Source organism: Mycolicibacterium pulveris, assembly GCF_010725725.1.
In the GTDB taxonomy this organism is placed as follows: Bacteria; Actinomycetota; Actinomycetes; order Mycobacteriales; family Mycobacteriaceae; genus Mycobacterium; species Mycobacterium pulveris.
Genome location: NZ_AP022599.1, coordinates 441,987 through 557,329 on the forward strand (window position 1 = coordinate 441,987; position 115,343 = coordinate 557,329).

At 67.2% G+C, this 115,343-nt stretch carries 103 protein-coding genes (1 of these 103 only partly in view); 43 read left to right on the plus strand and 60 right to left on the minus strand.

What is annotated here, in order from left to right; translation table 11 throughout:
• From G6N28_RS02435 to G6N28_RS02470, 8 genes are all read right to left on the minus strand, one after another.
• On the minus strand, window positions 1-209 hold the 5' portion of the coding sequence (locus tag G6N28_RS02435) for an esterase (protein WP_163896875.1). It extends 487 nt beyond the left edge of the window; 209 of the gene's 696 nt are visible here — the first part of the coding sequence; it begins with the start codon at window positions 207-209; its stop codon lies beyond the left edge, outside the window.
• A gap of 68 nt (window positions 210-277) precedes the next feature.
• Window positions 278-1,480 carry a class I SAM-dependent methyltransferase gene (locus G6N28_RS02440; protein WP_407665005.1) on the minus strand — a complete coding sequence of 401 codons (1,203 nt, stop codon included), beginning with the start codon at window positions 1,478-1,480 and terminating at the stop codon, window positions 278-280.
• On the minus strand, window positions 1,438-2,436 hold the full coding sequence (locus tag G6N28_RS02445) for a class I SAM-dependent methyltransferase (protein WP_163896876.1): 999 nt from the start codon (window positions 2,434-2,436) through the stop codon (window positions 1,438-1,440). The genes G6N28_RS02440 and G6N28_RS02445 overlap by 43 nt, the downstream gene beginning before the upstream one ends.
• 10 nt (window positions 2,437-2,446) lie before the next feature.
• Window positions 2,447-3,094: an enoyl-CoA hydratase gene (locus G6N28_RS02450; RefSeq protein ID WP_163896877.1), complete on the minus strand. Its 648-nt coding sequence runs from the start codon at window positions 3,092-3,094 to the stop codon at window positions 2,447-2,449.
• Window positions 3,091-3,930 (minus strand): NUDIX hydrolase, encoded by an 840-nt coding sequence (locus tag G6N28_RS02455; RefSeq protein WP_163896878.1) that lies wholly within the window; start codon window positions 3,928-3,930, stop codon window positions 3,091-3,093. The genes G6N28_RS02450 and G6N28_RS02455 overlap by 4 nt, the downstream gene beginning before the upstream one ends.
• The gene (locus G6N28_RS02460; protein WP_163896879.1) at window positions 3,927-4,766 is read right to left on the minus strand and encodes an ABC transporter ATP-binding protein; all 840 of its coding nucleotides are present in this window, start codon (window positions 4,764-4,766) and stop codon (window positions 3,927-3,929) included. Before G6N28_RS02460 ends, G6N28_RS02455 begins: the two co-directional genes overlap by 4 nt.
• Window positions 4,767-4,855: 89 nt before the next feature.
• The gene (locus G6N28_RS02465) at window positions 4,856-5,392 is read right to left on the minus strand and encodes a carbonic anhydrase (protein WP_163896880.1); all 537 of its coding nucleotides are present in this window, start codon (window positions 5,390-5,392) and stop codon (window positions 4,856-4,858) included.
• 77 nt (window positions 5,393-5,469) lie between these two features.
• Window positions 5,470-6,492, minus strand: coding sequence for a GlxA family transcriptional regulator (locus G6N28_RS02470; protein WP_163896881.1), 1,023 nt, complete (start codon window positions 6,490-6,492; stop codon window positions 5,470-5,472).
• Between the two features lie 127 nt (window positions 6,493-6,619).
• On the opposite strand from G6N28_RS02470, the gene G6N28_RS02475 reads away from it, so the two are divergent.
• Entirely contained in the window at window positions 6,620-7,327 is a 708-nt protein-coding gene (locus G6N28_RS02475; RefSeq protein WP_163896882.1) for a DJ-1/PfpI family protein, read from the plus strand.
• A gap of 44 nt (window positions 7,328-7,371) precedes the next feature.
• On the opposite strand, the gene G6N28_RS26695 is transcribed toward G6N28_RS02475, so the two are convergent.
• Entirely contained in the window at window positions 7,372-7,527 is a 156-nt protein-coding gene (locus tag G6N28_RS26695) for a hypothetical protein (protein ID WP_170307880.1), read from the minus strand.
• 65 nt (window positions 7,528-7,592) lie between these two features.
• Between G6N28_RS26695 and yczR the strand changes: the two genes are divergently transcribed.
• Window positions 7,593-9,035 (plus strand): MocR-like transcription factor YczR, encoded by a 1,443-nt coding sequence (gene yczR, locus G6N28_RS02480; RefSeq protein WP_163896883.1) that lies wholly within the window; start codon window positions 7,593-7,595, stop codon window positions 9,033-9,035.
• 79 nt (window positions 9,036-9,114) lie between these two features.
• Here yczR and serB read toward each other — a convergent pair whose 3' ends face one another.
• Together serB and ctaD are read right to left on the minus strand one after the other, a co-directional pair.
• Window positions 9,115-10,362, minus strand: coding sequence for a phosphoserine phosphatase SerB (serB, locus tag G6N28_RS02485; protein ID WP_163896884.1), 1,248 nt, complete (start codon window positions 10,360-10,362; stop codon window positions 9,115-9,117).
• 69 nt (window positions 10,363-10,431) lie between these two features.
• Window positions 10,432-12,159 (minus strand): aa3-type cytochrome oxidase subunit I, encoded by a 1,728-nt coding sequence (gene ctaD, locus G6N28_RS02490; RefSeq protein ID WP_163905758.1) that lies wholly within the window; start codon window positions 12,157-12,159, stop codon window positions 10,432-10,434.
• 160 nt (window positions 12,160-12,319) lie between these two features.
• Between ctaD and G6N28_RS02495 the strand changes: the two genes are divergently transcribed.
• Entirely contained in the window at window positions 12,320-13,429 is a 1,110-nt protein-coding gene (locus G6N28_RS02495) for an iron-siderophore ABC transporter substrate-binding protein (RefSeq protein WP_163896885.1), read from the plus strand.
• Window positions 13,430-13,439: 10 nt separating this feature from the next.
• Entirely contained in the window at window positions 13,440-13,715 is a 276-nt protein-coding gene (locus G6N28_RS02500; RefSeq protein ID WP_163896886.1) for a YciI family protein, read from the plus strand.
• Here G6N28_RS02500 and G6N28_RS02505 read toward each other — a convergent pair.
• The 3 genes from G6N28_RS02505 to G6N28_RS02515 form a co-directional block, all read right to left on the minus strand.
• Window positions 13,712-14,146: a type-F conjugative transfer system secretin TraK gene (locus G6N28_RS02505; protein ID WP_163896887.1), complete on the minus strand. Its 435-nt coding sequence runs from the start codon at window positions 14,144-14,146 to the stop codon at window positions 13,712-13,714. The genes G6N28_RS02500 and G6N28_RS02505 overlap by 4 nt on opposite strands.
• 101 nt (window positions 14,147-14,247) lie before the next feature.
• A complete protein-coding gene (nrdF, locus tag G6N28_RS02510; protein ID WP_163905760.1) occupies window positions 14,248-15,210 on the minus strand; it encodes a class 1b ribonucleoside-diphosphate reductase subunit beta in 963 nt (320 codons plus the stop codon).
• Window positions 15,211-15,273: 63 nt separating this feature from the next.
• Window positions 15,274-16,833, minus strand: coding sequence for a flavin-containing monooxygenase (locus tag G6N28_RS02515; RefSeq protein ID WP_163896888.1), 1,560 nt, complete (start codon window positions 16,831-16,833; stop codon window positions 15,274-15,276).
• Between the two features lie 153 nt (window positions 16,834-16,986).
• Here G6N28_RS02515 and G6N28_RS02520 point away from each other — a divergent pair, with 153 nt between their 5' ends.
• The 3 genes from G6N28_RS02520 to G6N28_RS02530 all read left to right on the plus strand — a co-directional run bounded on the left by G6N28_RS02520 (window position 16,987) and on the right by G6N28_RS02530 (window position 21,852).
• The gene (locus G6N28_RS02520) at window positions 16,987-19,638 is read left to right on the plus strand and encodes a helix-turn-helix transcriptional regulator (protein ID WP_163896889.1); all 2,652 of its coding nucleotides are present in this window, start codon (window positions 16,987-16,989) and stop codon (window positions 19,636-19,638) included.
• A 108-nt stretch (window positions 19,639-19,746) separates the two neighbouring features.
• Window positions 19,747-21,285, plus strand: coding sequence for a hypothetical protein (locus G6N28_RS02525; protein ID WP_163896890.1), 1,539 nt, complete (start codon window positions 19,747-19,749; stop codon window positions 21,283-21,285).
• 243 nt (window positions 21,286-21,528) lie between these two features.
• Entirely contained in the window at window positions 21,529-21,852 is a 324-nt protein-coding gene (locus G6N28_RS02530) for a hypothetical protein (protein WP_128109286.1), read from the plus strand.
• 29 nt (window positions 21,853-21,881) lie between these two features.
• Here the strand turns inward: G6N28_RS02530 and G6N28_RS02535 are convergent, their stop codons facing one another.
• Window positions 21,882-22,622 carry a TetR/AcrR family transcriptional regulator gene (locus G6N28_RS02535; RefSeq protein WP_179962006.1) on the minus strand — a complete coding sequence of 247 codons (741 nt, stop codon included), beginning with the start codon at window positions 22,620-22,622 and terminating at the stop codon, window positions 21,882-21,884.
• 206 nt (window positions 22,623-22,828) lie between these two features.
• Here G6N28_RS02535 and G6N28_RS02540 point away from each other — a divergent pair, with 206 nt between their 5' ends.
• The 3 genes from G6N28_RS02540 (at window position 22,829) to G6N28_RS02550 (ending at window position 26,485) form a co-directional block, all read left to right on the plus strand.
• Window positions 22,829-24,133, plus strand: a complete 1,305-nt coding sequence (locus tag G6N28_RS02540) for a hypothetical protein (protein ID WP_163896892.1) — start codon at window positions 22,829-22,831, stop codon at window positions 24,131-24,133.
• A 77-nt stretch (window positions 24,134-24,210) separates the two neighbouring features.
• The gene (locus tag G6N28_RS02545) at window positions 24,211-25,122 is read left to right on the plus strand and encodes a hypothetical protein (RefSeq protein WP_163896893.1); all 912 of its coding nucleotides are present in this window, start codon (window positions 24,211-24,213) and stop codon (window positions 25,120-25,122) included.
• Window positions 25,123-25,297: 175 nt separating this feature from the next.
• On the plus strand, window positions 25,298-26,485 hold the full coding sequence (locus G6N28_RS02550) for an NAD(P)/FAD-dependent oxidoreductase (RefSeq protein ID WP_163896894.1): 1,188 nt from the start codon (window positions 25,298-25,300) through the stop codon (window positions 26,483-26,485).
• Here the strand turns inward: G6N28_RS02550 and G6N28_RS02555 are convergent.
• Window positions 26,482-27,144 (minus strand): helix-turn-helix transcriptional regulator, encoded by a 663-nt coding sequence (locus G6N28_RS02555; protein WP_235674711.1) that lies wholly within the window; start codon window positions 27,142-27,144, stop codon window positions 26,482-26,484. The two genes, G6N28_RS02550 and G6N28_RS02555, sit on opposite strands and share 4 nt — an antisense overlap.
• A gap of 18 nt (window positions 27,145-27,162) precedes the next feature.
• A complete protein-coding gene (locus G6N28_RS02560; RefSeq protein ID WP_163896895.1) occupies window positions 27,163-27,966 on the minus strand; it encodes a class I SAM-dependent methyltransferase in 804 nt (267 codons plus the stop codon).
• Between the two features lie 21 nt (window positions 27,967-27,987).
• Here G6N28_RS02560 and G6N28_RS02565 point away from each other — a divergent pair, with 21 nt between their 5' ends.
• The 3 genes from G6N28_RS02565 (at window position 27,988) to G6N28_RS02575 (ending at window position 31,118) form a co-directional block, all read left to right on the plus strand.
• Window positions 27,988-28,158 (plus strand): hypothetical protein, encoded by a 171-nt coding sequence (locus tag G6N28_RS02565; RefSeq protein ID WP_163896896.1) that lies wholly within the window; start codon window positions 27,988-27,990, stop codon window positions 28,156-28,158.
• A gap of 96 nt (window positions 28,159-28,254) precedes the next feature.
• A complete protein-coding gene (locus tag G6N28_RS02570; protein ID WP_235674442.1) occupies window positions 28,255-30,672 on the plus strand; it encodes a hypothetical protein in 2,418 nt (805 codons plus the stop codon).
• Window positions 30,673-30,683: 11 nt separating this feature from the next.
• On the plus strand, window positions 30,684-31,118 hold the full coding sequence (locus G6N28_RS02575) for a DUF6636 domain-containing protein (protein WP_235674443.1): 435 nt from the start codon (window positions 30,684-30,686) through the stop codon (window positions 31,116-31,118).
• Window position 31,119: 1 nt separating this feature from the next.
• Here the strand turns inward: G6N28_RS02575 and G6N28_RS02580 are convergent, their stop codons facing one another.
• From G6N28_RS02580 to G6N28_RS02600, 5 genes are all read right to left on the minus strand, one after another.
• Window positions 31,120-33,930, minus strand: a complete 2,811-nt coding sequence (locus G6N28_RS02580) for a toll/interleukin-1 receptor and WD40 repeat domain-containing protein (RefSeq protein ID WP_163896897.1) — start codon at window positions 33,928-33,930, stop codon at window positions 31,120-31,122.
• 144 nt (window positions 33,931-34,074) lie between these two features.
• Window positions 34,075-36,258: a class 1b ribonucleoside-diphosphate reductase subunit alpha gene (gene nrdE, locus G6N28_RS02585; protein ID WP_163896898.1), complete on the minus strand. Its 2,184-nt coding sequence runs from the start codon at window positions 36,256-36,258 to the stop codon at window positions 34,075-34,077.
• Window positions 36,225-36,668 (minus strand): class Ib ribonucleoside-diphosphate reductase assembly flavoprotein NrdI, encoded by a 444-nt coding sequence (gene nrdI, locus G6N28_RS02590; RefSeq protein ID WP_046750617.1) that lies wholly within the window; start codon window positions 36,666-36,668, stop codon window positions 36,225-36,227. The genes nrdE and nrdI overlap by 34 nt, the downstream gene beginning before the upstream one ends.
• Window positions 36,669-36,734: 66 nt before the next feature.
• Window positions 36,735-36,986 (minus strand): redoxin NrdH, encoded by a 252-nt coding sequence (locus G6N28_RS02595; protein WP_163896899.1) that lies wholly within the window; start codon window positions 36,984-36,986, stop codon window positions 36,735-36,737.
• A gap of 482 nt (window positions 36,987-37,468) precedes the next feature.
• The gene (locus tag G6N28_RS02600) at window positions 37,469-38,011 is read right to left on the minus strand and encodes an NADPH-dependent FMN reductase (RefSeq protein ID WP_163896900.1); all 543 of its coding nucleotides are present in this window, start codon (window positions 38,009-38,011) and stop codon (window positions 37,469-37,471) included.
• Window positions 38,012-38,101: 90 nt separating this feature from the next.
• Between G6N28_RS02600 and G6N28_RS02605 the strand changes: the two genes are divergently transcribed.
• The 3 genes from G6N28_RS02605 to G6N28_RS02615 are packed head-to-tail and all read left to right on the plus strand — an operon-like array spanning window position 38,102 to window position 41,015.
• The gene (locus tag G6N28_RS02605; protein WP_163896901.1) at window positions 38,102-38,710 is read left to right on the plus strand and encodes a TetR/AcrR family transcriptional regulator; all 609 of its coding nucleotides are present in this window, start codon (window positions 38,102-38,104) and stop codon (window positions 38,708-38,710) included.
• A gap of 58 nt (window positions 38,711-38,768) precedes the next feature.
• Window positions 38,769-39,818: a DNA polymerase IV gene (locus G6N28_RS02610; RefSeq protein WP_163896902.1), complete on the plus strand. Its 1,050-nt coding sequence runs from the start codon at window positions 38,769-38,771 to the stop codon at window positions 39,816-39,818.
• Window positions 39,819-39,821: 3 nt separating this feature from the next.
• Entirely contained in the window at window positions 39,822-41,015 is a 1,194-nt protein-coding gene (locus G6N28_RS02615; protein ID WP_163896903.1) for an AAA family ATPase, read from the plus strand.
• Here the strand turns inward: G6N28_RS02615 and G6N28_RS02620 are convergent.
• Complete coding sequence (locus G6N28_RS02620; RefSeq protein WP_163896904.1) at window positions 41,012-41,872, minus strand: SDR family oxidoreductase; 861 nt, start codon at window positions 41,870-41,872, stop codon at window positions 41,012-41,014. The two genes, G6N28_RS02615 and G6N28_RS02620, sit on opposite strands and share 4 nt — an antisense overlap.
• A gap of 14 nt (window positions 41,873-41,886) precedes the next feature.
• Window positions 41,887-42,528 carry a TetR/AcrR family transcriptional regulator gene (locus tag G6N28_RS02625; RefSeq protein ID WP_163896905.1) on the minus strand — a complete coding sequence of 214 codons (642 nt, stop codon included), beginning with the start codon at window positions 42,526-42,528 and terminating at the stop codon, window positions 41,887-41,889.
• 119 nt (window positions 42,529-42,647) lie between these two features.
• Here G6N28_RS02625 and G6N28_RS02630 point away from each other — a divergent pair, with 119 nt between their 5' ends.
• On the plus strand, window positions 42,648-44,126 hold the full coding sequence (locus tag G6N28_RS02630; RefSeq protein ID WP_163896906.1) for a cytochrome P450: 1,479 nt from the start codon (window positions 42,648-42,650) through the stop codon (window positions 44,124-44,126).
• A 12-nt stretch (window positions 44,127-44,138) separates the two neighbouring features.
• On the opposite strand, the gene G6N28_RS02635 is transcribed toward G6N28_RS02630, so the two are convergent.
• On the minus strand, window positions 44,139-44,624 hold the full coding sequence (locus tag G6N28_RS02635; RefSeq protein WP_163896907.1) for a 2-isopropylmalate synthase: 486 nt from the start codon (window positions 44,622-44,624) through the stop codon (window positions 44,139-44,141).
• A 221-nt stretch (window positions 44,625-44,845) separates the two neighbouring features.
• Here G6N28_RS02635 and G6N28_RS02640 point away from each other — a divergent pair, with 221 nt between their 5' ends.
• On the plus strand, window positions 44,846-45,598 hold the full coding sequence (locus G6N28_RS02640; RefSeq protein WP_163896908.1) for a sulfite exporter TauE/SafE family protein: 753 nt from the start codon (window positions 44,846-44,848) through the stop codon (window positions 45,596-45,598).
• Window positions 45,599-45,698: 100 nt separating this feature from the next.
• Here the strand turns inward: G6N28_RS02640 and G6N28_RS02645 are convergent, their stop codons facing one another.
• Window positions 45,699-46,763, minus strand: coding sequence for a phosphotransferase family protein (locus tag G6N28_RS02645; protein ID WP_163896909.1), 1,065 nt, complete (start codon window positions 46,761-46,763; stop codon window positions 45,699-45,701).
• A gap of 12 nt (window positions 46,764-46,775) precedes the next feature.
• Window positions 46,776-47,594: a class I SAM-dependent methyltransferase gene (locus G6N28_RS02650; protein WP_163896910.1), complete on the minus strand. Its 819-nt coding sequence runs from the start codon at window positions 47,592-47,594 to the stop codon at window positions 46,776-46,778.
• Window positions 47,595-47,718: 124 nt separating this feature from the next.
• Here G6N28_RS02650 and G6N28_RS02655 point away from each other — a divergent pair, with 124 nt between their 5' ends.
• Both G6N28_RS02655 and G6N28_RS02660 read left to right on the plus strand, forming a co-directional pair.
• Entirely contained in the window at window positions 47,719-48,393 is a 675-nt protein-coding gene (locus tag G6N28_RS02655) for a winged helix-turn-helix transcriptional regulator (protein WP_163896911.1), read from the plus strand.
• Between the two features lie 85 nt (window positions 48,394-48,478).
• Window positions 48,479-50,002: an MFS transporter gene (locus G6N28_RS02660; RefSeq protein WP_163896912.1), complete on the plus strand. Its 1,524-nt coding sequence runs from the start codon at window positions 48,479-48,481 to the stop codon at window positions 50,000-50,002.
• Here G6N28_RS02660 and G6N28_RS02665 read toward each other — a convergent pair.
• From G6N28_RS02665 to G6N28_RS02680, 4 genes are all read right to left on the minus strand, one after another.
• A complete protein-coding gene (locus tag G6N28_RS02665) occupies window positions 49,992-50,894 on the minus strand; it encodes a phytanoyl-CoA dioxygenase family protein (RefSeq protein WP_163896913.1) in 903 nt (300 codons plus the stop codon). The two genes, G6N28_RS02660 and G6N28_RS02665, sit on opposite strands and share 11 nt — an antisense overlap.
• 207 nt (window positions 50,895-51,101) lie before the next feature.
• A complete protein-coding gene (locus G6N28_RS02670; RefSeq protein ID WP_163896914.1) occupies window positions 51,102-52,457 on the minus strand; it encodes a neutral zinc metallopeptidase in 1,356 nt (451 codons plus the stop codon).
• Window positions 52,458-52,517: 60 nt separating this feature from the next.
• On the minus strand, window positions 52,518-54,254 hold the full coding sequence (gene poxB, locus G6N28_RS02675) for a ubiquinone-dependent pyruvate dehydrogenase (protein ID WP_163896915.1): 1,737 nt from the start codon (window positions 54,252-54,254) through the stop codon (window positions 52,518-52,520).
• A gap of 72 nt (window positions 54,255-54,326) precedes the next feature.
• Window positions 54,327-55,094, minus strand: a complete 768-nt coding sequence (locus tag G6N28_RS02680) for an SDR family NAD(P)-dependent oxidoreductase (protein WP_163896916.1) — start codon at window positions 55,092-55,094, stop codon at window positions 54,327-54,329.
• A 99-nt stretch (window positions 55,095-55,193) separates the two neighbouring features.
• Between G6N28_RS02680 and G6N28_RS02685 the strand changes: the two genes are divergently transcribed.
• The 5 genes from G6N28_RS02685 to G6N28_RS02705 all read left to right on the plus strand — a co-directional run bounded on the left by G6N28_RS02685 (window position 55,194) and on the right by G6N28_RS02705 (window position 62,324).
• The gene (locus G6N28_RS02685) at window positions 55,194-56,738 is read left to right on the plus strand and encodes a molybdopterin-dependent oxidoreductase (protein WP_163896917.1); all 1,545 of its coding nucleotides are present in this window, start codon (window positions 55,194-55,196) and stop codon (window positions 56,736-56,738) included.
• A gap of 99 nt (window positions 56,739-56,837) precedes the next feature.
• A complete protein-coding gene (locus G6N28_RS02690) occupies window positions 56,838-58,409 on the plus strand; it encodes an ATP-dependent DNA ligase (RefSeq protein ID WP_163896918.1) in 1,572 nt (523 codons plus the stop codon).
• A 50-nt stretch (window positions 58,410-58,459) separates the two neighbouring features.
• Window positions 58,460-60,754, plus strand: a complete 2,295-nt coding sequence (locus G6N28_RS02695) for a carbon starvation CstA family protein (RefSeq protein WP_163896919.1) — start codon at window positions 58,460-58,462, stop codon at window positions 60,752-60,754.
• Window positions 60,697-60,900 (plus strand): YbdD/YjiX family protein, encoded by a 204-nt coding sequence (locus G6N28_RS02700; RefSeq protein WP_163896920.1) that lies wholly within the window; start codon window positions 60,697-60,699, stop codon window positions 60,898-60,900. The genes G6N28_RS02695 and G6N28_RS02700 overlap by 58 nt, the downstream gene beginning before the upstream one ends.
• A gap of 134 nt (window positions 60,901-61,034) precedes the next feature.
• The gene (locus G6N28_RS02705) at window positions 61,035-62,324 is read left to right on the plus strand and encodes an amidohydrolase family protein (RefSeq protein WP_163896921.1); all 1,290 of its coding nucleotides are present in this window, start codon (window positions 61,035-61,037) and stop codon (window positions 62,322-62,324) included.
• Here G6N28_RS02705 and G6N28_RS02710 read toward each other — a convergent pair.
• Entirely contained in the window at window positions 62,321-63,556 is a 1,236-nt protein-coding gene (locus G6N28_RS02710) for a cytochrome P450 (protein WP_163896922.1), read from the minus strand. The two genes, G6N28_RS02705 and G6N28_RS02710, sit on opposite strands and share 4 nt — an antisense overlap.
• A gap of 14 nt (window positions 63,557-63,570) precedes the next feature.
• A complete protein-coding gene (locus G6N28_RS02715) occupies window positions 63,571-64,608 on the minus strand; it encodes an LLM class F420-dependent oxidoreductase (RefSeq protein WP_163896923.1) in 1,038 nt (345 codons plus the stop codon).
• Window positions 64,609-64,693: 85 nt separating this feature from the next.
• Here G6N28_RS02715 and G6N28_RS02720 point away from each other — a divergent pair, with 85 nt between their 5' ends.
• Window positions 64,694-66,190 carry an acyl-CoA carboxylase subunit beta gene (locus G6N28_RS02720; RefSeq protein WP_163896924.1) on the plus strand — a complete coding sequence of 499 codons (1,497 nt, stop codon included), beginning with the start codon at window positions 64,694-64,696 and terminating at the stop codon, window positions 66,188-66,190.
• 56 nt (window positions 66,191-66,246) lie between these two features.
• On the opposite strand, the gene G6N28_RS02725 is transcribed toward G6N28_RS02720, so the two are convergent.
• Genes G6N28_RS02725 through G6N28_RS02745 form a run of 5 tightly spaced genes read right to left on the minus strand, consistent with a single transcriptional unit; the run spans window position 66,247 to window position 71,462 of the window.
• Window positions 66,247-67,290: a TIGR03857 family LLM class F420-dependent oxidoreductase gene (locus G6N28_RS02725; protein ID WP_163896925.1), complete on the minus strand. Its 1,044-nt coding sequence runs from the start codon at window positions 67,288-67,290 to the stop codon at window positions 66,247-66,249.
• On the minus strand, window positions 67,287-67,664 hold the full coding sequence (locus G6N28_RS02730) for a nuclear transport factor 2 family protein (protein ID WP_163896926.1): 378 nt from the start codon (window positions 67,662-67,664) through the stop codon (window positions 67,287-67,289). The genes G6N28_RS02725 and G6N28_RS02730 overlap by 4 nt, the downstream gene beginning before the upstream one ends.
• Window positions 67,661-68,728, minus strand: a complete 1,068-nt coding sequence (locus tag G6N28_RS02735) for a phosphotransferase (RefSeq protein ID WP_163896927.1) — start codon at window positions 68,726-68,728, stop codon at window positions 67,661-67,663. The genes G6N28_RS02730 and G6N28_RS02735 overlap by 4 nt, the downstream gene beginning before the upstream one ends.
• Window positions 68,725-69,840 (minus strand): alpha/beta hydrolase, encoded by a 1,116-nt coding sequence (locus tag G6N28_RS02740; RefSeq protein WP_163896928.1) that lies wholly within the window; start codon window positions 69,838-69,840, stop codon window positions 68,725-68,727. The genes G6N28_RS02735 and G6N28_RS02740 overlap by 4 nt, the downstream gene beginning before the upstream one ends.
• The gene (locus G6N28_RS02745) at window positions 69,837-71,462 is read right to left on the minus strand and encodes a flavin-containing monooxygenase (protein ID WP_163896929.1); all 1,626 of its coding nucleotides are present in this window, start codon (window positions 71,460-71,462) and stop codon (window positions 69,837-69,839) included. The genes G6N28_RS02740 and G6N28_RS02745 overlap by 4 nt, the downstream gene beginning before the upstream one ends.
• 182 nt (window positions 71,463-71,644) lie before the next feature.
• Between G6N28_RS02745 and G6N28_RS02750 the strand changes: the two genes are divergently transcribed.
• The 5 genes from G6N28_RS02750 (at window position 71,645) to G6N28_RS02770 (ending at window position 77,100) form a co-directional block, all read left to right on the plus strand.
• Window positions 71,645-72,661 (plus strand): aromatic ring-hydroxylating oxygenase subunit alpha, encoded by a 1,017-nt coding sequence (locus tag G6N28_RS02750; RefSeq protein ID WP_163896930.1) that lies wholly within the window; start codon window positions 71,645-71,647, stop codon window positions 72,659-72,661.
• 22 nt (window positions 72,662-72,683) lie between these two features.
• A complete protein-coding gene (locus tag G6N28_RS02755; RefSeq protein WP_235674444.1) occupies window positions 72,684-73,298 on the plus strand; it encodes a PaaI family thioesterase in 615 nt (204 codons plus the stop codon).
• A gap of 8 nt (window positions 73,299-73,306) precedes the next feature.
• A complete protein-coding gene (locus G6N28_RS02760) occupies window positions 73,307-74,989 on the plus strand; it encodes a medium-chain acyl-CoA ligase Mig (protein WP_163896931.1) in 1,683 nt (560 codons plus the stop codon).
• A 257-nt stretch (window positions 74,990-75,246) separates the two neighbouring features.
• Entirely contained in the window at window positions 75,247-76,455 is a 1,209-nt protein-coding gene (locus tag G6N28_RS02765; protein ID WP_163896932.1) for a cytochrome P450, read from the plus strand.
• A gap of 3 nt (window positions 76,456-76,458) precedes the next feature.
• A complete protein-coding gene (locus G6N28_RS02770; protein WP_163896933.1) occupies window positions 76,459-77,100 on the plus strand; it encodes a TetR/AcrR family transcriptional regulator in 642 nt (213 codons plus the stop codon).
• On the opposite strand, the gene G6N28_RS02775 is transcribed toward G6N28_RS02770, so the two are convergent.
• Window positions 77,084-78,562 (minus strand): aldehyde dehydrogenase family protein, encoded by a 1,479-nt coding sequence (locus G6N28_RS02775; protein ID WP_235674712.1) that lies wholly within the window; start codon window positions 78,560-78,562, stop codon window positions 77,084-77,086. The two genes, G6N28_RS02770 and G6N28_RS02775, sit on opposite strands and share 17 nt — an antisense overlap.
• 183 nt (window positions 78,563-78,745) lie before the next feature.
• On the opposite strand from G6N28_RS02775, the gene G6N28_RS02780 reads away from it, so the two are divergent.
• The gene (locus tag G6N28_RS02780; RefSeq protein ID WP_163905768.1) at window positions 78,746-79,960 is read left to right on the plus strand and encodes a CaiB/BaiF CoA transferase family protein; all 1,215 of its coding nucleotides are present in this window, start codon (window positions 78,746-78,748) and stop codon (window positions 79,958-79,960) included.
• Window positions 79,961-80,267: 307 nt separating this feature from the next.
• Here the strand turns inward: G6N28_RS02780 and G6N28_RS02785 are convergent, their stop codons facing one another.
• A complete protein-coding gene (locus tag G6N28_RS02785) occupies window positions 80,268-82,451 on the minus strand; it encodes a molybdopterin-containing oxidoreductase family protein (protein ID WP_163896935.1) in 2,184 nt (727 codons plus the stop codon).
• Between the two features lie 66 nt (window positions 82,452-82,517).
• Between G6N28_RS02785 and G6N28_RS02790 the strand changes: the two genes are divergently transcribed.
• Entirely contained in the window at window positions 82,518-83,663 is a 1,146-nt protein-coding gene (locus G6N28_RS02790) for a thiolase family protein (RefSeq protein WP_163896936.1), read from the plus strand.
• Window positions 83,664-83,665: 2 nt separating this feature from the next.
• Window positions 83,666-84,895: an amidohydrolase family protein gene (locus G6N28_RS02795; protein ID WP_163896937.1), complete on the plus strand. Its 1,230-nt coding sequence runs from the start codon at window positions 83,666-83,668 to the stop codon at window positions 84,893-84,895.
• Here the strand turns inward: G6N28_RS02795 and G6N28_RS02800 are convergent, their stop codons facing one another.
• Window positions 84,896-85,672 (minus strand): SDR family NAD(P)-dependent oxidoreductase, encoded by a 777-nt coding sequence (locus tag G6N28_RS02800; RefSeq protein WP_163896938.1) that lies wholly within the window; start codon window positions 85,670-85,672, stop codon window positions 84,896-84,898. It abuts the gene before it with no gap.
• 316 nt (window positions 85,673-85,988) lie between these two features.
• Between G6N28_RS02800 and G6N28_RS02805 the strand changes: the two genes are divergently transcribed.
• Window positions 85,989-86,813 carry an alpha/beta fold hydrolase gene (locus G6N28_RS02805; RefSeq protein WP_163896939.1) on the plus strand — a complete coding sequence of 275 codons (825 nt, stop codon included), beginning with the start codon at window positions 85,989-85,991 and terminating at the stop codon, window positions 86,811-86,813.
• A gap of 6 nt (window positions 86,814-86,819) precedes the next feature.
• Here G6N28_RS02805 and G6N28_RS02810 read toward each other — a convergent pair whose 3' ends face one another.
• The 8 genes from G6N28_RS02810 to G6N28_RS02845 form a co-directional block, all read right to left on the minus strand.
• Window positions 86,820-87,308 (minus strand): nuclear transport factor 2 family protein, encoded by a 489-nt coding sequence (locus tag G6N28_RS02810; RefSeq protein WP_163896940.1) that lies wholly within the window; start codon window positions 87,306-87,308, stop codon window positions 86,820-86,822.
• Window positions 87,305-88,333 (minus strand): NAD-dependent epimerase/dehydratase family protein, encoded by a 1,029-nt coding sequence (locus G6N28_RS02815; protein ID WP_163896941.1) that lies wholly within the window; start codon window positions 88,331-88,333, stop codon window positions 87,305-87,307. The genes G6N28_RS02810 and G6N28_RS02815 overlap by 4 nt, the downstream gene beginning before the upstream one ends.
• A gap of 88 nt (window positions 88,334-88,421) precedes the next feature.
• The gene (locus G6N28_RS02820) at window positions 88,422-89,615 is read right to left on the minus strand and encodes an acyl-CoA dehydrogenase family protein (protein WP_163896942.1); all 1,194 of its coding nucleotides are present in this window, start codon (window positions 89,613-89,615) and stop codon (window positions 88,422-88,424) included.
• Window positions 89,615-90,661 carry an acyl-CoA dehydrogenase family protein gene (locus G6N28_RS02825; RefSeq protein WP_163896943.1) on the minus strand — a complete coding sequence of 349 codons (1,047 nt, stop codon included), beginning with the start codon at window positions 90,659-90,661 and terminating at the stop codon, window positions 89,615-89,617. Before G6N28_RS02825 ends, G6N28_RS02820 begins: the two co-directional genes overlap by 1 nt.
• Window positions 90,661-91,497, minus strand: a complete 837-nt coding sequence (locus tag G6N28_RS02830; RefSeq protein WP_163896944.1) for an amidohydrolase family protein — start codon at window positions 91,495-91,497, stop codon at window positions 90,661-90,663. Before G6N28_RS02830 ends, G6N28_RS02825 begins: the two co-directional genes overlap by 1 nt.
• Window positions 91,494-93,098, minus strand: coding sequence for an acyl-CoA synthetase (locus G6N28_RS02835; protein ID WP_163896945.1), 1,605 nt, complete (start codon window positions 93,096-93,098; stop codon window positions 91,494-91,496). Before G6N28_RS02835 ends, G6N28_RS02830 begins: the two co-directional genes overlap by 4 nt.
• Window positions 93,099-93,101: 3 nt before the next feature.
• Complete coding sequence (locus G6N28_RS02840; RefSeq protein WP_163896946.1) at window positions 93,102-94,310, minus strand: amidohydrolase family protein; 1,209 nt, start codon at window positions 94,308-94,310, stop codon at window positions 93,102-93,104.
• Window positions 94,307-95,155, minus strand: coding sequence for an enoyl-CoA hydratase (locus tag G6N28_RS02845; RefSeq protein ID WP_163896947.1), 849 nt, complete (start codon window positions 95,153-95,155; stop codon window positions 94,307-94,309). The genes G6N28_RS02840 and G6N28_RS02845 overlap by 4 nt, the downstream gene beginning before the upstream one ends.
• A gap of 465 nt (window positions 95,156-95,620) precedes the next feature.
• Here G6N28_RS02845 and G6N28_RS02850 point away from each other — a divergent pair, with 465 nt between their 5' ends.
• Window positions 95,621-96,952, plus strand: coding sequence for a hypothetical protein (locus tag G6N28_RS02850; RefSeq protein ID WP_163896948.1), 1,332 nt, complete (start codon window positions 95,621-95,623; stop codon window positions 96,950-96,952).
• Between the two features lie 141 nt (window positions 96,953-97,093).
• Here G6N28_RS02850 and G6N28_RS02855 read toward each other — a convergent pair whose 3' ends face one another.
• Genes G6N28_RS02855 through G6N28_RS02865 form a run of 3 tightly spaced genes read right to left on the minus strand, consistent with a single transcriptional unit; the run spans window position 97,094 to window position 99,678 of the window.
• Window positions 97,094-98,101, minus strand: a complete 1,008-nt coding sequence (locus G6N28_RS02855) for a dihydrodipicolinate synthase family protein (protein WP_163896949.1) — start codon at window positions 98,099-98,101, stop codon at window positions 97,094-97,096.
• Between the two features lie 10 nt (window positions 98,102-98,111).
• The gene (locus G6N28_RS02860; RefSeq protein WP_163896950.1) at window positions 98,112-98,909 is read right to left on the minus strand and encodes an SDR family NAD(P)-dependent oxidoreductase; all 798 of its coding nucleotides are present in this window, start codon (window positions 98,907-98,909) and stop codon (window positions 98,112-98,114) included.
• A 7-nt stretch (window positions 98,910-98,916) separates the two neighbouring features.
• Complete coding sequence (locus G6N28_RS02865) at window positions 98,917-99,678, minus strand: crotonase/enoyl-CoA hydratase family protein (protein WP_163896951.1); 762 nt, start codon at window positions 99,676-99,678, stop codon at window positions 98,917-98,919.
• A gap of 234 nt (window positions 99,679-99,912) precedes the next feature.
• Between G6N28_RS02865 and G6N28_RS02870 the strand changes: the two genes are divergently transcribed.
• Window positions 99,913-100,650 (plus strand): TetR family transcriptional regulator, encoded by a 738-nt coding sequence (locus tag G6N28_RS02870; protein WP_163896952.1) that lies wholly within the window; start codon window positions 99,913-99,915, stop codon window positions 100,648-100,650.
• Window positions 100,651-100,713: 63 nt separating this feature from the next.
• On the opposite strand, the gene G6N28_RS02875 is transcribed toward G6N28_RS02870, so the two are convergent.
• The 4 genes from G6N28_RS02875 to G6N28_RS02890 all read right to left on the minus strand — a co-directional run bounded on the left by G6N28_RS02875 (window position 100,714) and on the right by G6N28_RS02890 (window position 104,302).
• Window positions 100,714-101,889 carry a thiolase family protein gene (locus G6N28_RS02875; RefSeq protein WP_163896953.1) on the minus strand — a complete coding sequence of 392 codons (1,176 nt, stop codon included), beginning with the start codon at window positions 101,887-101,889 and terminating at the stop codon, window positions 100,714-100,716.
• Window positions 101,890-101,968: 79 nt separating this feature from the next.
• On the minus strand, window positions 101,969-102,850 hold the full coding sequence (locus G6N28_RS02880; protein WP_163896954.1) for an enoyl-CoA hydratase/isomerase family protein: 882 nt from the start codon (window positions 102,848-102,850) through the stop codon (window positions 101,969-101,971).
• Window positions 102,851-102,860: 10 nt separating this feature from the next.
• Entirely contained in the window at window positions 102,861-103,640 is a 780-nt protein-coding gene (locus G6N28_RS02885) for a FadR/GntR family transcriptional regulator (RefSeq protein ID WP_163896955.1), read from the minus strand.
• Entirely contained in the window at window positions 103,637-104,302 is a 666-nt protein-coding gene (locus G6N28_RS02890) for a hotdog family protein (protein WP_163896956.1), read from the minus strand. Before G6N28_RS02890 ends, G6N28_RS02885 begins: the two co-directional genes overlap by 4 nt.
• A 96-nt stretch (window positions 104,303-104,398) precedes the next feature.
• Between G6N28_RS02890 and G6N28_RS02895 the strand changes: the two genes are divergently transcribed.
• From G6N28_RS02895 to G6N28_RS02920, 6 genes are read left to right on the plus strand one after another with little or no spacing between them, the layout of a single operon-like run.
• A complete protein-coding gene (locus G6N28_RS02895) occupies window positions 104,399-105,202 on the plus strand; it encodes an enoyl-CoA hydratase/isomerase family protein (RefSeq protein ID WP_163896957.1) in 804 nt (267 codons plus the stop codon).
• Between the two features lie 18 nt (window positions 105,203-105,220).
• Window positions 105,221-106,030 (plus strand): enoyl-CoA hydratase/isomerase family protein, encoded by an 810-nt coding sequence (locus tag G6N28_RS02900; protein WP_163896958.1) that lies wholly within the window; start codon window positions 105,221-105,223, stop codon window positions 106,028-106,030.
• Entirely contained in the window at window positions 106,021-106,815 is a 795-nt protein-coding gene (locus G6N28_RS02905) for an enoyl-CoA hydratase/isomerase family protein (protein ID WP_179962007.1), read from the plus strand. The genes G6N28_RS02900 and G6N28_RS02905 overlap by 10 nt, the downstream gene beginning before the upstream one ends.
• Complete coding sequence (locus tag G6N28_RS02910; RefSeq protein WP_163896960.1) at window positions 106,812-108,278, plus strand: AMP-binding protein; 1,467 nt, start codon at window positions 106,812-106,814, stop codon at window positions 108,276-108,278. Before G6N28_RS02905 ends, G6N28_RS02910 begins: the two co-directional genes overlap by 4 nt.
• Complete coding sequence (locus tag G6N28_RS02915) at window positions 108,271-109,785, plus strand: class I adenylate-forming enzyme family protein (RefSeq protein WP_163896961.1); 1,515 nt, start codon at window positions 108,271-108,273, stop codon at window positions 109,783-109,785. The genes G6N28_RS02910 and G6N28_RS02915 overlap by 8 nt, the downstream gene beginning before the upstream one ends.
• A complete protein-coding gene (locus G6N28_RS02920) occupies window positions 109,778-111,265 on the plus strand; it encodes a class I adenylate-forming enzyme family protein (protein WP_163896962.1) in 1,488 nt (495 codons plus the stop codon). The genes G6N28_RS02915 and G6N28_RS02920 overlap by 8 nt, the downstream gene beginning before the upstream one ends.
• Before the next feature lie 104 nt (window positions 111,266-111,369).
• Here the strand turns inward: G6N28_RS02920 and G6N28_RS02925 are convergent, their stop codons facing one another.
• The 4 genes from G6N28_RS02925 to fabG form a co-directional block, all read right to left on the minus strand.
• On the minus strand, window positions 111,370-112,038 hold the full coding sequence (locus G6N28_RS02925) for a GntR family transcriptional regulator (protein WP_163905770.1): 669 nt from the start codon (window positions 112,036-112,038) through the stop codon (window positions 111,370-111,372).
• A 2-nt stretch (window positions 112,039-112,040) separates the two neighbouring features.
• Complete coding sequence (locus G6N28_RS02930) at window positions 112,041-113,234, minus strand: acyl-CoA dehydrogenase family protein (protein WP_163896963.1); 1,194 nt, start codon at window positions 113,232-113,234, stop codon at window positions 112,041-112,043.
• Window positions 113,231-114,445 carry an acetyl-CoA C-acetyltransferase gene (locus G6N28_RS02935; protein WP_163896964.1) on the minus strand — a complete coding sequence of 405 codons (1,215 nt, stop codon included), beginning with the start codon at window positions 114,443-114,445 and terminating at the stop codon, window positions 113,231-113,233. The genes G6N28_RS02930 and G6N28_RS02935 overlap by 4 nt, the downstream gene beginning before the upstream one ends.
• 80 nt (window positions 114,446-114,525) lie before the next feature.
• Window positions 114,526-115,266, minus strand: a complete 741-nt coding sequence (gene fabG, locus G6N28_RS02940; protein WP_163896965.1) for a 3-oxoacyl-ACP reductase FabG — start codon at window positions 115,264-115,266, stop codon at window positions 114,526-114,528.
• Window positions 115,267-115,343: the final 77 nt, after the last annotated feature.

Consider the following 115,343-nt stretch of genomic DNA (forward strand, 5'->3'; position numbering starts at 1 on the left):
GCGACCACCGGCGCGGGATCCGGATAGTCGTTGGGGAACGTGAAGTCGAGCTGGTAGGTCGGCCCCTCGGCGTGCACCCGGCACACCTGGTCGGCGTCCACCACACCACCGAGGTCTTGGCAGGCGGTCTGCGCCGATGCCACCGGTGAACCGATGGCGCCGACGACGACACCCGCTGCCAGCAGAGCAGTCATTGAGAGTGTGCGCATCGTCGGACATCCTTGCAGCCGGCCCCGGCACCCACGCCGGCGCGTCAAGAACCAGGGTACGTAACCGCTCACCGCGACGGACGGCAAATGAATACCGTTGCCCGGCTTGCGGGGCCGCTTCCGAGCCGGGTGATGATTGCCGAGGCGGTGGTCGACCCGCGCAGCCGCAACCGCGACCGCAACCGGTCCGGGTCCACGTCGACGCCGCGTACCAGGATTTCCAATGCGCCGACGTCACGCGCTGAAAGTGCCTGGCGCAGTCGCCGTTCGCTGTAGTCGATTTGCTCGAGCACTTCGAAACCGCGCACGCCGTCGGGCAGTCGGTCCCCCGACAGGTAGGCGATGGCACGGTCGAGTTGCCACAGCCCGTGCCGGGCAGCGTAGTGCCGCACCAGGCCCGCGCGCACGACGGCACCGTCGGGATCGACGATCCACCGGCCCGCCGGCGCTACCGCACAGTCGTCGGGCTCGGCGTCGGTGATCTGCTCGCCGGTGTCGAGAATCGTGGCACGCCGACTGACCCCGGCCTGTGCCAGGTTCATCGACCACAGACAGGCCTCCCGCACACTGCCCGCCAGGGAGGTCACCTCGATTTCGCCGGCGAAGCCGAGCTGCCGAACTGCGGTGAAATCTATTCCAGGGGCGCATTTTACGACAACGGCATGATCGCGGTACACCTCGAGCAACGCATCCAGTGCGGGGGTGTGGTCGCGCGGGTCGAATCGGCGTCGCCCGCCGCGCCGCCGCGCCGGATCGAGCAGCACGACGGCACCGCGGGTGATCGGCCGCAGCGCATCGGCGCGGCACAGACTGACATCGGGCACGTTATGGTGTGCCATCGCCAACCGGACCGGATCGATGTCGCTGCCGACCAGGAGGGCGGCTGAATCCGCTAGCGCAGCAAGCTCTGTGCCGATCGAACAGGTGGCGTCGTGCACCCGTTGCCCGACCAGCCGTCGGGCACGATGGCGCGCCACCGGTTCGGCGGTGGCCTGCTGCAACGCCTCGTCGGTGAACAGCCAATCCTCCGCATGGGACAGTTTGGCCGCGGCCTTGCGGCGCAACACCGTCGTCTCCACCAGCGCCGCGGCGTGCTCACCGAAACGTTCACGCGCCCAGGCGATGTCGGACACCAGGGTGGAATCGGTCAGCGCCAGCCGCCCGACCTCGCGCAACGCCTGCGCGCCGGCGTCACTGCGCAGGTAGCCGACCTGCGGGAGGTCGAACTTCAGGACGGTTTGACCCCGGTCACCATCACGTTGTAGAACCAGCTCTTCGGCACGACCCGCCGCCAGATGTTGTCGTCGACCCAGCTCAACGTGATCCAACTGTTGAACGCGAACTTGGCGTAGCCCCATCCCAACCGGCCCGGGGGAACCGCGGCCTCGAACGTGCGCAGCGGCCAGCCCAGCATGGCGGCAGTGAATTCGGTTGTGGTGCTGGATACCTCGACAGCCCCGGCGTTGTGCGCCATCCGTTCCAGATCACTGGGATCGAAGGTGTGCAGGTCGACGACCGCCTCCAGCGCCGCGGCGCGCGAGGACTCGTCGAGTTCGGCCTGGGGCCGGCGCCAGCCGCCGAGGCCGGGCAGCCTGGTCAGGTTCGTCACCGCGCGCCACGTCAGCGTCGACAACGGCCTGGCGTAGCTCTCCCCCGCGTTGGTCGGCTCACCGGCGAACACGAACCGGCCGCCGGGCTTGAGCACCCGGATCACCTCGCGCAGCGACAGCTCCACGTCGGGGATGTGATGCAGCACCGCGTGGCCGACGACCAGGTCGAACGTGTCGTCGTCGTACGGGATGCCCTCGGCGTCGGCGACCCGGCCGTCGATCTCGAGGCCGAGGTTCTCGCCGTTGCGGGTGGCGACCTTGACCATGCCGGGGGACAGATCGGTCACCGAGCCGCGCCGCGCGACGCCGGCCTGGATCAGGTTGAGCAGGAAGAATCCGCTGCCGCAGCCGAGTTCGAGCGCGCGGTCGTACGGCAGGTTGCGCAGCTCCTGCTCGGGCACCGTCGCGTCGAACAGGTCGCGCGCGTAGTCCACGCACCGCTTGTCATAGGAGATCGACCACTTGTCGTCGTAGCTTTCGGCTTCCCAGTCGTGGTAGAGCACCTGCGCCAGCTTGGAGTCGTGGCGAGCGGCCTCCACCTGCTCCGCGGTGGCGTGCGGATTAGGCGCCGGTTCGGCGGCGACGTCGGATCGCGCGCCGGGTTCGTCGAAGCTCATGGCAGGCAGCCTAGACGGCGAAGCTGGCCTTGGCCGCAGCCAGTACCTGCGGCGGATACTCGGCGAACCGGGCGGCCCAGGCCACCGCGGCGTCGTAGACGTCGTCGGGCGCCACCATCTGGTCGATCAGGCCGAGCGCCAACGCCTCCTTGGCGTCGACGAACCGGCCGCTGAACACCAGGTCTTTGGCCTTGCTCGCGCCGACCGCGCGGGTCAGCCGCGACGTGCCGCCGGCGGGCACCAACCCGGCGAGGATCTCCGGCACGCCGAACTTGACGTTGTCGCCCGCGACCCGCCAGTCCGCGCCAAGCGCGAGGGTGAGCCCGCCGCCGAGCGCGTATCCGGTGATCGCCGCGACGGTGGGTTTGGGCACGGCGGCCAGCGCGTCGACGGCCGCCCGGCAGTGCTCGGCGGCGACGGCGGCCTCGGCGGGGCTCAGGGTCCGGCGCTCTCGTACGTCGTCGCCCGCCGAGAAGATCTCGTGCCCGCCGAAGACGACGACGGCGTGCACGTCGTCGCGGCGGCCGAGCGCTGCCGCCGCGGCGGCGATCTCGCGGTACATCTGGCGCGTCAGCGCGTTGGTCGGCGGCCGCGACAGCAGCAGCGTGGCGACGGCGGGCTGCTGATCGCCGGTGTGGATGCTGACGAACTCGTTCATGCCAACGGTGCGCCGGGCGTGTAGTTGTCGGGGGAGCGGTGGTTGCGGGCCGCGTTGTAGCGGTCGCTGTCGAAGAACTCGATCTCCCAGTTGCCGTTCTCGGCGGCCAGATGTGGCTCGATCGCCACGATTTGGCGTTCCACGGCAAGCACTTCGGCGACCGTCCGGCCCGCCAACGAGTCCAGTTGCGTCCACGTCGGCGGCAGCAGGAATGTCTTGGAATCCGCGAAGTCCTGAAGCGCTTCCTCGGGCGTGATCCAGCCGGCCGATTCGGCTTCGGTGTTCTCGCCGTCGGCGCGCTGCCCCTGCGGCAGTGCCGCGACGAAGAAGTAGGTGTCGTAGCGGCGGGTGCGCTCCTCTTTCGGCGTCACCCAGTTGGCCCATGGCCGAAGCAGATCCGCGCGTAGCACCAGCTTTTCGGTGCGCAGGAAGTCGGCGAACGACAGCGAACGGTCCACCAGCGCCTGGCGTTCGGCGCGGTACACCGACGCATCGTCGACGAGCACATCGGAGTCGTCGGCGGCGCCGGCGAACAGCACACCGGACTCTTCGAACGTCTCGCGCGCGGCCGCGCACACCAGCGCCCTGGCCAGCTCGACGTCCACGCCGAGCCGCTCGGCCCACCATGACGGCTCGGGACCCATCCATGCGATGTCGGCGCTGCGGTCGCGGTCGTCGACCCCGCCGCCGGGAAACACCATCACCCCGCCGACGAACTCCATCGCCGAGTGCCGCCGCATCAGAAACACCTCGACTCCGCGGCCCCCGCCGGGATCCTTGTCGCGGATCAGCATCACGGTGGCGGCGGGCCGCGGCGTCAGCGGTTGCTCGGTCATGCACGCCTCCTATGTGCCGCGCGGGAACGGGTGCGGCGGGCGAAGTAACGCCCGTCGATGACGTCGACGGCGATGGACTGCCCGAACGCCTTCGACAGGTTCTCCGCCGTCAACACGTCGGGCAGCAGGCCCGAGGCGACCTCCTGGCCCTCGGCCAGGATCAGGCAGTGCGTGAAGCCGGGCGGGATCTCCTCGACGTGGTGGGTCACCAGCACCAGCGCCGGCGCATCCGGATCGGCGGCCAAATCGGCCAGCCGGGCGACCAGTTCCTCGCGGCCGCCCAGATCCAGGCCGGCCGCGGGTTCGTCGAGCAGCAGCAGCTCGGGGTCGGTCATCATCGACCGCGCGATGAGCACCCGTTTGCGCTCGCCCTCCGACAATGTGCCGTAGGTGCGTTCGGCCAGATGCTCGGCCCCCACGCTCTCCAGGATGTCGACGGCCTGGTGGTAGTCCACCTCGTCGTAGCGTTCGCGCCACCGGCCCATCACCGAGTAGCCGGCCGAGACCACCAGATCCCGCACCAGCTCGCCCTCAGGCACCCGCTGCGCCAGAGCGGAGCTGCTCAGGCCGATGCGCGACCGCAGTTCGACCGTGTCGACGCGGCCGAGCCGCTCACCGAGCACATAGGCCGTGCCCGACGACGGATGTTCCATCGCGGCGGCGATGCGCAGCAACGACGTCTTGCCCGCACCGTTGGGGCCGACTATCACCCAGCGTTCGTCGAGCTCGACCGACCACGTGATCGGTCCGACGAGGACCTGGCCGCCGCGCCGCAGGGTGACATTGGCGAAGTCGATCAGCAGGTCGGGGTCGGCTGCATCCTCGGCGACTGGCACCCGACCATCGTATTGAAGTGGTGGCTGCGTCAGCTCATGCGGTCACCGCTGGCCATACCCCGGCACAGGCACGACAGCAGTCACCTCGGTCACCGGGTGCACTCCCCGCGAGCAGTGACGATCACCTCGGCCCGCCCGGAACCGACGTCGTACACCAGCCCGGAGATCGGCGTGCCCGCAGGCACCAACGGATCTCGGCTCAGGCGTCGCACGTCGACACGCACCGCCTCGCGTGGATCGTCGAGGCCGTGCTCACCGACCTCGCTTTCCTCCACCCCCAACAACTCTGCCGCGAAGGGCGCCAGTTCGGGCGTCGTGAATCGGGACGTTCCGCAATCGGTGTGGTGCATGACGATGACCTCCACCTCGAGCTCGAGCGCTTCGATATGCGCAACGGTCGCCAGCGCGGCCAAGGTGCGTATGACGTCGGCGTTGACCCGTCCGCCGGCGTTCCTGATCACGACCGCTTCGTCGAGCTGAAGGCCCAGTACGTGGGCGGGGTCAACTCGGTGGTCACAACACGTGATCAAAATCGCCTGTCGCGTCGGCGCAAGTCTGCCGACGGCGCCCCGGTGGGTGGCGGCGTGTTGTTCGTTTCGTCCGGACAGCTCGGTCACAAAGCTCATTCGTCTCCCTCATCGGTCGGTGCTGGACGTGCCGATCATGACCGTGGGAGCCACCCCATCAATAGCAGCGAAAATGCCTACTTCCAGGGGCGATCTCGCCATCGCCCGGCCTGCGCGTCGCGGCGGAATGCGAGCGGCGTGACCCCGGTGAACGTGAGAAAGTGCTTTCGGAAGGTCGCTGCGTCGAGATATCCGACACGAGCGGCGATTTCGCCGACAGACAATTGCGAGGTCTGTAGGAGCCGACGTGCGGACCGCACCCGCGCCTGCTGGAGATAGGTCTGCGGGGATGTTCCGGTTGCCTCGGAGAAGTGGCGCAACAACGTTCTTGTGCTCACATGAAAAATGGCGGCGAGGGCATTGAGGTCGTAGGGCTCGGCCAGATGGTGACGCAGATATCGGCGGACGTCGTCGGCGAGTGATGCGTGCTGAACCACCTTCAGGTCGTCATCGACATAGGGCGCCTGAGATGCGCGATTCTCACTGACGAGGGTGACGCTGGCGGTTTCGTGTGCGGTTTGCTCATCGGCGAAGTTCCGCACCAGGTGCAGAGCCAAGTCCTGGCCTGCGCTGAACGCCCCGGCCGTCAGGACCGGCGGGTCTTCCACGATCATCGACGTGGCGCGCACGTCGATATCGGGATAGCGGCGGGCGAGTTCGGCGGCGAACAACCAGGAGGTGGTCGCTCGGCGGCCATCGAGGGCACCAGCCTCCGCCAGCAGGAAGGTCCCGACGCAGATACTGGCCAGCGGGACCCCTGCGTCGTTCCGCCTTCGTAAAAAGGCGGTCTCGTCGTCGAGTCGGGTCATCCAGTCGGCGACGTCACCGGCATCGAGGAGTCCGAAACCCGGCACGACAACCACGTCAGGGCTCGAGCGCGGAGCGGCGGCGTCGATGACGGTCCCGTTGGCGAGCCGGACCTGACGGCGGCGGACGGAGACGATCCGTGTATCGAACACCCGGTGATCGACTATCCCCTGCACTCGTAGCACAGAATCTGCGACGCCCAGAATGTCGACCAGACCGTACACCTCGGCCGCGTACGCGCCCTCATACGCAAGGACGTCGATCCTGCGTCGGGCGAACACCTTTCGCACCATAACCCCACCTCGACGCACACGGACGGCTGTGGCGAGATCACCCATGAAATGGGGCTGGCTCGCCACTGTTTTCCCGACCGGCGTTCCCCGAGGCTTGCAGGCACACCGCAGAAGGCGAGGTACTCACATGCAGCTGTCCGTGATCTTGTTTGATGGCTTCACCGCACTCGACGTGGTAGGCGGCTACGAGGTGCTGTCCCGGGTCCCCGACATCCAAGTGGAGTTCGTCGCAGAGGAACCGGATCTCATCAGCGCTGACACGCGTCGACTCGGCCTGGCCGCCTATCGCTCGCTGAACGATCTCGAAACGACCGACATTCTCTACGTGCCCGGCGGGCCGGGCGTCGAGCGGCTTCTCGCCGACGACCGGTTTCTGGACCGTCTCGCCGCCCTGCACGCGACGACCACCTGGACGGTCGGGATCTGCAACGGGGTCGGTCTCCTTGGCGCTGCCGGCCTGGTCGAGGGACGCCGAGTCGCGACGAACTGGGGATGGTACGACCGCATCGGCGCCTACGGTGCGATACCGACCGGTGCCCGCTATGAGATCGACGACAAGCTGGTCACCGGCGCGGGCGTGTCGGCGAGCATCGACACCGCGCTGGTGTTGACGAAGGCATTGGCCGGCGAAGAAGTGATGCGGTTGGTGCAACTGGGGATCGAGTATTACCCGGACCCGCCCTCACCCGATACGACAATTCGGGAGGTCGGATCCGACGCACGCGAACTGGTGCTCGCATACGAGGATGCGGTCGCGATTCCACTGCTGACCGAACCGCCCGCCTGGCACACCTACCTTGAGGTTCGCGCCCTCGGGGTTGGCCGCACGGGTTGACTCGGCCATCAATACACCTCTGGCACGACGCGCACCGAAATCGCTCAGGAGTGGTGCGGGAAGCGCAACCGGATCAACTCCAGTTCGCGCGCCATCCGTTCGGCGTCGCGGTCGGTGACGTCGACGCAGCCCCTGGGCCCCTGCCAGCTGAACAGCATGCTCAGCCGCCGGCCCAACCGTGATGTCCAATCCGATCTCATGCCCCCGATGGTTCCTATCAACTGGCTTGCTATTCAATAGCCAGTCAGCGCATACTGGCCTGCAAATGACCGCCGAACTCTCGGGACATGCGCTCAGTGCCGGGCTTTTGGCCCGCAAATTGGGCAACTGGCGCACATCCAGTCACAGTGGACCCGCATATCGCGGACTGGCCGATGCCATCCGGTTGCTGATCGTCGACGGGCGCCTCCCGGTCGGCGCGCGGCTGCCCAGTGAACGCGCGCTGGCCGAGGCGCTGCGGGTGTCGCGCACCACGGTCACCGCCGCCTACGCCCAGTTGCGCGACGACGGCTATCTCAACGCCCGCCGCGGCGCGCGCAGCACGACCGCGCTCCCGCTCACCCCGTCCATGCGCGCCGACGCCGCGCCGCACTCGGTGAGCCTGGCCGCCGCCGCGTTGTCCGCGCCCGCCGCCGCCGTCGTCGAGGCGTTCGCCGAGGCCACCCACGACGTGACGCCGTATCTGCACGAACCGGGGCACGAACTGATCGGCGTCAGCGCGCTGCGCCAAGCCATCGCCGAAAGATATTGCGACCGTGGACTTCCCACCGAACCCGACGAGATCATGGTCACCACGGGCGCGCTGCACGCGATCAACCTGATCCTCACCACCTACGTGCAATCCGGCGACCGGGTGCTGGTCGAACAGCCCACGTATCACGGTGCGCTGACGTCGATCACGACCGTCGGTGCGCGCCCCGTCCCGGTCGCGATGACCGAGGACGGTTGGGATCTGGACGCACTGCAGGCGTCGCTGCACCAACTGTCACCGAGCCTGGCCTACCTGATTCCGGACAACCACAACCCCACCGGGTTGACGATGCCGGTGCCGGACCGCAAGCGGTTGGCCGGCATCATCGCCGAGACCCGCACCCGCACCATCGTCGACGAATCCATCATGGACATGTGGCTGCACGAGCCGGTTCCTCCCCCGCTGGGCGCGGAGGTGACGTCGCGCCGCGACCTGGTGTTGACGGTCGGCTCGATGTCCAAGTCGTTCTGGGGCGGGCTGCGGGTGGGCTGGATCCGCGCCGAGCGGTCCACCATCGCGACGATCGCGGCGCTGCGGCCGTCCATCGACATGGGCACCGCGGTTCTCGAACAGTGCGCTGCCGCAAGGCTTCTCCGGCGTCACGACGAGCTGCTGCCCGGGCGCCGGGAGATTCTGCGCGCCCGTCGCGCACACCTGCAGCAGCTGCTGCGCCGTCACCTGCCGGACTGGGAGCCGGGCCGCGGCGCCGGCGGAATGTCGCTGTGGGTGCGGCTGCCCGCGCCGATGAGCACCGCGCTGTCGGCGGCGGCCTCCCGCCTCGGGCTCGACCTGCCCGCCGGGCCGCGGTTCGGTGTCAACGGCACGCTGGAGCGGTTCGTCCGGGTGCCCTACACGCTGCCCGAGGACCAGCTCAGCGCGGCCGTCGAACTGCTGGCCCGCGCCTGGTACAGCGTCACCGGCTCGGCCACCCCGGAACCGACGACCGTGGTGGTCTAGTTTCCCCGCGAGCAGACGCGAGCACCCCCTAATTCACCCTCAATTGGGGGTGTTCGCGTCTGCTCGCCGAAAAGGACCGCTACTCGTCGTCGGGGATCTCGACGCGGCGCATCACGCCGTCGCGGGCATCGGCAGCCTCGATCTCGCTGCGGGTGATGCCGAGGATGAACAGCAGCGTGTCCAGGTAGGGATAGCTCAGCGACGCGTCGGCGACCTCCCGCAGTATTGGCTTGGCGTTGAACGCCACGCCCAGCCCCGCGGCCGCCAGCATGTCGATGTCGTTGGCGCCGTCACCCACGGCCACCGTCTGTTCCATCGGCACCCCGGCCTGCTGCGCGAAATCACGCAGCGCCTTGGCTTTTCCGGCGCGGTCGATGATGGGTCCGACCACCCGGCCGGTCAGCTTGCCGTCGACGATCTCGAGTTCGTTGGCCGCGACGAAATCCATCATCAACTCGTGGGCGAGCGGCGCGATGACCTGGCGGAAGCCGCCGGACACTATGCCGCAGTGGTAGCCGAGGCGGCGCAGGGTGCGCAACGTGGTTCGCGCGCCGGGGGTCAGCTCGATCTGCTCGCCGACGTCCTCGAGCACCGAGGCGGGCAGACCGGCCAGCGTCGCGACGCGCCGATGCAGCGACTCGGCGAAGTCGAGTTCACCGCGCATGGCGGCCTCGGTGACCTCGGCGACCGCTGCCTCCGCACCGACACGGGCGGCCAGCATCTCGATCACCTCACCCTGGATCAGCGTCGAGTCGACGTCGAAGACGATGAGCCGCTTGGCCCGTCGCGACAGGCTGTAGTCCTCGAGCGCGATGTCGATCTTCTCGGCGACCGCGACGCGGGCCAACGCGGTCTGCAGCTGCCGATAGATGTCGTCCGTGGGCACCGACACCCGCAGCTCCAAACCCGTTACCGGATAGTCGGATACGCCACGGATGGTGTCGATGTTGACCCCGAGCGCCGCCAGTTCGCGGGCCACCACGCCGAACGCCTCGGCCGTGATGGGGCGGCCAAGCACGACGATCGTGTGGGTGGACGGTGCGCGCAGCACCGGCAGGGTGTCGCTGGGTTCGATGGTGACGTCCAGGCCGACGCGGTGGATCGCCGCGGTCACCTCGTCGCGCAGTTGGGTCCCTGCGGCGACGTCGGTCGGCGCGGCGACCAGCACACCCAGCGTCAACCGGCCCCTGATGACGACCTGTTCGACGTTGAGCAGCTCCACGTTGTGCCGCGACAGCACCTCGAACAACGCCGAGGTGACGCCCGGTTGATCGCGTCCGGTGACGGTGATCAACAGCGACGAGCGGTTGCGTCCCTGGCCGGTCACGGGCCCTCGTCAGGAGACTCGGCCGGCGGCAACAGGTTCGGCCCGCTCATCGCCGAATGCCGCTGCCGGTTAACTCGATTGGTCCGCGAGCCGGGCGTCCGGTTCATGGGTACGTCCGATATGCGCTTCGGCGCGCATCCGCTCGACCATGTGCGGGTAGTGCAGTTCGAAGGCTGGACGTTCCGAACGGATCCGGGGCAGCTCGGTGAAGTTGTGCCGCGGCGGCGGGCAGGAGGTGGCCCACTCCAGCGAGTTGCCGTAGCCCCACGGATCGTCCACGGTGACCGGTTCGCCGTAGCGCCAGCTCTTGAACACGTTCCAGGCGAACGGCAGCACCGACACACCCAGGATGAACGCACCGATCGTGGACACCACGTTCAGTTCGGTGAACCCGTCGGTGGGCAGGTAGTCGGCGTAGCGCCGCGGCATGCCCTCGTCACCGAGCCAGTGCTGCACCAGGAACGTGGTGTGAAAGCCGATGAACGTCAGCCAGAAGTGCAGCTTGCCCAACCGCTCGTCGAGCAGACGCCCGGTCATCTTGGGGAACCAGAAGTAGATCCCGGCGTAGGTGGCGAACACGATCGTGCCGAACAGCACGTAGTGGAAGTGCGCCACCACGAAATAGGTGTCGGTGACGTGGAAGTCCAGCGGCGGGCTGGCCAACAGCACCCCGGACAGGCCGCCGAGCAGGAACGTCAGCAGAAAGCCGATGGAGAACAGCATCGGCGTCTCAAATGTCAACTGACCCTTCCACATCGTGCCGATCCAGTTGAAGAACTTGATGCCGGTCGGCACCGCGATCAGGAAAGTCATGAACGAGAAGAACGGCAGCAGCACCGCGCCCGTCGCGTACATGTGGTGCGCCCACACCGCGATCGACAGGGCGGCGATGCCGATGGTGGCGTAGACCAGCGTGGTGTAGCCGAAGATCGGCTTGCGGCTGAACACCGGGAAGATCTCGCTGACGATGCCGAAGAACGGCAACGCGATGATGTACACCTCGGGGTGCCCGAAGAACCAGAACAGGTGCTGATACAACAACACACCGCCGTTGGCCGGGTCGTAGACGTGGGCGCCGAGCTGGCGGTCGTAGGCCAGCGCGAACAGCGCCGAGGTCAGCAGCGGGAACGCGATCAACACCAGGATCGACGTCACCATGATGTTCCAGGTGAACACCGGCATCCGGAACATCGTCATGCCCGGTGCGCGCATGCACACCACCGTCGTGATCATGTTGACCGCGCCCAGGATGGTGCCCAGGCCGGCCACGCCCAGGCCGAGGATCCACAGGTCACCGCCCGCGCCCGGCGAGTGCAGCGCGTTGGACAGCGGCGCATACGCCGTCCACCCGAAATCGGCTGCGCCGCCGGGGGTGATGAACCCGGCGATGGTGATCAGACCGCCGAACAAGAACAGCCAGTAGGAGAACGCGTTGAGCCGCGGGAACGCCACGTCGGGCGCGCCGATCTGCAGGGGCAGCACCAGGTTGGCGAACCCGAACACGATCGGTGTGGCGTAGAACAGCAGCATCACCGTGCCGTGCATGGTGAACAGCTGGTTGAACTGCTCGTTGGACAGGAACTGCAGCCCCGGCATCGTCAGCTCGGTGCGCATGAACAGCGCCATCAGCCCGCCGATGAAGAAGAAAATGAAGCAGGTGACGCAGTACATGATGCCGATCAGCTTGTGATCGGTGGTCGTGATCAGCTTGTAGAGCAGGTTGCCCTTGGGTCCAAGCCGCGCCGGAAAGGGACGACGAACCTCGAGTTGTCCGATTGGGGGCGCTTCGGCTACCAACAGGTCCTCCATACGTCTGGTCGGGGCATCCCCGCGATCATCAACGATGAATCCTAGCTTCTCTAAAAGCCGGGACTCGCGGTGGTCCTACAAACCGTCGTATATGCCGCGCGACGGTCGTTGACCAGCGCGGAACTCACCGGATGTTAACGTCGGCGACGTGCTGATCAGCGGAGCGCGCGCGGGCGTGCGGGCTGCCCGGTCCGCGGTGCCCGCCGCCCTGGCCGCCGTGTCGCTGACACTGATCAGCGGGTGTGGTCAGCTCGGCGGCGACCCCCATGAGCCCGACAGCCAGTCGGTCATCACCAGCACGACGCGGGTTGCCGGCGCGGGCGTGCTGGGCAACCAGCGCCGCCCGGACGAGTCCTGCGCCCCCGAGCCGGCCGCCGTCGACCCCGGGCCCCCGGACCGCCTCGTGCGCCACGCCGCGGGCGAGACGGAGGTGCGCGCGGACCCGCAGCGCATCGTGGTGCTCTCCGGTGATCAGCTCGACGCGCTGTGCGCACTGGGGCTGCAGTCGCGCATCGTGGCCGCGGCGTTGCCGGACGGCTCCCCCGATCAGCCGTCGTACCTCGGCACCGTCATCCATGACGTGCCGGGCGTGGGCACCCGCAGCGAACCCGATCTGGAGGGCATCCAGGCCGCCTCGCCCGACCTGATCCTGGGGTCGCAGGCCCTGACGCCGGAGGCGTTCGGGGCGCTGTCGGAGATCGCACCGACGGTGTTCACTGAGGCGCCCGGCCCCGGGTGGCAGGGCAACCTGCGCACGGTCGGCGCGGCGACCGGACGCCTGGACGCCGCAAACGGGCTGATCGACGGTTTCGCACGAACCGCCGAGAAGACCGGCGCCGAGAATGACGCCACGCATTTCCAGGCCTCGGTGGTCCAGTTCACCGACACCACCATGCGGGTCTTCGGCGCCGACAACTTCCCCGCCAGCGTGCTCGCCGCTGCCGGTGTGGATCGTCCTGCGGCCCAACGTTTTACCGACAAGCCCTACATCGAGGTCGGGATCACCGACACCGACCTGGCCAACTCCCCCGACCTGTCTGCCGCCGACGGTGACATCGTCTACATCTCGTTCGCCACTGGCGAGGCCAAGGAGCACGCCACCACGGTGCTGAAGAGCGACGCCTGGAAGAAGTTGTCGGCCAACCGCGACGACCGCGTCTTCGCCGTCAACAACGAGGTGTGGCAGAACGGTGAGGGCATCGTCGCCGCGCGCGGCATCCTCGACGACCTGCGCTGGATCAACGCGCCGATCAACTAGTCTCGCGGACGTGTTCCACGTCCTCACATCGACGTACCTGCAGCCGCCGGACGTCATCAACCAGACCCGTCCCGCGCACCTGGAATGGCTGAAGGGCGAGGTCGAGGCGGGCCGAATCCTGTTGGCCGGTCGCCGAGAAGACGAATCCGGCGCGGTGCTGATCACCGGCGACATCAGCGCGCAGGAGGCGCAAGACATCGTCGACCGCGATCCGTACACCAGCGCCGGGGCGGCACGCTACGAGCGGGTGGCGTTCAACAGCGCGTTCCGCGCGCCCGGACTCTAGAACTGGTTGATGTCTTCCTTGGCGATGTAGATGCCGTGTCCGCTGCCGTCGTAGGCGATGCGGGTGCGTAGCCGATCGGCCTCGATCGTCCAGCCAAAGAGATGAATGGTCTGGCCGGTGTTGAGCACGGTGGCATCGGGGGTGTCGGGCACGCTGCCCTTGGCCCAGTAGAACTCGCCGGTGCCGTGCTTCACCGCGACGGGCAGGCGCTGGCTGTGCTTCTCCGCTGAAAAGCTCGACTGGGCGAACGGCAGCCCGTCGATGCGTTGACACACCACCATGGGGCCGCCGCCGCGGGCGAGGTCGTCGGCGCTGACCTGGCAGCGGACCTGTCCCTCGTCGAGCAGGAGCACTCGGCTGTCGTCGGCCGCGGACGCTGGAGCCAGGGGAACCGCGAGCAGGGCCGCCACGGCGCCCGTCGCTGCGATCACGTGTCGGACCATGGCCGGGATGCTCTCACGACAGCGGCGCCGAGACCGACGAAATGGCGCAATCCACCCGCGCTTTCGCGCCCGTTTGTCCCTTTGGGCGTCTAGAAGTCCCAGTCCTCGTCTTCGGTGTTGACGGCCTTTCCGATCACGTAGCTGGAGCCCGAGCCGGAGAAGAAGTCGTGGTTCTCGTCGGCGTTGGGCGCCAGCGCGGACAGGATCGCCGGGTTGACGTCGGTCTCGTCGCGCGGGAACAACGCCTCATACCCCAGGTTCATCAGCGCCTTGTTGGCGTTGTAGCGCAGGAATTTCTTGACGTCCTCGGTCAGGCCCACCCCGTCGTAAAGGTCCTGGGTGTACTCGACCTCGTTGTCGTAGAGCTCGAACAACAGCTCATAGGTGTAGTCCTTGAGCTCCTGCTGCTTGGCCGAATCCTCGAGCGCCAGCCCGCGCTGGTACTTGTAGCCGATGTAGTAGCCGTGCACGGCCTCGTCGCGGATGATCAGCCGGATCATGTCGGCGGTGTTGGTCAGCTTGGCCCGGCTGGCCCAGTACATCGGCAGGTAGAAGCCGGAGTAGAACAGGAAGCTCTCCAGCAGCGTGGAGGCCACCTTGCGCTTGAGCGGCTCGTCACCGCGGTAGTACTGCATGACGATCGACGCCTTGCGCTGCAGGTTCGGGTTCTCCTCCGACCAGCGGAACGCCTCGTCGATCTCGGCGGTCGAGCACAGCGTGGAGAAGATGTTGCTGTAGCTCTTGGCGTGTACCGACTCCATGAACGCGATGTTGGTGAGCACCGCCTCCTCGTGCGGGGTCACCGCGTCGGGGATCAGGCTCACCGCGCCGACGGTGCCCTGGATGGTGTCCAGCAGCGTCAGCCCGGTGAACACCCGCATCGTCAGCTGCTTCTCGGCGTCGGTCAGCGTGTTCCAAGACTGGATGTCGTTGGACACCGGGACCTTCTCCGGCAACCAGAAGTTACCGGTCAGCCGGTGCCAGACCTCGAGGTCTTTTTCGTCCTGAAGCCGGTTCCAGTTGATGGCCGAGACGCGGTCGATCAGCTTCATACCTTCGGACACCAGCACTCCATTCCGCCGCAGAAACAGGTTGCCGAATCGGCGTCTCCGACACTACCCCTGGGGGGCGACAACGTCTGGGACCGCGACATCTTGTGTTGGCGTGTCGCGCCGTGTTCCCCAGATCCGGTACTCCGACGGGTCGAATGTGCGGGTCGCCAGCCAGTACTGCCAAGTCATCCCGCTCCACAGCGTCCGGTTGACGCCGTGCTCGTCCAGATACCAGCTTCGGCAACCACCGGTGCTCCACACCGTGCCCGCCAACTCGGCCTGCAGCTCGGCGTTGTAGCGGTCCTGGGCCTCGCGCGTCGGGGTCAGCGCCCGTGCGCCTGCGCGGTCGACCGCCGCGATGGCCTGGGCGGCGTAGCGGATCTGCGACTCGATCATGAACACCACCGAGTTGTGCCCCAGCGCGGTGTTCGGGCCGAGCAAAAAGAACAGGTTGGGCATGTCAGCGACGGTGATGCCGCGCAGCGCCGCGATTCCCTCCCGGTTCCACCGGTCGACCAGGTCTTCCCCGTCGAGGCCCTTGATGTGCACGTAGGTGTAGGAGTCGGTCACGTGGAACCCGGTGGCGAACACGACGACGTCGACGTCGTGCTGGGTGCCGTCGGCGGTGACGATGCCGGTCGGGGTGAACCGCGTGATGCCGTCGGTGATCACCTCGGTCTTCGGGTTGGCGATCCCGTGGTAGTAGGTGTCGGAGTTGAGGATCCGCTTGCAGCCCGCCCGGTAGTCCGGGGTGAGCTTGCGCCGCAGTTCGGGGTCTTTGATCGACCGGTTGATGTTCCACTTGCCCAGCAGCTCACCGATTTTCAGCAACCGGGGCTGGCGGGTCATGGCGAACCCGACGGCTTCGTGGGCCCAGTAGATGCCCGCGCGCGTCAGTTGGCGCGTGACGGGGACCGTGGCGAACATGCGCTGCATCCACTCGGGGATCGGGTTGTTCGGCCGGGGCATCACCCACGCCGGGGTGCGTTGGTAAAGCTGCAGCGCGGCAACGTCTTTGACGATCTCGGGCACGATCTGAATCGCGCTGGCCCCGGTGCCGATCACCGCGACGCGTTTGCCGGTCAGATCCACGCTGTGGTCCCACTCCGCGGAATGGAAAGCGGCACCCTGGTATTCGTCGAGGCCCTCGAAGTCGGGGATCAGCGGAATGTGCAGTCCGCCGGCGCCGGAGATCACGAACTGCGCGACGAATTCCCGGCCGTCCTTGGTGAACACATGCCAGCGCATCTCCTCGTCGTCCCAGTGCGCTCGGTCCACGTGCGAGCCGAACCGGATGTATCGCCGCAGCCCGTATTTGTCGGCCACCCCCTTGAGGTAGTCGAAGATCTCCGGCTGAAACGACCACATGTGCTTCCAGTCCGGCTTGGGCTCAAAGGAGAACGAGTACATGTGCGACGGGATGTCGCAGGCGCAGCCCGGGTAGGTGTTGTCACGCCAGGTGCCGCCGATCTCGTCGGCCTTCTCCAAGATCAGGAACTCGACGCCGCGCTTCTGCAGCTCGATGCCCATCCCCAGGCCGGAGAATCCGGTGCCGATGATCAGCGCGCGGGTATGCACCGGCTTGGCGGCTACGGTCTCCGCCTCGTGCTCGGCAACCGTCATGATCGGTCTCCCCTCTTTCGCCTCCGGCATGGGCCCATCCTGGGACCGGCGGTACCGGATACTAGGTTCAGGGTACGTGGTGTGCCTGCTCGAGCGCACCTGGCCGCCGCCCGATCGCCCACGGCGAACAGCCGCCGGCAATAGACTGAGCTGGTGCGCGGCGGCTGGCCGCTGATCGGACGAGACGAAGAACTGGCGGTCGTCTCTGGTGCTATCGCTGAGCCGGCAGCGGCCGGGATCCTCATCGCGGGCAGCGCCGGCGTCGGCAAGACGCGCCTGGCCCGCGAAGCGCTCGCGAAGGCCCAGCGTCGAGGCCGCCGATGCCACTGGCTTCTGGCGACGGAGTCCGCGCGATCTGTGCCGTTGGGAGTGTTCGCCGAATTCGCGAGCGGTTTCGGCCCCGACCCGCTGCGACGGGTCCAGGAAATCATCGACGCGCTGGTCGGCTCCCCATCGTCGACGACATCCCCGACGCGGCCGGTGGTCGGAATCGACGACGCCCACCTGCTCGATGAGCAGTCCGCGCTCGTCGTGCACCAATTGGTTCACCGACGCATTGCGACGGTGGTTCTCACCCAGCGCTCGGGTGAGCAGACACCCGACGCCATCACATCGTTGTGGAAGGACGAGCGGCTGCCGCGGATGGATCTGCAGCCACTGGCCGCTCACGAGGTGAGCACGCTGCTGACGGCGGTGCTCGACGGCGAAATCGAGACGACGAGCGCCGAGCGACTCTGGCGCTATACCCACGGCAACGCCCTGTATCTACGCCAACTCATCACCGACGAGATCGCCTCCCGCCGGCTCAACAAACGCGCAGGGGTATGGGTGTGGGATGGTCAACCGGACTTCTCGCCGCGGTTGCTCGAGTTGATCAAGGCCAATATCGGCAGGCACAGCGAGCAGGTCGTCGAGGTGCTCGACATCGTGGCGCTGGCCGAGCCCGTCGAGTTGGCTGTCCTGCTGCACATGGCCTCGCCCGGTGCGGTCGACGAGGCCCAACAGCATGGGCTGATCCGATTCGATCCGGCGGCTCAGGTCGCTCACCTGGCACATCCGATGTTCGGGGAGGCCAGGCGGGCCATGGCCGGACCCATAGGCCTTCGCACCCTGTGCGGACGACTCGCGCACACCATCGGCGAGGTCTGCAGCCCTTCCCTGCACCAGACGGTCCGGCGCGCCGTGCTGGCCCTGGAATCCGATGCCGGCCGTGACGCGGCACTGCTGCACGAAGCAGCCAACGCAGCCTTGGCGCTGCTGGACATACCGTTGGCGATGCGGCTCGGGCGCGCTGCCACCGAGTCCGGCGCCGGACGTCCCGCGCAGTTCAACTACGCGGTCGCGTTGGCCACCGCCGCCCGGGGCGCGCAGGCCGAGAAGATCCTGGGCCAGCTGGCGGCCAGCGCCACCGAGGACGCCGAACGCGTGCACATTGCGCTGGCCCGTGCGGCCAACTTGACGTGGGTTCTCGGCGAACCGGTCACCGCCGAACGAGAACTTGACGCGGCCCAACAGGCGGCCGCCGGTTGCGGACTTGCCCACGCCGTCAACGCGGTCCGCGCATCCTGTCACGCGGCCCGAGGCCAGCCATCGACCGCGGTCGAGTTGGCCACCGAAGCGCTCGCGTCGCGAGAGGTGGCGGGCCTGCCGCGCATGATGGGCCTATGGGGCCTGGTGTACGGCCTCGCCGATCTCGGCTGTACCGAACGGCTTTCCAGCGCAGCGCACGGACACGCGTTCGCGCGCGGTGATGCGCGCGCATCGCATCTGCGGTTCCGCATGGGCGTGGCCTACGTCGACGGGCTGTGTTTGGCCGGTCATGTGCAGAAGGCCCGCCAAGTCGCGGCCGAACTGAGGCACGACGCGCACGATGTCGCGGGTTCGCGATACATCAGCACACTTATCGTCGCGCTCGCCGAACTGGCGGCCGGGGATCTGACGGCAGCATGCAAGTGGCTTCGCGAGTCGGCGGCGCTGCTGTCACCTGAGCTGGAGGACGAGCCCGAGGGCACCTTCCGACTCAGCGAGGTTTGGTTGTCGACGGCGCTGGCGATGGCGGGAGATGCGGAGGCCGCCGAACAGGCACTGGCCGGCCGGCCGGTCGCCGAAGCCGGAGGCTTTCGCTACTGGGAGACCGATCAAGCGCTCGCCGCGGCATGGATCGACGCCGCCCGCGGTCTTCCGAGCCTGGCGGTGCGGGCCGCGCTCGAGGCCGCCGACCAGGCCCGCGCGCTGCATCGTCCGACCCGTGAGGTGATGTGCCTGCAAACGGCGACGCAGTTCGGTGACAGCTCCTGCGCGGACCGCCTCGCAGAGTTGTCGGTGATCGTCGGCGGGCCGAGACTGATTGCCGTGGCAGCGCATTCGGCCGCGTTGCACGCCCACGACGGCACCGGCCTGCTCGAGGCGTCACGGTGCTACGAGGCCTTCGGCGATCGTGTCGCAGCGGCCGATGCCGCCGCCCAGGCCGCGATCGTGCTTCGCGAGCAGGGGCGCCGCGGTGCGGGTCTCACGGCGACCGCGGTAGCACAGCGCCTGTCCGGCGAGACCGGCGCACACACATATGCGCTGCGGGCCAACAGGATCGACTTGCCACTGACTGCGCGGCAACGCGAAATCGTCACCCTTGCCGCCCGAGGGCTGTCCAACCGCGCCATCGCCGACCGGTTGGTGTTGTCCGTGCGCACGGTCGAGGGGCACCTGTTTCAGGCCTCGCAGAAGACCGGCGTCAGTACCCGCGAAGAACTCATCGCCATGGTCCAGGGACGGTCCGCCGAAAACCGCCCGACCGATCGGCTCGCGTGATTCGCACTTGCGTTCGACGCACCGAGTAACTCGGGTAGTGAACTACGCGGGCTCCTGCGGGGCGGCGGCCATACGTTGCGGCTGAAACACGCAACGAGGGAGACCGTCATGGCAGACGACAACAGCGGCCGCGTCGGCGTGGACCGACCTGGCACGGTTAGGCGGTCCGACGATCCTGGTCACGACGCCCGCACCGGTGCGTCGTCAAGTTCCGTCCGCGAGGCACCCACCCGTGAGGCCGGCGAGGCCAAACTCGACCGCGACACCGGCATCGTCACCTACCCCGACGGCTCCACTCACGACATGCGCACCGGCGCATCAACGGACCCCGTCCACAAACCATCCACCGAGATCGGCGGCGCCAAACTCGACCGCGACACCGGCATCGTCACCAACCCCGACGGCTCCAGCCACGACATGCGCACCGGCGCATCAGCACGACCGGTGCATGAGCATGGCACCACCGAAACCGGCGGCCCCAAACTCGACCGCGACACCGGCATCGTCACCAACCCCGACGGCTCCAGCCACGACATGCGCACCGGCGCATCAGCACGACCGGTGCATGAGCATGGCACCACCGAAACCGGCGGCCCCAAACTCGACCGCGACACCGGCATCGTCACCAACCCCGACGGCTCCAGCCACGACATGCGCACCGGCGCATCAGCACGACCGGTGCATGAGCATGGCACCACCGAAACCGGCGGCCCCAAACTCGACCGCGACACCGGCATCGTCACCAACCCCGACGGCTCCAGCCACGACATGCGCACCGGCGCATCAGCACGACCGGTGCATGAGCATGGCACCACCGAAACCGGCGGCCCCAAACTCGACCGCGACACCGGCATCGTCACCAACCCCGACGGCTCCACCTACGACATGCGCACCGGCGTCGAAACCTACCCCGACGGCTCCGCCTACGACACGCGCACCGGCGCATCAGCACGACCGGTGCATGAGCATGGCACCACCGAAACCGGCGGGGCGAAGTACAACCCCGACAGCGGGCAGTGGGACAACCCCGACGGGTCCTCCTCGGAGTCCGACCCCGAGTCAGACGGCTCCGAATCCAGCGGCTCGGGATCGGGCAGTTCCGGATCGACCAGCGGCGACGACGACGACTCAGCTGACTCAGGATCGGACACCAACGACGACTCCGACGACGACGACAGCGACTCCGAGGACTCCTCGACAGACGACACCGATAGCGGCGATGACACCGGAGAAGGCGACGGCGACTCGCTGCTCATGGACGGGTTCACCAGCGGCAGCGCTGGTTCCGCGGGCGCCAGCCCGGCCGCGGCGATACGCGACTGGGCGACCAACCCCGACCGAGGCGACACGTCGGTCTTCGGGGAGGCCGGCGAGGACGCCCCGCCGGCGCGCGGCGTACCCAGCGGGGTCGTCCAACCCGGCGCCAGCCCGGACGGCGACGGGTCATCGTCGCCCGACAGGCCCGCCATCGACACCGGCGATGACCAACCGGTCGTGTCGACCTACCAATGGAATTCCGGCGACGAGGACGGCAGCGACCTGGGCCCCGTAATCCAACCCGGCCCCGACGACACGGGCGTCATCGATGGCGGCATCGATTACTGGCTCGTCGACGACCTCACCACCGACCCACCGCCACTTGCCTAGCCGTGGCGGCCGACATGCGGCAGCGCAACGCCGCGCTCAATCGTCTGCCCGTGCAGTACGCCCGCGCGCTACGGCTGCGCGACGCGGGCATCCCCGACGAGGTGACCGCCGAGTGCATCGGCGTGGAGATCGAGGGCCTCCCGTTGGTGATGCGGGTGGCCGAAGCCAAGCTCGCCACGGCAATGGCAACCCGCGCGCAGGTCAACTCCCGGTCCGGGCCCAATCCCCCTGAAGGAGAAGATGATGAGCACCAACATCCACAGGCCGCTCACCGCGACGCTGGGTGCGACCGTGCTGACCGTCGTGCTTGCCGGTCAAATGCTCACGGCGCCAACGGCACACGGTGATCGGACGGTCAGTGCACAGGAGATCTGCAGCCAGGAGGGCCGGGTCGCCAAGGTGAGATGGTTCCCGCCGCCGGTCGTGGGGTACTGCGCCCACCCGTGGAGCATCTTGCCCGGCAATTCGCTCGACGCCGGCGAAGGTCCCATCTCCATCCGGGTGCCCGAAGGGTCGTACATGGTCAATCCCCTCGACCCGTTGAGCCCCTGGGTGATACCGGGCTAGGCGCGCCCCGCGTCGCAGCGCCGCACCGGTCAGGCGACCGGTTGCTGTCGGCGTACGGCGGTGCGAATAGGCTGGTCGGGCTCGATCGTGACGCCGACCAACTCCGCGGTGCCGTTGATGGCACCCATCATGATCGTCGTCATATGGGTGATGAACTTGTCGGCGGACATGCGACGCTCGTCCTCGTCGCCGGCGCCCAGCCACCAGTCCGTCGCCGACGCCGCGGTGCCGAAGATCGCGTACGCCGCGAGTTCGAAGGCCGCGGGGTCCAGCGCCATGTCCTGCAGTTCGTTGCTGATCATGTCGGCAACAGCCAGGGTGATCTCGCTGCCCTTGTTGACCGCCGTCATCGCCGCCGCCGACTTGTCGGCGAACCGGCCCTGCAGCAGAAAGCGGACCACGTTGGGGTGGCGCTCGACCAACTCGACGTAGTGCTCGACTCCCCGCCCGACGATGTCGCGTGTGGAGTCGGTCTCCACGTTGATCGACGGGATGATCGCGGCCCACAACATGTCGCGCATCCGCTGACCGATCTCGGTGAACATGTCCGACTTGTCGGCGAAGTGCCGGTAGATCTTGGGCTTGGCGGTACCGGCCTCCTCAGCGATCTCGCGCACGCTCACGTTGGGACCGAGCCGGTCGATCGCGCGGAAGGCGGCGTCGACGATCTCCGCGCGCACCTTCTTGCGGTGCTCGCGCCAGCGCTCGCTGCGGGCGTCGACCTTGACACCCGGCTGGCCGCTCGACCGCGTCCTGGACCCTCGTCGCACCCGATCACTGTACCGCCCGGACACCGTTGACCTGCCCAGACCGAGGGTGTCTGGCCCGCAAAGGCGCTGACCGCCGCACAGCGCCTCGCGCATTCGTTCGATTACCGGCGCCGGACAGGTACCCGACTACTCGGGCCGCGGGCCCGCCCCCGCCTTACGTTGCCGGTGTCAGGCAGCGGGCACCGGCTTCGAACCGAGGGGTGGACATGGCTACCACGTCGTCCTACATCGCACGCCTCGGCGCACTGGCCGTGGCGCTCGGGGTGGGCGCCGCAGTCGTGACCGGGAACGGGACCGCGTCAGCAGACCCCGACGAGCCGGGTACGAATTCGGGTTCGGAGTCCTCCGCGGAGTCCGCCCCGGCCGCGTCCGCCGCCGAGTCGGAATCCGGTCCGAGTCTCGGTGCGCCACCGTCGGCCGCCTCCGATGCGGCGGGCGAATCTACCGCGACGGATACCCGAACCGCGCCACGTGGTCAGGTGCTGAACACGGGCGGGGCCCGCACAAGCCGGCAAGCCACCGCCACGGAACCCGCACAACCGGCGATCGAACCGGCCACATCGCAGCTGACGGAGCCCGAACCGGCCGAGCCCGAGCCTGGCGAACCGGAAGGGAAGAGCGACATCCCAGCCGTCTCGTCGGATCTTCGAGCACACAAACGCTCCGACACGGTCTCCCAAAAAGCCCGGGTGAGTGCGCCGTCCACAACCGGTGACCGGACCGGGGCTGCCGGATCGACGGCGCCGCGGCCGCGCGTCGAGGCGCACCAGGATCGGCCCGGCGTCGTCGAGGACGCGCGGACCGAGAACCAGGGCGGCCCGCCGCGCCCTGCCACGGCCGACTTGCCGGCCACTCGCGCGATCACGTCCGCGCCGGAAAGAATCTCGACCGCCGCGGCGCTGCCCGCCCCGCCGCCGGTCCACCGCCGGGTGACCGAACTGTTGTCCGTCCTCGCCTTCGGCGCGATGGCGGGCGATGTCCCGAGCATGCCGACCCGGTCGCCGATCGCACTCGCGCTGATGGCGACGGCCGTCCGCCGCGAGGCCGAGCACGCGCTCTCCGACCTGGCGATCCCGGCCATGAGCCCGGCTCCGGTGGCCGCCATGGTCCTGCAGCCCCAATCGCGTGAACTGCTGGTGCTCGCCGTCCCGGTCGGGCCCGATCTGAGCATGTCGGTCGGCGGCCTGATCCGGATCACCCTGGGCGACGGCGGGGCGATCGCCATCTCCAGCGGCAGGGGCTCGGTGGCGATCGCCGTGGGCGAAGGCGCGACCGCGTTCGCCACGGACGGCAATTTCAACCGCGCGACCGCCTACGGCGCCCACAGTTCGGCCACCGCGACCGGCGGCAACAACAACACCGCCACCGCGTCCGGCGACGGGACCAGCGCCCGCGCCGTCGGCGACAACAACACCGCCCGCGCCGAGGGGGTGGACAGCCACGCCACCGCCGCGAGGGCACCGACAACACCGCCAACGCGATCGGAACCAAGAACCTCGCCAGCGCGATAGGCGAATCGAGTTCCGCCAGCGCGCTGTCCGGTACGGGCAACAGGGCCGCCGCCAACGGTGACAACAGCACCGCGGTCGTGTTGGACAGCAACAACAGCACCGCGCAGGTCGTCGGAGACCGCAGCGGCGCGGTGGTGACGTCCGGCGACCGCAATCACGCATCCATCATGGGCAACGACAGTCGAGCCGAGGCCCGCTTCGGAACCGCCAACGAAGCCTCCGTGATCGGCGACAACAGCCACGCCGGCGCGATCATCGGCAACGGCAATATCGCTCGCACCACCGGCGACGGAAGCAATGCCGGTGCCGGCAACGGCGACAACAACACCGCCACCGTCACCGGAAACAACAGCATCGCCAGCGCACAACGCGGCGACGACAACACCGCGACCGTCGACGGCGACAACAGTGCGGCGACCGCCGTCGACGGGCACGGCAACACGGCGTTGGTGATCGGCAACGACAGCGGCGCGATCGCCGGCAACGGCGAAGCCAATCTCGCGGTGGTGCGGGGCGATTCGAGCATCGCCGATTCCGGGTCTGGGTTCGCCAACACCGCCACGGTCGAAGGGTTCGACAGCAGCGCGCACGCATTGATCGGTGACTTCAACGCCGCACACGTGACGGGCGACGAGAGCCACGCCTTCGCGGGGTTCTTCGGGGGCGGACGGACCACCAACAGCACCGCCCTCGTCAACGGCAATCTCAGCGTGGCCGTCGCGAACTTCGGCGACTCCAACGCCGCCACCGTCATCGGCGACCGCAGCACCGCCAGGGCAGGGGACGGCGACAACAACACCGCAACCGTCGAGGGCGTAGACAGCACCGCCTCCGCCGGGCTGCCCGGCAACGACAACACGGCCACCGTCGACGGCCGCAACAGCGCCGCGACCGCCGGTCCGGGCAACAACAACACCGCCGGCGCCACCGGCGACGGCATCATCGCGAACACCGGCCCCGGCGACGGCCTGACCGTGATCCTGCCCTGACGATCGCCGCGGCTTTCCTCACCGTTCACCGGTCGGCCCTGGACACCCTTGACCTGCCAGGACCATGTGTCCAATCGCACATGAAGGCACCGGCTAGAGCCGTTCCGCGGACGGCGAAGGTGGCATGTGCGCAGGTAGTATCGCGACGACAATCCCAATCGACGAGACGAGTTTCATGACGCAGCGATACGACCTGGTCATCGCCGGTGGCGGACCATCGGGCTCGGCCGCCGCGTGGCAGGCCTCGCAAACCGGCGCGAAGGTAGTGGTCCTGGACAAGGCCGAGTTCCCCCGCGACAAACCCTGCGGGGACGGCCTGACCGCGCGCGCGGTCAGCTACCTGCAGAAGATGGGCCTGGCCGACGAGGTCGCCAAGTTCCATCGGGTCAACCGCGTCACGGTGTTCAGCCCCAGCCAGTGGGAGCTGTCCTTCCCCCGCCGCCCCGGCATGCCCGACCACGGCCACACCGTGAGCCGTACCGAACTGGACACGCTGCTGCTCAAGCACGCCGAGTCCGCGGGCGCCGAGGTGCGCCAGTCCGCGGAGGTGACGGCGCCGATCCTGGAGAACGGCCGGGTGGTGGGCGTGACGCTGCGCAGCGGCGAGAAGGTGTACGGCGACGCCGTGATCGCCGCCGACGGCGCCTACTCCCCGATCAAGCGCGCGCTGAAGATCGACTCTGAGTACAACGGCTACTCGGCGATCGCGATCCGCTCCGAGATGTATGCCAACCGGCCCGACTCCGACAGCCTCGACATCTATCTCAAGCTGGTGTTCCAGGGCGACCAGCTGCCCGGATACGGCTGGGTGTTCCCGATGGGCAGCGGCCGGTTCAACATCGGGCTGGGCTATGTCAACAGCTACAAGAACTGGCAGTCGATCAACGCCACCCAGTTCCTCGGCGAGTTCCTGCGCACGCTGCCCCCGGAATGGGAGCTGCCGCCGATCGAGGAGCTGAAGAAGAACAAGAGCGTCCGCGCGTGGCGGCTGCCGATGGGATTCACGGCGTGGCCACCATGGCGGCCCGGGGTGCTGTTCACCGGCGATTCACTGGGCGCGGGCAAGCCGGCCTCGGGTGCGGGTATCTCCAAGGCGCTCGAATCCGGCTTGGCCGCAGGCGAATGCGCGATCGCCGCGCTGACCAACGGCGGACCCGACGACTTCACCAACTACGCGCAGCGGATGGAAGCGGCGTGGGGCAGGGAGTACCGGCGCGGCCGCTACTTCCACAAGCTGCTCGGCTATCCGAGGGTCGCCAACGCCGGTATCAAGCTCATCGACAACGCCGCGTTCCGCGATCGGATGCTCAAGGCGCTGTACAAGAAGGCCCAGGGGCCCCAGCACACGGTCAAAAACGGCTAGGCCGGCTGCAGCGCCAAGCTGACCTCGCAGGAGCCCGCAGTGGCGTCGGGGGTGACGGCCGCGTGGTAGCGGGCGCCGATCACGTCGACGTTGCGGTCGATGACCTCCTGGATCAGGCCCTGCTGCATCCCGCGCACCACCTCCGGTGCCGTCGCGGCCACCTCGGCCAGCGGGCATGTGCAGATCTGCACGATCACCTCGCCGAACGAGTTGAACACCGAACGCACCTGAAACCCCAACTCGCCCAACGTCGCAACCACCAGGTCCACGACCGTCGTCTCCTCGCGCCTGCGCGCCGCCCGCACCCGGTGCGCCAGATCCGCGCCGATCCGCAGCGCGCGTTGTTCGCGTTCCTCGACCGTGCCGCCGAGGTGCGCGGCGAACAGCGAGACGATCTCGGCGTAGTCGAGGCTGGGCGCCAGTTCGTAGGTGAGCCGTGGCCGTCCGGCGCGTCCGGCCTTGACCTCGCCGCGACGGACGACGCCCTGGGACTCCAATGCGGTCAGATGAAACCGGGCCGTGGTGACGTGAATGCGTAGTTCGTCAGCGATGTGGCGCGCATCCACGGGCTCGGGCGAGGCCCGCAACAGGCCCAGAACCCGTTGCCGCTGTTGGCCTGCCGAGCGCTGAGGCGGTGCATCGGCCACGTGGTGCTGCACTGGCGTCACGTCAGCGTGTCAGGGTGCGGGCACGACGCCGACCACCGACACCGCGGTCAACGAGTCCCGGTACTTCTGGAAGGTGCGGCGCATGTCGACGACGCGACGGCGAGCGGCCGGCCGGCGGATCAGGTTGCCGACGATTCGCAACGCTCCGAGCGGGCCTTCGTCCGCGAGTACCCGTGTCGGGTTGAGCAGCGCCATCGGGGCGTAGTCGATGGTGACGTCGGTGAAGCCGGCGTCGGTGAGCAGGCGCACCCACTCCCCCGCGGTGAGCGGACGGGCGTTGACCTTGATCGCGCGCGACATGCCGCGACGGATCTCGTCCTTAGTCTCCTGCGCGATGGAGTCCGGCTTGAGGCCGAGTTCGTGGATTGCGTACCGGCCGCCGGGGCGCAGTACCCGGAACGCCTCTTCGACGATCGCCCGCTTGGCCTTGTCGCCCTGCATGGTCAGCATGGCCTCACCGATCACCACGTCGGCGCTGCCCCCCGGCAGCCCGGTCTCGGCGGCGTCGGCGACCACCACCTTGCCGTCGACCGGCGCGACCACCTCGCGCACGGATTCGGTGGCCGCCGCGGTGTCATCCACGCCGACGTAGGACCGCGGCTTTCGGGCGACGATGTCGCGCGCGGTGCGCCCCAGCCCGGGACCGAGTTCGACGACGTCGGCGCCGCCGATTCGCGCGGCGCCCAGCATCCGCGTCGTCAGTTCCAGACCGCCGGGGCGCAACACCCGCTTGCCAAGGCGCGCCAGCAGCCAGTGGCCCGGCAGATCGGCGTCGGACCGCTGGGCGAGCGGAAGCGTTTGCCGCACAGTCATTTTCGGATCGTCCTTTCGACGGTGGCGATCGACGAGATCGCCGAGCGGATGAGCGCACCGACGCCTACCCCGTCGCCCGCGGCCAAGCGCGCGAGCAGACCTCTCAACTTCGACCACTCCAATTTAGAGGAAACTCTTGCGGCTAATGTAAAACGCCGGATCCGATTAGGCAAGCCTTACCTGTTCGAGTGAGGTGCGCCGCCGCTCGCGCAATCCGCAGCGTCCGCGTCCGGCGGGGGCGACACTTACCCAAAGGACCCGATGGGTCGAAAAGGGGGGGAGGTCGCATTGCGCAGCACTGTCGGTGTCGCTGCGGTTCGCGCCGTGTCGGTGATCGCGCTGCTGCTGCTCGGCTATCTCGTCGCGCTGGCGCTGGGCCCGCAGCTGAGAGACCCGGCGCCGGCGTGGTTGCAGTGGTTCGGGCGGCCAGGATCGTGGCAGACCATCGCGCTCGTGGTCGCCGTCCTGGTGCTGCTCGGGATCCTCGTCGTGCGGGCGCAGGGCGTGCGACGCCCGGGTGCCCCGGTGGCGATAGTCGCCGGCCTCGCGCTGATCAGCGCCGTGCTGGGGCTGGCGTCCTACTGGGATTGCCACGACGACGAACACCCGCGCTTCTTTCGCCCGTTGATGTTCACCGCGTCGGTGGTCAAGGGCGGCACCGGCGACCAGTCGCTGAGCGGCCAGACCTGTCCGTCGCCGACCCCGGTAGCGCTGGAGATTGCGCGACTGTCGGCGCTGGCGGCCATCTTCCTGAGCGTGGTCGGCGTGGCGGCGGCGTTGTTCCGCTCGCGGATGGATCGCCTGCGCGTGTACTTCGCCCGATCGATCACCGCGGTGGTGGACGTCGACGACGACACCCTGTCCATGGTCAGCGCGGTCGCCAGGACGATGGACCCCCGCGCCACGCTGGTGCTGATCACCACCAGCCTCGACCATCCCTGCGTGCCCGAGGCCCGCAATCACGGCGCACGAGTCGTCGCGGTGGACTTCGACCGGCCCGACACGCTGAGATCCTTGTCGCTGTGGCGCAAGCTGGACCGGCTGTATCTGCTCTCGGCCGATCCGTCAAGTAATCTGTTGCGGCTGAAGGTCATTGCGGACCGACTGGCTGAAGTGAGCCGTAAACAGCGCTTGCCGTTAATCGTTCGCATCGACGACCCATGGCAGGCCGAGGCGTGGCGGGCCACGCACTTCGGCGGCTCGGACACCAGGTGGGCCGCGGACGCGGTCGGCAAGTACGAGGTGACCGCCCGTCGGTTGCTCGACAGGATCATCTCCACCGACGGGGTGGGCCGCGTCCTGATCTGCGGGACGTCTCGGCTCACGCTGGCGTTGTGTTCGAACATGGCGCAGCGCCAGCTCGAGCGCGACTACTACGCCGCGCCGGACGAGGACCCGTTGCCCCGGCTGGTGCTCGTCGCCGAGAACGCCGAGGCATACGAACAGGATTACGCGATGTCGCGGCGGCGGCTGGGCGTGTCGGCGAGCAGCATGCAGATCCAGACGGTCGCCGAGAAGCCGTCGGTGCCGGTACTTGCGTCGCTGCTCGCCGACAAGGATGCGGGCGGTACCGCGGTGATCCTCGTCGACCGGGACGGGTCGACGACGTCGTCCATCGACACGACCACCGGCACCCGACTGGCCGCCCGGTTTCCCACCACGCCGATCTACGCGTGGGATGCGTCGGCCCAGGTCACCGAAGACCGGCTGTCACTGATCGGCAAGCTGCGCACCTACCGGCTGAGCATGGACCTGCCGGAGGGGCAGGCCCAGGACGCCTGGGAGCGAGCCGCGCGGCTGATCCACGATCGCTACGCCGCCGAGTCCGGCCATCGCAGCGCCGGCACCCGTCCGTGGGCTGAGCTCGACGAGTTCTATCGGGAGTCCAATCGGCGTCAGGTCCGCAACGCCCTGTGGATGGTCGAGCAGATCGGTGGTCACACGTGGAACGCGTGGAATGACACATCCGACAAGGCCGAAACGCCCAACCTTCGCGGGTTGCCGCCGCTGGATCAGCTGCGGCTGTTGGGATTCGAGCGCGATGAGGCGATCGCGATGGCTCGTGCCGAACACGAGGACTGGTGCCGCTACTACCGTGCGTCCGGCTGGCGGTACGGCCCGACGCGCGACGATGCCCGCAAGATCCACGACAAACTGGTCGATTGGGCCAGCATCGAAGCGGATCCGGACCTGCTCAACGCCGCGCTGGGCAGCCTGGCGGCCACCCTGTCGAAGCTTCGCGAGCTGGGATACCGGTCCCGTCCCGCGCGAGACCGACACGAATGGCAGCGGTTTCGCCGCATCGGTCACGTCGTCGCCGAGCAGCGCGACGTCGCGTGGACGTGGAAGACCACGTCGGGCGAGACCATGCGCGCCGAGGCAGGCGATTGGGCCGTGCGCGACGTCGACGGCGGCGAGTACTGGTCGGTGCGCGACGACATCTTCCGCGCCACCTACCAACATGTCGAGGGCGACCGTTGGCAGCGACGCGGCACCGTACGCGCCCGACGCGCCGAGGACGGCGAAACCGTCGCCACACTCGAGGGTTCCGTCCGCCCCGCGTCCGGCGACTGGGTGGTGCGGGGCGACCAAGGCGAACAGTGGGTGGTGCCGGGCGAGCAGTTCACCCGCCGCTATGACGGACCCCTCACCGAATCGCGCGTGGCGGTGGGATCCGCTGAATCACGGCCGCTGACAATCGAATGAAGGTGAGACACATGGGATTACCCCGTAGCAAGTGCGTTACCACGATATTCGCCGCCGCGGCAGCGGCCACGGCGCTGGTGGCCGGCCCGCCGCCCGACGCGCACGCCGAGCTGATCGGTTTCACGTCGCCGTCGGGCAACATCGGTTGCATGATGGACGCGTCGCAGGTGCGCTGTGATATTCGCGAACGCGATTGGGCGCCGCCGCCTCCGCCGCCGGACTGCCCCTACGACTACGGGCAGGGGCTGAGTCTGCATGCCGGTGGCACAGCCACGTTCGTCTGCGCCGGGGACACCGCGCTGGCCGGCGGCGGCCCGTTGGCATACGGCCAGTCACACACCGACGGCGTACTGCGTTGCGACAGTGCGATGTCGGGCATCACCTGCCGCGATGTCGAGACCGGGCGCGGTTTTTCGATCAGCCGCGAGGGCTACCGGTTCTTCTGACCTACTTCGCGCAGATCGGCTCGGCGTCCTCGAGGCCGTAGCGGTCCTTTTCGGCGTCGGTGAGATCGCGCTGATGGACCGCACATCCCTCGGCGATCCAATCGGTCGGATCCAGGGAGAACCGGATCAGGCGGCGGTCGGCGACCGAAGCGGTGAACGCCACATCCCGACCGAGGGCCAGGCTGGGCTCCAACGTAAAGCCGGAGCCGGCGCCGCGGTCCACCGCGGTGAGCGGTCGATCCGACAACCTGGTTCGACTCGCCAGATCCCAGAAGATGATGCTGCCATCCTGGGACACGGCGGCCAGTTCGCCGTTGCCGCGAAACGCGACATCGGTCACCCGATCGGCCACCCGCAGATCGTCTCCGGTCGGCTCGCCGGACTCGACGTCGAACAACCGCACCGGACCGCTCCACAGGCTCACCGCGATCGTGCCACCGTCGGGCGCGATCGCCAACGACCGCACCTGCTCGCGCTTCATCTCCACGCTGGTGTTGGTGCCGTCGGCAAGCCGATAGATGACCAGTTCGTTAGAGCCGCCGATGATCAGACGCGATCCGTCCGGAGTGAACGCCAAGCCCCAGGCCAATGGCGGGCCGGCGATTTCGCCCTCTTCGACGAGCTTGGTGTCGTCCAACCGCCATAACCGCACGGGCGCGGCGTCGAACGACTGGGCATCGGCGTTCATCCATCGCGTCGCCACCGTGACGCCGTCGGGTGAGACCGCAAGCTGACTTGCCGGCTCGCCTGGCGCGACCCGGGTCGCGGTGGGTGCCTCCGCGATGCCGTCCCACACCACCACCTCCCCCTCGCTGGTGCTGGCCAACACGCGGCCGCCGTCGGGAGTGAAGACAACCTGGTCGATCACGCCGTCGACGGTCACCGACGGGCCGTTCGGATCCGGCTCGGCCACGTCGGTGAGGGTCAGCGCGGTGACCAGCTGGCCGGGTGTGCTTTCGCCGGATGACGAAGCCTCGGCAACGGCGCGGACGACGGCAAGGCGGTCGCCTGCGGGTGAAATCGCGACGGCCACCGCGTCGGTCCAGCCCTCGACCGGCTGGGCCAGGGGGCGGCGTTGGCCGTCGCCGTAGTCGAGAAGTAAGGCCCCGCCTGCGGTTCCACCGGTGATGCCGCGCCAAGAGTTGGCCGGGTCCCATGCCACCGCGGTGGCGGCCTGTTCGTCGACCCGCACCGGGGGCAGCGGCGGCGAACCGGTGAGGTGGTTCCAGTAGATGATGAAGCCGTCCTCGGACACCGAGGCCACCGAGCCGGCCTCCGGGTTCTCGCCCGTCGCGGCGAGCCCGGTGATCTCGTCGGGGTGAAGTTCGTTGAGGCCGGCAGCGGTCGGCGTTCCGTCGGCGCCATTCCAGAAGCCCACGGTGCCGTCGCTGCTGCCCGTGACGACAGTTCCGTCGTCGACGACGGTGAGAGCCGATACTCGACTGCCGATTTCACCGACTTCGACCTTCTCCCACACCGGTCGCTGAGGCATTGCGGGATCGAACCGTCGCAGCGCCCCGTCGCCGCCGGCGGTGACGAGCCCGCCGTCGGGCGTCCACGCCAGCGCACTGACCGCTGTCATGGTGTTAGCGGCGCGTTCGACGACGGGGAACGTCGCCGAGGGCTCGGACCCGCCCGCGTCCCATACGATGACCGCGCCCCCAGCGGTGCCGGCGGCGATCCGGCCGGTCGATGGCGCCACAGCCAACGCGGTGACCGCATCCTCGGTAGTTCGCATCTCCGAGACCCGCAGATCGCCGTCGAGTGTGGCGACGACGCCGCTGCCGGCAACAACCACGGCATCGGAGCCGGCCCTGGCGGGGGCGATCGCGACCACCTCATCGACGAGTTGGCCGTCGATCCTGCCGAGTTCGGTTCCGCTGGTGAAACTTTGGGAGATGATCTCGCCGTCCGTCGTGCCAATCCAGATCCGATCGGCGGCGTCCGAGATGGCGACCCCGGTCACCGGTGCATCGACGAGGATGCGGCGCGTGAACTCCGGGAGGTTGGCCACCGAGGTGAGCAGAGCACCCTCGGTCTGCACGTTGGGGTACAGCCGGTACCCGTGCGCGGCGAGGAGGAAAGCCAGGTCGGGACGCTCGAGTTCGGTGCTGCTCTGTGCCGCCAGCCGCTGCGCTTCGGCCTGAATCCGGCGTTGCTCGGCCTGGTTCGCGTTGTAGACGGCGACTCCGGCGGCCGTGACGGCCGCGACGGTCAACACGGCCAGCGACGCCACCGCGGACCAGGCGATGCGCTTGGTACGGCGGTGCTGGCGGACGTCCTCACCCTCGATCTCGTCTTTGGTGCGGCCGTGCAGCGGTGCGGCCACCTCGGCCACCCCGTTGCGGAACTGGCTGTTGCGCAGGTCGAGCTGGTCGACGTCATGCGCCCAGCGCAGGTCCAGATGGCGGGGCTCGTCGCTGAACACCCCCCGCAGGGCGGGCGGCACCGCGTCGGAGTCGTCGGTGAAATCGCCCTTCGCGGGATCCCATTCCCAATGGCCGTCGGTGACGACAGGCAGGATCCGGTCGACTGACCGATGCGCCTTCCAGTGCTCGATCTCCCGATTGACCCACACCGATGCCGCGGCCTGCGGCGACGTGAGCAGCAGAAACCACTCCGCGTCGTCGAGCGCGCGGACGATCGCATTCCACAAGTGCGGGTCAACCGACAGGCCCGTTTCGTCCCGGAACACCTCCAGCGACCGGCGCCGGTACCAGGGTTTGGCCAGACGCTGCAGCGCCCGCTGCAACGCCGGGGCCAGCCGGCCGTCGGCCGCATGCGAGTAGGAGATGAAGGCGTCGTAGCGCATATCGCTCGCATTTCGTGGCCGGGCAAAACACAGTGCCGACGGTGTCGGCAGATGCAGTATGCCCCGCGCCGGTGCCCAGTGTCGGCTTATTGCACGCTCAACCGGCGAACCGCGTGCGATAAGCCAACACTGGGCGTTCGAGCACTACAACATGCAGGAGACGCAGCCCTCGACTTCGGTGCCCTCCAGCGCCATCTGGCGCAGCCGGATGTAGTACAGCGTCTTGATTCCCTTGCGCCAGGCGTAGATCTGGGCCTTGTTGACGTCGCGGGTGGTGGCGGTGTCCTTGAAGAACAGCGTCAACGACAACCCCTGGTCCACGTGTTGCGTTGCGGCGGCATAGGTGTCGATGACCTTCTCGTAGCCGATCTCGTAGGCGTCCTGGAAGTACTCCAGGTTGTCGTTGGTCATGTACGGCGCCGGATAGTAGACCCGCCCGATCTTGCCTTCCTTGCGGATCTCGATCTTGGATGCGATCGGGTGGATCGACGACGTCGAGTGGTTGATGTAACTGATCGATCCCGTCGGCGGCACCGCCTGCAGGTTCTGGTTGTAGATACCGTGCTCCTGCACCGACGCCTTGAGCCGCTTCCAATCCTCTTGGGTCGGAATGCGAATGCCTGCGTCGGCGAACAGCTTGCGGACCTTGTCGGTCTTCGGCTCCCACACCTGGTCGGTGTACTTGTCGAAGAACTCACCGGTGGCGTACTTGGAGCGCTCGAATCCCTTGAAGTGGCTGCCGCGTTCGATCGCGATCTTGTTCGACGCCCGCAATGCGTGATAGCACACGGTGTAGAAGTACATGTTGGTGAAGTCGATGCCCTCTTCGGAGCCGTAGAAGATCCGCTCCCGGGCCAGGTACCCGTGCAGGTTCATCTGCCCGAGCCCGATCGCGTGGGAGTCGTTGTTGCCCTGCTCGATCGACGGCACCGAGGCGATGTGGGTCTGGTCGGAGACGGCCGTCAGCGCCCGGATCGCCACCTCGACGGTCTGCGCGAAGTCCGGCGAGTCCATCGCCTTGGCGATGTTCAGCGAACCGAGGTTGCACGAAATGTCCTTGCCCACATGGGCGTAGGTCAAGTCCTCGTTGAACACCGACGGCGTGGAGACCTGCAGGATCTCCGAGCAGAGGTTGGAATGGGTGATCTTGCCATCAATCGGATTAGCTCGGTTGACGGTGTCCTCGAACATGATGTAGGGGTAGCCCGACTCGAACTGCAGCTCGGCCAGCGTCTGGAAGAACTCGCGCGCCTTGATCTTCGTCTTGCGAATCCGCGCATCGTCGACCATCTCGTAGTACTTCTCGGTCACCGAGATGTCGGCGAACGGCAGCCCGTAGACCCGCTCGACGTCGTACGGCGAGAACAGGTACATGTCTTCGTTCTTCTTGGCCAGCTCGAACGTGATGTCCGGAATCACCACACCCAACGACAGCGTCTTGATCCGGATCTTCTCGTCGGCGTTCTCCCGCTTGGTGTCCAGGAAGCGGTAGATGTCGGGATGGTGGGCGTGCAGATACACCGCACCTGCGCCCTGGCGGGCGCCCAGCTGGTTGGCATAGGAGAACGAATCCTCCAGCAGCTTCATGATCGGGATGACGCCCGAGGACTGGTTCTCGATGTTCTTGATCGGTGCGCCGTGCTCGCGAATGTTGGTCAGCAGCAACGCGACCCCGCCACCGCGCTTGGACAGCTGCAGCGCGGAGTTGATCGAGCGCCCGATGGACTCCATGTTGTCCTCGATGCGCAAGAGGAAGCAGCTCACCGGCTCACCGCGCTGCTTCTTGCCCGAGTTGAGGAACGTCGGGGTGGCCGGCTGGAACCGGCCGTCCATGATCTCGTCGACGAGCTGCTCGGCCAGCTTGGTGTCACCGGCGGCAAGGGTCAACGACACCATCACGACGCGGTCCTCGAAGCGCTCCAGGTACCGCTTGCCGTCGAAGGTCTTCAGCGTGTAGCTGGTGTAGTACTTGAACGCGCCGAGGAACGTCGGAAACCGGAACTTCTTGGCGTACGCCCGGTCGATAAGCGTCTTGACGAAGTTGCGCGAGTACTGGTCGAGCACCTCACGCTCGTAGTAGTTCTGCTGGATCAGGTAGTCGAGCTTCTCGTCGATGTCGTGGAAGAACACCGTGTTCTGGTTGACGTGCTCGCGGAAGAACTGGTGCGCGGCTTCCCGGTCCTTGTCGAACTGAATCTTGCCGTCGGCGTCGTACAGATTCAGCATCGCGTTGAGCGCGTGGTAATCCGTCTCCCCGGGCAGCGTATGGGCGCCGCCTGCGGAGGGGGCGGTGGTTACAGGCTCTGCATCTGTGACGGTTGGTGGCACGTCTGGTCCTTCCAAAAGTCTTCCAAGCCCGCACGGACGGCTTCCACGTCGTCGGGTGTTCCCATGAGTTCAAAGCGGTACAGATACGGCACCCCGCACTTGCGGGACACCACGTCGCCGGCGTAGGCGAATTCCGCGCCGAAGTTGTTGTTACCCGCGGCGATGACGCCGCGGAGCAACGACCGGTTGTGTTCGTTGTTCAAGAACGCGATGACCTGTTTGGGGACATAGCCACCGTCGTTGATGTTGGGTGTGGCGCGCCCACCGCCGTAGGTGGGAAGCACCAGCACGTAAGGTTCGTCGACCTCGATGCGTCCGTGCAGCGGGATCCGGATCGCCGGCAGCCCCAGCTTCTCGACGAAGCGGTGGGTGTTTTCCGACACGCTGGAGAAGTAGACGAGATTGCTCATCATCGACTCCTTCCTGATGTCTTCGGCTACCCGAATTCCCCTATGGTTGCGCCGCGGATGCAGCCGCTATGCCGTTACCGCGACCGCGCCCGCCAGCGCCTTGATGCGGTCGGGCCGAAACCCCGACCAGTGGTCGTTGCCAGCGACGACGACGGGCGCCTGCAGGTAACCCAGCGCCATGACGTAGTCACGGGCCTCGCTGTCGAGGCTGATGTCGACCGTCTCGTAAGCGATGCCCTGCTTGTCGAGCGCCTTGTACGTGGCGTTGCACTGCACGCATGCGGGCTTGGTGTAGACGGTGATCGATGGCTGACTCATCTTCGGTACGGCTCCTCTACAACTGTCACTGCACTGAGACTGGCAACTCGTCGGGTACTACATGTCGCTGTGGTTTCAGCGGCCCGCAGACCTCCGCAATTCCTGGCTGACCGGTTCTCCCTCGCCGGGCTGTCGGGATACCGATCGCGCCGGATTCGGGGGCTCCGGCTGACCCTGAGCGGTACGTGTACCGCGGTGGTCTGTCGGTGCCCGAAACACTACACCTAGTGTCCGACATTGCGAAGAGATACCAGATGTTCTGAATGACATTTTTGAAATTCCCAGGTCGTAAGCCATCGCCCGCCACCCGCTCGGCGTGTCGCATATCACACTGTTGGCGGCGCCGCATCGGATGTCCGTCGTAGCTCTCGGTGTACCACCCGGCACCGACATCCCCGGCGCGCCGGTCCATCGCGCATCCCTCTCAGCAAACCACCGGTTCGCCCCGACGGGCCTGGCCGGCGGTCTTCGCGTGACGTCGGCTAGCCGACCTCGGCGGCCAGCTTTCCGACGATGTCGCGCAGGTTGGCGACCACTTCGGCGTTCTCGCGCGGGTGCTTGTCCGCGAAGGCGGTCGTCTGCACGGACAGCTGCAGATCCTCGAGGACGCGCGCGCCAGCGATCCCGAAGGACTTGCGTGTCTCGGCGTGCGCCCACACCCCGCCGTAGCGACCCAGCGCCGCCCCGGTCACCACGAGGGGCTTGTCCTTCAGCGCGCCCTCGCCGAACGGCCGCGACAACCAGTCGATCGCGTTCTTGAGCACACCCGGGATCGAGCCGTTGTACTCCGGGGTGATGACGAGCGCGGCGTCGGACTCGGCGCCCCTCCGGCGCAGCGCGGCGACCGGCTCGGGAACGGCGTCGTTGTCGATGTCCTCGTTGTAGAAGGGCAGCTCCCCGAGCCGGTCGAAGGTCCCGAGGGTCACCCCGTCCGGCGCGATTTCGGCCGCCAGCTCCGCCAGCTGGCGGTTGATCGAGGCCGCCCGCAGGCTGCCCACCAGCACCAGCACCCTGATGTCCGACATGATCGCGTCCCTTTCGACCGGATCGAAGAATTCTCACACGGCAGAACCGGACCAGGGTCCGATTAATTCCGGCTGACCTAAACTGGTGCGATGGCCGCGCCTCGTCCCCTCAGTGAGCTGCCGGTCACCGACCAAGCGCCGCAGGAGCGGGGCGACGCCGCGCGCAACCGCAGGCTGATCCTCGACGCCGCGCGCCGCCTGATCGCAGAGCGCGGCGCCGACGCGGTCAGCACCGACGACATCGCCGCGGCCGCCGGCGTCGGCAAAGGCACGCTGTTTCGCCGGTTCGGCAGCCGGGCGGGCCTGATGATCGTGCTGCTCGACGAGGACGAGAAGGCCGCGCAGCAGGCGTTCCTGTTCGGGCCGCCCCCGCTGGGCCCCGGCGCGCCGCCGCTGGAGCGGCTGCTGGCCTACGGGCGCAGCCGCCTCGAGTTCGTCCACACCCATCACGCCTTGCTGTCGGATGCCAATCGCGATCCGCAGATGCGGTTCAGTCCGCCGGCCACGCTGCACCACCGCCATGTCCGGGTGTTGTTGGAGGACGCGGGCACCACCGGGGACCTCGACGCGCAGGCCGCGGCGCTGCTCGCGCTGCTCGACGTGGACTACGTACATCACCAACTCACCGAGCGCGGTGCGACGCTGGAGAGCCTCGGTGACGCGTGGGAATCGGTAGCGCGCAAACTGTGTGGGCGATGAACGCTTGCGCGAAGTGGGGGCACCCCCGGCCCGTGGGCCACGGGGACAGACAACACCGATGAAGCGCTGGGTTCTGCACGTCGATCTGGACCAGTTCCAGGCCGCCGTGGAGGTACGCCGTCGCCCCGAGCTCGACGGCCTGCCGATCATCGTCGGCGGCAACGGCATTCCCGACGAGCCACGCAAGGTGGTCACGTGCGCGTCGTATCCGGCGCGCAAGTTCGGAGTGCACGCAGGCATGCCGCTGCGCACCGCCGCGCGCAAGTGCCCGGACGCGACGTTCCTGCCGTTGGATACCGATGCCTACGATGCCGCCTCCGAGGAGGTCATGGAACTGATGCGCGGCTTCGGCCACCCGGTGGAGGTATGGGGTTGGGACGAGGCCTACGTCGGGGCCGAGCTCGACGGCATCGTCGCCGCCGTCGATCTGGCCGAACGGATCCGCGACGTCGTGGCGAGCGAGACCGGCTTGTCGTGTTCGGTGGGCATCAGTGACAACAAGCAACGGGCCAAGGTCGCGACCGGGTTCGGCAAGCCGTCAGGCGTCTATGTGCTCACCGACGAGAACTGGATGGCGGTGATGGGCGACCGCAACGTCGACGCCTTGTGGGGGGTCGGACCCAAAACCGCGAAAAAGCTTGCCACAATGGGGATCACCACGGTCGCCGATCTGGCCGCCACCGATGCGACGACGCTGACGTCGACGTTCGGGCCCACGACCGGTCTGTGGATCCTATTGCTGGCCAAGGGCGGAGGAGACACCGAGGTCAGCGCCACGCCCTGGGTGCCGCGCTCACGCAGCCACGTCATCACCTTCCCGACGGATCTCACGGAGCGTTCCGAAATGGACTCCGCTGTCGCCGATCTCGCGCACCGGACGCTGACCGAGGTGGTCGAACAGCACCGCGTCGTCACTCGGGTGGCCGTGACGGTGCGGACCAAGACCTTCTACACCAGGACGAAGATTCGCAAACTGCCCGCGCCGTCGGTCGACACCGAGACGATCACCGCGACAGCGCTCGACCTGCTGGCCGACTTCGAACTGGATCGGCCGGTACGACTGCTCGGTGTGCGGCTGGAACTGGCGCCTCCGGAAGGCGGGTACTGACCCATGCTGCACACGGTTGCCGTCCGCGGCTATCGGTCGCTTCGCGACATCGTGTTGCCGCTGGCCCGCCTGACCGTGGTCACCGGCGCCAACGGCACCGGCAAGTCGTCGCTGTACCGGGCGCTTCGGCTGCTGGCCGATTGCGGGCGCGGTGAGGTGATCGGTTCACTGGCGCGCGAGGGCGGGCTGGAATCGGTGCTGTGGGCCGGTCCCGAGCAGCTCGGTGTTGCGCGACGCACGGGCCGGGTCGAGGGCACCACCCGGTCCGGGCCGGTCTCGCTGGAACTCGGCTTCGCCTCCGACGATTTCGGCTATCTGGTCGATCTCGGGCTGCCCCAGATGGCCGGGCACAGGTCGTTGTTCGCGCTCGACCCGGAGATCAAACGCGAGGCGGTGTTCGCCGGCCCGGTGATGCGGACCGGCACGACGCTGGTGCGACGCGCCCGCGACTACGCCGAGGCTCGTGTGGAATCGGGCCGGGGGTTCGACAAGCTGTCACAGGCGCTGCCGCCGTTCCGCAGCGTGCTCGCCGAGTACGCCCACCCCGGTGCGCACCCCGAGCTTGCCGCGGTGCGTGATCGCCTGCGCGACTGGCGGTTCTACGACGGTTTCCGGGTCGATGCTTCCGCGCCCTCACGTCAACGCCACGTCGGCACCCGCACGCCCGTGCTGTCCGACGACGGCAGCGACCTGGCCGCGGCCATCCAGACGATCATCGAGGCCGGGCACGACGATCTGCAGCGTGCCGTGGCAGAGGCGTTCGAAGGAGCGACGGTGTCGGTGGCCGTCCACGACGGCCTGTTCGATCTGCAGCTGCACCAGCCCGGCATGTTGCGGCCGTTACGCGCAGCCGAATTGTCCGACGGGACACTGCGATTCCTGCTGTGGGCCGCGGCGTTGTCGAGTCCACGACCGCCGTCCCTGATGGTGCTCAACGAACCGGAGACCTCGTTGCACCCCGACCTGGTGGGTCCGCTGGCGTCGTTGATCCGCGCCGCCTCGAGCACCACGCAGGTCGTCGTCGTCACCCACTCCAAGACGCTGCTGCAGTTCCTGGACACCGTGCCGGTCGCCGACGCTGCCGAGAGCGAAGGGGCCGAAGCCGTGGAGATCGGTCTGTACAAGGACCTCGGCGAAACCCGCGTCGAAGGCCTGGGTCTGCTGACGACGCCGCCGTGGGACTGGGGCAAACGCTAACGCCGCGCCGCGGGGCGCAACGCCTTGGTGAACAACACGTTGGCCTGGCGCATCGCCACGCTGTAGGGCCACCAGGCGAGCCGCTTGAACAGATACAGCGCCCGGATGTCGAACGAGGTGTAGATCAGGAACCGGTTGCGCCGCACCCCTTTCAGGATGCACTCGGCGGCGTGCTCCGGCGAGACCGCGTGCCCGCTGAACCGGTCCGTCCACTTCTTCACCCGCGGGTCCTCACGGTCCACGCCGGCGATCTGAACCGTCTGCACCAGAGGGGTTTTGACCGCCCCGGGAACGACCACCGACACCCCGATGCGGTGTCTGGCCAGATCGAAGCGCAGCACCTCGGACAGGCCGCGCAGGCCGTACTTGCTTGCGCTGTAGGCCGCGTGCCACGGCAGCGCCACCAACCCGGCCGCTGATGACACGTTGACCAGGTGTCCGCCCTGGCCCGCCGCGACCATCGGCGGAAGGAACGCCTCGATGACGTGGATCGGCCCCATCAGGTTGATGTCGATCATCGACTTCCAATGCTGGTGCGTCAGCGTCGACACGGTCCCCCACGCCGACACACCGGCGATGTTCATCACCACGTCCATCGCGGGATGGTCGGCGTGAATGTCTGCGGCGAAGGCCACCACCGCGTCGTGGTCGGAGATGTCGAACGCGCGGTGTTCGGCCACGTGGCCGCCCAACGCCTTCGCGTCTGCCACCGTCTTTTCCAGACCTTCGGCATCACGGTCGGTGAGGAACAGTTCGGCGCCTTCGGCCGCCAGTTTCAGGGCGGTGGCACGACCGATGCCGCTGGCGGCCCCGGTCAGAAGACAACGCTTGCCGGTGAAACCGCTTCGCTGCGCCATGGCGGTGAGGATACCTATGTGCCCGGCTGGTCCTCAGGCAAGTGCTGGCCGCCCCACAGCCCGTACAGCCACAACCGCTCGACGACCGCCACGGCCCGGGCCGGGTCGGCTCCCCGGCCGATGAACGCGCTGTCGTGGGTCAGGGTCATCATCGTCGTCGCCGCCAGCGTCCGCACCAGCGCGGGCAGATCATCGGAGATCGGTTTGGCGTCGGGGTCCTGCTCCACCAGGCTGAGGATCTTGTCGATGATGCCGTCGGCGAAGTCGTCCATCATCTCCCGGATCTGTGCGTCGGTGTTTCGGGCCACCGCACAGGCATGCATGATCGGATCGTTGGTCGCGTAGACCGCCGCGGCGCTGCCGACCATCCGCTTGGCGTAATCGGACAGGGACTCGCCCGGCTCCCTCGGCGCGAAGTTGTGCGTGAGCTTGGCGAGTTCCTCGCTGGCCTCGGCAAGGATCACCGCGAGCACCGCGTACTTGGAATCGAAGTAGAAGTAGAAGCCGGACCTGGCGACGCCGGCGTGTTCGCTGATCGTGCTCACCGACAGGTCGGCGAAGGACCTTTCCTGCAGCAGTTCGCGCACCGCGCGCACAATCGCGTCGCGCTGGCGATCGCCGCGGCTCCGACGTGTCTCCCGTGCTTCGGCCGTCATGGCTTAAGACCTTTTCATTGCGACGCAGCCGCGCCAAACTTGACAGGCGTCAAGTGAGGATACCAGGATGGGTGCCAGGTGACATCCACCACAGCGTGTCCTTTTTCAGGAGTGTCTAGATGGCGACCATCAACACCAAGGATTATCTGCTCGACCAGGCGAAACGACGTCTCACCCCGACGTTGAACAACCTGCCGCTCGGCCCGATCGAGCGGCGCCTCAGCGAGCGGGAGTGGCCGCAGTTCGTGCTGGCCGAGCCGCCGGCGGGATCCGGGCTCAAGCCCGTCATGGGTGACTCGGGTCTGCCGATCCTCGGGCACATGATCGAGGCGTTCCGCGGCGGCCCGGATTACGTGCTGAAGGTTTACCGCAAGTACGGGCCCGTGCACTACGCCCACTCCCCGGCGCTGTCGTCGGTGTCGGCGCTGGGACCCGACGCCACCCAGGAAGTCTTCTCCAACAAGAACAAGGACTACTCGCAGAAGGGCTGGCATCCGGTCATCGGCCCGTTCTTCAACCGCGGCCTGATGATGCTCGATTTCGAAGAGCACATGTACCACCGGCGGATCATGCAGGAGGCGTTCACCCGCACCCGGTTGACGGGCTACGTCGAGCACATCGACAAGGTGGCCTCGAAGGTGGTGGCCAACGACTGGGTGGCCAACGATGCGCGGTTCCTGCTGCACCCCGCGCTCAAGGAACTCACCCTTGACATCGCCTCGGTGGTGTTCATGGGCCACGAACCCGGCACCGACCACGAACTGGTCACCAAGGTGAACGAGGCGTTCGCGATCACCACCCGCGCCGGCGGCGCGATCATCCGCGCCAGCGTTCCGCCGTTCAAGTGGTGGCGTGGGCTGCGCGCGCGCAAGGTGCTCGAAGACTACTTCGAGGAGCGGGTCAAGGAACGCCGCGACTCGGGGGGCACCGACATGCTCTCGGTGCTCTGCCATTCCGAGGACGAGGACGGCAACCGCTTCACCGACGAGGACATCGTCAACCACATGATCTTCTTGATGATGGCCGCCCACGACACCTCGACGTCGACGCTGACCACGATGGGTTACCACCTCGCCGCCAACCCGGAATGGCAGGAACGGTGCCGCGACGAGTCGTCGCGGTTGGGTGACGGCCCGCTGGACATCGAGGCGCTGGAGAAGCTGGAGGCCCTCGACCTGGCGATCAACGAGTCGCTGCGGTTGGTCACCCCGCTGCCGTTCAACGTTCGCCAGGCGATCCGCGACACCGACCTGCTGGGCTACTACATCCCGGCGGGCACCAACATCGTGACGTGGCCCGGCATGAACCACCGGCTGCCGGAGCTGTGGACGAACCCCGAGAAGTTCGATCCCGACCGCTTCGCCGAACCGCGCGCCGAGCACAAGAAGCACCGGTATGCGTTCGCCCCGTTCGGCGGCGGCGCGCACAAGTGCATCGGCATGGTGTTCGGCCAGCTCGAGATCAAGACCGTGATGCACCGGCTGCTGCGCAAGTACCGCCTCGAGCTGCCACGCCCGGGTTACAAGCCGCGCTACGACTACGCCGGTATGCCGGTGCCGATGGACGGCATGCCGATCGTGCTGCGTCCGCTGCACTGACCTGCGGCGAAATCAAGCCGTCAGCAGCCGGTTGGCGCAGGCGATCACCGCGCCCAGCGCCGACTGTGTCGGGTCGTCCGCCAGGCCCATCGCCCATTGCGTGCGGGTGCCGTCGGAGCCCTGGATGAACGTCGCGGTGCACTCGTCGGCGGGCACCTGGTGAAATGCGGTCATCTCGACGGCGATGCCGTGCTCGTAGAGCATCGCGGTCAGCGCCGCGACGGGACCGGGCGCCGCTGCCGACGAGATGCTGGTGCGGTCGCCGATATCCAGGGTCGCCTGGTAGGTGCGGGCCTGGGGCCCGAGCCGGGTCGCGCGACGATGGCCGTCGGCGCATGACCAGCTGCGCAGCCGCAACGGTCCGGAGCTGGGCGAATACTCGGCGAGAAACGCTTCGAACGGCATCGCGGCCGCCTGTGCGCGCAGGGCGCGGGGCAACGGGGTGTGAAAGCGCGCCGCCGCTGCGCAAGCGGGTTGGTTGGTGATTGCGAGAGACATGTGTGCCGGGCTTCTGGTTCAGAGGAGTGACCGACGGAAATAGCAACGACCCACAGCGAGGGGTCGGTCGAGAAATCAGACCCCGCTGCGGGTTGCTACTACGAGTCGCCTCGGCACGGTGCCGATGCTAGACGCTCGACGCGCGGGCGCGCAATCGCATTTGTCTGTCCACGACACCACGACATGCCCGCGAGGTTCGCAGGCCGTAACGTGAGCGGCCGATGAACTGGGCGTTGCTATTCGCGGCGGGTGTGCTCGGCGGCCTCACCGGCAGTATCGCGGGACTCGCATCGGTGGCCACCTATCCGGCGCTGCTCGTCGCGGGTTTACCGCCGGTGACGGCCAATGTGACCAACACCGTGGCGCTGGTGTTCAACGGCGTCGGCTCCGTGCTGGGGTCTCGCCCCGAGCTGCGGGGGCAGGTCGCGTGGCTGCTGCGGATCACACCGGTGGCCGCGCTTGCCGGAGCGCTCGGCGCGGTCCTGCTGTTGTCGACGCCGCCGGAGGGCTTCGAGCGTCTCGTGCCGGTGCTGCTGGGGCTGGCGTCTCTGGCGATCCTGATGCCGCACGGCACTCCGGAAATGGCCATCGGGGACCATCGCCGTCCGACCTCCCGGGTGGCCCTCGAAGGCGCGGCGATCTTTCTGATCTGCGTCTACGGCGGCTACTTCGGTGCCGCGGCGGGCGTCCTGATGCTGGCTCTGCTGCTGCGGGTCGGCCATGCCACGCTCGCGCACGCCAACGCCGGCAAGAACTACATCAACGGCGTCGCCAACCTCGTTGCGGCCGTGGTGTTCGCGGTCACCGCGCCCGTGCAGTTGTGGGCGGTCCTGCCGCTCGGGCTCGGTTGCCTCATCGGCTCGCGGCTGGGTCCCGTCGTCGTCCGCCACGCCCCCGCCGGCCCGATGCGCGTGTTGATCGGCGCGGCCGGCCTGGCGGTGGCCGTCAAGCTCGCGTTCGACACCTACGGCTGACGGCACCCCCCCACCCCACCCCCGCCAGCAGACGCGAAAACCCCCGAAATCCGCTGTTTCTGGGGGTACAAGCGTCTGCTCGCCGGGAGGGGCGCCGCCTTCAGAGCCCGAACGGGTTGTCGCCCTTGGCGACTCGGGTACCGATCTCAATCAGGTTCTGCGCGTTGGCGTGTAACCGCTCACCGGCGTCCCGGCTGGCCTGACCGATGAGGAACCGCGACCACGTGCCTTCGATCACGATGCCCAGTTTGAAGCACGCCATCGCGACATACCATTCCAGGCTTGAGGTTTCGCGACCACCGGCGCCCAGATACGCCTGCAACAGCTCACGCCGTGTCGCGAGCCCACCGAGTTCGGCCAGCGCGGCGCCCGCGGTGATCGTGTTGGTCTCCAGCGGCCAGCAGATCAGCATCCAGCCCAGATCCAGGAGCGGGTCGCCGATCGTGCACATCTCCCAGTCGACGAACGCCGCCAGCTCCGGCTTATCCCGGCGCAGCAGCACGTTGCTCAAATGCGGGTCCCCGTGCAGAATCCCGGGGTGCCCGTCGGGCGGACGGTTGGCCTGCAGCCAGTCGGCGAGTTCACCGACGGCCAGCGATGCCGGGTCGTAGCGGTCGTGCCGATAGCTTTCCAGCAGCCGCAGAAACTGCGGAACCTGGCGCTCGAGAAAGGAACCCGGGCGTTTGAGTTCGGCCAGCGGGCTGCCTTCCCACGCCACGTTGCCGAGTTGGGCCAGGCTGGCCGCGTAGGACAGGCCGACCTGGTGGCGCATGCCCGGGTTCCGGACGTAGGCCTCGTCGACCTCGCTGCCGGGATTGAAGCCGTCCACCTCCTCCATCAGGTAGAACACCACCCCGAGCACGTCGAGGTCGTCGCAGCCGGCGATGAACCGTGGGTGCGGAACGTCGGTGCCCGCCAGGGTGCGAAGCGCCGCGATCTCGCGCAGCATCGTCTTGTCGCTCGTCGGGCGCGGGTGAAGGGGCGGGCGGCGCAACACCATCGGCCGCCCGTCGACCCGGATCCGCACGACGATGTTCTGGGTGCCGCCGGCCAGGGGTTCGACGTCGGTCACGGCCGAGCCCAGGTTCTGTTGACGCACCCAGCGCTGCAGCGCCTTCTGGTCGTCGTCGGTCAGGGTGGGTAGCTGCGGTACGGCGTCGGACATAGGCCCATCGTGTCAGGCTCTGCGCGCGGTCAGCAGCAGGTACTCCCATTCCATCGCGCCGCTCTGCAGGAAGCGGTCACCGAGACGGGTCAGCGCGGCGTCGAGTTCGGCGATCCGGTCCGGATCGTCCTCGATGTTGCGGTACGCGGCGATCGTCGGTCCGTACATCGAACTGAAGTAGTCGCGGAAGGCCGCCCCGTCGCTGAATCGGTCGACGGTCAGGGTGCGTCGCTCGGTGGCGACGTCGGCGACGCGATTGCCGAGCAGGGCGCGGACGTGGTCCTCGTTGCCCCACAGCGGCGGCGGTTGGGCGCCGGGCGGCGGGACCGCGACGTACGGCTTCATGGTGGCGAACAGCTCACCGATCTGGCCCTCGGGGGTCCAGCTCAGCAGCGCGATCGTGCCGCCCGGTTTGCACACCCGGGTCAACTCGTCGGCGGCCCGCTGGTGAAACGGGGCGAACATCACGCCGATGCAGGACATCACCACGTCGAACTCGGCGTCCCCGAACGGCAATTCGTGCGCGTCGGCCTCGCGCCATTCCAGCGTGACGCCCCGTTCGGTGGCCAGCCGGCTGCCGTGCTCCAGCAGTTCCGGGCACAGGTCGCTGGCGACGACGCGCGCTCCGGTGAGCGCGGCCGGGATCGCCGCGTTGCCAGTGCCCGCAGCGACATCGAGCACACGGTCGTCGGGGCCGATCTGGGCCGCGTCCACCAGAATCGGGCCCAGCGGCGAGACGATCTCGGCCGCGAGCGTCGGATAGTCACCGGACGCCCACATGACCCGGTGTTTGGCGGCGATCTGAGAATCGGCGGTGGCGGGGTTGTTCATGGCAGTACCTTCCCTGTGCGGTGCAGTTATCGTCCCGCGCACCGATCACCGCGATCCAGTACCAAATCTGTACCGGTCCTGGTTCGATATGTGTACTGCCCGTTGCGGTCGCGGAGGTGCACAGATGCCCGGATACGGCCAGTTCTGCCCTGTCGCCAAGGCAATGGAGCTGCTCGACGAGCGGTGGACGATGCTCGTCGTGCGCGAGCTGCTGCTGGGCAGCCGACACTTCAATGACCTGCGTCGCGGGGTGCCGAAGATGTCGCCGGCACTGCTGTCGAAGCGACTGAAATCGCTGGTTCGCGCAGGGGTTGTCGAGCGTGCCGACGTCGGCGGGCGCACCGCCTACACGCTCACCACGTGCGGCAAGGAACTGGCCGAGGTCGTCGACGCGCTGGGCGCCTGGGGCGTGCGTTGGATCGGTGAACTCGGGGAGGAGGATCTCGACCCGCACCTGCTGATGTGGGACATCCGCCGCACCGTTTCCATCGCCGAATGGCCGCGTGAACCGACCACGTTGGCGTTCCGCCTGACCGGGGTGGCGCCCAAGGCGGCACGGTGGTGGCTGGTGGTCGCCGACGGCCGCGCCGACGTGTGCGACTTCGACCCGGGCTACGACGTGGCGGGCACCGTTGAGACCAGCCTTCGGACCCTCACCCGGATCTGGCGCGGCGACGTGTCCTGGCGCCAAGCCATGCTCGACGGCAGCGTCTCGCTGGCCGGGCCGGCCGGGGTGCGCCGCGCCGTTCCGACGTGGATCGGCCAGTCGCTGCTCTCCGCGGTGCCGCGGCCGGCGTGAGCGGTCGGGCATCGTGAGCCATACGCCTGCTCGATCAGCGCTGCCCGCCCGACAGACACCGCCAGCCGGAACTGGATTCGGTTACGTGCTGCTGGTCGTGACCCTGGCCATCAGCGACTTCACCATCGCTGACGCGGTCATCCCTTCGATCGTGCGCGATCTCAACCTGTCGGTCAGCGACCTCGGACGTTCGTTCACTGCTTATTTCGCCGCCGCGGCGGCATCCATGGTCCTGATGGGGCGCCTCGGCGATGTCCTCGGGCGGCGTCGGCTTCTGCTCGTCGCGGTGGCGCTGTTCGCCGCCGGCACGCTGTTGAGCGGCATCGCTTGGGACTCAACGACATTCTTCGGCGGTCGGGTACTCGCGGGGCTCGCACTGGCCGCGGCGTTACCCAACGGGCTTGGCGTGCTCAACGCGCTCTATCCGTCGACGGGGCACGACCGTGAGCGGGCATTCGGGCTGTGGGCCACCGCGATCGGTGCGGCCGCCGTGCTGGGTCCGCTCATCGCAGGCGCCGCGGCCGCCACCTCGGTCAGCTGGCGATGGGCATTCCTCGGCGCCATTCCGCTCGGCCTGATCGCAGGCGTCGGCATCCGGGCAAAGATCCCCGACAACGAGCCGCGCGGTCGAAGCCACATCGATCTCGGTGGGGCACTGCTGCTCGCCGTGGCGGTCGGAGGTCTGGCCCTTGCCGTCGACACCGGCGCGCGTGACTGGATCGGCCCACCGGATCGGGCATCCGGCTACCCGCTGCTGCCCGCCGTCCTGCTGCTTGTCAGCGCTGCGGCGTTCGTTGCGCTGCTCGCGGTGCAGCGACACCGGTTCCGGCGCGGACGCGAGGTCATCGCACCACCCGCGGTGCTTCGGTCGCCGTCGTTTCGCCTGGCCACCATCGGCTCGGCGTTCATGTCCGTGGGTGACACCGGTTTTCAGCTGGCCTTGCCACTGCTGCTGGGATTTGTGCTCGGCGCAACGGAGTTCGGCGTCGGAGCCGTACTCGCCTGCTACGGCGTCGGGGCGTTGTTCGGAGGCCCGATCGCGGCCCGACTCAGCCGTCGCTTCGATGACCAGCTGGTGGCGAGGCTGGCGCTCACTTCGCTGCCGCTGCTGTTGCTGGCACTGTTGCCGTTCCTTTCCGAACACGCGCCCCTCGCCGCCATCGCAGCGCTGCTGGTGGCATACGGATTGGCATGGGCGATCGCCTATGCCCGCCTCGTCAACATGTCGTATCAGGAAGTGCCCGAACAGGATTCGGCGGTGGCCGGTGGCGTCCAGAGCGCGATGCGGCTGCTGGCAGGCGCGTTGGGGGCCGCCATCCTGACGGCGATGTTCGCCGGCGTGGCGGCACACCGAGCCGACGACGCCGACGACCTCGACGCCGCCACGCACATCGCCGTCGCCGAGAGCCTCGACCCGTCCGACGTCATCAGCTCCCATCAGCGCCTTGATCCCGATCCGCAACCACTGTCCGCCGACGGCGGCGCCGCTCGCGTTGCCGAGGACGCCTACACCGCTGGGGCGCGGGCGGTCATCCTGCTGGCCGCCGCCATCACCGCGATCGCGCTTGTGGTGGCGCTGCGTATCCCCAGGCCGCCGCTCAGGCGATAACCGGACGCTGCAGACGCTGGCGCACCGCTTCAAGGAAGGGGTGCGCATCCTCGTCGAGGTAATCGGCCGGTGGACGCCAGTCGATCCGACCCATTTTCCCGGCGAAAAGCCCGTATCCGATCAATTCCTGCAGGCGGGGTTCGAAGCGCCGCACCAGCTCGCGGGGAATGCTCAGCTGCTGATTGACCTGTTGACGCAGGAAGCCTGCGCAGTAGTTGATCGTCAAGGCCGGGCGGGCCTCCCCGGTCCGGTTCGCCCCGGCGGTATGCCAGAGGCTCCCGTTCCAGATGAGCGCGTCGCCCGGTGCCATCTCGATGGGCTGGGCTTCTGGGTATGGCGCGGTTGGCATTTCGGCCCAGCGGTGCGAGCCCGGCACAACCTGGGTAGCGCCGTTCTCCGCGGTGAACTCGCACAGTGCGACCAGCGCGTTGCACAACAGCGGCAGGTGCGGTCGCGGTAGCGGGTACATCTCGTCGTCGCAGTGCAGCCGTTGAGCGACTGCGCCGGGCAACTGGTTGCTCGTCATGAACCACGACAGAAGACAGTCGCTACCGAGGACGCCCTCCACCACCGGTAGCAATCGGGGGTGGACAGGCAACGGCTCATAACACGACCCGTGCAGCAGCAGGTTGTCGATGCGGACCCAGTCGTGGTCGGCAACTGTCACCGGCGCTCGTCCGGGCTGGGCGAAACCTTTGACGACGGTGTTGGAATTGGCGATGACGGTCGGCAGTTCACGTTCGAGCCGAGCCGTGTCCTCGAGAAATGCCTGCACCGCCGCCGGGTCGAACACGCCCTTGACAACGGTGTAGCCCACCTCGTCGATTTCACCGACGTGGCGTTCGACCGTACTTGGGGGCGGCGCCGGCGTGGCTTGCGGGCCGGCCGTCATCAGGACGGCAACAGGTCTATTTCGTCGCCACCGCTCGTGCGGTCTTCATCCTTGTTGTCCTCGATTGACGGAGTCGTGTTGTCCTCGTCCATGACAATTCCTTTCGCGGAACCCAATTCAACATGGGTACCACGAAAGAGCAGGTATTGGATCAATATTTCGATAATGCCGGTCGCCCGCGCACTCAGTCGAGGATGCCCGTCGTCGTCACACCCGGTATTCCAGGCACGGGTCGACACCGTTGATGACGCCCTCGCGGAACGCCTTGACCCTTGCCCATCCGGCGCCTTGGCGTTCGACGTCCCCATCGCCACGGAAGACCAGCAGTGCGGTGATGCCTTCGTCGAGATCGCCGGGCGAGATGCTGAAGCTACTGGTGTCCGGACGGTTGTGGAGGATGACGCTGGCGGTGTAGGCACCGGCCAGGCAGTCACCGCGCAGTGTGGAGGTCTTCTCGTCGGATTGGTCGCCGAGCCGGGTCAACGCCGCCAGACCCCATTGGGTGGCCAACAACGTGGCTACGGCGTAATCCCCACCCTGTCGGTACACCTCGGGCATGGCGACGACGTTGTCCCAGGCGACGTAATCCTCTGGGATGCAGTAGAACAAGGCGTAACCGTCGGCGGATTGCCCGCCGCATGACGGCGGGTCGTCAGGGTCGAACGGTTCGATGTTGTGCAACGGCGGCCACGGCTTCCCGCCGGTCACCTCCGGGTACACGTGCGTCCAGTAGTCCTCGATGTCGTAGGGCACGCCGTTGATCACCGACCCGTAAGGCGCGTCGCCGCCACTCGCCGCGTCCTCGTAGGTGCTGAACGGCAACTCGAACACCATCGGCTCGTCGTCGCGGTAGTCCTTGCACCTCGTCACACCGTTGTCGTATCCGTCCTGGAACGCGCTTACCCGGTCGAAGCCGCTGCCATGGGCGTTCGGATCGATTTTCGAGGTGCCGGGTGTGTCGCGTAACTCGAGTACGCCGGCGAGCGCGGTGTCCAGGTCGGCGGCGTTGACGTCGAATACGTTGTCGTCCTGTGCATGCCGTGCCCATGCGCCCGCGAAGCAGTCGGCTTGCAGTTCCCGGGTGACGGTGCGCGCGGTAAAGTTCGACCGGGCTTGCACGGCGTGGCCCCACTCGTGCGCCATCACGACCGGGATGACGAAATCACCGAACTTCGACTGTAATTCGGGAAGCAACCCCTCGGCGTCCCAGGCCACCACGTCCTTGGTCGAGCAATAGTACGCATTGCCTCCCACCTCACTCACGTCTTCGGCACACGGCGGAGCGGGCCCGGCTGATGACGGATCGACGGCGAAGTACCCGCCTGCAATCGGGGTGTACTCCTCGTCATAGAGCTCGGGGAACTGCGCCGTCCAATACCGTTCGAGGTCGGCGATGGCCTGAATCGCTGTCTGGTTCACCGGGTTCGAGACATCGCCTTCGATGGTGATGGTGCTGGTGTCCGCCGGACCGCCGTCACCGTCTGCCGGAGCCTGCGGCCGCGGGGCCGCGCACGCCGTCAGCAGTAACAGCGCCGCCGCGACCGCGGAAGCCCTGACGTACATGTGCGAACATTAATCGCCGGCTTCGTTTCAGGGACAGCATTTCGCCGAAGCGCCGAGCGGTCAGTCGAGGATACGCCGGGCCACGTTGGTGGTGACCAGGTCGAGCAGTTCGTCCGCGCGTCCCGCCAGGATCGTCCGAATTGCATACAGCGAGAAGCCTTTAGCCTGTTCGACGGTGATGGCTGGCGGTATCGACAGTTCCTGACGTGCGGTGACCACGTCGACCACGGCGGGCCCGTTGAATGCAAACGCGTCGACGAGGGCCTGGTACAGATCGGCGGGCCGCTCGACGCGGCGGCCGAAGATACCCATGGCCTGTGCGACGGCGGCGAAGTCGGGGTTGACGAGGTCGGTGCCGAAGTTGACGATCCCCGCGGCCTTCATCTCGAGCTCGACGAAGTTCAGCGACGAGTTGTTGAAGACGATCACCTTCACCGGCAGCTCGTTCTGGATCAGCGTCACCAGCTCGCCGAACAACATCGTCAGCCCACCGTCGCCGGCCAGCGCGACGACCTGGCGGCCGGGCTGTGCGGTCTGCGCGCCGATCGCGTGCGGCAAGGCGCACGCCATGGTGCCGTGGTTGAACGAGCCGATCAGCCGCCTGCGTCCGTTCATGGTGACGTATCGCGCCGCCCACACCACGGGCGAGCCGACATCGACGGTGAACACCGCGTCGTCGGAGGCGAGCTGATCGGCAAGGCCCGCAACGTATTCCGGCCGAATGGGGGTGCGGTCACGGTCGTTGACGGCCAGTTCGTCCATCGCCTTGCGGGTCTTGCGGTAGTGGCGCAGCGAGCGGTCGAGGTGCTCGCGGTCGGTCTTCTGCGAAAGTAGTGGCTGCAGCGCGCCCACCGTGTCGGCGACGGTGCCCACCAACCCGAGATCGATCGGCGTGCGGCGGCCGAGATGCCGGCCACGGATGTCGACCTGGATGACCTTCGCGTGGTCCGGGAAGAACTGCGGATAGGGGAAATCGGTGCCCAGCATGAGCAGCGCGTCGGCCTCCTTCATGGCCTTGTAGCCCGAGGCGAAACCGAGCAGACCCGTCATGCCGACGTCGAACGGGTTGTCGTACTCGATGAACTCCTTGCCGCGCAACGCGTGTACGACCGGCGCGTTGAGCGTGCCCGCCAACTGGATCAGCGCGTCGTGTGCGCCTACCACCCCGGCCCCGCCCAGGATCGTCACCGCCTGCGCGTCGTTGAGGATGGCGGCGGCCGCCCGCAGCGATTCGTCGTCGGGACGCATGCTCGAGCGCGTCGCGGTGATCGGTCGCGCCGCCCAGCCCGACGCGTCGGCGCGCTGCAGGAAGATCTCCCCCGGGATGACCACCACCGCCACCCCGCTGTCCTCCACGGCGGCGCGCATCGCCATCTCGAGGATCCGGGGCGCCATCTCGGGGGTGCTGACCAGTTCGCAGTACACGCTGCACTCGCGGAAAAGCTGTTGCGGGCGGGTTTCCTGGAAGTAGTCGGACCCGATCTCGGTGCGCGGGATGTGCGCGGCGATCGCCAGCACCGGCACCCGGCTGCGTTGCGCGTCGTACAGCCCGTTGATCAGGTGCAGGTTGCCCGGACCGCAGCTGCCCGCGCAAACCGCCAACCCGCCGGTCAGCGCGGCGTCGGCGGCCGCCGCGAACGCCGCGGTCTCCTCGTGGCGGACGTGCTCCCAGCTGATCTCGCCCGACCGGCGGATCGCGTCGGTGAACCCGTTGAGGCTGTCGCCCGGCAGGCCGTAGACCCGGCGCACGCCGCTGACCCGCAGGGCCTCGAGGAGGTGTTCGGCGACGGTCGCCACGCCGCTCACCCTAGTGCGATTTCGGCGCGCTCATGCCCCCTCACCGTCGATAAGCGCGCCGAAATCACGTCTTTACTTGGGGGCGAAGCGCTGGCCCGCGTCCAGCCGCAGGCACTGGCCGTTGAGCATCGGGTTCTCGACGATCGCGGCCACCAACTTCGCGTACTCCTCGGGCTTGCCGAGCCGCTTGGGGAACGCCGCGTCCTTGGTCAGCGCCTTGGCGAACTCGTCCGGGATGCCCTCGGTCAGCCCGGTCGCGAACAGGCTCGGGGCGATCGCGAGCGCGCGGATGCCCAGGCTGCCCATGTCGCGCGCCATGGTCAGGCACATCCCGGCGATCGCGGCCTTGGACGCGGTGTAGGCCACCTGCCCGATCTGACCCTCGAACGCGGCGATCGAGGCGGTGTTGATGATGACGCCGCGCTCCTCCTGCTCGTCGTCGACCGGATCCTGCTTGCTCATCTGCCAGCCCGCGAGCCTGCTGATGTTGAAGGTGCCGATGAGGTTGAGGTCGACACACTTGCGGAAGGTATCCAGGCTGTGCGGCCCGTCCTTCTTGACGGTGCGCTCGGCCGCGCCGCCGCCGGCGGTCGTCACAATGATGTGCAGCCCGCCCAGCGCATCGATGGCCTGCTGCAGCACCTTCTCGGTGCCGTCGAAGTCGGTGACGTCGACCTCGAAGAAGGACCCACCGATCGCGTCGGCGACTTCCTTGCCCTTCGACTGCGGGCGGTCCAGCACGGCCACGCTCGCGCCGCGCTTGGACAACAGCTCGGCGGTCGCCTTGCCGAAGCCGGACGCCCCACCGACGATGATGGCCTTCTTACCCTCGATCTCCATCTAGCCGCCTTTCCAAAAACTGGACAAATCGTAAAGGAACTTAGCGGACGGCATTCGTCGGCGACCCGCTCGGGTCCTCCCGGCAGTACCTTGAACGACATGGCCGAACCGGCTCGCGAGACGAGGGCGCTGGCGGGGATCGCCGCGGCGGCGGTGGCGCTGGGTGTGACACAACTGCTCGCGGTCGGGTTCGGCCCGCAGGCCGACGCCCGCACCGCGGTCGGATCGGTCGTCATCGACATAACGCCCGGCCCGGTCAAGGAGTGGGCCATCGCGACGTTCGGGATGGCCGACAAGCTGGTGCTTTCGGTGCTGGTGCTGGCGGTGATCGCGCTCGTCGCCGCGCTGACCGCGACGCTGGAGAGCCGCCGCGCACCGGTGGGAAGCGTCGCGATCGTGCTGGCCGGGGTCGCCGGGTGCGTGGCGGTGCTGTCGCGCCCGGAGGCGACGCTCGCCGACGTCGTGCCGACCCTGGTGGGCACCGCATGCGGGGTCGCGGTGCTGCGCCTGCTCGTCTGCGGACGCATCACCGACCGCCCGGCCGACGACCGGGCCGACCCGGGCCGGCGGTTGTCCCTGCTCGCCCTCGGGGTTCTCGCCGCGGGCGCGGTCACCGGGGTGGCCGGAGTGGTGTTGTCGCGCCTGACGTCGTCGGTGTCGGCCGATCGCGACGCCTTCGTGTTACCCCGCGCCGACGCGGCGGCGCCCCCGGTCGGGCCCGACGTGCAGCCCAAAGGCGCCGGGGACGTGGCGTTGCCGTCGTTCATCACCGACAACGACGAGTTCTACCGGATCGACACCGCGCTGACCGTGCCGCAGCTCAGCCGTACCGACTGGCAGCTCACCATCCACGGCATGGTGGACCGCGAAACCACCTACCGGTTCGACGATCTGCAACGCTTCGAGGCGATCGAGAAGCTGGTGACGCTGACGTGCGTGTCCAATCCGGTCGGCGGCGACCTCATCGGCAACGCCGCGTGGAGCGGATATCGGGTGCGAGACCTGCTGGCGGAGGCGGGAATTCATCCCGACGCCGACATGGTGCTGTCGACATCCGTCGACGGGTTCACCGCGGGCACGCCCGTCGAGGCGCTCACCGACGGCCGTGACGCGTTGTTGGCGGTCGGCATGAACGGCGAGCCGCTACCCACCGAGCACGGATATCCTGCCCGCCTCGTCGTGCCCGGACTGTATGGGTACGTGTCGGCCACCAAGTGGGTCGTCGACCTCGAGGTCACCCGGTTCGACCGCGCCGAGGCCTACTGGACGAAGCGCGGCTGGTCGGCGCGCGGTCCCATCAAGACCCAGTCCCGCATCGACGTGCCCCGCAGCGGTCAGAGCCTCGCTCCCGGCCCGGTGACGTTCGGCGGCGTGGCATGGGCGCAGCACCGCGGGATACGCGGCGTCGAGGTCCGCATCGACGGTCCCGGCGGGACCGATGGCTGGCGCCAGGCCGACCTCGGCGCGAGCTACTCCGACGACACCTGGCGGCTGTGGAGCTTTGCGTGGCAGGCCGAGCCGGGCCCGCACACGATCACCGTGCGGGCCACCGACAACACCGGCGCCGTGCAGACCGAGCAGGTCGCCGACCCGGTGCCCGACGGGGCGTCGGGCTGGCACACGGTGTCGTTCACCGTCACTTGACCTCCCGGCGAGCGTGCGTGTCAGAGGGCGACACGCCGGGAACTGCCGCGAGTTCATGCACGCTCGCGCCGTGTCGGGGGGCCGTGCCAGGCTGGTCTGGTGCAGCTGCTTGACGTCGCCGCCGCGTCGGCCGAGGTGGGCACCTCCTCGGCGCGGCTGGCCAAGATCGCCCGGATCGCCGATGTGCTGCGGCAGGCCGCCGATGATCCCGCTCGGGTGGCGATCGTCGTCTCCTGGTTGTCCGGTGAGCTTCCGCAACGCCAGATCGGAGTCGGCTGGGCGGCGCTGCGTTCGGTGCCCGACCCCGCAGCCGAGCCGTCGCTGACGGTGCTGCAGGTCGACGCGCGGTTCACCGAGATCGGGCAGGTGGCGGGCAAGGGCTCTCAAGCGCGACGGGCCGGCTTGCTCGCCGACCTGTTCGGCAGGGCCACCGACGCCGAGCAGACCTTCCTGCGCCGGTTGCTCAGCGGGGAGTTGCGCCAGGGCGCGCTGGTCGGGGTGATGGCCGATGCGGTGGCCAAAGCCGCGGACGTCGCCCCGGCCGCGGTGCGACGCGCCGCCATGCTCGGCGGTGCGCTGCCCGCCGTCGCCGCCGCTGCGTTGACGGACGGCGAGGCGGGGCTGGCACAGTTCACGCTTCAGGTCGGCCGTCCGGTCGGGCCGATGCTGGCACAGACTGCCGCCGGGGTCGGTGAAGCGCTCGAACGGCTCAGCGGCGCAGCTGTTTTCGAAGCCAAGCTCGACGGCGCCCGGGTCCAGATCCACCGTTCCGGCGATGAGGTGGCCATCTACACCCGCAGCCTCGACGACGTCACCGCACGCCTGCCCGAGGTCGTCGACGCCGCGCTGGCCTGGCCGGTGACCGACCTGATCGCCGACGCCGAGGCGATCGCGCTGCGCCCCGACAACCGTCCGCACCGGTTTCAGGTCACCGCCTCCCGGTTCGGCCGGTCGGTCGACGTCGAGGCGGCGCGGACGGCCCAGCCCTTATCGGTGTTCGTCTTCGACGTGCTGCACCTCGACGGCATTGACCTGCTGGACCTGCCCACCAGCGAGCGCATCTCCGCGCTGGACACCATCGTCCCCGACATCCAGCGGGTGGACCGCCTCGTCACCGGCGACGTCGACGCCGCCCAGCGTTTCCTGGATGTGACGCTGGCCGCGGGCCACGAAGGCGTCATGGCGAAGTCGCCGACGGCGCCGTACGAGGCCGGCCGCCGCGGCGCGGGCTGGCTCAAGGTCAAACCCGTGCACACGCTCGATCTGGTGGTGCTCGCGGTGGAATGGGGTTCGGGCCGGCGCACCGGCAAGCTGTCCAACATCCACCTCGGCGCCCGAGACCCCGAGTCCGGCGGGTTCGTCATGCTCGGAAAGACCTTCAAGGGCATGACCGACGCGATGCTGGAATGGCAGACCGCCCGGTTCCTGGAACTGGCCGACGGAGCCGCGCAGGCGGCGACATCGGAGACAAGCGTGACCGACGGGCACGTGGTCAAGGTGCGGCCCGAGCAGGTTGTCGAGATCGCGTTCGACGGCGTGCAGACCTCGTCGCGATATCCCGGCGGCATGGCGCTGCGGTTCGCCCGGGTGCTGCGCTACCGCGACGACAAGAGCCCCGCCGAGGCCGACAGCATCGACACGGTTCGCGACTTCTACCAGCGCGGGAGCTAAAGCCGCCGTTTTGGCACACCGCCCGCGCGGCCGGTGAAAGGATCGCGGACATGGCATCTTTCACCACCGAATCCGACCGGATCGAGGAAACCAGAGGCGATGTCACCTATATCCGCACCGACAAGGATTTGCCTCCGGTCGCGATCATCGACCGGTCCCCGATCACCGCCAAACACCGGATCATCTTCGGCGTCATCGCGGTCCTCGGCGCCATCTCCTGGGCCGTGATCGCGTTCTTCCGCGGTGAGACGGTCAACGCGGTGTGGTTCGTCATCGCGGCGATCTGCACCTACGTGATCGGGTTTCGCTTCTATGCCCGGCTGATCGAGATGAAGGTGGTCCGGCCGCGCGACGACCACGCCACTCCCGCCGAGATCTTCCAGAACAACACCGACTACATGCCGACCGACCGGCGTGTGCTGTTCGGGCACCACTTCGCCGCGATCGCAGGCGCGGGACCACTGGTCGGCCCGGTGCTGGCCATGCAGATGGGTTATCTGCCCGGCACCATCTGGATCATCATCGGGGCGGTGTTCGCCGGTTGCGTCCAGGACTTTCTGGTGCTGTCCATCTCGACGCGCCGGCGTGGCCGCTCGCTCGGCCAGATGGCTCGCGACGAACTCGGCGCGATCGGCGGGGCGGCCGCGATCGTCGGGGTCCTCGTCATCATGGTGATCCTGCTCGCCGTGCTGGCACTTGTGGTGGTGCAGGCGCTGGCGCAAAGCCCGTGGGGCGTGTTCTCGATCGCGATGACCATCCCGATCGCGCTGTTCATGGGCGTCTACCTACGCTTCCTGCGCCCCGGACGGGTGTCGGAAGTGTCGTTGATCGGTGTCGCGCTGCTGTTGCTCGCGGTTATCTCCGGCAACTGGGTCGCCGAAACGAGTTGGGGCGCAAACTGGTTCAACCTGTCCCCGGTGGTCCTGTCATGGTGTCTGATCATCTACGGCTTCGCCGCGTCGGTGCTGCCGGTGTGGCTGCTGCTGGCTCCCCGCGACTACCTGTCCACCTTCATGAAGGTCGGCACCATCGCCCTGCTCGCCGTGGGCATCCTGCTGGCCCGGCCGATCATGGAGGCGCCCGCGGTTTCCAACTTCGCGACCGCCGGCACCGGCCCGGTGTTCGCAGGCTCGTTGTTCCCGTTCCTGTTCATCACGATCGCCTGTGGTGCGCTGTCGGGATTTCACTCGTTGATCGCATCGGGCACCACACCCAAGCTGCTGGAGAAGGAAAGCCAGATGCGGTTGATCGGCTACGGCGGAATGATGACCGAGTCGTTCGTCGCGATCATGGCGCTGATCACCGCGGCGATCCTCAACCCGCACCTGTACTTCGCGATCAACGCCCCCGCCGCCTCGACGGGGGGCACCGCGGAAACCGCGGCCGCATATGTCAATTCGCTGCCGATCGGCGGCGAACCGATCACCGCGGAGCAGATCGCCCAAGCCGCCCAGGACGTCGGCGAGGAGACGATCGTGTCCAGGACCGGCGGCGCGCCGACGTTGGCGTTCGGGATGTCCGAGGTGCTCAGCAAGGTGTTCGGCGGGGACACGTTCAAGGCCTTCTGGTACCACTTCGCGATCATGTTCGAGGCGTTGTTCATCCTCACCACGGTCGACGCCGGCACTCGGGTGGCACGGTTCATGCTGTCCGACGGGATGAGCAACCTCGGCGGTCCGCTGCGCAAGCTGAAGGACCCGAGTTGGCGTGTCGGCGCATGGATCTGCAGCATCATCGTCGTCGCCGCGTGGGGCAGCATCCTGCTGATGGGCGTGACCGACCCGCTCGGTGGAATCAACACCCTGTTCCCGCTGTTCGGCATCGCCAACCAGTTGCTCGCGGCGATCGCGCTGACGGTTGTCACGGTGGTGGTGATCAAGAAGGGTCACCTCAAATGGGCGTGGATACCGGGCATTCCGCTGCTGTGGGACCTCGTGATCACCTTGACGGCGTCGTGGCAGAAGATCTTCTCTGGGGACTCCAGGGTGGGCTACTGGACGCAGCACTTCGCCTACCGCGCGGCGCAGGAGCAGGGCCTGCAGTCGTTCGGCGCGGCCAAGAACCCCGATCAGATCAGCGATGTCGTCCGCAACACGTTCATCCAGGGCACGCTGTCGATCGTGTTCGCTGTGCTGGTCGTCATCGTGTTCATCACCGGGGTCATCATGGTGTTGCGGGTGTTGCGCGGTACCGCGACGCCGACGACCGAGGATGATCCCGTGCCGTCGCGCATCTTCGGCCCGTCCGGGCTCATCGCGACCAAGTACGAGAAGGAGGTGCAGAAGCAATGGGACGCGTTACCGAAATCGTCCGCAGGATCGGTTGGTACTGGGGCACATACGTAGGGGACCTGATGGGCGACACCCATTACCGTCGTTACGTCGAACATCGCATGCGCACCCATCCCGGTGAGCCGGTGCTCTCCGAGCGCGACTACTGGCGGATGCGCCACGCGGCCGCCGATGCGAACCCGGGCGCGCGCTGCTGCTGATCGCTGTTGCGCTGACGGTCGCACCCGCCCGGAACTCAGGTGGCGTTCGATGACCCTGAACGCAATTTCGCGCGGATACCGTCGAAGCAGGGTACTGTTGGCCATACGGTAAGGCACTCAGAAAGGTCGGCGTGATGAATAAGGACGAGATGATCTTGGTCAGTGTTGATGATCACATCGTCGAGCCGCCGGATATGTTCAAGAATCATCTGCCCAAGAAGTATTTGGATGAGGCGCCGCGGTTGGTGCATAACGCCGATGGGTCGGATACCTGGCAGTTTCGTGATGTGGTGATTCCGAATGTGGCGTTGAATGCGGTGGCGGGTCGTCCCAAGGAGGAGTACGGCCTGGAGCCGCAGGGGTTGGATGAGATCCGGCCGGGGTGTTGGCAGGTTGATGAGCGCATCAAGGATATGAATGCCGGCGGGATTTTGGGGTCGATGTGCTTTCCGTCGTTTCCGGGGTTTGCCGGGCGGTTGTTTGCCACCGAGGATCAGGAGTTTTCGCTGGCGTTGGTCAAGGCCTACAACGATTGGCATGTTGAGGAGTGGTGTGGGGCCTATCCGGCGCGGTTTATTCCGATGACGTTGCCGGTGATCTGGGATCCGGTGCAGTGTGCCAAGGAGATCCGGCGCAATGCTGCGCGTGGGGTGCATTCGTTGACGTTCACCGAGAACCCGGCGGCGATGGGTTATCCCAGCTTCCACGACTTCGACCATTGGAAGCCGATGTGGGATGCGCTGGTGGACACCGAGACGGTGCTCAACGTGCACATCGGGTCTTCGGGGCGGTTGGCGATCACCGCGCCGGATGCGCCGATGGATGTGATGATCACGCTGCAGCCGATGAACATCGTGCAGGCCGCCGCCGATCTGTTGTGGTCGCGCCCGATCAAGGAGTACCCGACGCTCAAGATCGCCTTGTCGGAGGGCGGCACGGGCTGGATTCCGTACTTTTTGGAGCGGGTGGATCGCACCTTTGAGATGCATTCGACCTGGACCGGTCAGGACTTCGGCGGCAAGCTGCCCTCAGAAGTGTTCCGCGAGCACTTCTTGACCTGCTTTATCGCTGATCCGATCGGGGTGGCCACCCGCGACAGGATCGGGGTGGACAACATCTGCTGGGAGGCCGACTACCCGCACAGTGACTCGATGTGGCCCGGGGCCCCCGAACAACTGCACGAGGTGCTCAGCGCCAACCACGTCCCCGACGACGAAATCAACAAGATGACCTACCAAAACGCCATGCGCTGGTATCACTGGGACCCCTTCACCCACATCCCCAAAGACCAAGCCACCGTCGGCGCCCTACGCAAAGCCGCCGAAGGCCACGACGTCTCCATCAAAGCCCTCTCCAACCACGAAAAGGGCACCCGCGGAGACGCATTGCACGCCGCCGCGCGAGGTAACTCCGGCGAGAACTAGCTCATCGAATAGCGCAGCGGCAAGTGCTTGAGCCCGCCGACGAACGTCGTCGCGACGTACTCCGGGGCGCCGGCGAGCTCGACCGATCGCAACCGCGGCAGCAGTTCGGTGAAAAAGCTGTTGACCTCCATGCGCGCCAACGCCGCGCCGAGGCAGAAGTGCACACCGTATCCGAACGACACGTGCTTGTTCGGGTCGCGCGTCACGTCGAAACGAAACGGATCGTCGAACACATCCTCGTCGCGGTTACCCGAAACATAAGACAGCAGAACCGATTCGCCCGCGGCGATCGGCACGCCGCGCACCGCGGTGTCCTCGGCGGCGGTGCGCATGAACGCCTTGACCGGGGTGACCCAGCGGATCATCTCCTCGGTCGCCAGCGGCATGAGGCTCAAATCGTCTCGCAGTTTGGCGTGTTGATCGGCGTTCTCGATGAGCGCGAGCATCCCGCCCGAAATGGTGGCGCTCGTCGTGTCGTGGCCGGCGGCGGCCACGATCGCGTAGTAGGACATGGTGGCGATGTCTGACAGCGGTTCGCCGTCGACGGTGGCGTTGGCGATCGCGGAGGCCAGATCCTCTGTCGGCTGTTCCCGACGCGCCTTGGTCAGAGCGGTGAAGTACTCGAACATCTCCAGCAGCGCCGACATCTGCTCGGCCTGCTCGGCGCCGCGCTTGAACTCGTCGTCGTCGCTGCCGAACAGTTCCTGGGTGAGTTTGAGCATGAGCGGGAAGTCGGCCTCGGGCACCCCCAACAGCGACATGATGACGTAGAGCGGAAAATTGACCGCGACCTGCTGGACGAAGTCACATTCGGGGCCCAGCGCCGCCATCTTGTCGACGTGGATCTTGGCGAGCTCGTCGACGCGAAGCTTCAACGCGCGCATGGCCTTCGGCCGAAACCAGTCCGCTCCGATCGCGCGCATCACCCGATGCTCCGGGTCGTCCATGTGGATGAGCGTGCGAACTCCGATCGCCGCCTGTTGTTCGTCGCCCTCCGCCGTCACCAGCACCGGGCGCGGGGAGTTGGTGAACAGCAGGTTGTCCCGTTCGATGTCCATGATGTCGGTGTGTTTGGTGATCGCCCAGAACGGCCGGTAGTTCGGTACGTCGACCCACGACACCGGGGCCTCGGAGCGCAAACGGGTCAGCGCCTCGTGAAGTTTCACCTCGTCGGTGTAGGCCGTCGGGGTGGCGAACACCTTGGCGTTTTCGTCCGTGACGCGCGTACTCATCGATGACTCCTCACTCACTGACTCGGCTGGCCGCGCAGTTCCGCCAGCACCTCGGCGACGGTGTCGTCCTCGATCGATCGGGGAAAGCCGACCAGCACACGATCGATCACTCCGTCGCACCGTTCCCGGATCGCCTTGGCCACCTCGCTGATCGGAGCGACGACGGCAAAGGTCTCCAGCACCTCGTCGTCGATCAGCGCGCCCATCGTGTCCCACTCCCCCTGCTGGCTCAGCCGGTGCAGTTCGGTGTGCAGGTCGTCCCAGCCGTGTAACGCAAGCACTTTGCGATAGGCCGGGGTTGAACCGTAGAAGGCGATCTGCTTGCGGGTGCCCACCGCATTCGCGGCGACCTCTGCGTCGTCGGCGCCGGTGACGACGAAAACCGGTGCGCTCACCTGGAAGTCGGCTCGGCTACGGCCGGAGCGCGCCATGCCACGCTGCAGCGCCGGAATGGTCACCTCCTCGAAATAGCGCTTGGTGGTGAACGCGTGGGCCAGCACCCCGTCGGCGACCTCACCGCACATTTCGGTCATCGCTTCCCCGACGGCGGCGATGAACACCTTTGGGAAGGGGTAGGAGTGGGCCTCGGGAGTGAACATCGGCGTCATCAGCTTGTGGGTGTAGAAGTCGCCCTCGAACTGCAGCCTGGTGCCGTCGCGCCAGCATTCCCAGATCGCGTGCAGCGCCAGCACGAACTCCCTCATCCGCGCCACCGGTCGGCTCCACGGCATGCTGAACCGCTTCTCGATGTGCGCCTGCACCTGCGAGCCGAGCCCGAGCATGAGGCGGCCCTTCGAGTAGTCCTGCAGATCCCAGCCGACGTTGGCCACCGTCATCGGATTACGCGCGAACGCCACCGCGATGCTGGTACCGAGCTGGATCCGCGTCGTGTGTTCGGCGGCCAGCACCAGCGGAAGAAACGGGTCGTGATTGACTTCGGCTGTCCAGCAACAGTCATACCCACGTCGCTCGAGCGTGACGGCCGCGTTCGCGACGTCGGCCAGTCGGCTGGAAACGGCCCCGTCGACCGCGAGGTCGGCGCCATCACCCATGGTCGTAGACGCTACAGTAAGCAATTCAGTATGGTCAACGTGACCATCCCGGTGCGACGATCGCCGTGGACGACAGGAGTGGTGCATGACCAAGGCTGACGACTGGGAAGACACGCTCGGCGAGCTTTCCCGGCGGCGTCAGAACGCGTACGCCATGGGCGGCACGGAACGACTCGCCAAACACCACGGCAAAGGCAAGCTCGACGCCCGCGCCCGGATCGACCATCTGGTCGACAAGGGCACCTTCCGCGAGTTCGGCACGCTGGTCGGCGGCGACATCGCAGCCGACGGCATCGTGGCCGGCTCCGGGCTGGTCGACGGCAAACCGGTGATGATCGGCGCCGAGGATTTCACGACGCTGGCCGGCAGCATCGGCCCCGGCGGAAACGCCAAGCGGTATCGGTTGGCGGAATTGGCGTTGCGCGACAAGGTGCCGCTGGTGATGCTGCTCGAGGGGGCGGGGTTCCGGCCCAGCGGGGAGCACTACGGTCGCACGCCGACCGACCTGATCGCCCAGGCGCAATGCTCCGGCAAGGTGCCGACGGTAGCCGGTCTGCTCGGGCCCTCCGCGGGCCACGGCGCGCTCGTCGCTCCCGTCTGCGACTGGACGATCATGAGCCAGCAGGGCGCGATCTTCACCGCGGGACCGCCCGTGGTGAAAGAGTCGACGGGCGAAGAGATCTCGAAGGAGGATCTGGGCGGGCCGACGGTCGCGCTCGCCAGCGGTGTGATTCACAACTTCGCCGACGACGATGAAGCCGTGCTCGACGATATCCGGCGTTATCTGTCGTACTTCCCCGCCAGCGCCTGGTCGTATCCCGAGCCGCTGCCCGCCGACGAGGCGGCCGCGCCGCGGACCACCGACGAGCTGCTGGACATCGTGCCGCGCGGCAACCGCCGCGTCTACGACATGCGCCGCGTCCTCGACGTGGTGTTCGACCGCCCGGACTGGTTCGAGGTGCAACCGAAGTTCGGGCCCGCGATCATCTGCGCGCTGGCGCATTTGGGCGGTCATCCGGTCGCGGTCGTGGCGAACCAGCCCCAGGTGCTCGCCGGCTCCATCGATGCGGATGCGGCGGACAAGGCGGCTCATTTCATCATGGTGGCCGACTCGTTCCACCTCCCGATCGTCTTCCTCGCCGACAACCCCGGGATGCTGCCCGGCAGCCGCTCGGAGAAGAGCGGGGTGCTGCGCAGCGGTGCCCGGATGTTCGCCGCGCAGACGGCCGCGACGACCATCAAGCTGCACGTCACGTTGCGCAAGGCCTACGGCTTCGGGTCGATGGTCATGTCGCTGTTGGGATTTGACAACCAGAGCGCGACCTTCGCCTATCCCGGCGCCACCATGGGGGCGATGAGCGCCGCCGCACTGAGCAAGGCCTCCCACGCCGCCGAAGACGTCGAGGCCCGGCTACGGAAGATGGAGGTCGAGGCGTCGTTCCGCTCAGCGAGCCACCTCGGCTTCGACGACCTGATTCATCCCGAGGAGACGCGCAACGCGCTGCTGTCGGCTCTGCAGCGGGCGGTCTACAGTCGTCAGGCCGCCCCGGAACCGGTGGCCCGCACGGTCATCACACCCTGATCGGTGATTTGAGCGTAGTTTGTCACGCTCAGCAAGACAAACTGCACCGAAATCCCTCACTGCGACGCGCGGTAGGCCGCGACGATCGGTTCGAGTTCGTCGGGTGTGGCCCCGTGCATGATGACCGCATCGGCCCCGTAGTCGAACTCCTTGCGTACCCGGTCCACGCACTGTTGCGGTGACCCGGTCGCCGCGGGCTCGAGCCATTCGTCGGGGATCAGCGTCGCGATGTGCTCGATCTGCTCGGCGGATGCCTTGTGATCGATGCCGCCCGGAATGGACTGCACGACAGGATCGTCCCGGAAGCGCTGCAGCACAGCCGGATCCCAGCCGTTGGTGCTGACCAGAAGATCGCCGTAGCCCTGCAGGTAGGTCGCCAGCCGTGCGACCGTCTTCTTCAGCCGTAGTTCCTCGGGCAGGTGGTCGCCGACCGTGGCGAAGCACGACCACACGCGCACGCTGTCCGGGTCACGCCCGGCCTGCTCGGCGGCGTCCTTGACCGTCTTGACCGCGCGCTGCAGCGTCTCCGGCGTGAAGTAGGTGTGCAGGATCACGTCGTCGAACGCCCGCCCGCCCAGCGCCAGCGTCTGCGGGCCGAACGCCACGATCGCCAGGCGGATGTCCTCGCGAAAGTCCGGGTCGAGAAACAGCACCTGGTACTTGCCGATCGGTCCGTCGTGGTTGAAGATCACCTCGCCGTTCCAGAGCCGACGCATGACCTGGGCGAAGTCCTCCATCTGCGCGGTCGTCACCGACGGGATGCCGAACGCCGCGTACATCGCCGCCACCCCGCGGCCGATGCCCAACGTGAACCGTCCTTTCGACAGCCGATGCATTGTGGTCGCCCACGAGCCGGTGATCAGCGGGTGGCGCGTGTTGTGATTCGTTGCGGCCGTGGCGATCCGCATGCGCGACGTGACCGCGCAGGCCGCGCCGACGAGCGACGAGGCTTCCTTGACGTTCCACCGTTCGGAGATGAACGCTGTGCCGAACCCGAGTTCCTCGCCGCGGCGAGCCTCGTCCATCAGCGTGGCCGGGCCCTCACCCCCCGCACCCGCCAACAGGTAGTAACCCAGTTCGTCGAGGATTCGATCGGTCACGCCCAGACTCCTTGCTTGTAGCCACAGTTCCACACCTCGACGATCCTGCCGTCGACCACCCGAAAGACTTCCATACTGCCGATCGTCGTCTCCGTCCCGTCCTTCATCTTGATCGGCGACTGGTAGACGATCGCGACATGTTCCCCGTCGTCGCCGGCCATTACGAGGTTCAGGTCGAACCGGATGCTTTCCGCCGCCTCCCACATGTCGACCACCCGGCGCACCGCCTGTTCATGGGTCAGGACGTGCGCCGGCTCACCGACCTCGTGACGAATCACCGTCTCGCCCAGCAGTTCGTCGGCCAGCGCGAAATCCGCCTTGTTCCAGGCCACCAGGTTGTACAACTCCACCACCTCACGGGCGGACCGGCTCACGAGAATACCTCCAGGGCATCGATCGACTCGATCGCGGCGACCGCCCGATCGGTGAGCGTCAGGCACAAGCGCCGGGAGCGCTCCGGCAGCGCGTCCCATCCGTTGAGCGTGATGACGGGCAGCACCATCAGGTAGACCGCCGCGAAGCGATAGTGCCGCCACGCCTCGTCGAATCCGTAGTCGACGGTTCCGTGCGCGGCCATGTGGTCGAGGTACTCACGCAACAGTGCCTCGTCGTGGCCCTGCCGGACCGCGGCCGGCAGACCCTGGGTGACGAGGTATGCCACGTCGGCGGCGCCGACACCGCGCGCGGTGAACTGGAAATCCACCACCTTCATCCGGTCGCCGGAGAAGAAGAGGTTGTCGGCTCGGATGTCGCCGTGCAGCAACATGTCCCGTTCTGTGAGCACGGGCAACGCAGCGGCCGCGCCTTCGGCGAAATGTTCGGCGAACTCGGCCACCGCGGGTGGCACGTTCTCCGAGGTATGCGCGAGGTAGATCTCCCAGCCGGACCCGAACGCGGGTAACAGCAGGTCGCGCGCGATCGGGGTGTCGATGCTCGGAAACTGCGGCAGCGCAGAGCATTCGGGTGACCACGCATGCAGGCCCGCCAGTTGTTCGATGCAGGTGCGGGCGCGGCCCATCGTCAACCCCGCCAAGTGATCGGCGTTGTCCCAGTCGGAGAGGTCCTCGAGTAAGAGCACGAAATCGGCTCCGTCAGCAGCCATCCGGGCGGCATACACCCGTGGCGTGTCCATCGGAGCGCGACCGGCCACCTCCCGGTAGAAGCACAGCTCGCGTCGATATCCACCCAGCAGTTCCATCGCGCCGCGCGCCTCCGACACCGCGGGAAGCTTCGCGATCACGGTCGGCGGCACCCCGGCACCGGTCAGGTGCAGCCGGTACAGCAGCGACGAGAAGCCGCTGTCCATCGCGATCTGCTCGGCGCGGACCTCGTCGACGGTTGCCGAGTCGATCCCCGCGTCGACGCGAAACGCCTCGGTCAACCAGCCCGCGTCAACGTCGCCGATGCCACCCGGCATCGCGGCTGTACTCGCCGTCATCGCACAGGCTTTCCGCCGACCACTGTCAGCAGCCGTTCCGACGCGTGCTGCACACCGGCCGCGAACAGGTGGCCGACATGGCTGCCCCGATGCCAGTACAGTTCGCCGCCCCACCGCTCGTGCAGCCGCTCGGCCGGGTCCCGTCGCGCCATCTGGTCGTGCCACGCCCCGACGATCAGCCGGCGCGCGGGCGGCGGCGAGGGTTCGACGGTCTGGTAGTCGACCACCGACATCACCCGCTCGACAGGTTCCGAGCGCAGCAAGGCGATCGTGTCGCGCACCGACGGGCCCCACCGGCCCAGGTGCGCGGCGATCATCTCGTTGAGCCCGAAGATCGGTGTGTAGACGGCGACGGCGTCGACCTGTTCCAGATGGGCGACCAGGCCCGCCACCGGACTGCCCATCGAAACCCCCGACACCGCAACGGTACTCGCCTGCGGTCGTAGCCACCGAAGCACCGCCCGCACTTCGGACACCACCCGGATCATGCCCGCCAGGTTGTTCAGCGGGTCCATGTTCGGATACGTCGGCCACCGGTCACGCCGAACCCCACAGCCGGGCTGTACCGGCAACGCGATGTTGTAGCCCAGTCGCTCCTGCAGCCGGCGGGCCCGGGAGAACACCAGGTCGATCGGCTGCCCCTGGCCGGCCCCGTGCACCCACACCAGCCATGGTCGCGCCTCGTCGCCGCTTCGGCACAGATGGACCACCGCGGTGGCCGGGCCGCCGAACCCCTCGGCGGCCAGCGAGGCGGGCAGGTGCGGATCGTGCTCGAAGCTCACCTGCTCGTAGCGGGACCGGCCGAACCGTCGTCGCCGGATCGTCGTCGGCCGCAGCTCATCCGGTTCGACGTGCACGCCGGCCATGCCCAAGGCGGTGAGCTCGTCTGCCGCGGCGGCGCAGGACTCGACGGTGCGTTCCTGCCTCGGCGGGGGCGCGGTGAGCGTCATTCCCGACAAGGCCAGCTCGTCGAGCATCACCTCGCCGAACTGGCGGACACCGTTCAGCGACAACGGGTTCCATTCACCGTTCGAGCTGACAGCCGCGTGTGCCCGCGGCAGCACCCCCGCGAAGTCCCTGCCGATGCGGTACGCGCGCTCGGTGGCCTTCATGAAAGCTTGAACCCGGTGTAACCGGCGGCTGCGATCTCGTCGCAGCGCCGCCGGTACTCCGGAATCCCGGCCGTGTAGCCCATGTACATCCGCTTCTTGCCGGGCACGTTGCCGCCGTTGTACCACGAGTTGCATGACGGATGCACCAGCACCGTCGGCGCCACGAGTTCACTGGTGTGCTCGATCCACTCGCGTTGCGCGTCGGGCAGCGCTTCGATCGTGCGGTACTCGTGATCGCGCAGATAGGTGATGCAGTCGCCGATCCACTCCACATGTTGTTCCAAAGCTGCGACGAAGTTCGTTGCGGCCGAGGGGCTTCCCGGAGCCTGCACGATGAACAGGTTGGGGAACCCGGCAACCGCCAGCCCCAGATAGGTGAAAGGGCCCTCGGTCTCCCAGAACTTCGCCAGCGACAGCCCGTCGCGGCCACGGATGTCGATGCGGGTCAGGGCACCGGTCATCGCGTCGAACCCGGTGGCGTAGATGATCACGTCGAGATCGTGATGGTCGTGTTCGGTGCGGATACCCCCCGGCGTGATCTCGACGAGCGGGTTCTTGCGCAGATCGACCAGCGTCACGTTGTCGCGGTTGAATGTCTCGTAGTAGCCCTGGTCGATGATCGGCCGCTTGCACCCGAACGGATGGCTGGGCGTCAACGCGGCGGCGGTCTCCGGATCCGTCACGATGCGCGCGATGGCCTCGCCGTAGAGTTCGGCGGCCATCTTGTTGGCCTCGATGTCGAAGAACACGTCGCCCCAGCCGAGCGCGCCCATGACACCGTGTTCTTCGACGGCGCGAAGCTTCTCCTCGCGCGACGCCGATTTGATCGGTGGCTTGGTCATCATCTCGAACATCACCGAGAAGGCGCTCAGGCGTGCGGCGCCCACGGGATGTTCGCGCTGCGCCGCGCGGATCTCGGCGTAGTTGGCCTTCAACTCGTCGAGTTCCCCGGGCTCGAAAGCCCGGACGGTCCACGGCAGCGTGTAAGCCGGTGAGCGCTGGAACACGTGCAGCTCCTCGACCTGCGGCGCCACCACCGGAATCAGTTGCACGCCGGTCGATCCCGTGCCGATCACGCCGACCCGCTTGCCGGCCAAATCGACATGCCCCTTCGGCCAGCTGCCGGTGAAAAGCGACATGCCGGCAAACGAGTCCATACCCGGGAAGTCCGGGTCCAGCGGCACGGACAGGATGCCGGATGCGGCCACGACGTATCGCGCCACGAGAGTCTGGCCCGTCTGCGTCTGGACGGTCCATACGGCGGCATCGTCGTCGAACCGCATGGCGACAACCTGGGTGTTGAACTCGATGTCGCGCCGAAGGTCGAGCCGGTCGGCGACGAAGTTCAGATAGGCCTCGATCTCGGGCTGGGCGGGCATCGTCTCGGTCCACACCCATTCCTGCTGGATCTCTTCGGAGAAGCTGTAGGAGTACTCGATGCTCTCGATGTCGCAACGGGCGCCTGGATACCGGTTGAACAGCCAAGTGCCACCGACGTTCTCGGCCTTCTCCAACACGATCGTCCGAACTCCCAGCTCGCGCAGCCGATGCAGGGCGTACAGGCCGGAGAATCCCGCACCGATGACGATCGCGTCGTACTCGACCGAATTGGATGTGGTCACTGAGATGGCACCTCACGTCGCGCAGCAGAGTTACTGTAACTATTACAGTATTAGCACTGAGTCGGCTGGTAAATCGCGTAAATCAGGATCGCGGGAACAGATCGGGCAGCACCCCGCTGGTGTTGCCGAAAGGTATACAGTAAGCTTCTCCAATAACTTTTCCTGGGACAGGAGGCGCTCGCGTGAAGGTTCCGTTCACCTGGAAGGTCACTGGCTGGTTCATGATCGGCTGGTCGGCCGAGTTCCCGACGGGTGAGGTGCGCCCGCTGCGGTACTTCGGCGACGACCTGGTCGCCTACCGCGACGAATCCGGTGAGCTGCATGTGCTCTCGGCCCATTGTCGCCACCTCGGAGCCCACCTGGGCCATGGCGGCAAGGTCGTCGACGACTGCGTCGAATGCCCCTTCCACGGCTGGCGCTGGGGGCCCGACGGCACCAACCGCTACATCCCCTATCAACCTGACCGACCCAACAAGGCGTTGCGGCTGCGCGTCTATCCGGTCGTCGAGCAGTACGGCTGCGTGTTCGCCTGGCACCAACCCCACGGCAAGGAACCACAGTGGGAGGTGCCCGACCTGTTTCACAAGTTCCCGCAGTTTCCGACCGATCCGGACGCGTACTACCGCCCCTACCCCGAGTTCTCCCGGCGCGCCGAGCGTGAGCCGGTGCATCCGCAGATCGTGGCCGAGAACGGCCCGGACAGCGCCCATTTCCGCTATGTGCACCGTGCGACGGTCACCCCGGTGTGCCTGCACTGGGAGGCCGTCGACGAAGAGTGGCGCTTCCTCACCGGCTGGCCCGACGCCCGCAGCGAGGACCCCGACAAGATGGCGCTCTACATCCACAGCCACTTCTCCGGCCTGGGCTTTGCGATCAGCGCGTTCGAGGGCTCCTCGAACCACCGGCTGATCTTCGCGTGCACGCCCGTCGAAGACGGCTACTCGGACATGTTCTATTCGATCTGGTGGCCCCGGCTGCCCGGGGACGCCAGCGACGTGCCACCCGACAAGGTCAGCGAACAGGTCGAGCGCCAGTTCCTCGGAACCGTGTGGGACGACCTCGAGATCTGGCGCTACCAGGAGTACATCGAAAAACCCGCGCTGTCGAAGATCGACGCCAAACCGTATATGGCGATGCGGAAGTGGGCGACGCAGTTCTACGAGGTGCCCGCCACCGGGGACGCGCCGGCGTCCGTGTGACCGCACGACGGAAGCAGAGCGCGTGACCGACATCGAGGATCACATCCGGGAGTTCGCCAGGGTCCAGCCGACGGTCGCGGGGCCCGAACTGGCCCGGTTCATCACGGCGATGCGGCGGCTGCAGGACATCGTCGTGTCGACCGACCCTGAGGCCTCGGTCTGGGACGACACGGCCGCACTGCTCGAGGACGTCTGTACCAGGCTGGAGAACGACGTCGCGCCCGCCGGCGTCTCCCCCGTCGGCCGGGCGCGGAACCTGCCCGGGCACGGCCATCCGATGGCGCCGCCGTGGACGGTCGCCGATTCGAGCCCCGACGCGGTGACGATGCAGGGCCACTTCACCCGCTACCACGTCGGCGGCAACAATGCCGTGCACGGCGGGGTGATACCGTTGTTCTACGACTTTCACTTCGGCTTGGTCGTCTCCGCCGCCGGTCGGCCCGACAGCCGCACCGCCTACCTGCACGTCGACTACCGCAGGGTCACACCCATCGACGTGCCGTTGACGGCGCGGGCGTGGATCGACTCGGTCGACGGGCGAAAGCTGTTCGTCAGGGCGACGATGACCGACATCGACGGCAACGTACTATCCGAGGCCAATGGTCTGATGATCAAGTTGCTGCCCCACCAGCCCTGAGAGGCATGATGTCCGATTCGCTCGTTGAGTCCGCGGAAGCCGGCTCCGCACCGCAGTTCACCGTCCCCGCCGTCGCCGACACCGTCGCGGCGTCGATCGGCGACCGGGAGTACATCATTCAGGGCGACCGGCGCTACACCTATGCGCAGGTGGTCGAACGCGCCAACCGTCTCGCGGCCTACCTGCACACCCGCGGGCTGGGCTGCCACACCGAACGCTCGCAGCTGCAGGGCCACCAGGTCGGCCAGGACCTGTTGGGCATCTACGCCTACAACGGCCCCGAGTACGTCGAGGGGATGCTCGGCTCCTGGCGCGCCCGGGTCGCGCCGTTCAACGTCAACTACCGCTACGTCAAGAACGAGCTGCACTACCTGCTGGCCGATTCCGGGGCGACGGCCCTGATCTACCACGCGGCGTTCGCACCCCGGGTCGCTGAGGTGCTGCCGGAACTTCCCCACCTACGGGTACTCATCCAGATCGCCGACGACTCCGGCAACGACCTCGTGCACGGCGCCGTCGACTACGAGTCGATCGTGGCGTCGGGCTCCGCCGAGCCGCCACCGGTCGAGCCGTCGCCCGACGACCTTTACGTGCTCTACACCGGCGGCACCACGGGCATGCCGAAGGGCGTGCTGTGGCGCCAGCACGACATCTTCATGACGTCGTTCGGTGGTCGCAACATGGCCACCGGCGAGCTCACCACGTCCTATGACCAGATCGCGCAGCGCGTCGCGGAAAGCCCTGGCGGCAAGATCTTCACGCTGCCGCCCTTGATGCACGGGGCCGCGCAGTGGGCGGTGATGACCGCGCTGTCCACCGGCCAGGCCGTGGTGTTCCCCACGACACCGGCACATTTCGACCCCGACGAGGTCGTGCGCATCATCGAGAAGGAGAAGGTGCTCGCGGTGCAGGTGGTCGGCGACGCCATGGCCCGGCCCCTCGCCGACGCCATCGAACGCAGCTCGGCCGACCTGTCCTCGATGGCCGTGGTGGCCAACGGCGGCGCACTGCTCACCCCCACCGGCAAGCAGCGCCTCATCGATGTCAAACCCGGCCTGATCGTGATGGACGGCGTCGGGTCCTCGGAGACCGGCATTCAGATGAACCACATGTCGGCCCCGGGCGCGGTGTCGACCGGCAAGTTCAACGCGGGTCCGGACACCTTCGTCGCGGCAGAAGACCTCAGCAAGATCCTCGACCCGGGTCATGACGGCATCGGCTGGCTTGCCCAACGTGGTTATGTGCCATTGGGTTACAAGGGTGACGCCGAAAAGACCGCCAAGACGTTTCCGGTGATCGACGGCGTGCGTTACTCGATCCCCGGCGACCGCGCACGTCATCTCGCCGACGGCGGGATCGAACTGCTCGGCCGCGACTCGGTGACCATCAACTCCGGCGGCGAGAAGATCTTCGCCGAGGAGGTCGAGACGGCGCTGCTGTCACACCCCGCGGTGGCCGACGTCGTGGTGTCGGGCCGGCCCAGCGAGCGGTGGGGCCAGGAGGTCGTCGCCGTGGTCGCGCTCGTCGAGGGCGCCAGCGCCGACGCCGACGAGCTCATCGAGCACGCCGCCGGATCGATCGCGCGCTACAAGCTGCCGAAGGCAGTGGTGTTCCGGCCGACGATCGAGCGCAGCCCTGCCGGCAAGGCCGACTACCGATGGGCCCGCGAGCAGGCGACCAGCGAGGCCTGACCCGTCGCTCAGGCCGAAATAGCATTCCGGGTTGTGATTTCGCCCGGATGACAGCCTGGAATGCTATTTCGCGGGTGTCGAGCGATTGAGCCGGCGCCGGGTTCGGTTACGCGCCATCCGCAGACCCAGCGCTGTCGTCGCGCGCAGCGACGCCCAGCTCTGAGGACCTGCAACTATCCTTACGTAGCCCTATACTGTAAGCTTTACAGTACCTGTGGCAGGTGACCTGTCCCGAATCGAAACGAGGGAGACCAGCCGTGGATAGCCCCGTACAGGATGTCACGGTCGACGAGACCTTCGACCTGCTCCGCGACCCCTATCCGATGTTCGCGCAGAAGCGGCGGGACACCAGTGGCGTGTTCAAGGGCAGCGTCATGGACTGGTCCAAGGCGCCGGAGGCCATGCCGGAAAACCTCTACGCCGCAGTGTCTTTTGCCGCGGTCAACCGGGTGTTCCGCGACGGCAAGGCGTTCAATTCACACATCTACGACAACACCATCGGCCTGTTCATCGGCCCGACGATCCTGGCGATGGAGGGCAAGAAGCACTGGGACCACCGCAATCTGGTGTCCTCGGCGTTCAAATCCAAGTCGTTGGCACGCTGGGAGCCCGAGATCGTTCGGCCCGTCGTCACCGGGCTGATCGACGAATTCATCGACAACGGGCACGCCGACCTGGTGCGCGATTTCACGTTCGAGTTCCCCACCCGGGTCATCACCAAGTTGTTGGGGCTGCCCGAGGATGACCTGCCCTGGTTCCGCAAACGAGCCGTCGAGCTCATCAGCTACCACGTCAACTACAAGCGCGCCTTCGAGGCCTCCGCCGCGCTCAAGGACTACTTCCTCACCCAGATCGACAAGCGTCGGTCCAAGCCGACCGAAGACATCATCGGCGATCTGGTCACCGCAGAGATCGACGGCGAAAAGCTCACCGACGAAGCGATCTTCTCGTTCCTCCGGCTGCTGCTGCCCGCCGGCCTGGAAACCACCTACCGGTCGTCGGGAAACCTGCTGTACCTGCTGTTCACCCACCCCGAGCAGTTCACCGCGGTACAGCAGAACCGTGAGCTCATCGGCGCCGCCATCGAAGAAGGACTGCGGTTCGAGACACCGCTGACCACCGTGCAGCGCTACGCCACCGAGGCGACCGAACTCGAGGGAGTCGAGATCCCGCAGGGTGCGGTCATCGACGTGTGCATCGGCTCGGCGAACCGTGACGAGAACCGTTGGGAACGCTCCGAAGAATTCGACATCTTCCGCGAACGCGTGCCGCACATCTCGTTCGCGGCGGGCGAGCACACCTGCATGGGGCTGCATCTGGCGCGAATGGAGACCCGGGTCGCGCTGGAATGCCTGCTGGATCGACTGACCAACATCGAACTGGTCACCGACGACAACCCCTATATCGCAGGCCAGCCCTTCCGCTCACCCACGGCACTCCCGGTGACGTTCGACGCCGCGGGCTGATTCGTGGCCAACACCGCATCAGCGCCCGCCAGAAAGCGACGGGATCGCGGATCGATCAGCGCTGACGAAATCATCAACGGCGCTTTCGAACTCGCTGCCGAGGTGTCGATCGACAACTTGAGCATGCCGCAGTTGGCAAAACACCTGGGCGTGGGTGTGACGAGCATCTACTGGTATTTCCGGCGCAAGGACGATCTGCTCGACGCGATGGCGGACAGGGCGCTGGAGGAATTCGAGTTCACCGTGCCGACCATCGCCGCGTCGAACTGGCGAGAGTCGTTGCGCGACCACGCATTGACGATGCGGCGGCGGTTCCGCGCGAATCCGATCCTGTGCGATCTGGTGTTGATTCGGGGGCAGTACGGGGACCGCGCCATGCACGGGGCGCTGCAGAAACTCGCACACCCGATCGGCGCGCTGGTCGAAGCGGGACTCGACCCCGAGCAGGCCGCAGAGACCTATGGCGCGATCTCGGTGCACATCCGGGGTTCGGTGGTCCTGGAACGACTCCAGGAGCGCACCGAGGGCTTCCCCGCCCAACGCACCGACGGCGGCCGCTACATCGGGTTCGCCGACGACATCGACTTCGGCTACATCCTCGACAGCATCCTCGACCACGCCGAATCGATCATCGAGGCGGCGTAGCGCTGTTCCTCGGCGCGCGGTGAGCCACCGTCTTCGACTCGAGGTACTGCTCGAAACCTTCCACGCCGCACTGTCTGCCGATCCCGCTGTTCTTGAAGCCGCCGAACGGCGCATCCGCCCCGTAGAACATGCCGCCGTTGACCCCGAACGAACCGGTCCGGATGCGACGGGCGATCGCCATCCCGCGCTCCAGGGAGCGCGACGAAACCGCACCGGCCAGCCCGTAGGCGCTGTCGTTGGCGATCCGCACCGCCTCCTCGTCGTCGTCGAACGGCAGCACCACCAGCACCGGGCCGAACACCTCCTGCTGCGCGATCGCCGCGTCGTTGCCGACGCCGACAACCACCGTGGGCGCCACGTAGTGTCCGCCCGCCAGATGCTCGGGAAGGTTCGCCACGGGCCCACCGCCCGTGGTGATTTCGGCGCCGTCGGAGCGGGCCTGCTCGATCGCGTCGAGCACCCGTTTCTTCTGCGCGGCGCTGATCACCGGACCCACCAGTGTGTCGGGGCTGACCGGGTCCCCAACCGGCACAGCCTGATAGGCGGCGGTGATGCTGGCGACGGCGTCGTCGTAGCGCGACCGGTGCACCAGCATGCGCGTCGTGGCCGCACACGCCTGCCCGGCGTGCACGCACACCCCGACCGCCGATCCGACGATCGCCGCGGGTGGGGCGTCATCGAGCACGATCGACACGGATTTGCCGCCCAGTTCCAAGAACATCCGCTTCATCGTGTCGGCGCCCTGGCGCATGAGCAGCTTGCCGACCCCGGTGGAGCCGGTGAACGAGATCATGTCGACGCGACGATCGGTGCCGAGCAGTCCGGCGACGTCGTTGGACGGGGTGGGCACCACGTTGACGACGCCGGGCGGGATATCCGTGTGCTCGGCGATGAGCCGGCCGAGCCGGGTCGCGTTCCACGGTGTGTTCGGATCTGGCTTGATCACGACGGTGTTTCCGGTCGCCAGCGCGGGCCCGAGCTTGTTGAGGATCACCTCGATCGGGAAGTTGGACGGCGTGATCGCGGCGACGACGCCGACCGGCTCCTTGATCACAGTGCGCACATTGCGCTCACCGAACAGCCCACCGCCCTCGAGGGTGCGCTCCCATTCAAAGTCGAGCATCAACCGGGCGGGATAACGCAGGGCGTCCGCCAACGGCCAGTCAAGTTGAGCGGACTGCGTTGTGATCACCGGGCAACCGACCTCGGCGATCAGCTCCTCACGCAGCTCCTCCAGTTCGGCTTCGATCACCAACTGCAGCTGGTCGAGGCACCGCGCACGCAGCCGCCGGTTGGTGGCCCAGTCCGTCTCGTCGAAGGCGCGCCGGGCGGCGGCGATCGCGCGGTCCATGTCTTCGGCGCCGGCGGCGGCCGTGCTGCCCAACACCCGGCCGGTGGCCGGGCTCAGGTTGTCGAACTGCGCTCCGGACGCCGACGACACGAGTTGTCCGTCGATGAGCATCCGGGATTCGGCACGTCGCGCCGCGCGCTCGCCGACGTCGATGCTGGTCTCGATCCGTTCGTCGACGTCGCTCACGGCACCTCAGTACAATTGCTTTTTGCGGGACCACTAACTGTAATGCTTACAGTAGGTTTGTTCAACAGCCGGAGCGCCAGTTACGAGGGAGCCGATTTGGTCAAGGTCATGGAGGGCGTGCGCGTCCTCGAGGTCGCACAGTTCACGTTCGTCCCCGCGGCGGGGGCGATCCTCGCCGACTGGGGCGCCGACGTCATCAAGGTCGAGCACCCGGTGCGCGGTGACACCCAACGCGGGTTCATCAACATGGGCGGATTCCAGCTCGACCCCAATCGTCATCCGCTGATCGAACACCCCAACCGCGGTAAGCGCAGCGTCGGCATCGACGTGTCGACGCCCGAGGGTCAGGAGGTGCTCTACGAGATCGCCAAGACCTCCGACGTCTTCCTCACCAACTACCTTCCCGCGCAACGGCAGAAGCACAAGTTCGACGTCGAGCACATTCGCGCGGCGAACCCGGACATCATCTACGCGCGCGGCAGTGCCTACGGGGACAAGGGGCCCGAACGCGACGTCGGCGGGTTCGACGGCACCGCGTTCTGGACTCGCAGCGGGGTCGGGCACGCCCTGACTCCCGAGGAACTCGGCGGCGCGCTGTCGCAGGGCATCCCGGCCTTCGGCGACTCCATCGGCGGCATGAACATCGCCGGCGGGATCTCGGCGGCGTTGTTCCACCGGTTGCGCACCGGCGAGGCGGTCGAGATCGACGTCTCGCTGCTGAGCACCGCGTGGTGGGCGGGCGGAGCGAGCGTGACGCAGGGCATGGAGACCGGCGAGACCATGCGCTCGCTGATGCCGGATGCGACCGGCCCGAGCGTGAACCCGTTCATGGCCAACTATCTGACCTCCGACGGCGGCACGATCAACCTGTGCATCGTCAGCCCGACCGGATACATCCGTGACGCGTTCGAACACCTCGAACTGCCCGAACTCGCCGACGACCCCCGCTTCAGCGACGTGATGCCGCTGATCGAGAACGCCGAGGCCGCAACGGAATTGATCCGGGAGAAAATCCGCAGCAAGCCGTTCGAGTACTGGCGTCAACGGCTGAAGACGATGAAGGGCCAATGGGCGCCGTTCCAGAGCTTTGTCGATCTGGCCACCGACGATCAGGCGCTCGCCAACGACATGGTCGTCGAGGTCGAGGCGGCCGACGGCGGCAAGCCGTTCAAGGTCGTCCGCGGGCCCGTGCAGTTCAACCACGAGCCGCTGGAGACGACGCGCGCCCCGCAGGCCAGCGAGCACACCGAGCTGGTGCTGATGGATATCGGCATGGACTGGGACCGCATCGAGGAGCTGAAGGACAAGGGCGCCATCGCCTAACCCGTATTTGCGCGAGCGTGCGTGTTTGAGTCTGCCCGGGCCAGGCACACAATGCGCACGCTCGATCGCCGCGAGCGTTTGCAATTGTCACGTCTCAGCATGGCGGATTGCTGCGAGCCTCGATTTCTGCAGGATGGTCGTGATCTTCAATCGATCACAGCCCTGCCGCAGAAATCGATGAGTAGCGCTTCCTCGTGGCCGCCGGGCCCGCTCACAGCCCTCTGGAGTCGCCGCGAGCGTGCGTGAACTCGCGGATTTCCTCGGCGTGTCGCCCTCAGACACGCACGCTCGCGCAAACAGAGATGCGCTAAGGGCGCTCCACGCGGATGGGCACCCCGGTCAACCACGCCATGCCCGACAGCGCCTCCACATCGGCGGGGTCGCTGGACGTCAGCTGGTTGACGTTCGCCCCGCCGGCCCGGTTGGCGAGCCGCCAACTGCCGGTTCCCTTGTGTCCCCAGCCGTGTGGCACCGCTACGACGCCGGGCAGCAGATCCTTCGTCGTCAGCACAGGCACGGTGATGGTGCCGAACGGCGACGTGATCCGCACTTCGTCGCCGTCGACGATGTCGCGTTCGGCCGCGTCGTCGACGTGCATCAGCGCGTGCTGGCGTCGATCGCCCCGCATCAGCAGCGGCGAGTTGTGCATCCACGAGTTCTCCGAGCGCGGCTCGCGCAGCCCGACCATCCGCAGTGGGTAGCCGTCGGGCACGGTACGCCGCGACAGCTTGTCGACCTCGTCGGCAATTCCCGGATGCGCCAACCGAACCCGGCGCGACAGGTACCCCACCGCCTGGCGCAAAACGCCCGTGCGCACGTGCGGTGCGACCACGACACCGTGCGGAAGCTCCTCGGCCAGCCGCCGCAGGTTCAGTCCGCCGCGGCGCAGCCCGAACCTGTCACCGCCCTCCGACATCCGCACCAGGGCGTCCATCATGAGCCGTGGCGAGGCGTCAACACCGAACATCCGCAGCACCTGTCGTACCCCCGCATACGCCGCGAAGGCAGGCACCCGCCGGGCCAACCGTCGGGCCAGGTCCTCGACGATGGCCCACTCCTCGCGCGCCTCGCCCACCGGAGTGAGCACGGCCTTCGTCGCCTGCCGAAACGGCGTCGCCTGAAAACTCTGGAAGGTGTAGGGGAAGTCGTCGCGTTCGTACATCGTCGTTACGGGCAGGATGTAGTCGCACTGCGTGCTGGTCTCGGTGACGTAGAAGTCGAGCGCGACCGACAGCTCCAGCTCGCCGAACGCCGCCTCGAGTTCCTCCCCGTTGGGCACCGACAGCACCGGATTGCCCGCCGAGACGAACATCGCGCGGATCTTGCGCTCGCCCGGTGTGGTGATCTCCTTGGCCATCAGCGCGGCGGGTTCGGAACCGATCGCACTCGGGGTGCCGCTGATGCGCGAGCGCTTACGCCGATAGGACCGGCGCATGACGGCACCCATCGCGACGTTCTGCCATCTCGCGCCGAGCGTGTGCATCGAGCTGAACACCGAACCGCCCGGCACGTCGAGATTGCCGGCCACCAGGTTCACCGCGTCGATCAGGTAGGTGGTCAACGTGCCGTGGGTGCCGACGCAGGTACCGAGCCTGCCGTAGACCGCCGCCCGCGGTGTGGTCACCAGGTCGCGCGCCAACGCGCGCACGCTGTCGGCGTCGATCCCGGTCGAAGCGGCCGTCGACTCCGGGGTGAACGGCCGGCACAGCGACCGCAGCCAATCCACCCCGTCGGCCTGCCGTTTCACCGCGGCGACGTCGACCATGCCGTCGGCGAACATCACATGCAGCAGCGAGAGCAGCAGCAGCGAGTCGGTGTCCGGCACGATGCCCAGCCATTCGAATGCCGTCGCGGTCTCGCTGCGCCGCGGGTCGATGATCACCACGCGCCCACCGCGCTTGACGATGTCGTGCATGCGGTCCTTGATCCGGGGCGCGGTGAGGAAGCTCCCATGCGACACAACCGGATTGGTGCCCATCATCACCAAGAGGTCGGTGCGCGTGAGGTCCGGGATCGGCACCGAGGTCGGCACTCCGTACAGCAACTGACTCGCGATGAGCCTGCTGTTGGTGTCCTGTGACGACGCGGTGAAGTAGTGGCTGTGCCTGCCTAGCCCCTTCGTGAACAGCAGTGCGGCGAAGGTGTGCGCGTAGCTGAACGCCCCGGGATTGCCCATGTACCAGCCGACCGCGCCCGAGCCGTGGCGGCGCAGGATCGCCGAGAGCCGGCCCCCGATGTCGTCCATCGCCTCGTCCCACGTCACCTCTTCGAAGCCGGTCGGCCCGCGGCGCAGCGGCCGCCTCACCCGATCGGGATCGTTGACGACCTCGGCGAACGCGATGCCCTTCTGGCAGGCGAAGCCCGACGACAGCGGGTGTTCCTTGTCGGGGCGAAGCGCGACGAGCCGCCCGTCTTCGACGCTGGCCACCATGCCGCACAGCGGCTCGCAGATCCGGCAGAAGGTTGGCTTGTTCTCGATGACGGGTGCCACGCCGATTACGATACTGTAAGAGTTACAGTTACACGTCGGATCGGCGTTGACCAGAGAGGATCAGGCATGCACGACGTGGCGATCATCGGGGTCGGACTGCATCCCTTCGGCCGTTTCGAGGGTAAGTCCGCGATGGAGATGGGTGTCGACGCGATCTTCGCCGCGGTCGCCGACGCCGGCGTGGAGTGGAAGGACATCCAGTTCGCCACCGGCGGCAGCTGGACCGTGGCCAACCCCGATGCCATCGTCGGCATGGTCGGGTTGTCCGGTATCCCCTTCACCAACGTGTTCAACGCCTGCGCGACGGCGGCCAGCGCGGCGAAGGCGTGCGCCGACGGGATCCGGCTGGGCGATTACGACATCGGCATCGCGATCGGGTTGGACAAACATCCGCGCGGCGCGTTCACCGAGGACCCCGCCCTGGTCGGCATGCCGCGCTGGTACGCCGAGAACGGTCAGTACCTCACCACGCAGTTCTTCGGGATGAAGGCCAACCGCTACCTGCACGAGCACGGGATCTCCCAGCAGACGCTGGCCAAGGTGGCGGCCAAGAACTTCCGCAACGGCGCCCTGAACCCCAACGCGTTCCGGCGCAAGCCCATCCCCGAGGACCAGATCCTCAACTCCACGATGCTGAACTATCCGCTCACGCAGTACATGTTCTGCGCCCCCGACGAGGGGGCGGCCGCGGTGGTGATGTGCCGTGCCGACATCGCCGAGCGCTACACCACCAAACCGGTCTATCTGCGCGCGGTCGAGGTCCGCACCCGCAAATACGGTGCCTACGAGGTGAACACGACCTTCGCACCCGTCGAGGAGGATGTCGCGCCCACCGTGTACGCCGCGCGAGCCGCGTTCGAAAAGGCCGGTGTGGCACCGCAGGACGTCGACGTCATCCAGTTGCAGGACACCGACGCCGGCGCCGAGATCATCCACATGGCCGAGTGCGGCTTCTGCGCCGATGGGGATCAGGAGCAGCTGCTTGCCGACGGGGCCACGGAGATCACCGGGTCGCTGCCGATCAACACCGACGGCGGTCTGATCGCCAACGGTGAGCCGATCGGCGCGTCGGGGTTGCGCCAGATCCACGAGCTGGTGCGTCAGCTGCGCGGCGAAGCCGGTGATCGGCAGGTGCCTGGCGAGCCGAAGGTCGGCTTCGCCCAGCTGTACGGCGCACCCGGAACCGCCGCCGCGACGATCTTGACGAGGTGACCATGACCCAGTTCACCGAGGCGCCGATCTTCGACGCCGACCAGCACATGTACGAGACGGCCGATGCGCTGACCAGGTACCTGCCCGAGAAGTACTCGCGCGCAGTGCAATTCGCCCAGATCGGCAGGCAGACGCGGATTGTCATCAACAATCGCGTCAACGATTTCATCCCGAACCCGACGTTCGAGCGCGTCGCCGCGCCCGGCGCCCACGAGAAGTTCTTCGCCGGCGAGAACACCGAAGGCCTGACGCTGCGCGAGATGCAGGGTTCGGCGATCGAAGCGCCCGCCGCTACCCGCAACCCCGCGGACCGGGTCAAGGAACTCGACCGGCAGGGCGTGGTCGAGGCGTTGAACTACCCGACGCTGGCCAGCCTCATCGAGCACGCCACCGCCGACGACCCCCAGCTCAGCCTCGCCGTCATCCACGCCCTGAACCGGTGGATGTGCGAGCACTGGACCTTCAACTACGAGAACCGGATCTTCTCCACGCCGATCATCAACCTCTCGGAGGTCGACGGCGCGCGACGCGAACTGGAGTACATCCTCGACAACGGCGCCAAGGTCGCCCTCATCAAGCCCGGACCGGTTCGCGGCCTGCACGGCTGGCGCTCACCGGCGCTGCCCGAGTTCGATCCGTTCTGGCGCGACGTCGAAGCAGCCGGGCTGCCCATCGTGCTGCACGCGAGCTATCCGCCGCTCGACGACTACGTCGGACGCTGGGAGCCGCCCCACACCCAGAATTTCATGGTGCAGAGCGCGTTTCGGTGGATGGTGCTCGGCCACCGTGAGATCGCGGACATGATCACCAGCCTGATCTGCCACGGCACGCTGACCCGGTTCCCCAAGCTGCGGATCGCCAGCGTCGAGAACGGCAGTTCGTGGATCGAGCCGCTGTTCAAGGACTTCGGCGATCTCTACAAGAAGATGCCGCAGAACTTCCCCGAGCATCCGCACGACGTGTTCCGCCGCAACATCTGGGTCAGCCCGTTCTGGGAGGGCTGCGTCTCCGAGATCGTGGAGACCGTCGGCTGGGACCGCGTGCTGTTCGGCTCGGATTACCCGCATCCCGAGGGCCTGGCCGAACCGAAGGGGTTCTGGAAGTACGCCGAGGGAATGGACGTGCGACGCACCTACGACTTCATGGGCGACAACGCGCGCCGCTTCATGGGTCTGCCCATCGCTAACCCGGATCCGGACGCCGTCAAGCCCCCGGCACTGTCACACGCGTGATCACTTCCGCATCCCACCGCTGACGGTGAGGTCGTCGCCGGTCACGAACGACGATGCGGCACTGGCGAGATACAGGACTGGACCGACGATTTCGTCGACGTCGGCGACCCGCTTCTGCGGCGTCATGTCCGCGAGTATCTTCAGGGTGCCCGGATACGTCTTTTCGAAGCCGGTGATCATCTCGGTGGCGAACGGTCCTGGGCTGAGGACATTGACGCGGACCTTCCAGGGCGCCCACTCGTTGGCCATGGATACCGTCAGATGCCGCAGTGCGGCTTTGGATGCGCCGTAGGCCACCGAGATCGGCGTGCTCGCATAGGATTCCATGGTCCCGATGTTGACGATGCTGCCACCGCCGTTGTCGCGCATCACCGGTGCGACGCACTGGCACATCCGCAGCGCGCCCTCGAGGTTGACGTTGAAGATCTTGCGCCACAGGTCCAGTGGCACCGTTCCGACGCTCTGGGGTTCGGGGTTGATGCCGGCGTTGTTCACCAGGATGTCGATCCGGTCGTGGGCGGAGACGACGTCGTCGACGAAGCTCGGCACCGCGTCCCAGTCCCCGACATGGCACGCCAGCCCCGTCGCCACTCCCCCGGTCGTCTCGCTGATCTCGCGCGCCACCGCGTCGCAAGCGTCCTGATCACGACTGGAGATCACCACCGTCGCTCCCGCGCGGGCGAACCCTTCGGCGATGGCGCGGCCGAGCCCGCGGGTGGATCCGGTGACGATCGCGACCCGGCCGGTGAGATCGAACAACTTGCGGGGGTCATCCATTGCCGACGTTCTCCTCTCCGTACGGCCACTGGAATGCGCCGAACACTTGCGGCACCACCACTCCCAGCGGTGCCGACAACACACAGAGGATCGCCCGGCTCATGCGGTCGCGGCCGTCCGGTAGCGCACCTCGCAGCAGCTCCTCGAGTCTTCGAGCAGGTCTCGTCAAAAATAGCTAGTCGTATGGGGATTCACCGCCGCTTTCGGCATGTCTGCAGGTAGACCGACACCGTTTCCGCTCAGAAACCGGGCGAACTCGGTCGGAGCGAGGGAAGATAGGCACCGCCGACCACACTTGCCCACCTGGAGGACCAGCATGCCCACGATCACCACCAAGGACGGCGTCGAGATTTTCTACAAGGACTGGGGGTCGGGCCAGCCGATCGTGTTCAGCCACGGTTGGCCGCTGTCGGCAGACGACTGGGATACCCAGATGCTGTTCTTTCTGCAGCACGGGTACCGGGTAGTCGCACATGACCGCCGCGGGCACGGCCGCTCGGCGCAGGTCCCCGACGGCCACGACATGGACCACTACGCAGACGATCTGGCGGCGGTCGTCGAGCACCTCGACCTTCGCGACGCGGTGCACATCGGCCATTCGACCGGTGGCGGTGAGGTGGCGCGCTTCCTGGCGCGCCACGGGCAGAAGCGCGCCGCGAAGGCGGTGCTGATCAGTTCCGTGCCGCCGATCATGGTCAAGACCGACGCCAATCCCGGCGGCCTGCCCAAGGAGGTGTTCGACGACCTGCAGGCCCAGTTGGCGGCGAACCGGTCGGAGTTCTACCGCTCGCTGGCGGCCGGTCCCTTCTACGGGTTCAACCGCCCAGGCGTGGAGCCGTCGGAGGCGATCATCGAAAACTGGTGGCGCCAGGGCATGATGGGCGGGGCGAAGGCGCATTACGACGGCATCGTCGCGTTCTCGCAGACCGACTTCACCGAGGACCTCAAGAAGATCACCATTCCGGTGCTGGTGATGCACGGCGACGACGATCAGATCGTCCCGTACGAGGATTCGGGACCGCTGTCGGCGAAGCTACTGCCGAACGGCACCCTCAAGACGTATCCGGGTTTTCCGCACGGCGCGTTCGTCACCCACCACGAGGTCATCAACGCCGACCTGCTGGAGTTCATCCGGTCCTGACTGCGGTCACGTCAGTGCGCGCCGCGAGGCCTTCATGATGAGGCTTCGCACGCGGGGCGAGATATAAACGGCGACAAGACCGTTGAAGACGTCCTCGCGCAGGCGGGTCAGCGTGGAGCTCGTGAAACGCCACTGGCCGTCGCGTTTTTCGTAGGTCTCGTGGTAGTGGCCGTAGCCACGCAGGTTCACGCCGGGCCCGAAACGGACGACGTCTTCGAGCGCCCACACCCCGCGCGCCGTCGTCGGCGAGGTCAGCTCGATCTCCGGGGCGTGCACCTGATGCACCGTGGCCTGATTGCGCAGGCTCTTGCGGGTGAAGGCGACGAATTCGTCGGCGCCTTGGATCTTCTTGCCGCCGGCAGGCGAAGTGTCGCTGAGGAAGTCGTCGGCAAACAGAGATCGCCATGCCGCCCAGTCCTTGGTGTCGAGCAGGCGGCAATAGCGTGCCTTCAGCTGCTTGATCGCCTCGATCTCCACGAGGTCGGGCTCGGTCATCCGTCGGCCGCCGTTCGTGCCTGTTCGACGTAGAACCGCGCGGCCCGTTCCAGCGACTCGGCGGTGGGCCGCGGCTGCCAGCCGAGTTCCCGTGTCGCCTTGCCGTGGTCGGCGGGCGCCATGATGTGCAGCAGCCGCAGTCCGGTCGGGTTCATCGGGATCTCCCTCCGCAGCAACCGGGCCACCGCGGTGGCGACCCACACCGTTGCATAGACCACGGGCAGCGGGATTCCGAACCGCGGTGGCTTCGCCCCGACCGCCCTGGCCGCCGTCGTGAGCATCTCCCGCATCGGCATGTAGCTCTCGGAGATGATGTAACGCTCACCCACCCTGCCGCGTTCGGCGGCGAGCAGAAATGCCTCGGCGACGTCCTCGATACCGACCACCTCGGTGGACACGCCCTTGATGTAGGCGGGGATCCTGCCGAACGCGGCGTACTGCACCATCAGCCCCTGGTGCGGCTGAAAGTCGCGCGGCCCGTACGGATTGGACACGCACATCACCACGGCGGGCAAGCCGCGGTCACGCGCGTAGGACAGCACCAGGTCTTCGGCTTGGCGGCGCGACTCGATGTAGGCGCCACCCTTGTCCCCCCAGTCGAACGACATGTCCTCGGTCACCGGACGGCTTCCGTCGCCGAGCGCGATCGTGCCGATGGTGCTGCAGAACACGAACCGGTGCAGGCCGGCTTTCGCCGCGACGTCGAGGACCCGCCGCAGACAGTGGACGTTCGTCTCGAACAGCGGTGCCGGGTCGCGCAGGTGAAACCGGGTGTCGACAATGCAGTAGTAGACGACGTCGCGGTCGGCCATCGCCGCGCGCAGCGCTTCCTCGTCGTAGAGGTCGCCGTAACACCGCTCGACGTCGAGGTCGTCGATCGCCACCGTCGAACTCGTCCTGCGCAGATACACCCGCACGTCGTCCCCACGCTCGGCGAGTTTGCGCGTGACGTGGGAACCGACGAACCCGCTGGGACCCATCACCAGCGCGCGGCGGGGAGGTGTCGTCGTCGACTCAGGAGACATGGGGACACCTTCCTTCGGTCGCGAGCGTGCGTGAAGTCGCGGTATTTGTCGGCGTGTCGCCCGCAGACACGCACGCTCGCCGGATAGGTTACGACGCTTTCTTGGCCGGTGGGGCGTATGCCGGTTTACCCAGCCCGAGCACGTACTGGGCGATCATGTTGCGGAACACCTCAAGCGTGCCGCCGTAGATCCCGACCAGAGGCGCGAACCGGTACACGTACTCGGCAGCGCCGTCGTCGGCGGCGCTGTCGGTACCGAGCGGCAACGACGACGCGGTGCCGTGCAGATCCATCAGGTCCGGGGAGATGTCGCGCATGGTCTGCGCCAGCGCGACGCGGCCGAAGATGCTCGGCGTCGAGAACGCGGCCTCCATCCGGGCGATGCTGCGGCCCAACCGGTATGCCACCGACCCGTCGTCGATCAGGCGCCTGCCGCTCAGGTCGCGTTCGGCCACCTTCGCCGCGGCGCGGTCCGCCGCGACGGCCATCGTCATGGCCTGGTGGTTCATGATCGCGAGGTCCTGCAGGCCGTCCTGCTCGGCCTCCACCGCCCCGTGTTCGGCGTCGAGCGGTTCACGCAACACCTTCCAGCCCTCGTTGACTTCGCCGAGGCGGTATTTGTCGTCGACGCGCACATCGGAGTAGTAGACGATGTTGGTACGGTCGCCGTCGACAGTGCGGATTCCCTGGATCTCGATACCCGGCGAGTCGAGCGGGACCAGAAACATGGTGAGGCTCTTGTGTTTCGGCGCCTCGGGATCGGTATTGGTGATCAGGAAGACGTACTGGCAGTTGTGTGCGCCGGTGGTGAACATCTTCGAGCCGTTGATAATCCAGCTGTCGCCGTCCCGCACCGCACGGGTCTTACAGGTGGCGATGTCGGAGCCGCCCTCGGGTTCGGTGTAGCCGAGGCAGAACCGCACATGCCCGCTGTACACCTTGGGCAGTACCTCGGCCTTGACCTCCGGCGAGCCGAACTTCTCCACCGATCGCCGGACGAGCGCCGTGGTGCCGAACGTCACCCACGGCACGTGCGCGCGCCGCTTCTCGAGTTCCCAGATGCGCCGCCGAACCCGGTTGAACCCGCCCTCGGCCTCGGTCTTCCATTCGCGCTCCAGATAGCCGGCCGCACCGAGCGCCAGGTGCACGCCCTCGTCGAAGTTGTCGCCGGTCTCGCGGTCCCGGCGCATGACGTCCTCGGTGACGATCTCACTCAGGAAGGCGCGGGCCTCCTGCTGGAACGCCCGGTCTTCCTCGGAGAGTTCGACCCGTGAGAAATCCATTACTTCCTCTCCCCGCTTTCGCGTGCCGCGACGATCTCGGCGATGTACTTGGCCGTGATGCCCGGGTCGCCGCCAGCCAACGGCCAGCCCCGGGCCCGCACCAGATACGCCGACGCGGCCGCCTCGGCCGAGACCCCAAGCCCACCTTGGATATGCACGGCCATGGTGGCCGCCTTCGAGGCTTCCTCCGCCATGAACACGAACACCGACGGCGCCAACTCCGGCCGCTCGTCCGGCTCGTTGTCGAGGAACCACGCCGCCCGGTGGGCCAGGTTCCGGCCGCCTTGCACGGTGATCGCGATGTTCGCCAACGGATGCGAGATGGCCTGCAGGGTCGAGATCGGCACGCCGAGCGTGTAGCGGGTCTTGGCGAACTCCGCCGCGATGGTCATCGTCTCCTCGACGAGCCCGACCAGCGCCGCACCGGACAGCAGCCGCCATTCGTCCAGGGCGCGTCGGTAGGCCGTCAGCGCGTCGGCGCCGCTGGCCAGCACCGTCCGTTCGTCGGCGGCCGCGGGATCGACCCAGGCCATCGGCAGCCGGCCGATGTTGTCGACCTTGGCCGGCCGGGTGGCGAAGGTGAGCCGGACGATGTCGTCGCCGTCGCGCAGGACGACGTGGTCGGCGATGGAACCGCTGGGTACCAGCCGCACCCCGGATACGCTGTCGTGCTGGGGATCCAGGCCCGCGATCCGTGTGCCGTTGAGAATGTCGGGTTCCAGCGCACCCAGTCGCTCGAGCAACCGGGCCGCGCACACGTGGTCGATCCAGGGCACCGGCGCCAGCGAACGGCCGATCTCCTCGGCCACCAACGTCAGGTCGACCAGCGTGGCACCGTCACCGCCGATGTCCTCGGACAGCGCCATCGTCGTCGCACCCATCGCGCACAGCCGCTCCCACAGACTCTTGTCGAAGCCGGATGCCTCTGCGGCACGGACGGTTTCGATCGAACAGTGCGTCTTGAAGAAGTCCTGGTACGCGGCCTGCAGCGCCTGGTGGTCCTCGGACAGGCTGTAATCGAGCCTGCGCAGTTCGTAACGGTCCATCACTGCTCCTTGTCGGCGCCGAAGAAGAACTCCTGCGCGTTGTTGTACAAGTAGTTGTCGAGCACCTCGGCCGGCAGGTCAAGCGCGAGCGCCTCGGGTACGACACGGCGCATCTTGAGCACCGGCCAGTCCGACGCGTAGATCACCTTGTCGGGCCCGCGAGTTCGCATGTAGTGCAGAAGGCTGTCGGGCAACCTCTTGGGCGACCACGCCGACGTCATCAGCCGCAGGTTGCGGTACTTGATCAACAGCCGGATCGCGACATCCCACCACGGGTCGGCGCCATGGATCATGCACAGCTTCAGTTCCGGGAACCGCACGCAGACCCGGTCGAGGTGGATCGGGTTCTGCACCTCGCCCGGAATCGGCGGGCCGGGTATGCCGGTGTTGATGCACAGCGGCAGTTCGAGCTCGGCGCACTTGGTGTACAGCGGGTAGTAGACCGCGTCGCTGGGCGGATACTGGCCGTCGCCCCAAAAGCTGGGCCCCACCGCGGCATAGGCGACGGGCAGGTCCTTGACGATCGCCGTGAGCTCTTTGAGTGAGGGCATCGGCCGCAGCAGGTTGACTCCGCCCATCGCCAACGCGAACCGCTCGGGTTTGGCTTCGACGAACTTGCGGGCGGTGGTCGACGGCTTGGCCAGGCTGTCCATCAGGATCGCCTTGGCGACGCCCTGCTCATCCATCTCGTCGATCAGTTCCGACAGGTCGACGGGGGCGAACATCGACTGTGGACCCTTGAAGTAGTCGTCGCGGACTTTCAGCATCCACTGCGGCTGCTGCTCGACCTCCCCGAAGTGCACGTTGACAAGACAGTCAATCGCTTTGTGGCTCATGCGTTCACTTTCTGCGCCGTGCTTTTCGCCCATCGATAGTCGGGCTTGCCGTTGCCCAGGCGTCGGACCTGTTCGACGAAGATGAAATCCTTGGGCGCCTTGAACCGCGCCAGCTGCGAGGTGCAGTGGGCATGTAGCGCGGCCGCCTCGACGTCGCCGTTCAGCGCGACCAGCGCCACCACCTCCTGACCCCACCGCTCGCTGGGCCGTCCGACGACCAAGGCGTCGGCGACACCTGGGTGTGCCCGCAGAACTTCCTCGACCTCCTCGACGAACACCTTCTCACCGCCGGTGTTGACGACAAGGGAATCGCGGCCGAAAAGTATCAGGGTGCCGTCCGGGGCCAGCCTGCCCCGGTCCCCCGAGATCACCACCCGTTTCCCGTCGACGACGGGAAAGGTCTTGCGGGTGGCCTCCGCGTCGTCGAAGTAGCCAAGCGGGATGCGCCCACCGCGCGCGACGAAGCCGACCTCGACGTCGCCGGGCTGAAGAAACCGCCGATAGTCCGAGGCGAGTAGCAGCGCACCCTCGCGGAGCTCGAACGTGTCCTTCTGCTCTCCGCGCTGGCTGCGGCCGAAACCCACGTTGCCGGTCTCTGAAGACCCGTAGCCGTTGATCAGCGTGATCTGTGGTAACAGATCCAACAGTGCGCGTTGGTGTTTGGGATTGGTCGCCGCTCCCCCGGTGCCGATGGCGAACAACGACGCAAGATCGTAAGAGCCGCGCCGCAGTTCCTCCACCAAGGGGCCGGCGTAGGCGTCGCCGACCATGGTCATCAAGCCGACCTTTTCACGCTGAGCGGTCTCCAGCACGGCGCGGGGGTCGAACCTCGTCTGGTCATACAACACGACTGGCAATCCGCTGAGCAGTCCCGCGAAGGCCGTCCACATCCCCGCGGCGTGCATCAGCGGCGACACCGCGAACCAGGGCTGTCCGCCGTGACGCACCTTGTCGTGGATCTCCTCGACGGACGAGTGGTCGGCGCCGTTCATCGAGATGACGTAGGTGTCGCTCTGCCGCCACATCACCCCCTTGGGCCGACCGGTGGTGCCGCCGGTGCACACCATCATCACGTCGTCGGGCGACGGGGTGATCGGTTCGTCGGTGTCCCCTTGTGCCAGTGCGTCTTCCAACCGGACCGCACCCGGCAACGGCGTCGCGTCGTCGCCGTCGTCGATCTCGATCAGCAGCCGCGCCGAGGCCGGCGGCAGGACCTCAGCGAACTTCGGTCCGAACGACTGGTGGTAGATCACGACGCTGGGCCGGAGGTAGTCGAACAGTTCGGCGACCTCGCGGGGAGCGTAGTTGTAGTTGACGTTCACCGGCACCGTGCGTGCCTTCAGGCAACCGATCACCATGTCCGGATACAGGTCGTTGTGCATCAGCAGCGCGACACGGTCCTGCCCGCATTCCCAGTTCTGCAGTTCGTCGCGCTCGCGGTGAGCGCCGAACCCGTGGCCGGCCAGATAGTTGGCGAGCCGACGGGTGCGCTGCGCGGACTCCGCGAACGTGCTGCGGCGCTCACCACAGACCGTCATCAGCCGATCGGGTACCGCCTCGGCGATGGCGTCGAGCACCGCGCCGATGGTCCATTCCGCCATGTGCTAGACGCCGGCCGTCACATTCGCACCGAGCAGGGTCAAGGCGTTGTCGCGCATGACCATTCGAGTGTCCTCATGGCTGAACTCGGGGAACTGCGGGATGTCGGCGGTGAACGACGTGGGATCGGCCAGACCCTCGCCGTGCGGCCAGTCGGACCCGAACAGGATCTTGTCCACGCCGATCGTGTCGGCCAGCAGCTTCACGTCGTCCTCGTAGTACGGCGCGATCCACACGTTGTTGCGCAGCTGCTCGACCGGATCCTCCTTGTAGTGATACGGCGCGTTGTTGGCAGACTTCTTGAGCCGCTTGATAAGCCGGTACACGAAGTACGACCCGTTCTCGATGCTGGCCACCTTGAGCTTGGGGTGGCGGGTGAACACCTGGTGCACGATCATCGAGGCGATGGTGTCGTGGATGGCGCGGTCGTCCATGATCACCATGTCGAGCGGATCGCGCTTACCGAAGCCCTTGAACACACCGCTGCCGCCCCACAGCCCGGGGATGGCCATGTAGCCGGAGTCGGACAGGTGGAACACCACCGGGACACCCGCCTCGGCCAGCCGCGCCCACACCGGGTCGTGCACCGGGTCGCCCAGCGAGCGGGGCCTGACCTCACCCGGCACCGGCGCCGGCCGAACGCACACGATCTTGGCCCCGCGCGACAGCACGAACTCGACCTCCTCGACGGCCTTCTCGGGATCGGCCAGCGAGATGATCGGTGCGGCGAGGATGCGGTGATCCGGCCGGTCGAACCCCCAGTCCTCGTCGAGCCACAGGTTGAAGGCGTGGACCGAGGCCATGGTCGCCGGGATGTCGTGCTTGAGGCCCTCCTCGACGCCACACGCGAAAGTCGGCAGCATGAACACGGTTTCGAGGTTCTGCCGGTCCATGATCTTCACCCGGGCATCGCGGTTCTGGTACTCGGGATGGTCGGCCAGCCGGTCGACCTTCATCAGCGACGCCGGATCGACGCCCTCGGGAATCTCGCCCCTGAACAACAGATCCAGGCAGCCGGGTTCGATGATCGGGTCGAAGGTGGGGTTCGGGATGAAGTGGTTGATCACCCCACCGAACACCGCGTAGGTGCGCTTGCCGTCGGTGAGCATCTGCACGCCGCGGCTGCGGAACTCCTTGGGCAGGTGTCGGGTGAACGCGTCGAGCGGTTCGTAGTAGTGGTTGTCGACGTCGATCGCCCGGTAGTCCAGGGTCATTGTCCCTCTCCCTTCAGTGGCGGAAAGTTGGGTGGGCGCTTCTCGAAGAAGCTCGTGATTCCTTCGATGAAATCGGGCCGCTGCATCGACTCGTGCATCAGCTTCTCCGCGTGGTCGCTTGCCTCGAAAACCGTGCGCATGGTGTCTGCGTACACCTGTTGCTTGATCACCGCCAGAGAACTCGGTGCGCAGTTGGTGGCGATGTCCTCGGCGTAGCCGATGGCGTGCGACAACAGGTCGCCGGCGGGCAGCACGCCGTTGACCAGTCCGAGGCGCGCGGCCTCGTCGGCGAAGAACACCCGGCCCGACAGCAGCAGGTCCATGGCGACGCCGGTGCCGACGATGCGCGGCAGTATCCACGAGATGCCGTACTCGGCGATCAGCCCGCGGCGCGCGAACGACGTCGTGAACTTGGCGCCGTCGGCGGCGAATCGGACGTCGCATGCCAACGCCAGCGTCAGGCCCATGCCCGCGCACGCCCCGTTGATCGCCGCGATGACGGGCTTGCGAATCGTCATGACGACGTGCGGATGGCGCGCGCCGACCAGTTGGCCGACATCGGTATCGGCGGCGGCGTCCACGGTGGCCGCGCTGATCGTCGTGAGATCACCCATGTCGGCTCCGGCACAGAAGGCACGGCCACTGCCGGTGACGACGATCGCGCGGACATCGGGGTCGGCTTCGGCGTCGTCGAGGCGCGCGTAGAACGTGGTCGCCAAGCCCCCGCCCCAGCCGTTCATGCGGTCGGGCCGGTTGAGCGTCAGCACCGCGACACCGGTGTCGCGCACCTCGTAGCGCACCGGCTCGGCCGCGACGGGCTGCGCGACATGGTCTCCACCGCTCACCCGTCACTCCTTCTCAGGTGCGTCGAACTGGATGTATGCGCATACTGTACACCTATCGGTAGTACCTTCCGCTACCACCTGGCCACGGGTGGGACAGCCGCCAAAACCGGACGAGCAACCTGGCGGCGACCTCACGGCCAAACGCGTCACCCCGGTGGCCCGAAGGCCGTTTGCGGCGAATTCCGCAGCGGCGAGCGCGGAGTCCGCTCAGCGGCCTTCAGCGAAGGCCGAGAAGACGCGAAGATCGGGCCGCGTACGCAAATCTCCTAGCCCGGCTTAGTTAGGTAAATGAACCCTATTGTTAATTAGGCAAGGCTCAGCTAATCTTCACCCGGTTCATAGCAACCTCACAGAAACGGGAGAACAGTGCAACTAGCTCATGCCCCGGCCTCGACGATTTGCGGCGAGCCGGTCCGTCCACAATCGGCTTCTCGCCGCACCAAGGCGATGGTCGCCGGAGTCGCCATGGCGAGCGCCGGGGTGATCGCGGTCAACCCGCTCGTCGTGGCACCCACGATGCCCGAGGCTCGCGCCGAGGCCGTGAACCTCACGGCGTTCGCCAATCCGCTCACCGTGTGGCAGCAGACGTTCGCCAACACGTTCGGCAGCATCAACCGGCTCGGCACCGACGTCACGGCCGCCCAGACCGCGCTTTTCCAAGCACTGCTCAGCCCGTCGCTTTCCGCCGAACTCCTCGACTTCGTGGTGTCCACTGTGACCAACCCGCAGCCTCTGCTGACTGCGCTGGTGAACTTTCCGTCGGAGCATGGTCCGACAATCGGTGCCGCGCTCGAGGGGTTGGCTGAAACCCAACTGCAAGCGTTCCTGACGCTGCCGCCGGCGCTCATACAGTCGGCCAGTTGGCTTGCGCAGGGCCAGTTCGTCGAGGCGTTCAGCGCGATCAACGTCTGGTTCCTGGTCAATTTCCTGGGTGATTCACGGCAGACCCTGCTCGATCTCTTCAAGGTTCCCGGCGATTTCCTGGAGTCCATCGGCCTGTATCCCCTCGCGCGGGTGTCCGATGCGATCCTGACCCGCGGCGTGATCGGCAACCTGGGCAGGGCGCTGCTGACCGCCCAGGTCACGTCGACCATCCAGGCCATGGAGATTCTGGATCGCACCCGTGAGGCGTTGACGGATCTCGACTTCGTCACGGCGGCAAGCGAACTGATCAATCTGCCTGCGAAGTTCGTCAACGCCTTCCTCAACGGATACGTGCCCGACTTCGCAACAGACCCGAACTTCCCCCCGCAGAAGTTCCCGGGCCTGTTCGCCGAACTGGGGTTTTTCGACTTCTTCTTCGTGCAGATCCCCAATGCGATTGCCGGGGCGCTCGTCCCGCCGGCCGCGGCGACCACTCTGGCCGTGGGCACGGGACAGTCGTCGCCGACCGACATCCCCGGCAGCGGCCCAGCCCTGGCGCTCTCGGTTGATTCGGAGACCTCAAGCGCCCCAGGCGATGACGAAGAGGGCCTCGCGGGCGCAACCGATGGCTCCGCCGAGGACGAGGACTCCGAGCAGGACCTGACCGAAGGCGAAGGCTCGGGCTCGGTCGAGGGCGAGGGCGAGGGCCTCGGTGATGAGCTCGGTGATGCCCTGACCGAAGGCGAAGGCGACGACCCGACCGAGATCGACGACGACCTGGCCGAGGGTGAGGACGACGACTCGACCGAAAGCGAAGACGACGACGCCGGGTTGGGCAGCGAGGACTCCGGTGACGGCTCCGGCGGCGACGGCACGGGCAGTGACGGCTCCGGCGGTGACGGCTCCGGCGGTGGCTCCGGCGGCAGCGCCTAACCTGGGCTGAGGCGACGTGGCGGTTCCCTCGACCCCGAGGGACCGCTCCTAGGGGATAGCCGACAACGGCTATCCCCTAGGTTCATTTCGCCGACACGGCGATTCGGACATCGCCGCCGCGCGCACGGCGCGTGGACCGGCTCAGGCGTCGATCAGCCCGAACCTTCGGTACGCCGCGTCGATCTGGGCCTTGGCCTGCGCAGGCAACTCCGCTTGGGGCGGGCGTGAATGCGGGTACGCCCCGATGGGCAGCCCCAGCACCAACGCCGCGTACTTGAACGCCGCACCCCAGTGCGTGAAGTAGTCGGGGCGACCGGGATAGCAGGTGAACCACGATGCCATGTCGAGCTCAAACCGGTCCAATCCGGACTCGCGGGCGTAGTCCATGGCCTCGATCAACTTGTCGTTGACGATCAAGTCCCAGTACTCGGAGAACGGCCGGTGCTGCGGGGTCTCGAAAAGATATGCGGCCGTGCCGAGTTGAGCCGGCCACACGATGCCCTCACGCAGCCAGCCGGCGCGGTAGACCGTCTTGTCGCACTCCCAGATCGCCAGCCCCGGCGCCAACTCGTGCAGCGCTCGGCTCGCCGCAGGCCGGAACGCACCCTCCTTGGTGGCGCAGACCGCGGGGATCTCTTCGTAGATTCGGGCCGACTCCGCAGGCGTCAGAACGTAACCCGACGAGGGCGAGTTGAACATGCCGAGCGCGATGTCGGTGCGGTCGGCGATGTAGCGGAAGAACCGCAGCACCCCTTCCCCACCGTGCACCTCCATCATCGGCGTCTGGATGTAGACGATGTCAGCACCCGCATGCTGTGCGTGCAGCGTCAATTCCAGGCAGTCTTTGGCCGACATCGCGGCGGTGCACGCCTGCACGACGACATCCGGGTTGGCCGCGCGGCCCTCCTCGATCGCCACCTCGAGCAGGCGTTTGCGCTCGTCGATTGTCAGCGACCAGAACTCGGCGATCCCGCTGGTACACCACAGCAGCGGATGCCGCAGTTCGCCGACGCAGTAGCGCACCAACGTCCGGTAGGCATCCCAGTCGATGTCGTCGCCGTCGGTACCGCAAAACGGGGTGTAGAGCGAATTTCCGATGCCGCGCAGCGCTTCTCGTGCCCACTCTCGCGCATCTGTTGCGGTCGCCACGATGCCCTCCTCAGGTGAAGTCGGATCCTCCGTCGACGTTGACGTTGGCGCCGGTCATGTAGGAATTCCGCCGGGAGGCGAGAAACGCCACCACGGGTCCGATCTCGTCGGGCAAGCCCGCACGCGGCAGGTGAGCCGGATGCCCGAAATGCTCGTCGATGGCGGCCATCAACGCATACGGATCGTTCCCGTCGACGCCCACCGATTCCGCCCAGCCCAGCAACGCCTCGGACGCGATGCTGCCCGGCGACACCACGTTGACCATGATCTCGTCGGGCGCCAACAGCAGCGACAGGTTCTTCGAAACGCTCGTCAACGCGGCCTTGGCAGCGGTGTAGGCGGGCAGTATCACGCTTTGGCGCTGTGTGGAATGCGCCGAAAAGTTCACTATTCGAGCCCATTCCGCGTTGCGCAGCAACGGAAGCGCGGATCGTACACAGTGCACCATGCCCATCACGCCGCCGTCGAACGCCGCGCGCCACTGGTCGTCGGTCAGATCCTCGAACGTGCCGACCGCGTCCGGACCGACGGCGTTGATCAGCACGTTGAGCTCACCGCTCCACCGGCGGCCGATTTCGTCGAACACCCGCTGCACGGCGTCGGCGTCGGTGGTGTCGGCGACCAACCCCACCGCATCGGGGCTTCCGCACCGGGCCAGGATCTCGGCGGCCTCGTCGAGCACCGCCTGGGTGCGGCCCACGACCGCGACCCGCGCCCCGTCCTCGGCCAGGCACCGCGCCGATGCCAACCCCATCCCGCGACCACCGCCGACCACGACGGCGGCTGCGTCCTTCAGACCGAGATCCATGTCGCCGTCAGGTGCCGGTCCAGTTCGGCTGGCGCTTCTCGGCGAACGCGAGCGCGCCCTCCTTGGCGTCGTTGGACGTGAATATCGGAATGATGAGTTCGAGCTGTTTCTGCCACATCTCCTCCTCACTCCACTCCGCGCCCTTGACGAGGATCTCCTTGGTGGTGGCCACCGCCAGCGGTCCGTTGGCGGTGATGCGCTCGGCGAGCTCGATCGCTCCGGTCAGCGCGCCGCCAGGGTCGGTCACCACGTTGACGAAACCCCACGCGGCGCCCTGCTCGGCGTCGAAGCTCTCGCCGGTCAGCGCGAGCTCCATCGCCTTCTGATACGGGATGCGCCGCGGCAGCCGCAACAGCCCTCCGCCCGCGGCCACCAGGCCGCGCTTGACCTCGGGGATGCCGAACTTCGCCTCACGCGACGCCACCACCAGGTCCGTCGCGAGGACGACCTCGGTGCCACCTGCCAACGCATACCCCTCGACTGCGGAGATAAGCGGCTTGCGTGGTGGCCGTTCGGTGAAGCCGATGCCGCGACCCGGGATCGCGACCTGTTCACCGGCCGCGAAGGCCTTGAGGTCCATGCCTGCGCAGAAGTTGCCTCCCGCGCCGGTGAGCACGCCGACCGACAGGTCTTTGTCGGCGTCGAGTTCGTCGACCGCGTCGGCCAACCCCTGGCTGACCGCGAGGTTCACCGCATTGCGCGCCTCCGGTCGGTTGATCGTGATGACGAGAACACGCCCGCGGCGCTCCGTGAGAATTTCGTCCGACACCCTCGGCCTTTCGATTTCCAAAGTAGCTAGAAAAGCTTACTATAGGACTTACAGTAGAACAGCGAATCGGCAGGGGGATCCCCGACCGGATGGCTCCCGGTAAGGTTGACGGTAACGGCCGAGCGGCGACACACCTGCGAAGACGCAGATCAGAGAACGGCTGCCGGTACATTCAGGTCCACCACCCCGGGTTCGGGGGGCTGCGTGCGCGGCTGATTCGATGGAGGTGCCCTCGTGGCAAGGCAGGCGACCGCCGAGAAGCGTCAGCGACGTGAGCGCGGGTCCATCAACCCCGACGACATCATCAACGGAGCCTTCGAGCTTGCCGAACAAGTGGGCATCGACAACCTGTCCATGCCGCTGCTCGGCAAGCACCTCGGCGTCGGCGTCACGAGCATCTACTGGTACTTCCGCAAGAAAGACGAGTTGCTCAACGCGATGACCGACCGCGCGTTGCGGCAGTACGTTTTCGCCACGCCCTATGTCGAAGCCCGAGACTGGCGCGAGACGCTGCGCAACCACGCACGCACCATGCGAAAGACGTTTGTGGGCAATCCGATTCTGTGCGACCTGATCCTCATCCGCTCGGCGCTGAGCCCACGGGCGGCGAAGCTGGGCGTACAGGAGGTCGAGAAGGCGATCGCCAGCCTGGTCGAGGCGGGCTTGTCGCCCGAGGAGGCCTTCGACACCTACTCCGCGGTGTCGGTTCACGTGCGCGGTTCGGTGGTGCTGCAGCGGCTGCGGGAGAAGAACATGGCGGCCAACGAGGGGCCCGCCGACATCGAGGACACCATGACCATCGATGCCGAGAGCACACCGCTGCTCGCCCTGGTCACCGAGAAGGGCCACCACATCGGCGCGGCGGACGAGCGGAACTTCGAGTTCGGTCTGGAATGCATCCTCGGCCATGCCGAGCGGCTGATCGAGGCCCACAAGAAGGGCGCGAAGAAAACAGCGCCGCGCAAGCGCTGACCCCGGCGATTTGGGCGTAGTTTGTCAACCTCAGCGTGACAAACCACGCCCGAATCACACGTTCTAGACCTCGATGACGACCGCGCCGCCCTGGCCACCGCCGGCGCACATCGCGGCCACCCCGATGCCGCCGCCGCGCCGCTGCAGTTCGTAGACGAGCGTGGTCACCATCCGCGCACCCGAGGCGGCGATGGGATGGCCGAGGCTGCAACCACTTCCGGAGAAGTTCACCAGCTCCTCATCGAGGCCGTACTCGCGGCACGCCGCGATCGGCACCGAGGCGAACGCCTCGTTGATCTCCCACAACGTGACGTCGGACGGCTTCAGCCCGGCCCGGTCCAGCACCTTGCCGATCACCTTGACCGCGCCGAGCCCGCAGTCGCGTGGGGCGACGCCGGCCGCGGCCCACGCCTTGACCGTCGCCATCTTGGTCAGGTTCTCGGCGTCGGCGAACGCACTGTCCACCAACGCCACCGCGGCGGCGGCGTCGTTGGTGCCGCTGCTGTTGCCCGCGGTGATCGAGAAGCCCTCGATCTCGGGGTGCAGCACCTTCAGCCCCGCGAGCTTCTCGACGGTGGTGTCGCGACGGGGGTGCTCGTCGACGCTGAAGTCGACCACCGACCCGTCCGGCTGCTGCACCTTCAGCGGAAGGATCTCGTCGACGAACTTGCCCGCGTCGATCGCCGCGATGGCGCGCTGATGCGACCGTGCGGCCCAGGCGTCCATCTCCTCGCGGGTGATGCCGACGGACTGCGCGGTGTTCCAGCCGACCGTGATCGACATGTCCTTGCACGGCGCGTCCGGCGTCTCGACGTGGGTCGGCGGCATCCACCGCTCCTCGAACTTCAGCTCCGGCCCGGGGATGCGCTGGTTCGTCAGCGGGGTCATCGACAGCGACTGCACACCGCCGGCGATCAGCGCCCGCTCCATTCCGGACCCGATCTGGGCTGCGGCGTTACCGATCGCGGTGAGGCTGCCCGCGCAGTGCCGGTTCACCGACTGGCCGGGGACATGGTCCATACCCGTCGCGGTGGCCGCGTAGCGAGCGAGATCGCCGCCGCCGTAATGGGATTCGGCGAAGATGATGTCGTCGATGACGCTGGGGTCGACCCCCGAGCGACGGACCACCTCGGGCAGAACCGCGGTGATCAGCGTCTCTGGTGGAGTGTTGACCAGGGTCCCCTTGAACGAACGACCGATCGCTGTCCTGGTGGCACCGACGATGACGGGAGTGGGCATGTTAGATCCTCGCACTGGGTGTTAACGGCTTTACAAAAATAGCAGCTTATGTATCGCGGCGACTAGTTGAGTGCGGGGCTCAGGGCTCGGGCACGTGGAAGTGTTCGTCGCGCAGCCGGAACGCCTCCTTCGTGCCGTACTGCGCGCGCGTCTTGACGAAGTTGAACTCGCCCGGCGCGAACTGCAGGTTCGTCCCGTAGGCGTGGAACAGGTAGCTGGCCACCTCCTCGCCCTGATACGCCTGGCTCTGTTCGACGAGGCGGAACGCTTCCTTGGCGATGACGACGCCGTCGGCGGGCATCTTGGCCACCTTCTCCGCCCAGTACCGCGCCCTGGCGCTCACCGCCCCCGGCTCGCAGGTATCGGTGAAGACGCCGAGATGCGCGATCGTGCCCGCCTCGATGACGTCGCCGGTGAGCAGCAGTCGCCGGGCCAGCACGGGCCCCAGCCGGTGAAAGAACATGTGCAGGCTGCCCAGCGCAGGCCCGAGGAACCGGGTCGCGGGCATGCCGATCTTGGTGTTCGCGGCGACGACGGCGATGTCGGCCATCAACGCCATCTCGAAGCCTCCACCGAGCGCGTAACCGTTGACCTCGGCCACGGTCACCTTCGGAAAGCCCATCAGGTTGTGGTAGAAGCCAAAGGACTTACGGTCGACCGCCAACCGTCGCCGTTGGCTGGGCCGGGATTTCGCAGGCGTCTTCTCGCCGCCATCGGCCTTGCCGTACCACCCGTAGGCGTTGTTCATGTCGGCGCCGGTGGAGAACACACCGTCCGCACCGCGCAGCACCACGACGACGATGTCGTCGTCCTCGGCCACCTTGTCCAGGCAGCGCCCGATCGTCTCGCGCATCGTCGCGTCATAGGAGTTGCGCTGTGACGGGTTGTTGAGCGTGATCGTCGCGATCCGCTTGTCGTACTCGGTGTCGAACAAGACGCGGTCGTCGCCGGTGGCCGTCATCGTGGCTCCTTCACTGTTCGGCGTTTGAGATCAGTTTGGCTTCAATGGTTTTGTCAGCGCCGACGGCCAGGGTGTTGCGCCGCGCGGCGGCCAGGTGATCCTGTGCCAGCCGCACCGCACGCGTCTGGTTGCCGTCGCGAATGGCCTCGAGCAGTCGCTGATGGTCGCGCAGGGCGGCCCGCATCACCTTGCGGTTCATCGGATCGGCCGGGCTGGCCTCGTCGCTCCACACCGACGATTCGTGCGCCGACCAGATCAACTCGAGCGACCCGATGACCAGGATCATCGGCTCGTTGCCGCAGCGCGAAACGATCGCCTCGTGAAACCGCCGGGCGTTGGGCACATAGTGCGACAGGTTGTCGAATTCTTCGGTCTGGGTGTGGATTGCGGCTTCGAGGTAGGGCACCACTTCGGTCATGCGGTCCTCACGGGCCGCGCACATCCCCGCGCAGATCGGTTCCAGGTGCATCAACGCGAGGCTGACGTCGGCCGGCGTCGCCGACCGTGTCTGCAGCACCATGCTGATCATGTGCGCCGTGCGCTCGGCCGATGGCAGGTGAACGACTGCGCCACCGACGTTTCCGCGACGCACCGAGATCAACCCGTCGGTCTCCAACAGATGGATCGCCTCGCGCAGGGCGGGCGGGCTGACGCGGAACTCGGCGAGCAGGCTGTCCTGCGACGGCAGCACATCGCCCTCTTTGATCCGGCCCGACAGGATGTCGTCGCGCAACCGCGAGGCGACGATCTCCGCGACGCGGGGTTGGCGGATGCGCTGCACGCTGGTCATGAACTCGTGGCTCGCCGCTTGCCGAACTCCACCACCGACAGCTTCTCCGGTGCGGTCGCCACGGTGCTGAACTCGCCGATGCACAGCACCTCATCATCGCTGTGGCCGCGCAACAACCGAGCCGTCGAGGTGACCCGGTCATCGGATTCGGCGCGCACCACGTCGAAACGCAGTTCGGTGAGGATCGGTGTGGGCCTGCGGAAAGTCACGGTCAGCGAGCGCGTCTTGCCGGTCTTCCGCGCGGCACAACTCTGATGCTGCGTGACGCAGTCGAAGAACACGGCCAGGTATCCGCCGTGCACCAGGCCCGGCGGCCCTTCGAACACGACGGGGAAAGTGACACGGCCCGAGGCGTTCTGGTCGTCGAGGTGGTCGAAGGTGTACTCCGGAAAGCACGGGTTGTAGGCGCCGATGTCGAACGCGTGGTCAAGGTAGACACGCTGGGTCTCATTGCCGTCGGACCCCATGCGCGGAGTGAGGTCGGGCGGCACCGCCGCGGCCAGTTCGCTCTCCCACTCGGCCATCTGGTCGAGCATGGCGTCGACGGTCGGGTGGTCGTGCTCCAAGCAGAGCAGCAGGCCGCTGAGCCGACGGATCGCACCGGCGGCGGCGATGGTCTGCGGCAGCGGCTGCTCGCCGTACCGCGGCCTGTCCTGGGCCATCCGTCCCCTTCCGCCGGCCAAGCTTTCCTTGCTAACTTGTACAAGATAGCAATACTGTATGTCTAACCGTATAGCTCTGCACGAACGGATTCAACTGTGAATGAAGCGGCCGACGGCGTCGTGAGCACGGAGCGCGACGGCGCCATCCTGCGTATTACGCTGGATCGGCCGGCGCGACGGAACTCGTTGAGCCGTCCGATGATCGACGCATTCGTCGCGGCGCTGACGGCCGCTGCCACCGACGATTCGCTGCGCGCAATCCACATTCGCGGTGCGGGCGATGACTTCTGCAGCGGGATGGACTGGGTCGCCACCAACTCGGCCGGTCAGCGTCCACGCACCGGCGATCTGGTGCGTCGTATCCCCCTCACCTCCAACCGGGTGGTCGAGCTGATCCACACCATCGCGCTTCCCGTGGTGTGCAGCGTGCGGGGGTGGGCGGTGGGATTGGGCTGCAACCTCGCGCTGGCCGCCGACTTCACGGTCGCCGCCGACGACGCGGTGTTCTGGGAGCCGTTCATCGGCCGAGGATTCAGCCCGGACTCCGGATCCACCTGGCTGCTGCCGCGGCTGGTCGGCCTGTCCCGCGCCAAGCAGATGCTGCTGCTCGGCGAGAAGGTCGACGCGCACCAGGCCGCCGAATGGGGGCTGATCCACCGCGCGGTAGCCGCATCCGAGCTGGACGCGGTGAGCGAGCAACTGTTGTCCCGGCTGGTCTCCGGGCCCACCGTGGCCATCGGCCTCGCCAAGCAGGCGATCGCCTACGGACAGCATGCGACCCTGACACAGTCCATGAACCAGGAGTTGTTCAATGTGGAACTCTCCAGCCGGACAACAGATTTCAAAGAAGGTTTGGCGGCGTTCCGAGACAAGCGCCAGCCGGATTTCCAGGGGCGCTGAGCGAAGAGGAGCCAGAACATGTCGTCAGGTTTCAGCGACATCAATTACGAAGTGGACGGGCACAAGGCCACCATCACGCTGAACCGGCCCAATGCGCTCAACGCGTTGAGCCCGCACATGATCACGGAGTTGCGCGCTGCCTACACCGAAGCCGAGAACGACGACAACGTCTGGATCGTGATCGTGACCGGGACCGGACGCGCGTTCTGCACCGGAGCCGATGTGGGCGAAATCCCCGAGGACGGCAGGGTGATCTACGAGCGCCCGTACCTGTCCACCTACGACCAGTGGGAGGCGCCGCAGGAGGGCACGCCGCCGTTTCGCCACATGGCCAAACCCGTCCTGACCGCCATCAACGGGCTGTGCTGCGGCGCTGGACTGGACTGGATCACCACCGGCGACATCGCCATCGCCTCCGACAAAGCGACTTTCTTCGATCCGCATGTGAGCATCGGTCTGGTGGCGGCACGCGAGATGGTCCGGCTGGCGCGCGTGCTGCCCCGCAACATCGCGCTGCGGATGGCGTTGATGGGTAAGCACGAACGGATGAGCGCGCAGCGCGCCTACGAGCTGGGAATGATCAGCGAGGTCGTCGAGCACGATCGGCTTATGGAACGCGCCAACGAGATCGCCGACATCGTCAATTCGAATGCGCCGCTGGCGGTTCGCGGCACCCGGCTGAGCATCCACAAGACGCTGGATCTGCCGTTGCACGAGGCGGAGATTCTCGCCGAGACGTTCCGCGAGCGGGTGGTGCGCACCGAGGACGCGCTGGAGGGCCCCAAGGCGTTCATGGAGAAGCGCACCCCGAATTGGAAGTGCCGATGAGCAGCCACGATTTCGAGACGATCCTGCTGGACGTTGATCCCGAGGACCACGTCGCGACGATCACGCTCAACCGGCCGGATTCGCTCAACGCGTTCAACCGCACGATGTGTGACGAGATGGCCGAGGCGTGGCGGCTGGTCAAGCTCGACGACTCGGTCAACGCGGTGGTGTTGCGGGCCGCGGGTGACCGGGCGTTCAGCGCGGGGCTGGACATCAAGTCGTCGTACGGGCAACCCGACAACGTGTGGAACCACGAGGATCCCGGCGAAAAGCTCAGCCCGAAGTGGCAGAAGATGTTCAAACCCGTGGTGTGCGCGGTGCACGGGATGTGCACCGCGGGCGCGTTCTACTTCGTCAACGAGTCCGACGTGGTGATCTGTTCGCAGGACGCGACGTTCTTCGACTCCCACGTCAGCGCCGGACTGGTGTGTGCCCTCGAGCCGATCGGCTTGATGCGCCGGGTCGGGCTCGGTGATGCCTTGCGGATCGCGTTGATGGGCAACGACGAACGGGTCAGCGCGGACACCGCTCTGCGGATCGGGCTGGTGTCGGAGGTGGTTCCGCCCGAGCGGCTCTGGGCGCGTGCCCATGAGATCGCCGCCGGCATCGCGGCCAAGCCGCCGTCGGCCACCCAGGGCACGGTGAAGGCGATCTGGGAGTCGCTGGAAAAGCCGTACCGTGCGGCGCTTGATCAGAACCTGATCTACACCAGGCTGGGCAACCCGATCGGACAGGCCGAGCTCGCCGCACGGGGCAGCGACAAGGTCACCCCGAGGATCCGATGACCGCCGATCACCCGCTGCGCAGGCGCATCGCCGCCGTGCTGGGCCTGCAACCGGATGCCCCCGCGATCGAGCACGACGGTCAGTGGTTCACATGGGGCCAGCTCGCCGAGCTCGCCCACCGCATCGAGTCGGTCGGCGTCGCGGGCTGCGACGTGGGAATCCTGTTGCGCAACACCCCGGCCCACGTGGCGGCGCTGCTCGGCGTGCTGGTGGGCGGCGGCACCGTCGTCGTGATCAACCCGTCGCGCGGCGACGAACGGATCAAGGCCGACATCGAAGCGCTGCGGCTGCCGCTGATCATCGGATCCCCCGCCGACCTCGAAGCGCTGGTGCAGCCCTCGGGTCCCACCACCACGGTCGCGATCGCCGCGCTCACCGATTCGCCGCAGATCTCTGCCGCCGACACCGTGGCCGCCGGCGCCGGTCGCGAGGGTGTCGCGGTGCGAATGCTGACCAGCGGAACGACGGGGCCGCCCAAGCGCATCGATCTCACCTACGACATGCTGGCCTGCAGCGTGATAGGCACCGACTACGACAGCGCGCCGGCGCCCACGCAACTGCGCCGCGGGGTGGCCATCGTCAACGCCCCGCTGGTGCACATCGGCGGTGTGTACCGGGTCCTGCAGTGCGTCTGCGACGCCCGTAGCTTCGCGCTCCTGGAACGCTTCGAACTGCAACGCTGGGCCGATGCGGTGCGCAGACATCGGCCACGGGCGGTGTCGCTGGTGCCCGCCGCGTTGCGCACCGTCCTGCGTTCGGAGCTGACCCGCGACGATCTGTCCAGCATCCGCGCGGTCACCTCGGGTACCGCTCCGCTGTCGGCGGAGGATGCCGACGCGTTCACCGCGAAGTTCGGTATCCCGGTGTTGACCTCTTATGCGGCAACCGAGTTCGGTGGTGGTGTCGCCGGCTGGTCGTTGGCGGACTATCAGAAGTACTGGAACGCGAAGCGCGGCAGCGTCGGCCGGGCCACGCTCGGTGCGCAGCTCCGGGTTGTCGACGACGCGGGAGATCCGTTGGGACCCGACCAGCCCGGGCTGCTGGAGGTCAAACCGGGTCAGCTCGGACCGTCCGCGGACTGGCTGCGCACCACCGACATGGCACGCATCGACGCCGACGGGTTCGTGTGGATCCTCGGCCGCGCCGATCAGGCGATCATTCGAGGTGGCTTCAAGGTGATGCCCGATGAGGTGCGCACGGCGCTGGAAAGCCATCCCGCCGTCGAAGGCGCGGCGGTCGTCGGCCGACCCGATGAGCGGCTCGGCGAGACGCCGGTGGCCATGGTGGAGCTACGTGAACACGTCGAGACCTCCGCGCTGATGGACCACCTGCGGACCCGGCTGGCGCGCTATGAGGTTCCCACCGAGATCGCCGTCGTCGACCGGATCCCCCGAACGCCTTCGGGCAAGCCGGACTTGGGTGCGGTCCGGCGGTTCTTCACCGACTCCGTCGAGCATGCCTGACACCACGGTCGGTGCGGTACTGCGCGGGCAGGCCCGGCGCCGCGGGGCGCATCCGCTGCTGATCTGCGATGCCGATCGGATCACCTACGCCGAGGCCGACGAGCGGTCCGCGCGGTTGGCCCGCGGCCTGACCGCGCTGGGGGCGGGCAAGGGCACCCATGTCGGGCTGCTGTACCCGAACGGATCGGCCTTCCTGGTCGCGATGCTGGCCGCGGCGCGCATCGGGGCGGTCGTCGTGCCGTTCTCCACCTTCGCCACCGCGCCGGAGTTGCGTGAGCAACTCGCCCATGCCGACGTCGAGATCCTGCTCGCCACGGCGGCGTACCGCGCGCACGACTACCGGCAGCGGCTCGACGGTGTCGAGGCGCTCCCGCTGCTGCGCCATGTCCTGATCGACGCCGTGCCCGCCACATTGGCCGACGAGGCGCTGCTGCGCGGTCTGGAACACGACGTCGACGCCAGTGATCCCCTTGCGATCATCTACACCTCGGGCTCCACCAGCGCCGCCAAAGGGGTGGTGCACACGCACGCGTCGCTGCTCGACCACCAGAAGGCTCTCAACGACGTTCGCGGCCTGACCGCGCAGGACAAGCTGTTCTGCAACTCGCCGTTCTTCTGGATCGGCGGGTTCGCGTTCGCGATCCTGGCGACCATGCTGGCGGGGGCAACGTTGGTGTGCTCCAACGCCACCGACGCCGGCGAAACGCTTGACCTCATCGAGGCCGAAAAGCCCACTATGACCAACGGTTTCGTGGCGGGGATCGCCCACCTGGCCCGCCACCCGAGCCTGCCGCAGCGCGATCTGACATCGGTTCGTCGCGGTAACCTGTATCCGATCATGGCCCCAGAGGTGCGTCCGGCCGATCCGGAGTTGCGCCACTCCATGCTCGGCATGACCGAAGCCGGCAGCGTCATCACCATCGACGCCGACGAATCCGACCAGGCCGAGCACCGCCGTGGGTCGTTCGGCAAACCGTTACCCGGTTTCGACACCATGGTCGTCGATCCCGACACCGGCGCCGCCGTCGCCGTCGACGAGGTCGGTGAACTGTGCATCCGCGGGCCATACCTGATGCAGCGGTACTACAAACGCAGCCGCGAGGAGTGCTTCGACGCCGACGGCTGGTTCCACACCGGTGATCTCGTCCGGGTCGACCGTGACGGATACGTCTACTTCGTCGGCCGTCGCGGCGCGATGATCAAGACCGCGGGGGCCAATGTCGCACCCGCAGAGGTCGAACGGGCGATCGCCAGGGTCACCGGCGGAACGGTGGCCCACGTCGTCGGGCTCCCCGACTCCGAGCGCGGGCAGGTGGTGGCCGCCGTCATCGCGTTGGACGAGCACACGCCCGACTTCGACGAGCCGGCGCTTCGTGAGGCATTGAAACGCGAGCTGTCGGCGTACAAGGTTCCTCGACGGTTCGCCGCGTTGCCCGCTGCACAGATCCCGGTGCTGTCCAGCGGCAAGATCGACATTCCCCGTCTGACAAAGGTATTCGATGCCTGACACGATTGATGCGTTGATCCGGCTGCATGCCGCCGACCGCGGGTCCAAGCCGATGGTGATCGATCCCGAGCATCGGATGAGTTACGCCGAGCTCGACACCGGCACCCGCGAGCTGGCCTCCGCGTTGTTCGCCGCCGGCGTCGGCAAGGGCACCCGCGTCGGGCTGATCATGCCCAACGGCGTCGAGTGGGTGCGGATCGCGTTGGCGCTGACCCGTATCGGCGCCGTGCTGGTGCCGTTGAGCACGCTGCTTGCGGCCCCCGAGCTCGGCGCGCAACTGCGCGTCGCGTCGGTGCAGGTCCTGATCACCGTCGAGGAGTTCCGCGGGCACCGCTATCTTGACGACCTGTCCACGGTACGCACGGACCTTCCGGCGCTACAACAGGTCTGGACTCCCAACGAGGTACCGTCGACCGGTGCCGCCGGATCCATCGATGCGATCGCGGCGGCCGTCACCCCCAGCGACACGCTGGCGATCATGTTCACGTCCGGGAGCAGCGGCCCGCCTAAGGGCGTCATCCACTCGCACGGCAACGCGTTGCGCGCGGTGCGCTCCGGACTCGACGCGCGCTGCGTCGACACCGACACCCGGTTGTATCTGCCGATGCCGTTCTTCTGGGTCGGCGGCTTCGGCAGCGGCGTCCTTACGTCGTTGGCGGCGGGCGCGACGCTGGTCACCGAGCCGATTCCGCGACCGGAGACGACCCTGCGGCTGTTGGAACGCGAACGGGTGACGCTGTTTCGGGGTTGGCCCGATCAGGCCGAGGCGCTGGCGCGGCACGCCGGGTCGGTCAGCGCCGATCTGTCGTCGTTGCGGCCCGGCAGCCTGGAGGCGCTGCTGCCCGCCGACCAGCGTGCCGAGCCGGGCGCCCGGGCGAGACTGTTCGGGATGACCGAATCGTTCGGACCCTACTGCGGATTTCGCGCCGACACCGATATGCCCCGGTCCTCGTGGGGCAGTTGCGGAAAACCGTTCGCCGGCATGGAGGTCCGGATCGTGGACACCGACACCGGTGAGCCGGTTCCTGCGGGCACCATCGGGGAGATCCAGCTCCGCGGTCCGCACATGATGCGCGGAATCTGCCGGCGCAGCCGCGAAGAGCTGTTCACCCCCGACGGCTACTACCCCACCGGCGACCTCGGTCACTTCGACGGCGATGGGTTCATGTTCTATCACGGCCGCTCCGACGACATGTTCAAGGTCAGCGGCGCCACGGTCTATCCCAGCGAAATCGAACAAGCGCTCAGAACCATCGACGGTGTCGACAATGCCTGTGTCACAGAGGTTTCCGGAGCCGTCGGCGCGCTCGTCGTCGGCGACGTGACGGTGGACCAACTACGCGCCGCGGCCCGGGCTCGGTTGAGCGCGTTCAAGGTGCCCACCGTATGGCGGCTGGTCGGCTCCGACGACGACATTCCGCGCAAGGCCACCGGCAAGGTCGACACCGCCAGGCTGCGCGCGCTGCTCGCCGAGGATTAGGTGCTCACGCGGACGAGCCTCTGCCTTCGCCGAGATCGACGCTTTGGCGGATGTTACCCGCATATTTCCGCCAAAACGTCCCTTTCGGCGGGGAAGAAGCATCGCTACGTGATCACGCCGCGTTCGGTCAGGTGATCGATCAGCGGCTCGGCGCCCGAGGTGAGGTGTTCCGACATCGCGGCGCGCGCCAGGTCCTCGTCGCGCTGTTCGAGCGCGGCCAACAACCGTCGATGGTGTGCGTTGGACTTCTCCGGCCATCCGGCGATCGTCGGAAACACCGACTCCGGCGCGTACCGGGTGATCTGTGACATCAACTGCGCCAGCTTGGGTGAGTCGGCGGCGACGTTGATCGCCCGGTGAAACTCGTGATTGAGGCGGACCACCAAGTCGACGTCGTCGCCGGCGTAGGCCGACTCGAGTTCGGTCTGGATCTTCTCCAGTTCGCGCAATTGCTCGTCGCTGATGTTGGACGCCGCCCGCGCCGCCAGCTCGCCCCCGATGTAGGCCTGCACATCGGACACGTCGGTGACGTCGCGCCCCGTCACCGGCAGCACCACGAAGCCGCGCCGGGGTTGTTGCGCGAGCAGGCCTTCGGCCTTCAGCTCGAACAGCGCCTCGCGCACCGGGGTGACGCTGATGCCCAGCTCTGCGGCGAGTTGATCCAGCCGCACGTATTTTCCCGCCCCGTAGGTGCCGTCGAAGATCCGTTTGCGCACGAAGCGCGCGACGTCCTCGGCCAGCTGCGGGCGCGAGGCGAAATCCGGGGCGGACATCGTCAAATCCGGTACTCTGCCAGCAGCCGCTTGCTGATGATGTTCTTCTGGATCTCGCTGGTGCCCTCGCCGATGAGCAGGAACGGGGCGTCGCGCATCAGTCGCTCGATCTCGTACTCCTTGGAGTATCCGTATCCGCCGTGGATGCGGAAGCTCTGTTCGGTGACCTCCGAGCAGAACTCACTGGCCAGGTATTTGGCCATGCCCGCCGCGACGTCGTTGCGTTCACCGGAGTCCTTGAGCCGGGCGGCGTTGACCATCATCAGATGCGCGGCCTCCACTTTGGTTGCCATTTCGGCCAATTGGAAGGCGATGGCCTGATGCTCGGCGATCGGCTTACCGAATGTCTGCCGCTGCTGGGCGTATCGCACCGCGAGCTCGAACGCGCGGATGCCGACCCCGCAGGCTCGAGCCGAGACATTGACACGGCCCACCTCGATGCCGTCCATCATCTGGAAGAAGCCCTGCCCGGGTGCCTCGCCCAGGACGTCGTCGGCCTTGGCCACATACCCGTCGAAGATCAGCTCGGTGGTGTCGATGCCCTTGTATCCCAGCTTGTCGATCTTGCCCGGGATGCTCAGCCCCGGCGCGACTTCGCCGTAGCCGACCGGCTTTTCGATCAGGAACGCGGTGAGGTTGCGATGTGGTTTGTCGGCGCCCTCGTCGGTGCGCACCAGCACCGCCACCAACGTCGACGTGCCACCGTTGGTCAGCCACATCTTCTGGCCGTCGATCGTGTAGTCGCCGTCGGCGGTGCGGGTGGCGCGGGTGCGGATCGCCGCGACGTCCGAGCCCAACTCGGGTTCGGACATCGAGAACGCGCCGCGGGTCTCGCCGGTGGCCATCCGCGGTAGGTAGCGCTGCTTCTGCGCATCGGTGCCGTGCTGACGCAGCATGTAGGCGACGATGAAATGCGTGTTGAGCACACCGGAGATACTCATCCAGCCGCGCGCGAGTTCCTCGACGCACAGCGCGTAGGTCAGCAGCGATTCGCCGAGCCCGCCGTACTCCTCGGGGATCATCAGCCCGAACAGGCCCATTTCCTTCATCTTGTCGACGATGGGCTGCGGGTAGGTGTCGCTCTTCTCGAACTCGGCGGCGTTCGGGATGATCTCCTTGTCGACGAACTGGCGCACGGTGGCGAGGATCTCGGTCTGCGTCTCGGTCAGCCCGAGGGTCTGGGCGAGCTTGGTCATGCGCCGATCCTTTCGAACACGGCGGCCAAGCCCTGCCCACCGCCGATGCACATGGTCTCCAGGCCGTAGCGTGCGCCGCGCCGGTTCAACTCGCGGGCCAGCGTCGCGAGCATGCGCCCCCCGGTCGCGCCGACCGGGTGGCCCAGCGAGATGCCGGAGCCGTGCACGTTCGTGCGGTCGTGATCGGCGGCGGTGAACTTCCATTCGCGCATCACCGCCAGCGCCTGGGCGGCGAACGCCTCGTTGAGCTCGATCAGGTCGATTTCCGAAAGCCGCAGTCCAGCCTTCCGCAACGCGACCTCGGTCGCCGGTACCGGCCCGATGCCCATGATGTTGGGCGCCACCCCGGCCGATCCCCACGACACCAGCCGCACCAGCGGGGTCAGGCCGAGCTCGTCGGCCCGCTGCGGCGTGGTGACGATGCACATCGACGCGGCGTCGTTCTGGCCGCTGGCGTTGCCGGCCGTCACCGTGGCCTCCGGGTCCTGTTTGCCCAGAACGGGTTTGAGCTTGCTCAACGACTCGACGGTGGTGTCGGCGCGTGGGTGCTCGTCGGTGTCGATGACCTCCTCGCCGCTGCGGGTGCGCACGGTGACCGGCACGATCTCCTCGGCGAGGATGCCGTTCTGCTGCGCGGCCACCGCCCGCCGATGTGACGCCACCGCCAGCTCGTCCTGTTCCTGTCGCGAGATGTTGTACTGGCGGCGCAGGTTCTCGGCGGTCTCGAGCATGCCGCCGGGCACCGGGTAGTGCGCCCCGCCCGCCGTCGTGCGGCCACGGGCCAGCCCGTCGTGCATGCGCACACCGGTTCGTGCTGCGCCCCAACGCATGTCGGTCGAGTAGAACGCGACGTTGCTCATGCTTTCGGCGCCGCCTGCGACCACGAGGTCGTTGTCGCCGCTGGCCACCTGCAGGCACGCCTGGATGACGGCCTGCAGGCCGGACCCGCACCGGCGGTCGACCTGCATGCCGGGCACCGTCACGGGAAGCCCGGCGTCCAGCGCCACCACCCGCCCGATCGCGGGTGCCTCGCTGTTGGGATAGCAGTGCCCGAGGATGACGTCCTGCACGGTGCCGGGGTCGATCCCGGTCCGGTCGAGCAGACCGGTCAGCGCGGTGACGCCCAGCTCGACGGCGGTCAGCGACTTGAACATGCCGCCGTACCGGCCGATCGGCGTGCGCACCGGTTCACAGATCACCGCATCACGCATGGCTCACCCTCCTGTTTCCGCCCAAAGGGACAAACGGGCGGGAAAGTGCGAGTAAATCCCGCCATTTCGTCGATCTCGGCTCATAGGTGCCGCCCGCCGGTGACCTCGAGAACCGTGCCGGTCATGTACGACGACAGGTCGCTGGCCAAGAACAGCGCGACCTTGGCCACCTCCTCCGGCTCGCCCGCACGCCCCATCGGCACCTCCGCCAGCTTCGAGTCCCACGCCTTCTGCGGCATGGCCTCGGTCATCGCCGAGCGGATCAGCCCCGGCTGGATGGCATTGACCCGCACGCCGAGGTGAGCGAGTTCCTTGGACGCGGCCTTGGTCATCCCGACGATGCCGGCCTTGGCCGCCGAGTAGTTGGTCTGCCCGATCATGCCGACCTTGCCCGAGATCGACGACATGTTGACGATCGCGCCGCGCTTGTTCTCGCGCATGATCGGCGCCGCCGCCTTCAACCCGTTCCAGGTGCCCCTCAGGTGCACTGAGATGACCTGGTCGAACTGCTCCTCGGTCATCTTGCGTAGCGTCGCGTCGCGGGTGATCCCGGCGTTGTTGACCATGATGTCCAGCCCGCCGAACCGCTGCACCGCGGTGTTCACCAGCGTTTCGACGTCGGCGAGTTTGGTCACGTCGCTGCGCACGGCCAGCGCGACGTCATCGCCGCCCAGTTTCTTGGCGGCCGCCTCCGTGGCGGCGAGATCCAGATCTCCGAGCACCACCCGCGCGCCCTCGGCGATGAAACGTTCCGCGATCGCGAAACCGAGGCCCTGCGCACCGCCCGTGATGACGGCCGTCTGTCCGGTCAACAACGACACTTGCTCACCTTCTCTCGTCGGATCTTGGACCCGCCCCAGGGGCGGATCAATCGCACATCATATTTCATATATGATCG

What these genes read in the sequence shown, in the direction of transcription:
- G6N28_RS02445 (WP_163896876.1), bottom strand. Translation starts at nt 2,436, where the DNA reads ATGAGCTTCGACGAACCCGGCGCGCGATCCGACGTCGCCGCCGAACCG.
- G6N28_RS02450 (WP_163896877.1), bottom strand. Translation starts at nt 3,094, where the DNA reads ATGAACGAGTTCGTCAGCATCCACACCGGCGATCAGCAGCCCGCCGTC.
- G6N28_RS02455 (WP_163896878.1), bottom strand. Translation starts at nt 3,930, where the DNA reads ATGACCGAGCAACCGCTGACGCCGCGGCCCGCCGCCACCGTGATGCTG.
- G6N28_RS02465 (WP_163896880.1), bottom strand. Translation starts at nt 5,392, where the DNA reads ATGAGCTTTGTGACCGAGCTGTCCGGACGAAACGAACAACACGCCGCC.
- G6N28_RS02470 (WP_163896881.1), bottom strand. Translation starts at nt 6,492, where the DNA reads ATGGTGCGAAAGGTGTTCGCCCGACGCAGGATCGACGTCCTTGCGTAT.
- G6N28_RS02475 (WP_163896882.1), top strand. Translation starts at nt 6,620, where the DNA reads ATGCAGCTGTCCGTGATCTTGTTTGATGGCTTCACCGCACTCGACGTG.
- G6N28_RS26695 (WP_170307880.1), bottom strand. Translation starts at nt 7,527, where the DNA reads ATGAGATCGGATTGGACATCACGGTTGGGCCGGCGGCTGAGCATGCTG.
- yczR (WP_163896883.1), top strand. Translation starts at nt 7,593, where the DNA reads ATGACCGCCGAACTCTCGGGACATGCGCTCAGTGCCGGGCTTTTGGCC.
- nrdF (WP_163905760.1), bottom strand. Translation starts at nt 15,210, where the DNA reads ATGAAGCTGATCGACCGCGTCTCGGCCATCAACTGGAACCGGCTTCAG.
- G6N28_RS02515 (WP_163896888.1), bottom strand. Translation starts at nt 16,833, where the DNA reads ATGACGGTTGCCGAGCACGAGGCGGAGACCGTAGCCGCCAAGCCGGTG.
- G6N28_RS02525 (WP_163896890.1), top strand. Translation starts at nt 19,747, where the DNA reads ATGGCAGACGACAACAGCGGCCGCGTCGGCGTGGACCGACCTGGCACG.
- G6N28_RS02530 (WP_128109286.1), top strand. Translation starts at nt 21,529, where the DNA reads ATGAGCACCAACATCCACAGGCCGCTCACCGCGACGCTGGGTGCGACC.
- G6N28_RS02540 (WP_163896892.1), top strand. Translation starts at nt 22,829, where the DNA reads ATGGCTACCACGTCGTCCTACATCGCACGCCTCGGCGCACTGGCCGTG.
- G6N28_RS02550 (WP_163896894.1), top strand. Translation starts at nt 25,298, where the DNA reads ATGACGCAGCGATACGACCTGGTCATCGCCGGTGGCGGACCATCGGGC.
- G6N28_RS02560 (WP_163896895.1), bottom strand. Translation starts at nt 27,966, where the DNA reads ATGACTGTGCGGCAAACGCTTCCGCTCGCCCAGCGGTCCGACGCCGAT.
- G6N28_RS02575 (WP_235674443.1), top strand. Translation starts at nt 30,684, where the DNA reads ATGGGATTACCCCGTAGCAAGTGCGTTACCACGATATTCGCCGCCGCG.
- G6N28_RS02580 (WP_163896897.1), bottom strand. Translation starts at nt 33,930, where the DNA reads ATGCGCTACGACGCCTTCATCTCCTACTCGCATGCGGCCGACGGCCGG.
- nrdI (WP_046750617.1), bottom strand. Translation starts at nt 36,668, where the DNA reads ATGAGCAATCTCGTCTACTTCTCCAGCGTGTCGGAAAACACCCACCGC.
- G6N28_RS02595 (WP_163896899.1), bottom strand. Translation starts at nt 36,986, where the DNA reads ATGAGTCAGCCATCGATCACCGTCTACACCAAGCCCGCATGCGTGCAG.
- G6N28_RS02600 (WP_163896900.1), bottom strand. Translation starts at nt 38,011, where the DNA reads ATGTCGGACATCAGGGTGCTGGTGCTGGTGGGCAGCCTGCGGGCGGCC.
- G6N28_RS02605 (WP_163896901.1), top strand. Translation starts at nt 38,102, where the DNA reads ATGGCCGCGCCTCGTCCCCTCAGTGAGCTGCCGGTCACCGACCAAGCG.
- G6N28_RS02610 (WP_163896902.1), top strand. Translation starts at nt 38,769, where the DNA reads ATGAAGCGCTGGGTTCTGCACGTCGATCTGGACCAGTTCCAGGCCGCC.
- G6N28_RS02615 (WP_163896903.1), top strand. Translation starts at nt 39,822, where the DNA reads ATGCTGCACACGGTTGCCGTCCGCGGCTATCGGTCGCTTCGCGACATC.
- G6N28_RS02620 (WP_163896904.1), bottom strand. Translation starts at nt 41,872, where the DNA reads ATGGCGCAGCGAAGCGGTTTCACCGGCAAGCGTTGTCTTCTGACCGGG.
- G6N28_RS02625 (WP_163896905.1), bottom strand. Translation starts at nt 42,528, where the DNA reads ATGACGGCCGAAGCACGGGAGACACGTCGGAGCCGCGGCGATCGCCAG.
- G6N28_RS02630 (WP_163896906.1), top strand. Translation starts at nt 42,648, where the DNA reads ATGGCGACCATCAACACCAAGGATTATCTGCTCGACCAGGCGAAACGA.
- G6N28_RS02635 (WP_163896907.1), bottom strand. Translation starts at nt 44,624, where the DNA reads ATGTCTCTCGCAATCACCAACCAACCCGCTTGCGCAGCGGCGGCGCGC.
- G6N28_RS02640 (WP_163896908.1), top strand. Translation starts at nt 44,846, where the DNA reads ATGAACTGGGCGTTGCTATTCGCGGCGGGTGTGCTCGGCGGCCTCACC.
- G6N28_RS02645 (WP_163896909.1), bottom strand. Translation starts at nt 46,763, where the DNA reads ATGTCCGACGCCGTACCGCAGCTACCCACCCTGACCGACGACGACCAG.
- G6N28_RS02650 (WP_163896910.1), bottom strand. Translation starts at nt 47,594, where the DNA reads ATGAACAACCCCGCCACCGCCGATTCTCAGATCGCCGCCAAACACCGG.
- G6N28_RS02655 (WP_163896911.1), top strand. Translation starts at nt 47,719, where the DNA reads ATGCCCGGATACGGCCAGTTCTGCCCTGTCGCCAAGGCAATGGAGCTG.
- G6N28_RS02665 (WP_163896913.1), bottom strand. Translation starts at nt 50,894, where the DNA reads ATGACGGCCGGCCCGCAAGCCACGCCGGCGCCGCCCCCAAGTACGGTC.
- G6N28_RS02670 (WP_163896914.1), bottom strand. Translation starts at nt 52,457, where the DNA reads ATGTACGTCAGGGCTTCCGCGGTCGCGGCGGCGCTGTTACTGCTGACG.
- G6N28_RS02680 (WP_163896916.1), bottom strand. Translation starts at nt 55,094, where the DNA reads ATGGAGATCGAGGGTAAGAAGGCCATCATCGTCGGTGGGGCGTCCGGC.
- G6N28_RS02685 (WP_163896917.1), top strand. Translation starts at nt 55,194, where the DNA reads ATGGCCGAACCGGCTCGCGAGACGAGGGCGCTGGCGGGGATCGCCGCG.
- G6N28_RS02695 (WP_163896919.1), top strand. Translation starts at nt 58,460, where the DNA reads ATGGCATCTTTCACCACCGAATCCGACCGGATCGAGGAAACCAGAGGC.
- G6N28_RS02700 (WP_163896920.1), top strand. Translation starts at nt 60,697, where the DNA reads ATGGGACGCGTTACCGAAATCGTCCGCAGGATCGGTTGGTACTGGGGC.
- G6N28_RS02705 (WP_163896921.1), top strand. Translation starts at nt 61,035, where the DNA reads ATGAATAAGGACGAGATGATCTTGGTCAGTGTTGATGATCACATCGTC.
- G6N28_RS02710 (WP_163896922.1), bottom strand. Translation starts at nt 63,556, where the DNA reads ATGAGTACGCGCGTCACGGACGAAAACGCCAAGGTGTTCGCCACCCCG.
- G6N28_RS02715 (WP_163896923.1), bottom strand. Translation starts at nt 64,608, where the DNA reads ATGGGTGATGGCGCCGACCTCGCGGTCGACGGGGCCGTTTCCAGCCGA.
- G6N28_RS02720 (WP_163896924.1), top strand. Translation starts at nt 64,694, where the DNA reads ATGACCAAGGCTGACGACTGGGAAGACACGCTCGGCGAGCTTTCCCGG.
- G6N28_RS02735 (WP_163896927.1), bottom strand. Translation starts at nt 68,728, where the DNA reads ATGACGGCGAGTACAGCCGCGATGCCGGGTGGCATCGGCGACGTTGAC.
- G6N28_RS02740 (WP_163896928.1), bottom strand. Translation starts at nt 69,840, where the DNA reads ATGAAGGCCACCGAGCGCGCGTACCGCATCGGCAGGGACTTCGCGGGG.
- G6N28_RS02760 (WP_163896931.1), top strand. Translation starts at nt 73,307, where the DNA reads ATGTCCGATTCGCTCGTTGAGTCCGCGGAAGCCGGCTCCGCACCGCAG.
- G6N28_RS02775 (WP_235674712.1), bottom strand. Translation starts at nt 78,562, where the DNA reads ATGCTCATCGACGGACAACTCGTGTCGTCGGCGTCCGGAGCGCAGTTC.
- G6N28_RS02780 (WP_163905768.1), top strand. Translation starts at nt 78,746, where the DNA reads ATGGAGGGCGTGCGCGTCCTCGAGGTCGCACAGTTCACGTTCGTCCCC.
- G6N28_RS02790 (WP_163896936.1), top strand. Translation starts at nt 82,518, where the DNA reads ATGCACGACGTGGCGATCATCGGGGTCGGACTGCATCCCTTCGGCCGT.
- G6N28_RS02795 (WP_163896937.1), top strand. Translation starts at nt 83,666, where the DNA reads ATGACCCAGTTCACCGAGGCGCCGATCTTCGACGCCGACCAGCACATG.
- G6N28_RS02800 (WP_163896938.1), bottom strand. Translation starts at nt 85,672, where the DNA reads ATGGATGACCCCCGCAAGTTGTTCGATCTCACCGGCCGGGTCGCGATC.
- G6N28_RS02805 (WP_163896939.1), top strand. Translation starts at nt 85,989, where the DNA reads ATGCCCACGATCACCACCAAGGACGGCGTCGAGATTTTCTACAAGGAC.
- G6N28_RS02810 (WP_163896940.1), bottom strand. Translation starts at nt 87,308, where the DNA reads ATGACCGAGCCCGACCTCGTGGAGATCGAGGCGATCAAGCAGCTGAAG.
- G6N28_RS02815 (WP_163896941.1), bottom strand. Translation starts at nt 88,333, where the DNA reads ATGTCTCCTGAGTCGACGACGACACCTCCCCGCCGCGCGCTGGTGATG.
- G6N28_RS02820 (WP_163896942.1), bottom strand. Translation starts at nt 89,615, where the DNA reads ATGGATTTCTCACGGGTCGAACTCTCCGAGGAAGACCGGGCGTTCCAG.
- G6N28_RS02825 (WP_163896943.1), bottom strand. Translation starts at nt 90,661, where the DNA reads ATGGACCGTTACGAACTGCGCAGGCTCGATTACAGCCTGTCCGAGGAC.
- G6N28_RS02830 (WP_163896944.1), bottom strand. Translation starts at nt 91,497, where the DNA reads ATGAGCCACAAAGCGATTGACTGTCTTGTCAACGTGCACTTCGGGGAG.
- G6N28_RS02835 (WP_163896945.1), bottom strand. Translation starts at nt 93,098, where the DNA reads ATGGCGGAATGGACCATCGGCGCGGTGCTCGACGCCATCGCCGAGGCG.
- G6N28_RS02840 (WP_163896946.1), bottom strand. Translation starts at nt 94,310, where the DNA reads ATGACCCTGGACTACCGGGCGATCGACGTCGACAACCACTACTACGAA.
- G6N28_RS02850 (WP_163896948.1), top strand. Translation starts at nt 95,621, where the DNA reads ATGGCGAGCGCCGGGGTGATCGCGGTCAACCCGCTCGTCGTGGCACCC.
- G6N28_RS02860 (WP_163896950.1), bottom strand. Translation starts at nt 98,909, where the DNA reads ATGGATCTCGGTCTGAAGGACGCAGCCGCCGTCGTGGTCGGCGGTGGT.
- G6N28_RS02875 (WP_163896953.1), bottom strand. Translation starts at nt 101,889, where the DNA reads ATGCCCACTCCCGTCATCGTCGGTGCCACCAGGACAGCGATCGGTCGT.
- G6N28_RS02880 (WP_163896954.1), bottom strand. Translation starts at nt 102,850, where the DNA reads ATGACGGCCACCGGCGACGACCGCGTCTTGTTCGACACCGAGTACGAC.
- G6N28_RS02885 (WP_163896955.1), bottom strand. Translation starts at nt 103,640, where the DNA reads ATGACCAGCGTGCAGCGCATCCGCCAACCCCGCGTCGCGGAGATCGTC.
- G6N28_RS02890 (WP_163896956.1), bottom strand. Translation starts at nt 104,302, where the DNA reads ATGGCCCAGGACAGGCCGCGGTACGGCGAGCAGCCGCTGCCGCAGACC.
- G6N28_RS02900 (WP_163896958.1), top strand. Translation starts at nt 105,221, where the DNA reads ATGTCGTCAGGTTTCAGCGACATCAATTACGAAGTGGACGGGCACAAG.
- G6N28_RS02910 (WP_163896960.1), top strand. Translation starts at nt 106,812, where the DNA reads ATGACCGCCGATCACCCGCTGCGCAGGCGCATCGCCGCCGTGCTGGGC.
- G6N28_RS02915 (WP_163896961.1), top strand. Translation starts at nt 108,271, where the DNA reads ATGCCTGACACCACGGTCGGTGCGGTACTGCGCGGGCAGGCCCGGCGC.
- G6N28_RS02920 (WP_163896962.1), top strand. Translation starts at nt 109,778, where the DNA reads ATGCCTGACACGATTGATGCGTTGATCCGGCTGCATGCCGCCGACCGC.
- G6N28_RS02925 (WP_163905770.1), bottom strand. Translation starts at nt 112,038, where the DNA reads ATGTCCGCCCCGGATTTCGCCTCGCGCCCGCAGCTGGCCGAGGACGTC.
- G6N28_RS02930 (WP_163896963.1), bottom strand. Translation starts at nt 113,234, where the DNA reads ATGACCAAGCTCGCCCAGACCCTCGGGCTGACCGAGACGCAGACCGAG.
- G6N28_RS02935 (WP_163896964.1), bottom strand. Translation starts at nt 114,445, where the DNA reads ATGCGTGATGCGGTGATCTGTGAACCGGTGCGCACGCCGATCGGCCGG.